Annotated in this window: 107 protein-coding genes (2 of these 107 only partly in view); 46 read left to right on the top strand and 61 right to left on the bottom strand. The window is 65.0% G+C overall.

The window, feature by feature from the left end:
* From NUG21_RS19565 to NUG21_RS19550, 4 genes are all read right to left on the bottom strand, one after another.
* Positions 1 to 252, bottom strand: partial view of a hypothetical protein gene (locus NUG21_RS19565; RefSeq protein WP_263391775.1) — the beginning only. 690 nt of this gene lie to the left of the window's left edge; only the first 252 of its 942 coding nucleotides appear in the window; the start codon lies at positions 250 to 252; the stop codon falls past the left edge of the window.
* Between the two features lie 177 nt (positions 253 to 429).
* On the bottom strand, positions 430 to 1,368 hold the full coding sequence (locus NUG21_RS19560) for a Bug family tripartite tricarboxylate transporter substrate binding protein (RefSeq protein ID WP_263391774.1): 939 nt from the start codon (positions 1,366 to 1,368) through the stop codon (positions 430 to 432).
* 69 nt (positions 1,369 to 1,437) lie between these two features.
* Complete coding sequence (locus NUG21_RS19555; protein WP_263391773.1) at positions 1,438 to 2,325, bottom strand: NAD(P)-dependent oxidoreductase; 888 nt, start codon at positions 2,323 to 2,325, stop codon at positions 1,438 to 1,440.
* Positions 2,326 to 2,456: 131 nt separating this feature from the next.
* Entirely contained in the window at positions 2,457 to 3,404 is a 948-nt protein-coding gene (locus tag NUG21_RS19550; RefSeq protein ID WP_263391772.1) for a LysR family transcriptional regulator, read from the bottom strand.
* Positions 3,405 to 3,677: 273 nt separating this feature from the next.
* On the opposite strand from NUG21_RS19550, the gene tssI reads away from it, so the two are divergent.
* From tssI to NUG21_RS19520, 6 genes are read left to right on the top strand one after another with little or no spacing between them, the layout of a single operon-like run.
* Positions 3,678 to 6,026: a type VI secretion system Vgr family protein gene (gene tssI / locus NUG21_RS19545; RefSeq protein ID WP_263391771.1), complete on the top strand. Its 2,349-nt coding sequence runs from the start codon at positions 3,678 to 3,680 to the stop codon at positions 6,024 to 6,026.
* Positions 6,027 to 6,042: 16 nt separating this feature from the next.
* Positions 6,043 to 7,161: a DUF2169 family type VI secretion system accessory protein gene (locus NUG21_RS19540; protein ID WP_263391770.1), complete on the top strand. Its 1,119-nt coding sequence runs from the start codon at positions 6,043 to 6,045 to the stop codon at positions 7,159 to 7,161.
* On the top strand, positions 7,154 to 8,746 hold the full coding sequence (locus NUG21_RS19535) for a PAAR-like domain-containing protein (RefSeq protein WP_263391769.1): 1,593 nt from the start codon (positions 7,154 to 7,156) through the stop codon (positions 8,744 to 8,746). Before NUG21_RS19540 ends, NUG21_RS19535 begins: the two co-directional genes overlap by 8 nt.
* Before the next feature lie 11 nt (positions 8,747 to 8,757).
* A complete protein-coding gene (locus NUG21_RS19530; protein WP_263391768.1) occupies positions 8,758 to 9,510 on the top strand; it encodes a PoNe immunity protein domain-containing protein in 753 nt (250 codons plus the stop codon).
* Between the two features lie 28 nt (positions 9,511 to 9,538).
* Entirely contained in the window at positions 9,539 to 10,093 is a 555-nt protein-coding gene (locus tag NUG21_RS19525) for a hypothetical protein (RefSeq protein ID WP_263391767.1), read from the top strand.
* Positions 10,094 to 10,149: 56 nt separating this feature from the next.
* Positions 10,150 to 11,037, top strand: a complete 888-nt coding sequence (locus NUG21_RS19520; RefSeq protein ID WP_263391766.1) for an AP2/ERF family transcription factor — start codon at positions 10,150 to 10,152, stop codon at positions 11,035 to 11,037.
* Here the strand turns inward: NUG21_RS19520 and NUG21_RS19515 are convergent.
* The 10 genes from NUG21_RS19515 to NUG21_RS19470 form a co-directional block, all read right to left on the bottom strand.
* Positions 10,964 to 11,674, bottom strand: a complete 711-nt coding sequence (locus NUG21_RS19515; protein ID WP_019797212.1) for a DsbA family protein — start codon at positions 11,672 to 11,674, stop codon at positions 10,964 to 10,966. The two genes, NUG21_RS19520 and NUG21_RS19515, sit on opposite strands and share 74 nt — an antisense overlap.
* Before the next feature lie 14 nt (positions 11,675 to 11,688).
* Entirely contained in the window at positions 11,689 to 14,547 is a 2,859-nt protein-coding gene (locus NUG21_RS19510) for a conjugative transfer ATPase (RefSeq protein WP_263393125.1), read from the bottom strand.
* A gap of 77 nt (positions 14,548 to 14,624) precedes the next feature.
* The gene (locus NUG21_RS19505; protein WP_263391765.1) at positions 14,625 to 15,062 is read right to left on the bottom strand and encodes a TIGR03751 family conjugal transfer lipoprotein; all 438 of its coding nucleotides are present in this window, start codon (positions 15,060 to 15,062) and stop codon (positions 14,625 to 14,627) included.
* 7 nt (positions 15,063 to 15,069) lie between these two features.
* Positions 15,070 to 16,551, bottom strand: coding sequence for a TIGR03752 family integrating conjugative element protein (locus NUG21_RS19500; protein ID WP_263391764.1), 1,482 nt, complete (start codon positions 16,549 to 16,551; stop codon positions 15,070 to 15,072).
* Complete coding sequence (locus NUG21_RS19495; protein ID WP_263391763.1) at positions 16,541 to 17,536, bottom strand: TIGR03749 family integrating conjugative element protein; 996 nt, start codon at positions 17,534 to 17,536, stop codon at positions 16,541 to 16,543. Before NUG21_RS19495 ends, NUG21_RS19500 begins: the two co-directional genes overlap by 11 nt.
* On the bottom strand, positions 17,533 to 18,234 hold the full coding sequence (locus tag NUG21_RS19490) for a PFL_4703 family integrating conjugative element protein (protein WP_263391762.1): 702 nt from the start codon (positions 18,232 to 18,234) through the stop codon (positions 17,533 to 17,535). Before NUG21_RS19490 ends, NUG21_RS19495 begins: the two co-directional genes overlap by 4 nt.
* Positions 18,231 to 18,689 (bottom strand): TIGR03750 family conjugal transfer protein, encoded by a 459-nt coding sequence (locus tag NUG21_RS19485; RefSeq protein WP_263391761.1) that lies wholly within the window; start codon positions 18,687 to 18,689, stop codon positions 18,231 to 18,233. Before NUG21_RS19485 ends, NUG21_RS19490 begins: the two co-directional genes overlap by 4 nt.
* Before the next feature lie 10 nt (positions 18,690 to 18,699).
* Complete coding sequence (locus NUG21_RS19480) at positions 18,700 to 19,020, bottom strand: TIGR03745 family integrating conjugative element membrane protein (protein ID WP_263393124.1); 321 nt, start codon at positions 19,018 to 19,020, stop codon at positions 18,700 to 18,702.
* A gap of 89 nt (positions 19,021 to 19,109) precedes the next feature.
* Positions 19,110 to 19,352, bottom strand: coding sequence for a TIGR03758 family integrating conjugative element protein (locus tag NUG21_RS19475; RefSeq protein WP_011793689.1), 243 nt, complete (start codon positions 19,350 to 19,352; stop codon positions 19,110 to 19,112).
* Complete coding sequence (locus tag NUG21_RS19470) at positions 19,349 to 19,726, bottom strand: integrative conjugative element protein, RAQPRD family (RefSeq protein ID WP_263391760.1); 378 nt, start codon at positions 19,724 to 19,726, stop codon at positions 19,349 to 19,351. The genes NUG21_RS19475 and NUG21_RS19470 overlap by 4 nt, the downstream gene beginning before the upstream one ends.
* Positions 19,727 to 20,104: 378 nt before the next feature.
* Between NUG21_RS19470 and NUG21_RS19465 the strand changes: the two genes are divergently transcribed.
* The 10 genes from NUG21_RS19465 to NUG21_RS19420 all read left to right on the top strand — a co-directional run bounded on the left by NUG21_RS19465 (position 20,105) and on the right by NUG21_RS19420 (position 28,928).
* Positions 20,105 to 21,037: an HlyD family secretion protein gene (locus NUG21_RS19465; RefSeq protein WP_263391759.1), complete on the top strand. Its 933-nt coding sequence runs from the start codon at positions 20,105 to 20,107 to the stop codon at positions 21,035 to 21,037.
* Positions 21,038 to 21,142: 105 nt separating this feature from the next.
* Positions 21,143 to 21,859, top strand: coding sequence for a response regulator transcription factor (locus NUG21_RS19460; protein ID WP_263391758.1), 717 nt, complete (start codon positions 21,143 to 21,145; stop codon positions 21,857 to 21,859).
* A gap of 295 nt (positions 21,860 to 22,154) precedes the next feature.
* On the top strand, positions 22,155 to 22,790 hold the full coding sequence (locus NUG21_RS19455; protein ID WP_263393123.1) for a hypothetical protein: 636 nt from the start codon (positions 22,155 to 22,157) through the stop codon (positions 22,788 to 22,790).
* Between the two features lie 48 nt (positions 22,791 to 22,838).
* Complete coding sequence (locus NUG21_RS19450; RefSeq protein ID WP_019796334.1) at positions 22,839 to 23,969, top strand: TrbL/VirB6 family protein; 1,131 nt, start codon at positions 22,839 to 22,841, stop codon at positions 23,967 to 23,969.
* A gap of 16 nt (positions 23,970 to 23,985) precedes the next feature.
* Complete coding sequence (locus NUG21_RS19445; RefSeq protein WP_263391757.1) at positions 23,986 to 24,525, top strand: DUF4189 domain-containing protein; 540 nt, start codon at positions 23,986 to 23,988, stop codon at positions 24,523 to 24,525.
* Positions 24,526 to 24,580: 55 nt separating this feature from the next.
* On the top strand, positions 24,581 to 24,904 hold the full coding sequence (locus tag NUG21_RS19440; RefSeq protein ID WP_019796336.1) for a hypothetical protein: 324 nt from the start codon (positions 24,581 to 24,583) through the stop codon (positions 24,902 to 24,904).
* Between the two features lie 24 nt (positions 24,905 to 24,928).
* Positions 24,929 to 25,453: a hypothetical protein gene (locus NUG21_RS19435; protein WP_263391756.1), complete on the top strand. Its 525-nt coding sequence runs from the start codon at positions 24,929 to 24,931 to the stop codon at positions 25,451 to 25,453.
* Between the two features lie 70 nt (positions 25,454 to 25,523).
* Positions 25,524 to 26,114, top strand: a complete 591-nt coding sequence (locus NUG21_RS19430) for a hypothetical protein (RefSeq protein WP_263393122.1) — start codon at positions 25,524 to 25,526, stop codon at positions 26,112 to 26,114.
* Positions 26,111 to 27,469 carry a Tle-like phospholipase domain-containing protein gene (locus NUG21_RS19425; RefSeq protein WP_263391755.1) on the top strand — a complete coding sequence of 453 codons (1,359 nt, stop codon included), beginning with the start codon at positions 26,111 to 26,113 and terminating at the stop codon, positions 27,467 to 27,469. The genes NUG21_RS19430 and NUG21_RS19425 overlap by 4 nt, the downstream gene beginning before the upstream one ends.
* A gap of 148 nt (positions 27,470 to 27,617) precedes the next feature.
* The gene (locus tag NUG21_RS19420) at positions 27,618 to 28,928 is read left to right on the top strand and encodes a recombinase family protein (protein WP_263391754.1); all 1,311 of its coding nucleotides are present in this window, start codon (positions 27,618 to 27,620) and stop codon (positions 28,926 to 28,928) included.
* Positions 28,929 to 28,993: 65 nt separating this feature from the next.
* Here NUG21_RS19420 and NUG21_RS19415 read toward each other — a convergent pair whose 3' ends face one another.
* Positions 28,994 to 30,025 carry a tyrosine-type recombinase/integrase gene (locus NUG21_RS19415; RefSeq protein WP_263391753.1) on the bottom strand — a complete coding sequence of 344 codons (1,032 nt, stop codon included), beginning with the start codon at positions 30,023 to 30,025 and terminating at the stop codon, positions 28,994 to 28,996.
* A gap of 374 nt (positions 30,026 to 30,399) precedes the next feature.
* Between NUG21_RS19415 and imuA the strand changes: the two genes are divergently transcribed.
* The 4 genes from imuA to NUG21_RS19395 all read left to right on the top strand — a co-directional run bounded on the left by imuA (position 30,400) and on the right by NUG21_RS19395 (position 36,730).
* The gene (gene imuA, locus NUG21_RS19410) at positions 30,400 to 31,194 is read left to right on the top strand and encodes a translesion DNA synthesis-associated protein ImuA (RefSeq protein WP_263391752.1); all 795 of its coding nucleotides are present in this window, start codon (positions 30,400 to 30,402) and stop codon (positions 31,192 to 31,194) included.
* The gene (locus NUG21_RS19405) at positions 31,133 to 32,455 is read left to right on the top strand and encodes a Y-family DNA polymerase (RefSeq protein WP_263391751.1); all 1,323 of its coding nucleotides are present in this window, start codon (positions 31,133 to 31,135) and stop codon (positions 32,453 to 32,455) included. Before imuA ends, NUG21_RS19405 begins: the two co-directional genes overlap by 62 nt.
* A 10-nt stretch (positions 32,456 to 32,465) precedes the next feature.
* Positions 32,466 to 35,588, top strand: coding sequence for an error-prone DNA polymerase (locus tag NUG21_RS19400; protein WP_263391750.1), 3,123 nt, complete (start codon positions 32,466 to 32,468; stop codon positions 35,586 to 35,588).
* A 191-nt stretch (positions 35,589 to 35,779) separates the two neighbouring features.
* Positions 35,780 to 36,730, top strand: coding sequence for a 2-hydroxyacid dehydrogenase (locus tag NUG21_RS19395; protein WP_263391749.1), 951 nt, complete (start codon positions 35,780 to 35,782; stop codon positions 36,728 to 36,730).
* Between the two features lie 268 nt (positions 36,731 to 36,998).
* Here the strand turns inward: NUG21_RS19395 and NUG21_RS19390 are convergent, their stop codons facing one another.
* Positions 36,999 to 38,405, bottom strand: coding sequence for an ISNCY family transposase (locus NUG21_RS19390; RefSeq protein ID WP_263391748.1), 1,407 nt, complete (start codon positions 38,403 to 38,405; stop codon positions 36,999 to 37,001).
* Between the two features lie 211 nt (positions 38,406 to 38,616).
* Between NUG21_RS19390 and NUG21_RS19385 the strand changes: the two genes are divergently transcribed.
* A complete protein-coding gene (locus tag NUG21_RS19385) occupies positions 38,617 to 39,948 on the top strand; it encodes an ATP-binding protein (RefSeq protein ID WP_263391747.1) in 1,332 nt (443 codons plus the stop codon).
* An 820-nt stretch (positions 39,949 to 40,768) separates the two neighbouring features.
* Here NUG21_RS19385 and NUG21_RS19380 read toward each other — a convergent pair.
* The 8 genes from NUG21_RS19380 to NUG21_RS19345 form a co-directional block, all read right to left on the bottom strand.
* Positions 40,769 to 42,220, bottom strand: coding sequence for a toll/interleukin-1 receptor domain-containing protein (locus NUG21_RS19380; protein WP_263391746.1), 1,452 nt, complete (start codon positions 42,218 to 42,220; stop codon positions 40,769 to 40,771).
* Between the two features lie 276 nt (positions 42,221 to 42,496).
* The gene (locus NUG21_RS19375) at positions 42,497 to 43,246 is read right to left on the bottom strand and encodes a TIGR03747 family integrating conjugative element membrane protein (protein ID WP_263391745.1); all 750 of its coding nucleotides are present in this window, start codon (positions 43,244 to 43,246) and stop codon (positions 42,497 to 42,499) included.
* Entirely contained in the window at positions 43,243 to 45,435 is a 2,193-nt protein-coding gene (traD, locus tag NUG21_RS19370) for a type IV conjugative transfer system coupling protein TraD (RefSeq protein ID WP_263391744.1), read from the bottom strand. The genes NUG21_RS19375 and traD overlap by 4 nt, the downstream gene beginning before the upstream one ends.
* Position 45,436: 1 nt before the next feature.
* Positions 45,437 to 46,021: an integrating conjugative element protein gene (locus tag NUG21_RS19365; protein WP_263391743.1), complete on the bottom strand. Its 585-nt coding sequence runs from the start codon at positions 46,019 to 46,021 to the stop codon at positions 45,437 to 45,439.
* Entirely contained in the window at positions 46,018 to 46,626 is a 609-nt protein-coding gene (locus tag NUG21_RS19360) for a lysozyme family protein (RefSeq protein WP_263391742.1), read from the bottom strand. Before NUG21_RS19360 ends, NUG21_RS19365 begins: the two co-directional genes overlap by 4 nt.
* Entirely contained in the window at positions 46,611 to 47,369 is a 759-nt protein-coding gene (locus NUG21_RS19355; protein ID WP_263391741.1) for a TIGR03759 family integrating conjugative element protein, read from the bottom strand. The genes NUG21_RS19360 and NUG21_RS19355 overlap by 16 nt, the downstream gene beginning before the upstream one ends.
* Positions 47,370 to 47,379: 10 nt before the next feature.
* Complete coding sequence (locus NUG21_RS19350) at positions 47,380 to 48,039, bottom strand: hypothetical protein (protein WP_263391739.1); 660 nt, start codon at positions 48,037 to 48,039, stop codon at positions 47,380 to 47,382.
* Positions 48,033 to 48,554 carry a PFGI-1 class ICE element type IV pilus protein PilL2 gene (locus NUG21_RS19345; protein WP_263391738.1) on the bottom strand — a complete coding sequence of 174 codons (522 nt, stop codon included), beginning with the start codon at positions 48,552 to 48,554 and terminating at the stop codon, positions 48,033 to 48,035. Before NUG21_RS19345 ends, NUG21_RS19350 begins: the two co-directional genes overlap by 7 nt.
* A gap of 194 nt (positions 48,555 to 48,748) precedes the next feature.
* Here NUG21_RS19345 and NUG21_RS19340 point away from each other — a divergent pair, with 194 nt between their 5' ends.
* The 3 genes from NUG21_RS19340 (at position 48,749) to NUG21_RS19330 (ending at position 52,322) form a co-directional block, all read left to right on the top strand.
* Positions 48,749 to 49,810, top strand: a complete 1,062-nt coding sequence (locus NUG21_RS19340) for a hypothetical protein (RefSeq protein WP_263391737.1) — start codon at positions 48,749 to 48,751, stop codon at positions 49,808 to 49,810.
* A 71-nt stretch (positions 49,811 to 49,881) separates the two neighbouring features.
* Positions 49,882 to 50,679, top strand: a complete 798-nt coding sequence (locus tag NUG21_RS19335) for a hypothetical protein (protein WP_263391736.1) — start codon at positions 49,882 to 49,884, stop codon at positions 50,677 to 50,679.
* Positions 50,680 to 50,810: 131 nt separating this feature from the next.
* Positions 50,811 to 52,322 (top strand): MASE1 domain-containing protein, encoded by a 1,512-nt coding sequence (locus tag NUG21_RS19330; RefSeq protein WP_263391735.1) that lies wholly within the window; start codon positions 50,811 to 50,813, stop codon positions 52,320 to 52,322.
* On the opposite strand, the gene NUG21_RS19325 is transcribed toward NUG21_RS19330, so the two are convergent.
* Positions 52,306 to 52,719, bottom strand: coding sequence for a hypothetical protein (locus tag NUG21_RS19325; protein ID WP_263391734.1), 414 nt, complete (start codon positions 52,717 to 52,719; stop codon positions 52,306 to 52,308). The two genes, NUG21_RS19330 and NUG21_RS19325, sit on opposite strands and share 17 nt — an antisense overlap.
* Positions 52,720 to 52,982: 263 nt before the next feature.
* Between NUG21_RS19325 and NUG21_RS19320 the strand changes: the two genes are divergently transcribed.
* Entirely contained in the window at positions 52,983 to 53,426 is a 444-nt protein-coding gene (locus tag NUG21_RS19320; RefSeq protein WP_019795892.1) for a hypothetical protein, read from the top strand.
* Positions 53,427 to 53,497: 71 nt separating this feature from the next.
* Here NUG21_RS19320 and NUG21_RS19315 read toward each other — a convergent pair whose 3' ends face one another.
* From NUG21_RS19315 to NUG21_RS19220, 20 genes are all read right to left on the bottom strand, one after another.
* Entirely contained in the window at positions 53,498 to 55,330 is a 1,833-nt protein-coding gene (locus NUG21_RS19315; protein ID WP_263391733.1) for an ATP-binding response regulator, read from the bottom strand.
* Entirely contained in the window at positions 55,320 to 56,072 is a 753-nt protein-coding gene (locus NUG21_RS19310; protein WP_263391732.1) for a YdcF family protein, read from the bottom strand. Before NUG21_RS19310 ends, NUG21_RS19315 begins: the two co-directional genes overlap by 11 nt.
* A 381-nt stretch (positions 56,073 to 56,453) precedes the next feature.
* Positions 56,454 to 56,681, bottom strand: coding sequence for a hypothetical protein (locus tag NUG21_RS19305; protein WP_019796113.1), 228 nt, complete (start codon positions 56,679 to 56,681; stop codon positions 56,454 to 56,456).
* A gap of 403 nt (positions 56,682 to 57,084) precedes the next feature.
* Entirely contained in the window at positions 57,085 to 57,618 is a 534-nt protein-coding gene (locus NUG21_RS19300; RefSeq protein WP_019796115.1) for a hypothetical protein, read from the bottom strand.
* Between the two features lie 3 nt (positions 57,619 to 57,621).
* A complete protein-coding gene (locus NUG21_RS19295) occupies positions 57,622 to 58,245 on the bottom strand; it encodes a hypothetical protein (RefSeq protein WP_263391731.1) in 624 nt (207 codons plus the stop codon).
* A 331-nt stretch (positions 58,246 to 58,576) separates the two neighbouring features.
* Positions 58,577 to 60,850 carry a helicase-related protein gene (locus NUG21_RS19290; RefSeq protein ID WP_263391730.1) on the bottom strand — a complete coding sequence of 758 codons (2,274 nt, stop codon included), beginning with the start codon at positions 60,848 to 60,850 and terminating at the stop codon, positions 58,577 to 58,579.
* Positions 60,851 to 60,986: 136 nt separating this feature from the next.
* Positions 60,987 to 61,304, bottom strand: a complete 318-nt coding sequence (locus tag NUG21_RS19285; protein WP_019797025.1) for a hypothetical protein — start codon at positions 61,302 to 61,304, stop codon at positions 60,987 to 60,989.
* A 38-nt stretch (positions 61,305 to 61,342) separates the two neighbouring features.
* Positions 61,343 to 62,419, bottom strand: a complete 1,077-nt coding sequence (locus tag NUG21_RS19280; RefSeq protein WP_263393121.1) for a DUF6094 domain-containing protein — start codon at positions 62,417 to 62,419, stop codon at positions 61,343 to 61,345.
* A gap of 67 nt (positions 62,420 to 62,486) precedes the next feature.
* Positions 62,487 to 64,202, bottom strand: a complete 1,716-nt coding sequence (gene ltrA, locus NUG21_RS19275) for a group II intron reverse transcriptase/maturase (protein ID WP_263391729.1) — start codon at positions 64,200 to 64,202, stop codon at positions 62,487 to 62,489.
* Positions 64,203 to 64,940: 738 nt separating this feature from the next.
* Positions 64,941 to 65,612, bottom strand: a complete 672-nt coding sequence (locus NUG21_RS19270) for a hypothetical protein (RefSeq protein WP_019795957.1) — start codon at positions 65,610 to 65,612, stop codon at positions 64,941 to 64,943.
* A gap of 76 nt (positions 65,613 to 65,688) precedes the next feature.
* The gene (locus tag NUG21_RS19265; protein WP_263391728.1) at positions 65,689 to 65,949 is read right to left on the bottom strand and encodes a hypothetical protein; all 261 of its coding nucleotides are present in this window, start codon (positions 65,947 to 65,949) and stop codon (positions 65,689 to 65,691) included.
* 90 nt (positions 65,950 to 66,039) lie between these two features.
* Positions 66,040 to 66,762 carry a DUF3275 family protein gene (locus NUG21_RS19260; RefSeq protein WP_263391727.1) on the bottom strand — a complete coding sequence of 241 codons (723 nt, stop codon included), beginning with the start codon at positions 66,760 to 66,762 and terminating at the stop codon, positions 66,040 to 66,042.
* Between the two features lie 63 nt (positions 66,763 to 66,825).
* Entirely contained in the window at positions 66,826 to 67,749 is a 924-nt protein-coding gene (locus NUG21_RS19255; protein WP_019795959.1) for a DUF3577 domain-containing protein, read from the bottom strand.
* 337 nt (positions 67,750 to 68,086) lie between these two features.
* Positions 68,087 to 68,455, bottom strand: a complete 369-nt coding sequence (locus tag NUG21_RS19250) for a DUF3085 domain-containing protein (RefSeq protein ID WP_263391726.1) — start codon at positions 68,453 to 68,455, stop codon at positions 68,087 to 68,089.
* 1 nt (position 68,456) lies between these two features.
* Entirely contained in the window at positions 68,457 to 69,143 is a 687-nt protein-coding gene (locus NUG21_RS19245; RefSeq protein ID WP_019796830.1) for a hypothetical protein, read from the bottom strand.
* A 388-nt stretch (positions 69,144 to 69,531) separates the two neighbouring features.
* A complete protein-coding gene (locus tag NUG21_RS19240) occupies positions 69,532 to 69,894 on the bottom strand; it encodes a DUF3085 domain-containing protein (RefSeq protein ID WP_263391725.1) in 363 nt (120 codons plus the stop codon).
* A 57-nt stretch (positions 69,895 to 69,951) separates the two neighbouring features.
* Positions 69,952 to 70,749: a GTPase gene (locus tag NUG21_RS19235; RefSeq protein WP_263391724.1), complete on the bottom strand. Its 798-nt coding sequence runs from the start codon at positions 70,747 to 70,749 to the stop codon at positions 69,952 to 69,954.
* Between the two features lie 160 nt (positions 70,750 to 70,909).
* A complete protein-coding gene (locus NUG21_RS19230) occupies positions 70,910 to 71,302 on the bottom strand; it encodes a hypothetical protein (RefSeq protein WP_263391723.1) in 393 nt (130 codons plus the stop codon).
* A gap of 19 nt (positions 71,303 to 71,321) precedes the next feature.
* The gene (locus NUG21_RS19225) at positions 71,322 to 71,534 is read right to left on the bottom strand and encodes a hypothetical protein (protein WP_263391722.1); all 213 of its coding nucleotides are present in this window, start codon (positions 71,532 to 71,534) and stop codon (positions 71,322 to 71,324) included.
* 335 nt (positions 71,535 to 71,869) lie between these two features.
* Positions 71,870 to 73,441, bottom strand: a complete 1,572-nt coding sequence (locus NUG21_RS19220) for an ATP-binding protein (RefSeq protein ID WP_263391721.1) — start codon at positions 73,439 to 73,441, stop codon at positions 71,870 to 71,872.
* A 564-nt stretch (positions 73,442 to 74,005) separates the two neighbouring features.
* Here NUG21_RS19220 and NUG21_RS19215 point away from each other — a divergent pair.
* The 3 genes from NUG21_RS19215 to NUG21_RS19205 are packed head-to-tail and all read left to right on the top strand — an operon-like array spanning position 74,006 to position 77,834.
* Positions 74,006 to 75,511, top strand: a complete 1,506-nt coding sequence (locus NUG21_RS19215) for an AAA family ATPase (RefSeq protein WP_263391720.1) — start codon at positions 74,006 to 74,008, stop codon at positions 75,509 to 75,511.
* Entirely contained in the window at positions 75,508 to 76,356 is an 849-nt protein-coding gene (locus NUG21_RS19210) for a hypothetical protein (RefSeq protein ID WP_263391719.1), read from the top strand. The genes NUG21_RS19215 and NUG21_RS19210 overlap by 4 nt, the downstream gene beginning before the upstream one ends.
* Positions 76,357 to 76,385: 29 nt before the next feature.
* A complete protein-coding gene (locus NUG21_RS19205; protein ID WP_263391718.1) occupies positions 76,386 to 77,834 on the top strand; it encodes a Shedu immune nuclease family protein in 1,449 nt (482 codons plus the stop codon).
* Between the two features lie 77 nt (positions 77,835 to 77,911).
* On the opposite strand, the gene NUG21_RS19200 is transcribed toward NUG21_RS19205, so the two are convergent.
* The 3 genes from NUG21_RS19200 to NUG21_RS19190 all read right to left on the bottom strand — a co-directional run bounded on the left by NUG21_RS19200 (position 77,912) and on the right by NUG21_RS19190 (position 82,424).
* Positions 77,912 to 78,241 carry a hypothetical protein gene (locus NUG21_RS19200; RefSeq protein ID WP_263391717.1) on the bottom strand — a complete coding sequence of 110 codons (330 nt, stop codon included), beginning with the start codon at positions 78,239 to 78,241 and terminating at the stop codon, positions 77,912 to 77,914.
* Positions 78,242 to 78,438: 197 nt separating this feature from the next.
* A complete protein-coding gene (locus NUG21_RS19195) occupies positions 78,439 to 79,899 on the bottom strand; it encodes a DNA cytosine methyltransferase (protein ID WP_263391716.1) in 1,461 nt (486 codons plus the stop codon).
* 482 nt (positions 79,900 to 80,381) lie between these two features.
* Positions 80,382 to 82,424 (bottom strand): DNA topoisomerase III, encoded by a 2,043-nt coding sequence (locus tag NUG21_RS19190; RefSeq protein ID WP_263391715.1) that lies wholly within the window; start codon positions 82,422 to 82,424, stop codon positions 80,382 to 80,384.
* 375 nt (positions 82,425 to 82,799) lie between these two features.
* Here NUG21_RS19190 and NUG21_RS19185 point away from each other — a divergent pair, with 375 nt between their 5' ends.
* A complete protein-coding gene (locus NUG21_RS19185) occupies positions 82,800 to 83,498 on the top strand; it encodes a hypothetical protein (protein ID WP_019798492.1) in 699 nt (232 codons plus the stop codon).
* A gap of 135 nt (positions 83,499 to 83,633) precedes the next feature.
* Here the strand turns inward: NUG21_RS19185 and NUG21_RS19180 are convergent, their stop codons facing one another.
* From NUG21_RS19180 to mobH, 9 genes are all read right to left on the bottom strand, one after another.
* The gene (locus tag NUG21_RS19180; RefSeq protein ID WP_019798493.1) at positions 83,634 to 84,020 is read right to left on the bottom strand and encodes a single-stranded DNA-binding protein; all 387 of its coding nucleotides are present in this window, start codon (positions 84,018 to 84,020) and stop codon (positions 83,634 to 83,636) included.
* A gap of 112 nt (positions 84,021 to 84,132) precedes the next feature.
* Complete coding sequence (locus NUG21_RS19175; RefSeq protein ID WP_263391714.1) at positions 84,133 to 84,687, bottom strand: DUF3158 family protein; 555 nt, start codon at positions 84,685 to 84,687, stop codon at positions 84,133 to 84,135.
* Positions 84,684 to 85,526 carry a PFL_4669 family integrating conjugative element protein gene (locus NUG21_RS19170; RefSeq protein WP_263391713.1) on the bottom strand — a complete coding sequence of 281 codons (843 nt, stop codon included), beginning with the start codon at positions 85,524 to 85,526 and terminating at the stop codon, positions 84,684 to 84,686. Before NUG21_RS19170 ends, NUG21_RS19175 begins: the two co-directional genes overlap by 4 nt.
* A gap of 323 nt (positions 85,527 to 85,849) precedes the next feature.
* Positions 85,850 to 87,082, bottom strand: a complete 1,233-nt coding sequence (locus tag NUG21_RS19165) for an STY4528 family pathogenicity island replication protein (RefSeq protein WP_263391712.1) — start codon at positions 87,080 to 87,082, stop codon at positions 85,850 to 85,852.
* A gap of 4 nt (positions 87,083 to 87,086) precedes the next feature.
* Entirely contained in the window at positions 87,087 to 87,647 is a 561-nt protein-coding gene (locus tag NUG21_RS19160) for a DUF2857 domain-containing protein (RefSeq protein WP_263391711.1), read from the bottom strand.
* Entirely contained in the window at positions 87,644 to 89,269 is a 1,626-nt protein-coding gene (locus tag NUG21_RS19155; RefSeq protein ID WP_263391710.1) for a ParB family protein, read from the bottom strand. The genes NUG21_RS19160 and NUG21_RS19155 overlap by 4 nt, the downstream gene beginning before the upstream one ends.
* A 219-nt stretch (positions 89,270 to 89,488) precedes the next feature.
* On the bottom strand, positions 89,489 to 90,331 hold the full coding sequence (locus tag NUG21_RS19150; RefSeq protein ID WP_263393120.1) for a ParA family protein: 843 nt from the start codon (positions 90,329 to 90,331) through the stop codon (positions 89,489 to 89,491).
* A 35-nt stretch (positions 90,332 to 90,366) separates the two neighbouring features.
* Positions 90,367 to 90,594: an AlpA family transcriptional regulator gene (locus NUG21_RS19145; protein ID WP_263393119.1), complete on the bottom strand. Its 228-nt coding sequence runs from the start codon at positions 90,592 to 90,594 to the stop codon at positions 90,367 to 90,369.
* Between the two features lie 898 nt (positions 90,595 to 91,492).
* Entirely contained in the window at positions 91,493 to 93,349 is a 1,857-nt protein-coding gene (gene mobH, locus NUG21_RS19140; RefSeq protein WP_263391709.1) for a MobH family relaxase, read from the bottom strand.
* A gap of 356 nt (positions 93,350 to 93,705) precedes the next feature.
* Here mobH and NUG21_RS19135 point away from each other — a divergent pair, with 356 nt between their 5' ends.
* Complete coding sequence (locus tag NUG21_RS19135; protein WP_263391708.1) at positions 93,706 to 94,779, top strand: NAD/NADP-dependent octopine/nopaline dehydrogenase family protein; 1,074 nt, start codon at positions 93,706 to 93,708, stop codon at positions 94,777 to 94,779.
* 71 nt (positions 94,780 to 94,850) lie between these two features.
* Positions 94,851 to 95,729 (top strand): DMT family transporter, encoded by an 879-nt coding sequence (locus NUG21_RS19130; protein WP_263391707.1) that lies wholly within the window; start codon positions 94,851 to 94,853, stop codon positions 95,727 to 95,729.
* 47 nt (positions 95,730 to 95,776) lie between these two features.
* On the opposite strand, the gene NUG21_RS19125 is transcribed toward NUG21_RS19130, so the two are convergent.
* Entirely contained in the window at positions 95,777 to 96,673 is an 897-nt protein-coding gene (locus NUG21_RS19125) for a LysR substrate-binding domain-containing protein (RefSeq protein ID WP_263391706.1), read from the bottom strand.
* Positions 96,674 to 96,808: 135 nt separating this feature from the next.
* Between NUG21_RS19125 and NUG21_RS19120 the strand changes: the two genes are divergently transcribed.
* From NUG21_RS19120 to NUG21_RS19090, 7 genes are all read left to right on the top strand, one after another.
* Positions 96,809 to 98,182 carry an MmgE/PrpD family protein gene (locus tag NUG21_RS19120; RefSeq protein ID WP_263391705.1) on the top strand — a complete coding sequence of 458 codons (1,374 nt, stop codon included), beginning with the start codon at positions 96,809 to 96,811 and terminating at the stop codon, positions 98,180 to 98,182.
* Between the two features lie 8 nt (positions 98,183 to 98,190).
* Entirely contained in the window at positions 98,191 to 99,354 is a 1,164-nt protein-coding gene (locus NUG21_RS19115; RefSeq protein WP_263391704.1) for an NAD(P)/FAD-dependent oxidoreductase, read from the top strand.
* A complete protein-coding gene (locus NUG21_RS19110; protein WP_263391703.1) occupies positions 99,347 to 99,649 on the top strand; it encodes a (2Fe-2S)-binding protein in 303 nt (100 codons plus the stop codon). The genes NUG21_RS19115 and NUG21_RS19110 overlap by 8 nt, the downstream gene beginning before the upstream one ends.
* A complete protein-coding gene (locus NUG21_RS19105; RefSeq protein WP_019796563.1) occupies positions 99,649 to 101,034 on the top strand; it encodes an FAD-dependent oxidoreductase in 1,386 nt (461 codons plus the stop codon). Before NUG21_RS19110 ends, NUG21_RS19105 begins: the two co-directional genes overlap by 1 nt.
* Positions 101,035 to 101,101: 67 nt before the next feature.
* Positions 101,102 to 101,437: a RidA family protein gene (locus NUG21_RS19100; protein WP_019796564.1), complete on the top strand. Its 336-nt coding sequence runs from the start codon at positions 101,102 to 101,104 to the stop codon at positions 101,435 to 101,437.
* Between the two features lie 20 nt (positions 101,438 to 101,457).
* Positions 101,458 to 102,459: a Bug family tripartite tricarboxylate transporter substrate binding protein gene (locus NUG21_RS19095; RefSeq protein ID WP_019796565.1), complete on the top strand. Its 1,002-nt coding sequence runs from the start codon at positions 101,458 to 101,460 to the stop codon at positions 102,457 to 102,459.
* Positions 102,460 to 102,549: 90 nt separating this feature from the next.
* Positions 102,550 to 102,825, top strand: coding sequence for a hypothetical protein (locus NUG21_RS19090; RefSeq protein WP_019796566.1), 276 nt, complete (start codon positions 102,550 to 102,552; stop codon positions 102,823 to 102,825).
* 98 nt (positions 102,826 to 102,923) lie between these two features.
* Here NUG21_RS19090 and NUG21_RS19085 read toward each other — a convergent pair whose 3' ends face one another.
* Positions 102,924 to 103,397 (bottom strand): hypothetical protein, encoded by a 474-nt coding sequence (locus tag NUG21_RS19085; protein ID WP_263391702.1) that lies wholly within the window; start codon positions 103,395 to 103,397, stop codon positions 102,924 to 102,926.
* Positions 103,398 to 103,723: 326 nt separating this feature from the next.
* Between NUG21_RS19085 and NUG21_RS21000 the strand changes: the two genes are divergently transcribed.
* Genes NUG21_RS21000 through NUG21_RS19070 form a run of 3 tightly spaced genes read left to right on the top strand, consistent with a single transcriptional unit; the run spans position 103,724 to position 104,740 of the window.
* Complete coding sequence (locus NUG21_RS21000; protein ID WP_019796568.1) at positions 103,724 to 103,957, top strand: AbrB/MazE/SpoVT family DNA-binding domain-containing protein; 234 nt, start codon at positions 103,724 to 103,726, stop codon at positions 103,955 to 103,957.
* Positions 103,958 to 103,970: 13 nt separating this feature from the next.
* Positions 103,971 to 104,357, top strand: coding sequence for a PIN domain-containing protein (locus NUG21_RS19075; RefSeq protein WP_263391700.1), 387 nt, complete (start codon positions 103,971 to 103,973; stop codon positions 104,355 to 104,357).
* 20 nt (positions 104,358 to 104,377) lie between these two features.
* Complete coding sequence (locus tag NUG21_RS19070; RefSeq protein WP_263391699.1) at positions 104,378 to 104,740, top strand: DUF3742 family protein; 363 nt, start codon at positions 104,378 to 104,380, stop codon at positions 104,738 to 104,740.
* Between the two features lie 10 nt (positions 104,741 to 104,750).
* On the opposite strand, the gene NUG21_RS19065 is transcribed toward NUG21_RS19070, so the two are convergent.
* Positions 104,751 to 106,271 carry a conjugal transfer protein TraG N-terminal domain-containing protein gene (locus NUG21_RS19065; protein ID WP_263391698.1) on the bottom strand — a complete coding sequence of 507 codons (1,521 nt, stop codon included), beginning with the start codon at positions 106,269 to 106,271 and terminating at the stop codon, positions 104,751 to 104,753.
* Positions 106,272 to 106,956: 685 nt separating this feature from the next.
* On the opposite strand from NUG21_RS19065, the gene NUG21_RS19060 reads away from it, so the two are divergent.
* The 5 genes from NUG21_RS19060 (at position 106,957) to NUG21_RS19040 (ending at position 111,053) form a co-directional block, all read left to right on the top strand.
* Complete coding sequence (locus tag NUG21_RS19060) at positions 106,957 to 107,538, top strand: anthranilate synthase component II (RefSeq protein WP_263391697.1); 582 nt, start codon at positions 106,957 to 106,959, stop codon at positions 107,536 to 107,538.
* 49 nt (positions 107,539 to 107,587) lie between these two features.
* Positions 107,588 to 108,226: a flavin reductase family protein gene (locus NUG21_RS19055; RefSeq protein ID WP_160946123.1), complete on the top strand. Its 639-nt coding sequence runs from the start codon at positions 107,588 to 107,590 to the stop codon at positions 108,224 to 108,226.
* A gap of 52 nt (positions 108,227 to 108,278) precedes the next feature.
* Positions 108,279 to 109,337, top strand: a complete 1,059-nt coding sequence (trpD, locus tag NUG21_RS19050) for an anthranilate phosphoribosyltransferase (protein WP_263391696.1) — start codon at positions 108,279 to 108,281, stop codon at positions 109,335 to 109,337.
* A gap of 187 nt (positions 109,338 to 109,524) precedes the next feature.
* Positions 109,525 to 110,322: an indole-3-glycerol phosphate synthase TrpC gene (gene trpC / locus NUG21_RS19045; RefSeq protein WP_263391695.1), complete on the top strand. Its 798-nt coding sequence runs from the start codon at positions 109,525 to 109,527 to the stop codon at positions 110,320 to 110,322.
* Positions 110,319 to 111,053, top strand: a complete 735-nt coding sequence (locus tag NUG21_RS19040; RefSeq protein WP_242084700.1) for a haloacid dehalogenase-like hydrolase — start codon at positions 110,319 to 110,321, stop codon at positions 111,051 to 111,053. Before trpC ends, NUG21_RS19040 begins: the two co-directional genes overlap by 4 nt.
* Positions 111,054 to 111,139: 86 nt before the next feature.
* Here NUG21_RS19040 and NUG21_RS19035 read toward each other — a convergent pair whose 3' ends face one another.
* Positions 111,140 to 112,150: the 3' portion of a glycoside hydrolase family 5 protein gene (locus NUG21_RS19035; protein ID WP_242160199.1), read on the bottom strand. Its footprint extends 3 nt past the window's final position; the window shows 1,011 of its 1,014 coding nt (coding positions 4-1,014); its start codon lies beyond the right edge, outside the window; its stop codon occupies positions 111,140 to 111,142.

Here is a 112,150-nt window from a genome sequence, read left to right as displayed (position 1 = left end):
ACCGTGAAGGGGCCCACCAGGTAGCCGGTCTGCGACCCGTGCAAGCTGCGCGACTGTGCGCCCCAGGGCATGCAATCGTGTGGTCGCCAACGCATGCGCACTGGCTTCCAGGTCACGTCTCACAGCCAACAGGCCCCGTGCCACGCGCAACACATGCTGGCGGACATTCTCGTCCTTGAAACTGCTCCATAGCTTGAGCGGTGAGATGGCGTGTGCCAGGGCAACGTGGGTGTTGATTCGGGTTGGCGTCATGGTCGAGGATCTTTCGCGATGAAGGGACGAGCCGATCCCTGCCTCAGCGGGCATGCGATTGGTACGAGGGGACTTTGGTCCAGGCGGGCGCCGCCGCCCAGGGTGGGCTGAGCGCGGCCAGCCGAGAAGACGCCCCGTCCTCAATGCAGATGGACGAGGATGCTGCGAGCTCGGCCGCTACTGGGGGGCGATACCGGCGTCCCTAGCGATTGCCGACCACTTGGCAATGTCGTCCCGGATGTTGCGGGCGAAGACCTCGGGGGAAGAGGGCACGATCGCGATGCCCGCGCCGTCAAAGCGCTGCCGGACAGCTGGATCGGTGAGGGCTTCACGCAGCGCGGCGTTGAGCTGTTCGGTGATGGAGGCGGGCAGGTGTGCCGGCCCGGCAAGGCCGAAGCGAACCGAGATGTCATAGCCTTCTAGGCCTTGCTCTTGCAACGTGGGAACGTCGGGAGCGAGGGGGGAGCGCTTCGCGGAGGTCACCCCGAGCGCCGTGACGCGGCCGGCCCGTGCTGCCTGAAGCCCGTTGTTCAGATCGGCGACGACGAAGTCGATGGTGCCGCCCATCAGATCCGTCATCGCCTGCGGGACGCCCTTGTAGCCGACTCCGGTCGCGGTGAAATTGGCCATCGACGTGAAGCGCACCGTCGCCAACTGGGCGCTGCCTGAGCCGTAGCCATAGGACAGCTTGTCCGGATGGGACTTCCCGTAGCTGATGAGGTCCTTCATCGTCTGCGCGGGCAGCTTCGTGCTGGCTACCAGGAGGTAGGGCAGTTCGGCCATCTGGCCGATCGGCGTGAAGTCCTTGCGCGGATCGTAGGGCGGCGACTTCATGGTGATTACGTTGGTTGCGGCATTGGTGATGCCGACGATCAGCAGCGTGTACCCGTCGGGCGCGGCTCGGACCGCGGCCATCGTGCCAACCAGGTTCTGTTGGTTGTCCACGACGACTGGCTGCTTGAGGCGCTGCGACATGGCTTCCGCGACTGAACGCGCAGCGACGTCGGTGATGCTCCCGGCAGCCATGGGCACGATCAGCTTGATCGGCCTCTCAGGAAACGCCGAAGCCAGCAATGGAAGGGCTGCGACGAGTGCAGCGACGATCTTTCGTTTCATGGTTCTCTCCTCGATGATCTGGTTTTCTTGTGTAGGGTGCCGCGAGCATTCGCTTTGGGCAGGGCGATGTCACAAATCGCCGAAAACGACGCCAGCATGTCGCTCGACGACCCGGATGGCGGTGATGTTGTCGGCCTCGCCGAGGCCTGCGACCATGGCGTCGTCCAGTAGCCGCAAAGCGGCCCTGCTGACTTGCATAGGGACACCAAGTTCGTCCGCGGCCATGAGCGCCAGATGCACGTCTTTGCGCAGTAGCGAGGTTTTGAAGCGAAGAGGGAAGCTGCGGTCCAGTGCGTTGGGCAGGCGCTCCATCGTCGCGAAACAGCGCCCACTGGAGCGGTTGATGACGTTCAGCAGGGTATGCGCCTCGATCCCCGCTTTCGTTCCGCACACGAGTGCCTCGCAGCTGGCGAGCATGCATGCCGCGTACAACGTGTTGTTGATGAGCTTGAGGGTTTGGCCGAGCCGTATGTTCGGTCCGAGGTAGAACGTATGCCGCGCAATGGCGTCGAACATCGGCATGGCGCGCTCCCAGCCGGGTAAGGGACCTGCCGCCATCACCGTCAACTGTCCCTCCGCGGCTGCGACGGTGCCACCGCTTACGGGCGCAGAAAAGAATGGCACTCCGGCCTCTTTCAGCAGCGTATCCACGTGGACCGTGGCGTCCGCGCCCGTCGTGGACAAATCTACGATGAGACGCACTGGATGGACACAGGCCAAGGAGGCGATAGTCCGTGCAACATCGACGACGACTTCTGGCGTAGGAAGGCTCAGCGCAATCGCGTCCTGGTTGGCGATTAGCTTGCCGAGATCGGCCGCTGGTAGCGCGCCCATGCTCGCAGCATGGCTCCTGGCCTTCTTGCAGGTGTCGTACACCGAGACGCAATGCCCGGCGGCTGCCCATCGCGCCGCAAAATGCCTGCCGATGTTCCCGGCGCCCACCAACCCTATCCGCATAGCTTCCTCCCGAATGACTTCTGGATGAAATGCTATGCCGCAGCGCGGAATCTACCGATTGCAAAATCGTTTTGGGGGTATGACTGTCGAGTTAATACACTCGGACGTTCGCTGGGTAAGGACTGTCTCGTTTATGTTGCCGATAAACACGGCTTTTGCTCGCGTCCCTGGCGACCTCGCCTTTGGCGGTCCATGAATGCCTGCTCTGTGAGTGCGTCCATGAACGATTCGGTGCATGGGCGCATTGCTCTGTGCGCAGAGCAAATGACAGCCGGCGCGATCAGCACGTCGTCCTTGAGCGCGACGGTGGTGAGGCCCTGCATGCCATCCAGCCCGTCCACGGTAAATTCGTCCACGATGGCGAGCCCGGCACCGGCACGGACCAATGCGCAGGCGAGATCCATGTTGTGGACGTTGACGCGTGCGTCCAGGGAAACACCGGCCCGCTCCAGGGCTGCGGACAGCAATTGCCCGAATGGGATGCTGGGATGGGGTGTGATGACGACATGCTTTGCCAAGTCGGCGAAGCACACGCTATCGGCTCCCGCCAAGGGGTGGCCGGTCTGCATCACACAGACCATGCGTCCCTCCGTAAGAGGCTGGACCTGTAATTGCAGATGGTCCATTGCCACGGCGGCAACCGCGATGTCTGCTTCTTCGCTGAGTAATGCCTTGGGCATGTCGGCGAGCAGACTGGTGCGCAGTTGCACCTGTACCTTGGGGTGCCGCTCCATGAAGCGAACGACTGCTCTGGACACCAGGCCCCGACTCAGGCAATAGCTGGAAATCACGGTGAGGTGACCTACCGAAGCGGTGCGCAGGCTGGTCGCGAAATCGTTGATGCGGATCGCGTGTTGGAAAAACGGGTTGACCTGCTCGATCAACGCTTCCGCTTCCGGGGTGGGCACCAGTCTGCCCTTGGTGCGTTGGAAGAGGGTGAGGCCCAGCGACTGCTCGGTGTGTGCGAGCGAGCGGCTGACGGCGGGCTGTGACTGGCACAGCATGGCGGCGGCACCTTTTACCGTGCCGGTCAACATCACCGCGCGGAAGACTTCCATCTGTTTGAGTCGAAACTGCATGACGGCCACTTGATAGCGTTCAGGGTTGGCAGATCATGGCCGCTGTTTATCGGCTATGCGCGCTTTGGTGTAGCGGATGCACCAGTTTCTTTCGTTATGCCGTAGATAAGTATTCTTGCGGTTTAAGGGTGGCGGCCGCTGTCTAACCAGGTCCAGAACATTTGAATACAAATTTGTCCGAGTTGACGGCTATCCAATATGCTTTTTCGCGGCCTATGATCGCCGCCGTTTTTACTCGTCCGTGCAGCCGCTCATGGCGCGCGGCCATCCAACATGACACGCCGCGTCACCATCCAGACGCCCCTGGGAGAGCAGCTGCATTTCCGGCAGCTGCGGGGCAGCGAGGAGCTGAGCCAGCTTTTCTCCTTCGACATCGACCTGCTCTCTGAGGGGCGCGACATCGATCCCAAGGCGCTGCTGGGCAAGACGGCGACGGTGGAGATCGAGACCGAAGGCGGCGGCAAGCGGTACCTGGACGGCCTGGTCACGCGCTTCGGCATGCAGGGCCAGGACCATCGGCTGTATTCCTACCACCTGCGCCTTCAGCCCTGGCTCTGGGTGGCCACGCGCCGGCAGGACTTCCGCATCTTCCAGTTCAAGACCGTCCCGCAGATCGTGGAAGAGGTTTTGAGCCGTTACGGTTGTCCGATGCAGTTGAAGCTCACGCGCGCGTACCGCGCCTGGGACTACTGCGTGCAGTACGGCGAGAGCGACTTCGACTTCGTCTCCAGGTTGCTGGAGCATGAAGGGGCGTACTACTACTTCCAGCACGCGAGCGGCCAGCACACCCTGGTGATCGCCGACGACATCGTGGCCGGCCACGAGCCCCTGCCGGGCGCGGCCGTGATCCCGTTCTACCCGCCCGAGAAGTCGGCCACGGCCGATCGCGAGAACATCCACGCCTGGACGCTGGGCGAGGAGATCAAGCCCGGCCGGTACTACAACGACGACTACGACTTCAAGAAGCCCCGGTCGGACCTCTCCAACATGCGCCAGCAGCCGCCGGGGCACGCGCACGATGCGTACGAGATCTACGAATGGCCGGGCGGCTACGTGCAGCACGGCGACGGCGAGCAATATGCCCGGGTGCGCCTGCAGGAAGGCCTGACCGGGCACAGCACCGTCAGGGGTGAATCCCGCAACCGGAGCCTGGCCACGGGCTACACCTTCACGCTGGAGAACTACCCGCGCGGTGACCAGAACCGGCAATACCTCATCACGGGCGTCACCTACCACCTGCACGAAAACCCGCGCAGTTCTTCCTTCAACAGCGCCAAGCCGGGCGAGGCGCTCAAGCACAACGAGGAGCAGGGGTCGTTCCAGAAGTTCAGCCTCACGGCCCAGCCCACGAGCCTGCCCTACACCCCGGCCAGAAAAACACCCAAGCCACGCACGACAGGCCCGCAGACGGCAGTGGTCGTAGGCCCGGCGGGCGAGGAAATCTGGACGGACGAATACGGCCGCATCAAGGTGCAGTTCCACTGGGACCGGCTGGGGGCGATGGACGAGAACTCCAGTTGCTGGGTGCGCGTGGCCACGAGCTGGGCGGGCTCGGGCTTCGGGGCAATCTCGATCCCGCGCATCGGGCAGGAAGTGATCGTGGACTTCCTGAACGGCGACCCGGACTATCCCATCGTCACGGGCAGCGTCTACAACGCCGCGAACATGCCACCCTGGGCCTTGCCGGGCAATGCGACGCAGTCGGGCATCAAGACGAAGTCCAGCAAGGGCGGGGCGTTCGGCGACGGAATGAAGAACGGCGCGGGCGATGCGAACGCGATCCGCTTCGAGGACAAGAAGGGCGCGGAGCAGGTGTGGCTGCATGCGCAGAAGGACCAGCTCATCGAGGTGGAGAACGACGAGGACCACTGGGTGGGCCAGGACCGGCGCAAGACGATCGACCGGGACGAGACGAACACCATCCACCGGGACCGGACCGAGACGGTGGATCGGAACGAGAAGATCACGGTGCATGGATGGCGCACCGAGGAAGTGGATGGCGACGAGACCATCACCATCCACTCCCACCGCAAGGAGCGGGTGGACCACAACGAGACGATCTCGATCGGCGACAACCGCGACGAGACGGTCGGAATCAACGAAGACATCCGCATCGGCAAGAACCGCAGCAAGACGGTCGGCCGCAGCGAGACCGATTCCATCGCGAAGAACTGGACTACCACGGTCGGCCTGCTGAAGACCGAAACCATCGGCGTGGGCTGCATCCAGACCACGGGCGTTTTCAAGATGGCCAACGTCGGCGTGGCCTACAACCTCAACGTGGGCATCACGATGATGACCAACGTGGGCATGAACCGCAGCGACACCATCGGGATGGAGCACACCCACACGGCGGGCAAGAAATACGCGCTCACCGTGGGCGGCGGCGGTGGGGCTGCGGCCGGCGCAGTCTCCAAGAACATCACCGCACCCTCCGGCGGCTCTGGAGGAAAAGGCGGCTCCAGCCTGGTCATGGACGAAACCAGCATCACTCTCAAGGTGGGCAAGTCCGTGCTGGAGATGAAGGACGACGGCACGGTCAGCGTCAACGGCAAGCTCATACAGATCACGGCCGATGGCGACAACGTGGTGATCCAGGGCGAAGACATCCACCTGAACTGATCCGCCCTGGACTGGCATGGACGTCGAAAACCACAGCCCGTTCCCGCACATGGTCATCGAGAAAGCGACCACCAAAGGCCGCTTCTTCGATGTCGTCATTGTCGCGGGCAGCTTCACCCTCGCGCACGGGCAGCCCGTGCTGGCCATGGACGAGCAGATGCCCATCCAGTGCGTGGACCGCTACGTCGGCGCGCCCGAGAGCACGCCGTTCCTGGAAGAAACCCACCTCGTCGTCGGCAAGCAGCGCACGGACGTGCATGTGCTCGGCCACGCCCGGCCCCTGGACGGCAAGCCTGCGACGCACTGGCCCATCGGCGTGCGCGTCGGCCCCCTCACCAAGACCGCGCAGGTCACGGGCCTGCGTGCGTGGCACTGGACGCCGCTGCGCGGCTGGCACCTGACGAAGCCTGAGCCGACGACCGCCGTGCCCCTGCACGCCGGGATGGCGTATGGTGGTGCGGTGCGCCGGGCGCGTTACCGCGGGCCGGTTATCGATGACATCCACGACGCCCAGGCCTTCGACACCTACCAGCCCAATCCGGTGGGGCGGGGATATGTGGGCGACGCCGATTTGGACCGGGCCCAGTTCTATCTGGCCCCGCAGATCGAGGATGTGCAAAAGCCGCTGCGCGACATCCGCGAGCGGCTCGCGCCCGTGTGCTTCGGCCCGGTGCCCCGGTGGAACCCGCAGCGTGCCCGCCATGCCGGCACCTATGACGACGCATGGCGTGCGGAACACTTCCCGTACCTGCCGCCGGACTTCGATTTCGCGTTCTACCAATCCGCGCAGCCCGACCTGATCGCGAACGGCTGGCTGAAAGGTGACGAGCCCCTCACCCTGATCGGCTGCGACACTACGGGCCGCATCGACACCCAGTTGCCGGACATCCAGCTACTGGCGCTGCTCACGGACAACAACGGGCTGACGCAACCCGTGCAAATGCGCCTGGACACGGTGACCATCGATCTCGATGCGCAATCGGTGCAGTTGGTCTGGCGCCGCGCCGTGCCCAAGGAGTGGGGGCTGCGCAAGGTGATGCTGGCAGCCATCCCTGCCGGGCCGGCGCAACGCGGCGCTGAACAGCCGATCCACATCCATCGAAGCCATTCCCCTGCCGAGGTCGCGAATGGCTAAGAAGCACATCGCCTGCGCGGAGGCCGTGTGGCGGGCCATCTGCACTGCGCCTGACGTGTGCAAGGTGGGCAACACGCCCGTGCCGTTCGACAGCTTCCGCGATCTGTCCAACCAGTTGCGGACGTCGCCGAATGTCTATGCGCGCGGAAAGCCCGTGTACCGGCTCACGGACTGGGTGCGCGGTACTGACGCGAACGCCGGCAAGGGCGTGGTATCGCAGACCTCCCAGCAGCCAGGGCATGTCCGGCTGATCGGCGACAACACGAGCGTGAAGGTGAACGGGCTGGTCTGCGCGCGGCACGACACCGTGGTGCAGATGAACGTGGGGCCCGGTGGGCCCAACACGGTGGGCAAGCTCGTCACGGAGCAGGGAGAGCCCGCCGGGACCGTCAAGAACGGCAAGCTGCCCTGCAATGATCCCCCCAAGACGTCCGACAGGTTGCAGAAGCTGGAGAAGCTCAAGCAGGAGCTGAGCTTCATGGATCCGGACCAGCTCGACAAGATCGTGCAGTTCGATGAGCTGAACAAGATGGCGGACGGTGGCATTGCCTCGATCAACGTCAAGGACGAAGGCGGCTGGTCCACGGCGGGCAACTACGGCACCCAGGCCTTGCGCGGCGTACTGGGCTTCGTGAAGGACCTCGGAGTAGGCATCGGTGAGCTTGCCTACACCGTGGGCAAAAAGGTCAACATCGCGGGCGCGATCCACAGCAACCTGGATGCAGCGATCCTGGCGGAGAACATCGTCCTGGGCAATGTCTGCCTGGCGTCCGTCAAGGAAGGCGCGGCGGCGGCCGTGAACGAAGTCATCAAGCCGGTGACCGAGCCGTGGAAAAAGGGTGACTACGTCGAGTCCGTGACGCGTGGTGCACTGGAGGTCGGGACTGCCGTCTTTGCGATTGGCGACGTCGCAAAGGCTGCCCAAGGCGCCAAAGCCGCGAGCGCAGCTGCAAAGGCGGCCGAGGCAGCCAAGGCAGCGGAAGCAGCCAAGGCCGCAGAAGCAGCCAAGGCAGCGGAAGCAGCCAGAGCCGCAGAAGCAGCCAGGGCTGCGGAGGCTGCCAAGGCCGCAGAGGCTGGGAAGGCGGCTGAGGCCGGGGAGGCTGCCGATGCAGCGAAAGCAGGAGATGCGGCCAAGGACAATGGCGTCAAGATCAAGCAGTTGACCAGCAACGAGAAGGCTGCGATCGGCGAAAAGAATGGACACGAAACGCTAGTCGACCATAAGTTGGAGCCTGTTGGAAAATCCGATGGCGTCTACGAGGTGGGGAAGAATGGCATCGATGGTGTGTACAAGAATCCCAATCCCCCTCCGGATTACGTTATTGCAGAATTCAAGTATGGTAAGGCTCAGTTGGAGAAGAATCTGGCCGACGGCACGAATCAAATGGACGACAACTGGGTTCGAAAGAGGCTGATAGACAAAGTTGGCGAAGAAGAGGCTGCAAAAATAATAGACTCCCTGAACCAGGGTAATGTAGAGAAGTGGCTGGTGCGGACTGCCGAAGACGGAACTACAACTGCTACTAAAATCGGCACCGATGGAAATGTCATCAGAGGTAAAGCCGGTAGGGTTCCAGGATTTTAAGGATTAGTATCATGAGAGATTCCGAAAAAGATATCGAGTATTTCACCAAGCGGATTGAATTTCGAGAAAAGCTGGTGGATGAAAAGCTGCCAGTAGCTGAAAGTTTCCCCCGTGTTGAAGGGCGACCCGGCAACGCAGCCAGTCTGTGCATGTACACATTTCAAATTTGTGTCCTTCGGTATGGCAGAGGTGATGCGATGGAGAAAATCGGCCCAAGCATTTGGAGGTGGGTCGAAGCAAAAGAGATTGAAAGTAAAATGATTTCTCAAATTCCGCCAGAGCGGAAAAATGAGAAGGTAATGTATGAACGCCTCACTCTGGACACTGTTTACGATGCGTTATCAATGATGGCTTTCGCCAAAGCGTTGCATTTCAATGCGGCTGAAATGAAGCGTCTCATCGATGCTATTGGCCACCCCGGCGAGGACGCGCTGATCGACGAAGGAGCGAGAGCGTTGGGTGACGCGCAACGACCCGTCGCGGATGCGTGCAAGTTCCCAAAGGTATACGACCCGCTGTTGGAAGTGTGGCGTTGCGATCCTTCAGAGCGCCCGGCCAAGTTGCTCGCCTTCTCCAAGGTTTGGAAGAAGAAGATCAAGCCGATCTACTGGTCTGACAGCTTGAACGGAGCGGATGGCGCTTACTTCGGCTACTGGTGCTTCGACGTGGCGCTCGCGGCCATCGCACTGGGTATTTCGGACGAGGCATTGCGCGGCAACCCTTACTACCCCAAAGACCTCGTGGACGCCGCGCGCGCGAAATAGACCTGGGTCAACGGATGAAAGTGACTTCATGCCTTCGCGATTCGATCCTCTACCCGACATGCTGCTGCGCAATCTTGGGCGATACAGCCGCCAGGAGCCGATGCAGAAGGCGTTAATGTCGTTGAAGCCGCCGGTTCGTGATCTCCGCCGGGGGCATGGTTCGGACCCCTACCACGTGAGCGTGGAGTGCCTCGGGCTGGATCTGATGCTGCAGTGCATGGATCCCCGGCTCCCTGACCACGAGCAGCTGTGGGGGCTGCATGCATTGACGTTTCACACTCCCATGTCCCGGCCGGCGAACGCGTGGACTGGGGAATGGCCCCGCGGGCTGGATGTTGGTGCTGCCACCTCGAGTGAGGTGGTCGCGCTGCTGGCGCAGAAGGACGATGAGGCTGTTCTGGCCTTGCCCGAGATAGCCTGCTTTGTCGTACCTGGTTTCGATGGCCAGTGCTGGGCCGTGAACTGCACGTTCGGGGGGCCGGCGAAGACGCTCAAGACCATGACCCTGGTGCGCACCGGAGATTGGGTGGGGGTCTCTTGGCTTCCTGAGTACAAGTCAGCAGGTGGCTCCATTGCGGCCTGATTTCCTGTCTTCAGGAAAATCCGAGCGTCGCTCGTGTCTCTCTTTTTCGCACGTCCATGGTCGATACCGAGCATCCCGACAAGATCTATGGGCTGATCCCGAGGTACGGGCGTGGCAGGCTACTACGCTGGTCCGTATCGATCACCCGCGGCGGGGAACACTTCGATAAGGAGTTTCGGGTAGCCACGTACGGCGACCCGGAAAAGGCCAAAGCCGCGGCGATCGCCTATCGTGACGGACTGCTCAAGGAAGTTCCGGCCATGAGCCGGCGCGACTTCGCGACGATCGTCAGGGCCAACAACACGTCCGGCACCCCTGGCGTCATGCGCAGGGAGGAAAACGGCTTTGCGCGTTGGTGCGCGATGGTATCTCTGCCGAACGGAAAGACCCGCAGGCGTACGTTTGCCGTGCGGAAGTACGGCGAAGATCAGGCGCGGGAACGGGCTATCAAGGCCCGGCTGGAATTGCTCAAACTGCTCGATGGCTGGGTCGCGCATCACCCGAACGCCGTACCGGAGGGGCAAACACCCTCCGAGATCGTCGCTCCCGCCACGCCCCGGCGCGGCAGGCGGCCTGCCCAGGCGTCCGAACGGAAGCCCTCACCGGACAAGCGGGTGTATCGCATGGAGCTCAAATGGAAGCTGCGCGACGGTACCCAGGTCTGCCGCGACTACTGGGTGGCCGAATGCGATCTACCGACGGGCGGCGTTCGTCGCAAGCAGTTTGCGGTGTGCGAGCACGGGGAACTGGAGGCGCGGCAGTTGGCGTTTGAGAAACGTCGGGAATGGCTCGCGCATCCTCCTGCAGCGGTGCCCCGCCGTGCGCGGCGGTCGAGCGCGGGCATTCCTTCGGGTGATTCCTCGCCGGAGGTCAGCGCGCCGGCCTCGGCGATGCCAGCAAGTCCAGCGCGGACATCAGCGCATCGGCCGGCACTGCCCCGCTGAGGCGCATTTCCTTGCCGCTGGTGCGGTCCCGCAGCCGCAGCGTCGGCGTCCCGGTGATGCCTCCGTCGGCGGCTTGGCGGGCCTGCTGGCTGACGGTGGCCTTCGCCTTTTCGCCGGTCAGGCAGGTCTGCATGCTGGAAGTCATGTCCGGGTAGCGGTCGCCGTCCGGCATGCCGCGGCCCTCGGCGCGCGTGTGTGCGTAGATCCAGTCCACCGCGTGCCAGAAGCCGGCATGTCCGCGCTGCTCGCCAGCGCATTCGGCGAGCCGGGCCTCCTGGCTGGCCGCCGGCTCATGCGCCGGGAGCGGCACGTGATGCCACTGCAGGTTTACGTCCGGCGTGGCGTCGATCCAGCGCACGAGTTGGGGAACGTAGTCCCGGCAGTACGGGCACTCGAAGTCCGCATAGACGGTGATCGTGAAACGCGCATCGGAGCGGCCGTGTGTCCAGGGCGGTCCTGGCGGCAGGGGCGGCGCGGTCTGGGCTGGCTGAGCTTCGGAAGACGCACCCTGCGGATGTTCCGGCCAGATCGCGATCGCGAGCGCAGCGGCCAGCAGAATGGCCGCGGCGGCGATCGGCCACTCTATGGGAGAGAGCGCCGTGCGCCAGCGCAGGAGTCGGGTGATGGTGGGTCGCATGGGAGGCCTTCGTTTCAGCCCAGGGCGTGGTGCGGCAGCGGCTCGATACCGCGTGCGCGATCGATGCGCTCGGCGACCAGGATGGCGGCGTTGAGCTCGTGGATGCCATGCTGCTGCATCAGCGCGAAGCGTTCGGCCTTCTCTTCGGGTTCGGTCATGGCCATGGCCAGGTACAGGCTGGGCGGTACGGCCCGAAAGAGGAGTTCCATGGACTTGGAGAGGATGACGCCCTCGGTGAACTTTCCCGCTTCCTTTCGTGCCGAGAGCATCAGGGCCTTCTGTGCCGGGTTGAGTTCACGGAAGCGGGCGATCTTCTCCACTTCGTCCGGCGGCATGGAGAGGCAGATCCACCACTCGATCATGTTGAGCATGGGCTCGGCGGCCTTCGGCAGATCGTCGAGGTTTTGGGTCGCCAACCAGAACCAGGCGCCGAGCTTGCGCCACATCTTGGTGATCTTCACGACGTAGGGCGCGAGCAGCGGGTTCTTGGTGATGATGTGGCCCTCGTCGGTGACGTTGATGATGGGCCGGCCGAGGAACTGGTCGCGCTCCGCGATGTTGTTGACGGTGTTGATGAGCGAGATGTACGCCACCGAGAGTTGCGCGTTGTAGCCCTCGCGCGCGTAGGTGGCGAGGTCCACGATGGTGATGTCGGCCTCGGGCCAGGGCGTGCCGGCACGGTCGAACATCTCACCGTCCGCGCCCTGGCAGAACATGTCCATCGCGTCCGCCATCTCCAGGAGCCGGGCGCGGCGCATATCGGGCAGGTTGGTGTCGCCGGCCCGTTCGCGCAGCGCGTCGCGCACGTCCCGCGTCAGCACGGTGCGGCCCGCGGCCGTGCAGCGGCGTGCGGCATCGAGGATGCACTGGCGGATCAGACTGCGGTCGGCGCGCGTCATGCGCGCCTCTTCCTTGTCCTCGCCGCCGGTAATCATGAGGCGGGCGGTGATCTCCAGTTCGCCGAGCACGTCGCGCTGCTCGTCCCCGTCGGAAGCGGCGCCGCCGGCATCCAGCGCTTCATCGAGCGCGTCGGCGTCGAGTGTGCGGACCTGGCTGGGTGTGTCCACCAGGCGCCGCGCATCGGCGAAGGGAGCCAGGCTGACGCCCGCGCCCGGCGCGAGCCGCACGCGGTTCACCGTGAGGCCGAGGCGGGCGGCGAAGTCGCCGAACAGCCCAAAGGAGTTGCCGGCCTCGACGATGAAGAGGCGAGGGCGGTACATCGCAGTCACCTGGTTGAGCAGGTTGTTGAGGGTGGCGCTCTTGCCCGATCCCGTGGGTCCGAACAGGAACAGATGGGCGTTCATCTGCCGGTCCAGCCGGTTGAGCGGGTCGAAGGTGATGGTGTCGCCGCCCCGGTTGAACAACGTGATGCCGGGGTGACCCGTGCCGCGGCTGCGCCCCCAGACCGGCGCGAGGTTGGCCGCGTGCTGCACGAACATGAGCTGCGTGTACCACTGCCGCGTGTCCTTGGCGGGGTCGAACACGCAGGGCAGCCAGCGCAGGTAGGTGTTGAGGGGAGCGACCTCGTCGTCCTCGCGCACCGGCTGCAGGCCGGCACCCAGCATCACGTTGGCGAGCTGCACGCCGCGCTCGTCCAGTTGGGCGAGATCCTGTCCGCGCAGGTAGAAGGCGAGTGCGCCGCGATAGAGCTTGTGCGCGCTGCCGATGAGGCCGCGTGCCTCCTGCACGTCGCGGCGCGTCTGCTCGGACGCCAGCGTCTCGCCCACGGCCTTGCGCGCCAGGTGATTGAGGTGGGATTCGAGCACGTCCTGCGGCGTGGCGACCAGGGTGAGGCACATCACCGTGTCCTCCGGCATCTGGTCGAACAGCGCGTTGATCGCATCGCCCTTGCGCGTCTCGCCCGTGAGGTGGCCCGTGCCCGGCGCGTTGCGCAGGCGGTCCATCACCACCGCGCGGTGGGGCATGCCGTCGAACCACCAGAGGCCGTTGTCCACGTCGGAGCGCGGCGGGCCGAAAAACAGCCGCTGGGCGAAGTCGGTGCCGCTCGCAAGTTCGATGTCGCCTTCCTCGGCTTCGTCCGGGTAGCGCGTCAGGTCGTAGAAGCGTTCCCTGTCGAGGGCGGTATCGCCGAGCAGACGCGGCTGCGGGTTGAACCAGCGCAGCAGCCATGCGTGGATGTCCGCTGCGCCCAGACGTTCCGCTCTCACGCCGGCATTGGCCAGGCCGCCCTGCAACCGGTCGCAGATGGTCGTCAGCGACTGCTCGGGCGACAGGCCGCGGCGCTGGCTGGAGGCGTCGCCGAGGCGCCGGTAGACCACCATGCGTACCCTCCGGGCCTGGCCGCGCCAGGGCAGGCGCGTCACTGCCGTGTCCTCGAACAGGCCGCCGGGCTTGGCGATGGCGCGCAGGTGGTGGGCGAAGAAGCGCTGGTAGAAGGCGGTGAACGCGGTGTCGCGCGCCCGCGGCTGCACGTAGGCGTCCAGGCCGCGCAGGTAGCGGTCCCAACTGGCCTCGTCCTGGGCGTAGAGCTGCACCACCCATGGGTGATCGTCCAGTTCGTCGAAAGCGTCCTGCAGCGCGTTCTCCAGCGCATCGCGCGCCTGCCACAGCCACGCCATCTCGCGGCCTTCCGTGCCGATGGGCACGAGCTCGAAGAATGCCGCGACGGACACCCCGTCATCGAGCAGCATGCTGCGCGACTCGGGAAGGTACTCCGCCCAGGGCAGCATGTCCACGAAGGAGGGCGACACGCCGTAGAGGGCACGCTCGTCGTCTTCGGTGGCGCGCGGCCGGCCCGGCGGGCGCGCGTGCGTGCCGGGCGCCGGAATGCCGTTCTCCGCGAGCCGTGCGACGTGTTCGTCCCAGGCATCGGGCGGTTCCGCGGCGGGGTGCTCGGCGGCGACCGAACCCATCGCCGACACACCGCTGCGCAGCCGATGCAGCGCGCCCGCGGCGCGCTCGGACCAGCGCCAGCGCGGCCGCCGCGGCATCAGTAGTCCTCCACGCGTTCGCCGGGCATCGCGTACTGCACGCGCTGGTACAGAGGAAACACGGTGCTGTAGCCCGGCACGGGAACGGGATCGGTCCCGGCGAGGTGGGGGAAGACGTACATCACCAGATCGGGGTTGGGCAGCCGGCGGAACTGGCGGTAGATCTCGTTCTGCGCCGTCCGGGTGTAGGCCGCGTTGTCGGCGGGGATGGCCTGGACGTCGGCTGCCGTCAGGGGGCGGCGCAGGACCTGGCGCGCGTCCATCAGTTGGCGTGTCGCCGCGCCGCCGACCTGCGCACCGGGCACGCCGGCACCGCCGGTCTCCTGGTCCCAGATATCGCTCATCGTGCGGTCTCCGTGCGAGAGCAGGTCGTCTTTGTGCGTCGCGCAGCCCGACAGCAGCAGGACGGCGGTGGCAAGCAGGAAGCGCTGCGGCATGCGGCGCTCAGTCCAGGTCGGTCGCATGGGTTCCTCCAGTGGTGTGGCGGACCTTGCGGCCCTGGGCTTCGTAGTCGATCTGCAGAGGTTGTTCGAGGTGGACGGCGACCTGGGCGCCGGGTGGCACGTACACCGCGGCGAAGGCCTGCCCGTAGAGCTTGTTCACCCACTGGGACATCTCCTGCACGCCGCCCGCGAGGATGCGGCCCATGGCCTCGTTGCCGGAGATGCCCACGGTGCCCAGCGAGCCGTTGCCGTTGCTGACCACCGCCACGCTGCCGCTGTCGCTCTTGATGAGCGACGCGGCGCCGGCGCCAGCCGCAGTGATGAGGGCCTGCGATCCGAGATATTGCTGCGCGTTGCTGCGGCGCTCGCCGCTGACACAGGGGATGCCGTGCGGATCGCTGATCCAGCCGAGGCCGCCGAGGATGGGGCCCTGGCCGTCGGCGGCGTTGCCGTTGCCGTTGCCGGAGCCGCCGCGGCTGCCGCCCGCGCCGCCCTGCGTCTTGTCGTCGGGAATCGTGCGGATGGTGCCGTCGCGGAACACGAAAGTGACCGAGCGGATCTGGCCGCGTACGCACGAGAGCGTCCAGTCGCCCGAGGCGGTGCCGCTCACCACCGCGCCCGCCACCTCCGGCAGGTCGATGCCGTTGGCCGTCAGGTTGTCAGGGCCGATCAGGACTTTGAAGGGATAGGGGTCGTTGACCGTGCCGTCGATCGGCACACGCCCGATCAGGGCCGTCATCGCGACGGAACCCATCAGGGTGGCGTTGGTGGGCAACGTGTACATCGGCTTGGCGGGCTTGGCCTCGGTGGCGGGCGAGGTGCCGGCCGGCGTGGCAGATGCCGAGCCGCCGCCGGTACCACCATCGGCGGGACCGAAATGCATCGGAAAGCGATCGGCCTTGCCGGTGCCGCCCGGTGCGTTCTTGCCCGCATCGGGCCGCGCGTCGTCGGGTTCCACCCACCGCACGCCAGAAGCGCCAGCGGCGCCGAAGCCCTTGCCGTCGCCTTCCTCCAGCCCCAGCCCAACCGGCAGATCGGCGGAGCCGCCCTTGGCGCCCAACTGGTCCAGCTTGTGCTGCAGGTCCTGCAGCATGCTCTGGGTCTGCTGCTTGTCGCCAGCGACTTGCTCGGTCTCCTGGCGCTGGCGGTTGCGCTCACCGTCGATCGCGGCCTGGATGCGCTGGTCAATCGAGTTGTCGCGCTGGCGCAGGCGCTCGTTTTCCGCGCGCTGGTTCTTGTTCTCGCCTACCGCGGTCTGCAGTTCGCCGCGCAGTTGCTTGACCTGCGCGACCAGGGTGGCCACGGTATCGCGCGGCGTGTCGCCGTCGATGCCCAGGGCCTTCATCTCCTCCGGGCTGAGCTGCGCGGTGCCGGCACCTGCGGCGGACTTGTCCGAGCGCACGGAGGTGAGGTGGATGCCAAGGAAGACCAGCAGCGCGACGACAGGAATCATCAGCCACTTGAGCAGGCCGTTACTTTTCATGGGCGGCTCCCGAAGGCTGGTGTGGGGCGGCCGGCGTGGCAGCTGGAGCCACGCCGGCGTCGAGGGCCGGCGGTGGGAGGTTTTGCGCGGCGTCGATCCGGCTGATGCGCGGCAGCAGCGCGTCGCCCAGCCCGCGGCCGCGCGTGACGAGGTAGAGCACCGTGGTATCCGTGGCGTCGCCGGCCGGCCCCAGGCCCGGGTGCTGGAAGGTCGCGGCGACGAAGTCGCCGATCAGCATGCGGGGATCGAGGTCCACCCAGCGCGGCGAGGTGTTGGTCAGGCGGACCGCGGTCACCCACTGGTCTTCCATGCGCCACGCAGCCAGGGCCTGCGCTCGCACGGGCAGCGATGGCGCGAGCGCGTCCAGGTTCAGGCCGCGGCGCAAGTTCGCCTGCGACACGCCCATGGCTGGCTCCACCGTGCGCAAGGGGGCATAGAGGCTCTGCGCGGCATAGCGGGTGAGCACCACTGCGACCGGCGTCTCGTGGCGCGCATGGGTTCCCGATTCGGGGGACCCGGACGCTCGCACGTCGGCGGGGCGCTCATCGGCGCCTGCGTCGCTGTCCGGAGTTCCGTCGCGGGCGCCGTAGCGCTTACCCGGCGTGTCGCCTTCGACAATCCGCACGGGCTCCAGCGGTGCCTGGCCTTCCTTCGGCGCTTCGGCTGCGATGTCGATCAGGATCAGCGCTCCGCTGTCGGCGTCCTGCAACTGCAACCGGGTCGGTTCGATCGCTTCGCTGGCCCGCAGGTATATCGCGCCGCCCGCGCTCTGTACGCGCAGACGATCGGCGATGGCGGCGGGCACGCCCACGCGCACGTTCCGATCGATGAAGACCACGCGCTCTTCCCCGACGTGCAGCGGCACAGCGAGCGGCATGCGTTCCCAGCGCAGAATCTGCAGTGCCTGGGCTGCGGGAGCGACGCCCAGCCAGAGCATGGCGCCCAGTGCGAGCGCGCGCAGGGCTAAGGGGATCGGTCTGTTCATGGCGTGCCTCCAGGCAAGGGCGCGGCGGGCGCGGACGGGTGGCCCGGTGTCGTGGTCGCGGGCGCCGCGGCGGGCGGCGTGATGCGCTGCGGAGCACCGCTGTAGCAGTCGAGGGCCAGGCCGAAGGGGTTGCGCTCGGGATCGATGTCGAGGCGGACCACCTTCAGCGGGTAGCGCACGAGCGCCCGCTTGACCTGCTCTCCCGCGTAGTACTCGTCCGCGGCGACGTCGAGCGTCACGATCCAGTCGCGCTCGGACAGCACCTTGACGCGCGTGGTCGGGTCCTCGCCGTAGCTGCGGCCCGGGATTTCGTAGAGGCCGCGCACGCGCTGGCGCAGTTCGCCGTTGTTGCGGCGGGTTTCGTAGTCCTGCTGCAGCAGAGCCTGGCAGGACGGGGTAAGGTAGGCGGACAGGGCGCGCAGGTTGCGGGGGTAGTCCTCCTCGCCATTCGTCGGCCAGCGGTTGAGCTGCTGGAAGATGTAGTAGCCGAAGGCGTACACGTTCTCGGGCGGCACGTCCCACCACTTGCGGGTGCTGCCCGAGCGCAGATCGGGGGGCACGTGGATGGTCAGGTGGCGCGGCGCATTTGCCCAGCCGATGCCCAGCAGCACCGCCAGTGCGAACAGCGCCGCGCCCACCCGGCGCAGGGTGCTCACGTGCGCCTGCAGGTGCGCCACCTCGTTGCGGAAGCGGCTCATGGCCGGCCCCGGGGATGCAGGTGGCGTGGGTGGAAGCCACGGTGGCCGCGCGGGCGGCGAACGGGCGCAGTGCGGCGCGTGGTCCAGCAGCCGGAGCGCGTGACCAGTCCCTGGCCGCCCAGGCGCGTGGCCCACAGCGGATGGCGCAGGGCCAGCCGCCACTGCAATTGGCGGTACAGCCAGGTGTCAGGCCGGCCGCGCTTCGCGCGCCGCAGGATGCCGCCTCCGATGAAGACGCCCGCGGCAATGCCCGCCACGATCATGGTAGGCACCATTGCGATGCTGCGCGTGATCCACGCCAGCGGGAGCCCCACGGCCAGTCCGGCGGCGGCGGATGCGCCGGCGCAGACCCAGAGTTCGTCGGCGGTGAGGCCGCGCACCACCACGGGCTGGCGGTTGAGCCGGTGCGGTAGGAAGGCGACGAGCCCGTCGCGTGTCGCGTCCTGGGGGGCCATGGGCGCGCTGCTACAGGATGGCCGTGGCCTTGGTGAGCAGCCAGATGCCGACCACCAGCAGCATCGCGCCCACGGCCACCGTCAGGCCGAACTGGCCCCAGGTGGCGCGGCCGGTGTGGATTTCCGAGTAGCGCGTGTAGGCGTGGTAGCAGACGCCGACGAACATGGAGGCTACGACGAGCAGCGCGACTAGGAGAACGATGTCGTAGCCGTAGTTCTGCAGCGTCTGCAGGATGCCCTTGCCGGCTCCGCGGGAGGGGTCTTCCATCGTGGGCAGGCCGACCGCGAACGCCGGTGTCGCGATCGCCAGCAGGGTGGCCGTCGCGAAGATGGGAGCGGTACGCAAGGCGCGACGTCGGGGGAGGGTGGGTGCTTGCATGGCAGGTCCTCGGTTCATCGGATTTCTCGGGAAAGGCGGGATCAGCGGGAAAGCAGCAGGAAGGTCAGCACGAGGTAGAGCGCGAGGAAGCGGACAACCACCGCGAGAAACTGGCGCTGCGACAAGCGCTGCTCGGCCCAGCCGGCGTAGGCGGCGCGCATGGCCCACACGCCCCAAAGCAGCAGCACGGCGAACACGAAACCCAGCACGACATCGGCGACGGCCGAAGCCGGGAAGCCGCCGTTGGCCTGAAAGGCTGCGAGTTGGTCCGCGCTCGCGGTCATCGCAGCTGCTCCGGAGGTGCCGGGCTCGGCGCGCTCTCGCGCGTGTACTGGCCCGTCAGTGCGGACGGGTCGCGCGGCTGCGCGCGCACGGGGACCAGGAAGCTGGCGAAGCCCGCCTGCATGCGGCGCACGTCGTCGTGCAGGCGTGCGTAGTCGAAGTGGTAGCGGGACGGCTCGGACGCCGATGCCGGAGCCGCCGTGGCGGCGAGCCGGTCCACCTGGTCGAGCAGGCGCTGCGCCCCCGCCAGCCGATCGCGTTCGAGGGCCGCGTCGGCTTGGGCCGACGCGGCGCTGCAAAGGAGTGCCGCGGCCAGCACGCCGGACAGGGGGAGGCGAGGGGATGCGGCGTGGCTGGCCGTGGCACGCGAGGTCATGTCGGTCTCCTTGCTGTGGGGAGACTCGATGCTGCGCAGGCGGAAGGACTGGCGCTGCAATGAATGTGGATGTGGCGTTGACCGTATTGCGCCAGCGCCCGGGCGGCCAACTTGAGAGGCGGTTTCGCCGAGCCGCGTCGGTCCGTGAGGGTTCGGGCAACCGACCGATGAGGAGCGCCTGGCTACGGCAGAGGCCTGTCAAGCGGGACTATCACCCAGCGCCCGTGGGGATTACCCCCCAGGAATGCCTCGTACCTTCGCGGGCAGGAGCGGCCCTCATAATTTTCCCAATAGGCACGCCGGAACCAGCCTGACACCATTGCCCAGAGATCGCGCCTTCGGCGGATTGAGTGGGATAGGGACCGCGAGGACCATGGTGTGAACTCCAGCTTGTTCCGCAGCGAGGTCTATGAGAACAGGCGCAGCGTGCTTGCCGGTTCCATATCCCTGCGGGAACTGCGGAGCGGCTGGGCGTTCATGGGGTTCGGCATTTGCGCAGTCCTCGCGATCGCGTTGTTGCTCGCGTTAGGTCAGTACGACCGCCACGAGCCGGTCAGCGGGACAGTGGTGCCTAGCGATGGATTGCTCACCGTGGTGGCCCCCGAGAGAGGGCCCATAACACCCGTCTTCGTGCGCGAGGGTGTGTGGTTGCGAGCGGGGCAGCCGCTGCCAGGGATTGCCGAAACGCAAACCAGTGCATCGAGAGGAGATGCCGGCTTTGCCGTGTCCGAGCAAATGGCCTTCAAGCGCCAGCGGCTGTTGGATGACCTCACCGGGCATGACCGACTGGCCGGCATGCAGAGCCGGGACATCCAGCGCGCGGCGCTCCTGATACCTCCGGTGGATGGTCCAGTGACAGATCCGCCCGTCGATACCGAGCAATTCGTGGTGGCCGAGCTGCCGATGGCGACTGTGCTGCCTGCGGCGACGACTTTCCCGGCAGAGCTCTGGGTTCCCACGCAGGGCTCTGGTTTCATGCGCAAGGGCGGGGAGGTCGTCATCCGATACCGTGCCTACGGCTACCAGCAGTTCGGCCAGTACCTCGGTCGTGCGCAACAGGTGTCGCGCGATTGGTCGTCGCTGTCCGAGGCGAACAATGTCCCAGGCAAGGAGATCAAGAAATCAAGCTACCGTGTGCTGGTGCATCGGGAGAATCAGCACGTGCAGGTGTACGGAAGGCCAGACACTCAGCGGCCCGGCATGACGCTCGACGCTGGCATACGCCCCGACCGCCGCCGGCTCTTCGAGTGGATCTTCGATCCGCTGTACGGCTTCGGGCAGCGCTCGATCAAGGATTGTGAGCATGGCTGAAGAGCCCTGGGATCGCATGCCGTGGCACTGGACGGCCTGGCGCGCAGCAGCGATGCTGCCGCAGCCCGGAGCGGACGGGTATCGGCTGAGCCACGGAACACGCAGATGGACTGGATGACCAGCGCCGGGCCGGCGGCCCGCAAGGCAGAGGACCAACCGGATGCGCGGCCCTGCAGGTATTTCATCGCCGACGATCATCCGTCTGCGACATTCGCCGTGCTGCAACTGCTTGCCACGGCGTTCGCCGTGCCTGGATCGCACTGCGCCACGTTCCATGGAAGCGAGGTGCTGCTGGATGCCTGCGCGGAACCTCCCGGTGGCGTTGTCCGGTTGGTGGTGCTCGACCTGCTGATGCCCGGCAAGCTGAAGCGGGCGCGCCTGGTGCGTGCAGTACTGCGGGCAGATCCGACTGCACGGGTGGTGGTCCACACCGCGGAAGAAAGCGCGTTCCTCGCGAGCGAGGTGTTCCGGGCCGGCGCCCTGGGGTATGTGGCGAAGACGAGTGCCGTGACGGAGCTCGCGCAGGCGATCGAGGCGGCTGGCTCGGGCTGCCGATACCTGGACAGCAGCATCGATGTGGACAGCATCAAGTCCCACCCCTGGACATCCTTGACGGACGCGGAGCGGTCGATCCTGCTCGCGTTCAGTCGTGGGGAGAAGGCTGGGGAGATTGGAGGGCGCACCGGGCGCAGCTACAGCACGGTGACGACGCATAAATACAGCGGACTGGCCAAGCTCGGTTTGCGCGATGGCGGTGAGCTGCTCCCCTACCTGTATGCGAACGGTCTGCAGTTCGAGTTGGATGGATCCGATGAGCAGTGAGCGAACTTGGTCCAGGCAGGACGGTGGCGGCGGCAGGCTTCCAGATGCGATCCCCGCTGTAGCTCCTGCAGCCAGCAGGTCGCTGCCCGTGCGCGCATTCCGCCCGCAGCGCGGCCGTGGGCATCGCCCGAACCGCCGTATGGCACCAACTGACCGCGAGACCGCCATGACCCAATCCCCGAACCGTCCTCTCCGCCTGACACGCCTGACACGCCTGTGCGCGGCTGTCGCCATCGCCGCCTGCCTGGTGGTCGCGCCCGCCAACGCCACCTGGATCGTCAACGACCCGATGTCGATGGCCAAGGCGCTGCAGGAGTACGCGGAGCAGGCCAAGCGCTGGACCGAGACGATCAAGCAGTACCAAATGCAGCTGGAGCACTACCAGCAGCAGCTCATCAAGCTGCAGCGGCTGCAGTTCGGAGATTCCACCATGGCCGACAACTTTCCGGAGCGGCCCCAGGACTACGGGCTGGAGGACAGCTGCCCGGGTGCGAGCCAGAGCGGCATCAACGGGCTGATGAACCAGTTCAAGGCGTTGGCGCCGGACATGAACGGCAGCGCGGTTGACGAGCAGATGAAGGTCTGCGCGCGCATCGTGATGGCGAAGAATGCCCAGTACAACGAGACGGTGCGCATGCTCAAGCGCCTGATCCAGCGCAACGAGCAGTTCAAGCAGGTGCAGTCGCAGCGCGATGGGGTGGGCACCAGCCAGGGCGCGCTGGCCGCCAACGACAACGAGGTGCGGCGCTTCGTGGCGCAGAACTCCATGGATCTGGATTACTGGCAGGCGCAGATGAAGGCCTACGACGCCTACATCGTGGCGCTCAAGGACGACCAGTCGCGGCTGGCCCGGCGGGCGCTGGACGGCAACAAGAACATCTTGGGACAGGTGATCCAGGCGGGCGTGCTGGCCGGGGCGCTGTCCAAGTAGACGCGCAACAACTTCACCCTCACGACACAGCAGACGGAAAAAATTGGGATGAACGGAGTCTTCGACACCGCAACGCACTGGATGCAGCCGCTGGCGGACACCACCCTGGGGGACTTCGTTTTCTTCCGGCTGGTCAACAACTACTTCACCGACGAGATCGCCGAGTTCGGCCTGGACCTGATGCGCCGCGCGATGCATTGGGTGAGCGTGATCGCGTTGACGGCGACCACGTTCTGGATCCTGATCCAGGGCTACCGCATCGCGACCGGGCAGTCGCGCGAATCGGCGATGGCGACGATGGTCAAGGCGGCCAAGGTCGCGGTGATCCTGATGGTTGCCTCCACCATCGGCGCGAACGGCGCGGCGCTGCACAAGACGATGACGGACAACCTGGACAAGGAGATCCACGGCTTGTTCACCGGTGACGACAACAGCAGCGCGGCCGACTCGATCGACGACAACCTCAAGTACACCCAGTTGGCCCTGTCGGCGCTGGATGCGGTGCGTGTGGACGCTAACGATCCCGAATCGATCGAGAAGAAGGGGCGCTCGATGCTGCTGGCCAGCTTCGGCACGGCCAGCCCGCCGATGGCTGCCGGCGCCATGCTGCTGCTGTTCAAGTTCACCATGGCATTTCTGGTGGGCATCGGCCCGATCTTCATCTTCTTCCTGATGTTCGACCAGACCAAGGACCTGTTCCGGAAGTGGCTGTTCTACGTGCTGGGCACGCTGTTTTCCATGTCCATGCTGTCGGTGGTGTCGGCGATGGTGCTGAAGTTCACCGCCAAGGTGGCGGCCGCCTACTGGGCGATGAAGTTCATCCCGCTGGCCAACGCCGAAGGCCTTTCATCGCAGGCCCTGCAGCAGGGCGGGATCGGGCTCATCATGACCGCGCTGATCGTCACGGTGCCGACTATCGCGGCGGCGGTCTGGCAAGGCAACATGGGCACGTTCATGACCTACACGGCCTTCGGCCCTGCGAATGCGTCTTCTCCGGGGCCGCAGGGGCAGCCGCCTGGCTCCTACAGTCCCCCGCAAACCCGCCCGGATTCGCAGGCTTCTTCGGGTTCGATGGTGGGCTCGGCCAGCCACCGGCTCGGCGGGGCGCAGGCCAACAGTTCTCCTTCCGAAGGCAGTGGCGTCATGGGCGCGGCCAACCGCGATACCAGGATCAGGTGACGTGAACGAGAGAGCTATGTACCTAAAACTTCTATCGCTTTGCATCTTGATGGGTGCCGCGTATGGCGCCCGCGCGGAAGGCGGATGCCCACCCGGCCAGTATCCGATCGGCGGCCAGGGGGCGGCCGGTTGCGCCCCGATGCCGCAGAGCCAGGCGGCCCCGCAGGAGGCTCCCCGGCCGACCGGGTACTGGGTCAAGACCTGGGGTGCCATCGCCATGGGCGCGGGCGACGGCTGGAACAGCCTGGGGGTGACGACAGGCAAGGCATCGAAATCCGAAGCGGAGGCCGACGCGCTGAGGCGCTGCTCTTCCGATGGAGTGAAGGGTTGTCGAATCGGTTTTGTCTACAAAAACCAGTGTGCGGCTGTCGCGGAGCCACAGGTGGGGGGACGGGCCTACCTCGACGGACCGACCAGCTTCGCCGCGGCAGGCGATGAAGAAGCAGCCAGCGGCGTCGCGATGGAGCGTTGCGAGCGGGAGAATCGCGCGGTTTCCGGTATGCAATGCAAGGTCATCTACACCGCATGCTCCAAGGCGGTTTTCAAGAGCTATTGACGGCGGGCCTCAAGCGAGGCTGAAAGGTTGGCTACCCCCTCAAGGAGAAAGGGTCGTGAAGAAGCGTGGACTGTTTGCTGCAGCGCTGTTGTCGGTCATGGCGTTGCCCTCGTGGGCGCAGACCGATGGCTACTACGAGTTCATTCCGTACTACAACAACGACCCCTTCCTCTTTTGCACGATCGGCGTGCCCAGTGACTGCTGGGCGCCGATCAATCCCGCCACGGGCGCGTTCACCGTCACCAACCCGTACTGCTACAACGCCTACTCGTCGGCGATGTTTGCGCGCGTCTGCCCCCATGCATTCACCGGCGGGAAGGTGGGGGCGGCGGCGACGCCCCGTTCTTCCGTGGTGCCGGACAGCGCCGCCGTTCCCTGAACCGATCGACGCAGGAGTCGTGACATGTCCCACATGGCGTTGTCGAAGGAGTGGCAGGCTTCCGTCCGGCGCACGTCCGCGCTGCTGACCACCGCCTTGCTCGCGCTGCTGCTCACCGCCGGCATGGCCGTCCTCGCGTACCGCAGCGCCGCCAACGTGGCGCTGCTGGTGGCCCAGGGTACGGCGGTGGTGGGCGCATTGCTGCAGGTCGGCATCGTGGGGCGGCTGAGCCTCCTGATGCTGCGCGCTTCGCGCGCCTGGTGGCGCCTGCGATCGGGGGGCAAGCGGACGGAGGAGTCGAAGCAGTTGCGGCGGGCCATCGCGCAGGCGGTCGTCGTGACCGCGCTGATGTCGATGTCGGCCCTGGCGGCCGCGGCGCTTGCCGGCTCCCTGCCGGTTTTTATGCAGGTGCCCGAGCTGGGCTTGTCCTTTCTCATTTTGATCGCGATGCTGCTGGTGCAGGGCATGCACGTGCGAAAGAGTTGCCGCCGGCTCACCGGCGCCCTTGCCGCCGCGGAGCATGCCGCGCGGCGCACCCTGGTGGCCTGAGACCCAATTCGTGAACGCCAAGATCCCCTTTGCTTTTTCCCTTCTGCTGCTGTTGACAGGATGCAACCCGATGAACACTGCCTCGGAGAATGCCGGCACGCCACGCGCGGAGGCCGGCGGCGACCCGGTGTACCGAAAGAACTCCCATCCGACGCAAGCCTTCCGGATCACGATGACGATTGAAGGCGCGCCAGGCGATTTTCGGTCCGTCAAGGGCGCAGCGTTCTATCGAATCACCAACTATGAACAATGCACGCCTGTGGATCCGGTGGCGGGTGCTTGGTCGAAGCAGCGAGAGGAGAGTGTGCCTGCGACCTTCCAGAAGATCGACGACAAGACCTACGTGTCCACGATCTATGTCGATGGGATGGTGGACGCAGACTACTTCGGCAAGGGCATCTGCCACTGGGATCTGATGGGTGTGGGGATGTCGCTCAAAGCCTCGGGGACGGAGGACGAGACGAATTTTTCGCCCAGTCTGGAGAAGGTTCAGATCATGGATTCGAGTGCCAAGACCACCTATTTCTGGAAGGGCCACTACCCTCGGGAGGATGTGAAGAACTTCGCTGATGTCGGGAGTGCGAGCGTCGAAGATTTCAAGGAAAGTACTCGCGACGATCTCTTCAAAGTCACCCTGTCGGCGCAGAAGGTGGAGCCGTGAAGCTCACCGATCAGCAATATGCAGCGCTGGCCTATGACGTCTATTCGAAGCCGAGGCAAACGGGCATCAACAGCCCTGAAGTGGACATCGGTGGCGTCTCCTACAGGCGTCTGGAATATGTGGATCGTCCTTCGGGCTATCAGGGAGTCCTCTACCAACGCGTCGATGATGGCCAACTGATCGTTGCCCACCGTGGCACGGAGTTCGATCGACAGCCCTTGCAGGATGGTGTGCTCGCCGACGGGGGCATGGTCGCTACACGGCACAACGCGCAGGTGGCTGATGCCATCGACTTCACGCGCGAAGCCTTGGCGTATGCGAACACCCTTGGCAAGGGGCGCGAAGCCCCGGAGGTTTCCGTCACCGGTCACTCGCTCGGCGGAGCGCTGGCTCAGGCGAGCGCCCACCACTTCGGCCTGAAGGGCGAAACCTTCAACGCCTACGGTGCGGTCAGCCTGGATCGCCGCATTCCCGAAGGCGGTACCGACGTCATCAACCACGTCATGGCCGGCGACCCCGTCAGCGCTGCCAGCCGGCACTACGGCCAGGTCCGCATCTACGCGACGCCCGAGGAAGTCGCCACGCTGCAGCGCGCCGGCTACGACAACAGCAAAAGCGGCTGGGATGCGCGCAATCCCTTCAGCGCGGTCGGCGGGTTGATCGTCGAGTCGCACCGCATGCACAACTTCCTGCCGGTGGACGGCAACGGGCGGCCTGATCGCTCCGTGCTGGAAGACCCGGCGGCGCACCAGCGTGCCGAGCAGTACGCGCCGATGATCGGCAAGTACCGCGGCGATGTCGAATCCATGCGGGTCGGCACGACGCTGCTTGCGCGCGGCGTGCGCGGGCTGGCCGGTGACGCCGTCAACGAGCTGCGCGGGCCGTTGCCGGCGGGCGAAGGCCGGCGGGGCCTCGGTGCGCCGGAATGGTCGGAACACATGCAGCGGCTGCATCTGCCGAAGACGGAAGCCCGCGAGCCCCAGGGTTGGCACGTGCCGCTGAAGGTGCCGGAGCACGGCGCGGCGTTGCCTGCCGACCTGCAGGCGGATCCGCTCTATCTGGCCATCAAGGGAAAGCTGCCCGCGGATGTTCCGGCCATGGCGGCGATGTATGCCACCAACGAGGCCCGGCGCGACGGCATGACCCGACCGGAGCAGATCAAGAGCGTGCAGATGGACAACGGTGCAGCCTGGATCGAAGGGCATACCCCCGGCTTTCGCGTGAAGGTGGATCTATCGGCGCCGCAGGCGACCATGGCGGCTGCGGCAGACGCCCGCGCGGGCGAGGAAGCATCGCGCAACTTGCAGTCACAGGAAGACACCAGCGTCCAACAGGCACCAGCCCGGGCGCGCTGAGGTAGTATCCGGCTCGGCCTCGTCAACGTCGCATAGACGTCTGATCGTCGCATGTCGCCTTCACGGCGTGGATTTGAACAGCAAAAAGAGATCTGAGCGCACGCGCAGCAAGTGCTGAGCGTGCTCCCATTCTTTTGCCGGAGATCCCATGCGCTGCGTCATCTATACCCGCAAGTCCGCGGACGAGACCGACCCTCAACTGAGCTCACTGCAGGTCCAACGCGACCTGTGCGCTGCTTACATCGCGAGCCAAGCCTACGAAGGCTGGCACCTGCTCCCCGAAAGCTATGACGACGGTGGCTACTCGGGGGCCACGCTCAAGCGACCTGCACTGCAGGGACTGCTCACCCAGGTTCGGCAGGGTGCGGTCGACATGATCGTGCTCTACAAGATCGACCGCCTGTCGCGTTCGCTTCGCGACTTTCTCAATCTCATCTCCCTCTTCGAGTCCTACAACGTCACATTCGTGTCGGTCACGCAGTCGCTGAACACGGCTACCAGCATTGGAAAGCTCTTGCTCAACGTGCTTCTGTCATTCGCCCAGTTCGAGCGCGACATGACCTCCGAGCGCCTGCGCGATTGGTTCGCAGGCGCTCGACGGAGAGGGCTTTGGAAAAGTGGCCGCCGCCCCTTCGGTTATACGGTCCAAAAGGGATACCTGGACATCATGGAAACGGAAGCGGAGGCCGTCCGCTACGCGCACCGGCGCTACGCCGCCATCGGGTCGGTGAAGCTCCTTGCCGACGAGATGCACCGGAAGGGATTTCGCAATCAGTACGGCGGTCCGCTCAAAAAATCTGCATTGACGCGTGTGCTGCGCAATCGCCTCTACTGCGGCGACCTTGTCCACCTCGGCCAGCCGCAGCCAGGCCAGCATACGGCGATTATTTCAGAGGAGACATGGCGTGCAACGCAAGAGGCGATGGCGCAAAGCGGGGCGCGGCGGTCGGCCAGGAATCGCTATCCTTTCATCAGCGTGCTGCGTGGCTTGATCTTCAACGAAAGCGAGCGAGCGCTCATACACGTGGGAGTTCCGAGGAAAGGCACCCTCTATCGCTACTATGTCCCGAGATTGCAGCGCTACGGCGCTGGCACGACGTGCCAGGACCGGTACCGTGCGAAGCCGCTGGAGCAGGCGCTGATCGCGCTGATCGACCGTCTCACTGGGATGGCACTGGATCGCCAGACCCACCACCAGAAGGCCGAGTACCTGCGTGGGATCATTCGCCGCATCAAGGTCTTCCCCGATGACCTCGAAGTGACATTGCTCACTGGGGGCGTGTTCCGGACACCCCATGCCGCCAGGTTGAAGCCACAGAAGAAGCCGCGCGGCGCCCCACCCTGGCTTGCGCAAGCACGGAGGCTGCGCAAGAAGGGGAACAGCAAGGCCGAAACCGCGCGCTTGCTGCAGGTCCCGTACTCGCAGTTCTGGCGCGCCTCGGTGAAGTACGAATTCTAGAAACTCTGGAGGTTGGCATCGGGCCGCCGCAGCCTATGGCATCGACTGTGGCGGCTGGGGGGGCGTCAATGCATGGTGGCGCCGGCCGCGGTGTTTGGATGCAGCCGGACGAACTTCCACTGGCCGTCGTTGATGCCTCGGCCATCGTTGTACGTGTTCGTGGTTGATGGGAATTTGTGACCGAGCAGGGCCTGCGTGTCCACGCCGATGTCCCGGTATGAGCGCTCAGCGAGCGATCGCACTTCATGCAGTGAGGGCAGCGTCCGCCCAGGCGGAACATCGCAAGCGGCGAGTACCAGCTTGCGGAGTTCGATGAACTCGTAGCTGAGCTTCGCCGGGGGGCTCGGCATGCCATTGCGTTTGGGCAGCATGAAAGCCGATCCCTTCGCAGCTTCTCTGCAGTCCTCGATGACGTCCCCGAGCACCAGCCCGAATTCCGGCAACGCCAGTTCGAGGGGGATGGCGATCTGCCGTCCTGTCTTGAGTTGCCTGACCCACAGGTGGCCGTCGAAGACCTGGTCGAAGCGCATGCAGGAGAGGTCGGCGCGGCGTTGTGCCGAAACCAGTGCGAGCCTCAGCATGCGGTGTGCCACCGATTTCCTGGAGCACCTGGACAGCATGCTCTTCCAGACTTCCGCCGAGAGCCGCATGCGCCGGACCTTGACCCGCGGCGGCCGCACCGCGTCGGCCGGATTGCGATAGGACCAGTCCGAAAGCACGGCCTCGTTGAAGATGTCCTTGGCTTCGATGATGACCCTGCGCGCCGAAGTGTCCAGGCCGCGCATCTGCATGGCTTTTCCGGCTCCAGCGATGTCGGAGGGCCGCAGGGTGTCGAGCGCGCGATCGCCGATCAGCTCGGACAGGTGCATGCACCACAGCAGTTTGTCCTGTCGGGTCTTGTCCTTGATGTCCCGAAGCGCGATCAATTCCCGATAGTGCGGAAGCCAGTCGTTGAGGGTGGGATTCTCGGGGCGGCGTGGAATGGCGTACATGTGATGGGACCCGTTGTTGGACAGCTGCCTGCGCGGCAGTGAATGATCGAAACGGGTGTGGGGGCGCGCCGGGGCGGGCCGCGGCAGGCACAGCGAATCGTGCACGGAAAGCACCGGAGGCGGTGGACGCCGCGCCCGGTGTGGTGCCTTCCTGCTGTGCAATCTGCCTGCTCGGCAGTAGATGTCGGAAAGAGCGCTGGTAGCGCCCGTTTTCTCTCAGCTGCCTGTTCGGCAGATAGGGCCATTGAGTGGCCGCGATGTTGCTGCGAGCACAAAGTAGCCCAAGCGGAGGCGGGAAGCAATCGCCACTATCCCGGTCAGGCGCAAGGGACAGGGCCGCCCCTGACCGGGAGGCTTTTTCCGGAGATTCCACAGTGCCTACAGGTGGACGGCATAGCCGGCGACACCCACGATTTCGCGGGCATGGATATACTGTTTATTCATACAGTGCATGTGTTTTCGCACTGTTGAGTTAGCCCATGTCCTATCGCATCACCTCGCCGCGTGCCTTCGACTCGACCGTTCTTCCCCCGCATGTGGCGGAAGCGGTGTGGCTCGGTGCGGACGTCGGGCAACCCCTTGGGCGCACAGTACCTTCCGGCTTCGATGCCCTCGATGCGCAACTTCCCGGGGGAGGCTGGCCTACCCACACGCTGACCGAGCTGCTCATGCCGCAGCCAGCGCTTTGCGAATGGCGGTTGCTGGGTCCGGCCGTGCCGGCGATGTTGGCATCGGACGGGTGCATCTACCTCGTGGCGCCGCCCAAGCAGCCCCATACGGTTGGCCTGGCGCAACTGGGCCTGCCGCCCGATCGCATCGTGTGGATCCACGCCAGCGGGCCCGCGGACCGGTTGTGGGTGACGGAGCAGTTGCTCAAGTCCAACCCTGCGGGCGCCGTGCTGTCCTGGCTGCCACAGGCGCGGCCGGAGCAAATCCGCCGGCTGCAGGTCCACGCGCAGTCCTGCGACGCGGCGGTGTTTCTGCTGCGGCCCACGGCCGCGCTGTCCGGCGCGTCTCCGGCACCGTTGCGTGTCGCTACGGCCCTGGGCAAGGGCTGGCAGCTGGAAGTACGCATTCCGAAGCGGCGCGGAGCCCCGCTGGACGGTGCCCTGCACCTGGAGGCCATCCCGGCGAGCCTGGAATCCATGCTGCCTCCGCGACTGAGGACCACACCGGCCCCGTCGCTTCCACCCCGCCGCAAGGAGCCTGCCGATGTCTTCGCATTGGGCCGTGCTGCTTCCCCTTCCGCCTTCGGACTGCCCGCATCCCATTGATGCGCCGTCGCTGGGCACGTGGGCGCTGCAGTTCACGCCCCGGGTGGCCCTGCTGGAGGACGCAGTGGTCGCCGAGGTGGGCGCGAGCGCGCGGCTCCACGGCGGTATGGAGGCGTTGCGCGCGCTCGTGGAAGCGGGCTGCACGGAACTGGGCGCCCGGATCGCGTGGGCGCCCACGGGCCTGGCGGCGCTTGCGCTGGTGCGCCATGCCCCTGACGCGGCGATCCCGGACGGGTTCAGCGCGCCCATCGCGCAGTTGCTGGACCGACTTCCGTTGGACTCGCTCGCTGCTGTGGGCAAGCATCGGGCCACGCTGGCGCGCGTGGGATGCCGCAGCCTGGGCGATGTCCGGCGCCTGCCGCGCGGGGGCCTGGGCCGGCGCTTCGACAAGACGCTGCTGGCCGCGCTGGACCAGGCCTACGGATTGCGGCCCGAGGCCTACGAATGGATCACGCTGCCGGAGACCTTCCATGCCCGACTGGAGCTCATGGCGCGCGTTGAAACCGCTCCCGCGCTGCTGTTCGGGGCGCGGCGCCTGCTGGTGCAAATGGCCGGTTGGCTTGCGGCCCGGCGACTGGGCGCGACCGCGTTCACGCTGCGCTGGTGCCATGACGTCATGCGGGCCAAGGACGCCGGCACCGGCGGTGAGCTCACGGTGCGCACGGCCAGGCCGACGCAGAACGTCGAGCATTTCGCACGCCTGCTGGCCGAGCACCTGAGCAAGGTGCAGTTGCTGGCGCCCGCGGGCGACATCGAGTTGCTGGCCTCGGAGGTCGCTCCGATCGTCGAGGAAAGCCGATCCCTGCTGCCAGACACGTTGCGCAAGGGCGTGGAAACGGAGCTGGCCCTGGAGCGCATCCAGGCGCGCCTCGGCACCGACTGTGTGCGCCGCCCGGTGCTGCAGGAGGACCACCGGCTCGAATGGATGCAGGGCTGGATCAGCGAGCCCGTCAAGCGCCGCAAGGTGGCGGAGCCGGCCCATGTGCTCCCGTTGCCCACGTGGATGCTGGACGAGCCCTTGCGGCTCATGGAACGCGACAACCGGCCGTACTACCAGGGGCCGCTGCAGCTGCTGCTCGGGCCGGACCGCGTCGAGGGCGGTTGGTGGCATCGAACGGGAGAGGGAGACGATGCCCGGGCCTTGAACGTCCAGCGCGACTACTGGCTGGCCCTGAGCGCCCATGCCGGTGTGCTGTGGGTGTTCCAGCAGCGACTGGCGGGGGACCAGACCGCGTGGTTCCTGCACGGACATTTCGCATGAGCGGGCCGCCATGAACCGCAGGCCGCGCACCATCCCCGACTACGTAGAGTTGCGCTGCGTGTCGAACTTCACCTTCCTGCGCGGCGCGAGCGACCCGGAGGAACTGGTGCGCCGCGCGAAGGAGCTGGGCTACAGCGGGCTGGCCCTGGCGGACGAATGCAGCATGGCCGGCGTGGTCCGGGCCCATGTGGCGGCTAAGGCGGCGGGGCTGCCCCTGATCCTCGGTGCGCAGTTCTGCGTGCAGCCGCGCACCGCGGACGAGGCACGCTTCACGGTGGTGGTCCTGGCGCGGAACCTCAACGGGTACGGCAACCTCTGCGAGTTCATCACGAAGCTGCGACGTGTATCGGCCAAGGGCGAGTACCACCTGACGCTCGGGCAGATCACCGGGGCCGAGCTCGCGGACTGCCTTGCACTGCTCTGCCCGGATCGCCCATCCACCGATGCGCAGCTGGGGGCCGCGGGGACCTGGGCGCTGGCGCATTTCCGCGGGCGCTGCTGGATCGGCGTGGACCAGGTGCGGCAATTGGACGACGAGGCATGGTTGCATCGCATGCGCACGCTCGCGGAACTGACGGCCCTGCCTTTGGTGGCCGTGGGCGACGTGCATATGCACGTGCGGTCGCGCAAGCCGCTGCAGGACGTGTTGACGGCCACGCGGATCGGCAAGCCGCTCACGGAATGCGGGCACGCGCTGCACCGCAGCGCTGAGCGCCACCTGCGCACGCGGCTCCGGTTGGCGCAGACCTTTCCGGCCGATCTGCTCGCCGAGACGCTGAACGTCGCCGCACGCTGCAGCTTCTCGCTCGACGAGCTCAAGTACCAGTATCCCGACGAGGTCGTGCCGCGGGGCCACACCGCGGCGAGCTTCCTGCGGCAGGTCACGTATGAGGGGGCGGGTCGGCGCTGGCCGGAAGGTATCTCACCCACCGTGCAGGCACAGATCGAACACGAACTGGAGCTGATCTGCGAACTGCGCTACGAGCACTACTTCCTCACCGTGTACGACATCGTCGCCTTCGCGCGATCGCGGCACATCCTCTGCCAGGGCAGGGGCTCGGCCGCCAACAGCGTGGTCTGCTACTGCCTGGGCGTGACCGAGGTGGACCCGGCGCGGATGTCGGTGCTGTTCGAGCGCTTCATCAGCAGGGAGCGCAACGAGCCGCCGGACATCGACGTGGACTTCGAGCACCAGCGGCGCGAGGAGGTGATCCAGTACCTGTACACGAAGTACGGCCGCGACCGGGCGGCCCTCACGGCCACGGTCATCAGCTACCGGCCGAAATCGGCGATCCGGGATGTGGGCAAAGCCTTGGGGTTCGACCTGCAAACGCTGGATGCGCTTGCGGAAGGTCAGAAGTGGTTCGACGGGGAGGACATCCGCCTGGAGCGCTTCGAGGAACTGGGCATGTCCGTGTCGGACCTGGCCGTGCGCCAACTCATCACGCTGACCACCCAGCTGATCGGCTTCCCCCGGCATCTTTCCCAGCACACAGGCGGCTTCGTGCTCACGCGCGACCGGCTGTCCCGCATGGTGCCGATCGAGAACGCCTCCATGGCCGACAGGACAGTGATCGAGTGGGACAAGGATGACCTGGATGCCGCGGGCCTGCTGAAAGTCGATGTGCTCGCGCTGGGCATGCTGTCGGCCATCCGGCGCGCGCTCGACATGATCGGCCAGCGCCGCGGCTATGCGTTCGGCATGCAGGACATCCCCGCGGAGGACAGCGACACCTACGACATGATCTGCAAGGCCGACACGGTCGGCGTGTTCCAGATCGAGAGCCGTGCCCAGATGAGCATGCTGCCGCGGCTGCGTCCGCGCTGCTTCTACGACCTCGTGATCGAGGTGGCCATCGTGCGGCCGGGGCCGATTCAGGGCGGCATGGTGCATCCGTATCTCAACCGCCGGCAGGGCAAGGAGCCGGTGACGTACCCCAGCGAGGCCCTAAAAACGGCGCTGGGACGGACCCTGGGCGTGCCCGTGTTTCAGGAGCAGGTGATGCAAATCTCCATCCTGGCTGCGGGCTTCACTGCCGGTGAAGCGGACGGGCTGCGCCGTGCCATGGCGGCCTGGAAGCGCAAGGGGGGCCTGGGCAAGTACTACGCCAAGATAGTGGACGGCATGACCGCGCGTGGCTATGAGAAGGCCTTCGCCGAACAGATCTTCGAGCAGATCAAGGGCTTCTCGGAATACGGCTTTCCCGAGAGCCACGCGGCCAGCTTTGCGCTGCTCGTCTATGCGTCGTGCTGGATCAAGCGGCACGAGCCGGCGGCGTTCCTCGCGGCCCTGCTCAACAGCCAGCCGATGGGCTTCTACTCCGCGAGCCAACTGGTGCAGGATGCCCGACGCCACGGCGTGGAGGTGCGCCCGGTGGACGTGATGTACAGCGACGCGGAAACCTCGCTGGAGGATCTTCCGGATGTGCCCGCCGTGCGGCTGGGCCTGCACATGATCCGCGGCCTGCAGGCCGCCAGCGCGCAGCGCATCATGCATGCGCGCCGCGCCGGGCCGTTCGATAGCGCCGAGGAACTGGCGCAGCGCGCGCGGCTGGAGCAGCACGAGATGAAGCTGCTCGCGGCCGCCGGCGCCCTGGCCACGCTGTCGGGGCACCGCCGGCAGCAGGTGTGGGATGCCGCGGCGCTCCACGCCGCTCCTGAGCTCTTGCGGGAGGCTCCTGTCGATGAGGAATACCTTGAACTGCCGCCCGCGCCGGAAGGCGAGGACGTGGTGTGGGACTACGCATCCACCGGCCTCACGCTGCGCAGCCACCCCATGGCGCTGCTGCGCAAGCGCCTGGACAAGTACAAGCTCAAGACCTCGGAGGAACTGCGCCACACGCCCCATGGGCGCACGGTGCGGACGGCCGGCATCGTGACCCTGCGGCAGCAGCCGGAGACGGCCAAGGGGACGATCTTCGTGTCGCTGGAGGACGAACACGGTGCCACCCAGGTCATCGTCTGGCGCGGCGTGCGGGAGGCCCAGCGCCAGGTGCTGCTGGAATCCCGGCTGCTGGCCGTCAAGGGGCGCTGGCAGCGCGAGGGAGAAGTGTGCAACCTGGTGGCGGACCGGCTCGCCGACCTGTCGCCGTTACTGGGGCGGCTGGCGACGGAGAGCCGAGATTTCAAGTGATTGAGCGCGCGATGCGAAGAGCTAACTGGTAGACACTCATGGTGTCAAGGCTAAGTAGAGATGTCGCTCTGATGGCCAAGTAGAAATGTCAGCTCTGATACCACTGATGCTAGTCAACTCGGTTATGTTGCCAACGTTAGTGGTTAAAACCCTCCACCTATGGTGAAGTATGGCCAGCTGGAGCCTTTGGAATGTCATACATGCCGATCCCTCTCCTTGTTGTAATAGAACTGACGCATGAAAGCTTGTGTCGTCTCGAAAATGCAGGGTTCGAAATCCATGTCGCGCCCAAAGCCTCAGCACGACAAGCACTCACACAAGCCATGGGCGATAGCATTCGTGCTGTACTGACAAATGGCTCGACAGGCCTGAGTGCCGACGAGATCGCAGCGCTTCCGAAGCTTGAGATTATCTGCGCACTAGGTGCGGGCTACGAAAATATTGATCTGGCAGCCGCAAGAGCCAGAAGAATAGTTGTTACCAATGGTCCGGGCACAAATGACGCCTCCGTCGCAGATCACGCGATGGCGCTGCTCATGGCCATTACCCGTGGAATCGTTCAGGCTGACGCAGCCACAAGACGTGGCGATTGGGCGATCTCGCGTCAACCCCGGCCCATTATCTCCGGGAAAAGACTCGGCATCCTAGGGTTGGGCAATATTGGTGAACAAATCGCCCAGCGAGGCGCGAAGGGATTCGGGATGTCGGTTGCCTATCACAACCGTAAACCTCGCGATGGATCACCCTGGCGCTACTTCCCTTCAGCGATAGCACTCGCCGAATGGTCGGATTTCCTGATTGTTGCCACGCCAGGAGGAGTATCGACAACTCACCTCGTAGATTCGGCTGTTTTGGATGCGCTTGGTGCCAACGGATTTCTCGTCAACATCGCGAGGGGCAGTGTAGTAAATACAGCAACGCTGATAGACGCGCTGACGCAAAGCCGTATTGGTGGGGCTGCACTCGACGTGGTCGAGGGAGAGCCAAACGTGCCGAGTGGTCTGGCGGAGCTGCACAATGTCATTCTCACACCTCACATTGCTGGCCGTTCCCCAGAAGCTGTACAGGCGACAGTGCAGCTTGTTCTCGACAACCTGTCCGCGCATTTTGGGGGCCGTTCCGTGCTGTCCTCTGTGTTTTAATTGAATACAGCCTAAATGTTGGCATCCAGCAGGATGCAAATTCCAGTACTAGATCTCGACACTGAACCTGCGAATCCCGAGTTTCTGCGCGTACCGGTTGAGAGCATCCAGTGTCCGAAATACCCTCACCAATTCCCGTCGCGAGCGGAGAGGGAAGTGCCGGCTTTCTTTGCTGTAGCGTACCTGCAGCTGCCATCCATGCCCGTCGGGGCCTGGAACGGCTCGCACATCCCATGCTGCTCCAGCAGCCACCAAAGCACTGAGTCCTTCAGCGGTGATCGACTGACGCATAGCGGCTCCGCTTCGGCAGTGAGCTTTGCTGCAGGGCAGCTAGGATGTCCTCCGGCATGAACTCTTTGGCCTTCTTCTTCGGCGGCTCCTGGCGTTGCGCTTTGGTTGGCTTCGGATTGCCCGGTACCGCTTGAGAACGGCGGCTGTCGCGCTGCGCTTGCATCCGCTGGGCAACCTGCAGGATGTGCCCCAGCCGCTTGTTATCGACGATAGCGCCCTGATTAACCTCAGGCAGCTGATCGAAAACGCCAAAGGGCAGGGGAACGCCTTCCGATCTAATTTCTATGCGCCCGCATGGAGAGTGATAGATGTCCACGTAGTGGCCAGCCAGGCCTCGCGTCTGCGGAGTATCATCAATCAGGTAGAGGCGTTTGTCGTATTGCAGGGTGAGTCTTTTCGAGACTCGCCGGGGCTCGCGCCAGGTGAGGATCAACGAAAGATCTTCATCGTCGCGTACTGGGCGGTGGGCATCGAAGTCCGAGCGAGCCGGTTTGCCGAAGCGACGATTGTAATCGGCCATGAAGAGCGGCAGATAAGCATTGGCGGCTTCGACGGTGCTGATGTTTCGTAGTCGCAGTTCCTTGACCAGGCGATCCTGCAAGGTGAGATGGGCTCGCTCGACGCGGCCCTTAGCCTGGCTGGAGTTGGCGCAGAAGGTATCGATGTTCAACTCGAACATGGCCCTGGCGAACTGCGTGTGGCCATCGCCACCCTGAGCATCTTTGCTGTTGACTCGAAACACACTGGCCTTGTCGCTGTAGAGCGCCAAGGGCTTACCGTGGCGCTCCAAGTAGGCCCGAGTAGCCTGAAAGTAGCTGAAGGTTGATTCGCTGCGAGCGAATGCCAGATGCATGAGGCGGCTGGTGGCATCGTCAATGTAGACGAGCAGCGTACAGGCCGGTGCTCGGTCCTCGAACCAGCGGTGATCGCTGCCATCAATCTGGATCAGCTCGCCCAGGCAGGCCCGACGATTACGGGGCTGGTACACCTTGGGCGGCCGCTGCCGACGCGGCGTCCATAAACCGGCATCCATCATGATGCGCCGGACCGTTTCCTTGGCCAGGCGTAGGCCGTGACATTCAACGAGCTTTTCGGCCGCAAGCGTGGGCCCGAAATCCTGGTAATGCTCCCGGATCAGCGCGGCGGCGCGCTGCTCAAGGCCAGGTCGCAGCTGATGATTGCTGGGCTGGCCGCGCTTGCGTGAGGTTAGGCCTGAAACGCCGTCGTCCCGGTAACGCTGCACCAGGCGGTGAACCTGCCGGGTACTCAGCTGCAGGCGCTGGGCGGCGCGGGTGGGCGTGAGGAAACCCTCGGTCACCGCCTGGATGACCTTGAGGCGATCGACTTCGCGTAGGCTCATCGTGATCCGCTCGTAGGCTGACATCCTGATCGCTCCGCATCGGCTGCAAAACCGGTAGGCTAGCCGCCTGGCGTGATCGGGACATTTCTATTTGGCTGGATCGCGACATTACTAATTGGCCGTAACACATGGCGCCGAGTTCCATCCGGTCATCATGAATCAGCGTACTATTTAGAAAATTAGATCTTTCGCGAATTCATCAGGAGGAATTGTGGCAGGGACCGTGATTAGTGCTATGGAGCTTAAGCTCCAAAATGGGGCGTCCAAGCTAGTTGACTTGCTTCACCCTGAAAGAATTAGCCGTCGCAGCTTTGAAACCACGGTTATAACAGGGAGAAATGGATCTAACAAAAGCACCCTTTTAAAGCAGTTGGTTAAGCGGATTGCTCGCCCTCCGCTCGGCGGCGAATTAGTGACCGAGTCGCTCAATCCAAATCACCATCAGGTGCTCTGCATCTCCGGGTCTGCGGCAGATCGATTCCCGCAAAAGTCGAATCCTGGCGGGTCGCGCACAGCATTCGATGTACCAAACTACACTTATGTTGGCCAGCGCGTGGGAAGCAATTTGCTCAGCAAAAAAGCGCCACTTGAGGCTATGCTGAGTTTTGCACTAGATGCTAGGAAAAGAGAACGATTTAGTTGGGAATTCTTTCGGGATGCTCATGCGTATGCTGGGCTACGCTCTGAATCGAGGTATAAGGTGCAGTTAAGTCCAGGTTGGCGAGAGATGGAACTGGATCTCATAGGTGCTATTCAAGCTAAGAGCCGTGAGAGGGGGGAGGTACGCAATTCAAAGCGGTCGCTTCCTCACGTGTCGCCTGCCACGGCGGAGTGGCTACTCGATGAATTTGACTACGATGACTTCATCGAACTTCAGAATTGGGGAGCTCGGAAGGGTGTAAGGCTCGCAACTGTATCCCTATCCGAGCGTGGCGCGGCAGTAAAAAACTCTGAGATTTCGAAAGAGGCATTGCGGTTGGGTCTGCTGACCGAGCTTGTTCGACTGCGCGAAGTCACTGTTATGCCAATCGAGGGAGAGTGGTTCATGCCCGCTGAAGAGCTGAGTTCTGGCGAATACCATATGCTCTCAACAATGCTCGCTGTTGGCTTCGCGCTGGAACCTAAAGCTGTACTGCTTATGGATGAGCCAGAGAATAACTTGCACCCCCAGTGGCAACGTGATCTTATGTCAGCTATTTTTGATGTGTGTGATAAAGTGCGGCTGGATGGACACGTAATTATATCGACCCATTCTCCACTCATTGTTGGATCGGTTCCGGAATCGAGTTCCGTGGTGGACATGTCTTCCGAGCCAACCCGGCTCAGTCTGGTTTCATATGGGGCATCATCTGATGAACTACTTTTGTCGCAGTTCGGCGTTGGATCAAGCCGAAATGCGATAGTGGTTGAAACAATTCAGCGGGCCATATCGATGGTAGAGAACGGCAGTTATGGTGGGGAAGATTTTATGGGGTTGGTGCCAGATCTTAAAAAGATACGCTCGGCGCTTACGGATAATGACCCGTTGATAAGCGTGATTGACGCGTTGATTGACGACGGGGAGTGACTTGTGCACATTGGATTTGAATACATTGATCCTGTACCAACTCGCCCCGCTGGAGCGACGCCATCAGCACTGTATAGATATAAATGGACCTCTAGTGCCAAAGTGGTGTCCAGTTTCAAAGAAAATATCAAGTCGGCGCTTCGAGAGGCACAACTCGGTAGGTGCTGCTTTTGTCGTCGACGCCTTGGTGATAACGGGGACACGGATTTGGAGCATTTCCTTGATAAGGATTACTTTGAGGATTTTCGCTTTGAAATTAGGAATCTTGCGCTCTCGTGTGGTACGTGTAATACCAAAAAGAACGGAGCGTTCGCAAGTTGGCGTGCAAAGATCGCTAGTCGTCCAAAGGGATTTATAGGCCCCCGGCCTCGCAACTGCCCAGCTATCAATGTGCATATTGGTTCGGGTGGCGCATATCCTTCGGCTCCGGAGAATTTTCGATGGGTGAATCCTTATGTGCACGTCTACTCTGAGCACATTTTGGTTGCAAAAAGTTGGGTCTTTCGAGGCGTCACGCCCACGGGTCGGCGCACCGTCCGAGCCCTGAAGTTGAACGATCTTGGGGACGTCGAGCGCAGGGCCCTCTATGAGAATCTTGAGATGCGTGGGGGCCGCATCAGTATGTTGTTTTGTGCTGCCGCGCAACTTGAGCAGCATCGTGCATCGGAAGTTCTCTCAGCCGTTGTTAGAGCATTGGCCCGGCGGAAGCGCATCGCGAATAAATCTGCATAGTTGAACGACGTACGCCTGAAAAAAGTGCGGCAGTCGTATAGTGGACTCGCGGCTGCCGACTGAAATACTCGTCGCAATACGTACGCGCCTATGGCCTGGAAGCAAGCTTTTCAATGCCGATCAGACTGCCTACATTCACCCGCTCATAGTTGAAGCGGGGAGCGCGTTGCCCTCCGGAGTGGGCCTCGATCAACGGTGCGAGGCCATCTGCATTGCTTACTCCCAAAAGTCCTTTTATCTTTTCAAAATATCCAATCGATTGGGCGCGCGCAAATAATTCTAGTGCTCCATAATGCCGACCGCCATAAACGTACATATGCGGCCACCAAATGTCCCAGTTCCTTGAGTTAAGTGAATCTAGATCGCTTCTGATGTATGCAATAAGATCAGCTTGGACGATCTTTCTTAGATTAACCTGAGTGCCAACTAACCGCTCGCTTACAAGCTTGCCGATAGGAGAGGTGTACTGCTTAGGCTGCGCTTCGTTGTGCCTTGAGAGGGTCTGCACTGAATTGTTGAATACGGTGAAGTTGGAGATTGGCTGCTTGCCCAATTCTCTATTTCGCTCGTTGTAATATGCGCTATTCAAAAGTAGACTGCACAGGTCAAACCGCTCGTGGCTGATGAAGGTAGCAAGCGCGTGGATGAAAAATTCATAGCCGAGAAACCGGAAGTTGTCGAAATCGGAGTCATTCCATGATCTGACCCCTTCCGGTCTATCGAAGTACGGTATAAGCGACTCAAAGAATCGGATAGTTTTGGGGCCAAATTCACTTGTGACGCCATAGGTGGCTATGGCTTCAAATGTATGATTTAGCTCGTTACGAAGGGGTATTGTCGAACTTAGATTTGTGAAGAAAACATCTGCCCAGTCTTCAGATTCTGAGTCATGGAGACGAAGCCGTTCGAGATTTGTGGAGACCGTCTGGAAGTAATCACTTAGTGCGCCCCCTGCTGAAGGCTTTCCACTTTTCATCGCCTCAATCGCGCGACGGAATGCGGGAGCAGTCCCGAGAGAGAGCTCCTCCGGTTCGTCCAGATACGCCGGACGTTGACCGATTGCTCGGCGCTGGTACAGCGGCTTATTGTTGATCCATCGAATTAGCGACTCAAAATTCTCGTTGTACTTGTCTTGATTACTCAGGTCTATGTATATCCGGCTGGCGTAGTACGTTGGCAGGTAGGGGTTGCCTTCAGCATCTCTCTCTGATAGCACAGCTACGAATTTTCCCTTATCCATGTTTGCATAGATTCTCGGCGAGATAATCTGAGCTTCCACCCCCGCGCCGCCAGTCCTTGCATTCGTCTTTTCTGCATAAACTCGATCGCAAATCAGAAGTACCTTCTGAACCGTTGGATCGTTAACAATTCTCTCCATGAACTGGATGGAATCATCGCCCTCGCGGAGATCGAACTTATCGAGCAACACGTGGACGCCCGCATCACCCAGCTCATGGGCCAAGTCCACAACCCACTGAATGTGATCCTGATTGGTCCAGCTGTAAGATATGAATACTTTTGGTTTTTCCTGATCGCTCACGGCTCCTCCCGAAACTGTTGTTGATGATATGTGGCTGTCGTTTGAATAGTGTCGTGGCGCTTCTGCCGAGCGCCTTGCGTCTGCTCAATATCAAGAATTGTTTTGCACTTTCGTGCTCACTATGGCAAGTGCCGCAGGATTCTGACTCAGTGCTGACGATAAAGGAATTGCGGGCTGATCGAGTTGCGATGTATACCATGGCCGCTGACACGCGGCTGAGGGAAAGGTGACGATGAGCAAACTAGATGAAGAGGTCTCGGTCCTCCTCGCATCGCGTCAGAGATACTTCTTGAAGCTCCCCGCCGCGACATCCGTCGCGACCCCCAGCAGCACCGCCGCCGGCAGCAGGATCGCCACCGGATGCACGCTCATCGGCAGGGCCAGGTAGGTCACCCAGGGCAGCACCGCCAGCGGCACGAGGCTGGCGCGCGCGCGGTGGTACAGAAACCCCGACTCGCGCCCCGCACCGAAACGTCGGATGTCCCGGCGGACCAGCCCGTCCACGAACCCGGCGAATGCCGCCAGGAGGAAGAGCGGCAACGACAGGCACAGCACGAGCAGGCGCACCATGAACACCAGCACGGTGTAGCCCGCGGCGATCAGGTAGTCCTGCGCCTGCGTGGCCACGGTGCCGAGCGCTTTCTGCAGGCTCCATGCGTGGGCGCCCGCGTTCGCGCGGGCCTGGCGCGAGGCGTCCCGCATCCATTCGAGCAGGCCGCTGCGCACGAACACCCACTCGTAGCCTTGCTGCACCCAGTGGTGCGCGGTGCGCCCTGGCTCCTGCACGAGCGCGCTGCGCACGAAGTAATCGGACAGCTGGTCCAGTTCATGGCTCAGCATGGCCTGTGCGTGGCGCCAGCCCTGGTCCGGCCAGAACAGCGCCATGCCCACGCATTCGACCACGATGCACAGCAAGAGCGATCCGCACAGCACGCCGAAGCAGCGGAACGGCAGCGTGATGAGGCCGACGATGAAGCCCTGCTGGCGGACCTGCTGGCGCTGCGCGGTGGCGGCGACATCGCTCATGGCATGCCGGCCCCATCCATCCCGCCCTGGTCGGCGGGGTCGTCTGCCTCGGCCGTGGCGAATGCGTCCTGCAGCAGGTCGCCGGGCAATCCGTCATCCCGAGGTCCCGCGGCGCCCTGGCCGTCCCACCAGCTTCCAGCGTCCATGACGTAGTGCAGTCGCATGCCGGCGGCCAGTTCCTGCAGGTCGCGCGGCATGGCCTCGTCAGGATCGGGCGCGGGCAGGGGCATGCGCACCTTCCACAGGTTGCCCCCTTCGAGCAGCGCAAAGGCCTGGCCCTTTGGCAGCGCGACGACGTGCGCGGGCTCGATCAGCGGAACGCTGGTGCTGGCGACGCGGTCCTGGGTGTTCGAGGTGAAGGCGGTGTTGCCCGTGGGATCCGAGCTGTCGGTGGCACCGCTGGTCACGGACGTAGCGAAGACCTCCACCTTCGGCAACTGGCGGGTGAGCAGTTCGGCCGTGGCCGTTTCCCTGACGCGGAGCATGACCAGGTTGTTGAAGTTGCCCACCACTTGGCCGGCCTTGGCGCGGTTGCCGATGCGCGCCTCGATGTCGGAGAGCGTCTGCGTGTACGCCGTAACCTGGACACCGGCGCCACCTCCCTTGTTGACCATGGGGATGAACTCGTCGCCCATGAGCTCGTTGAACTCGTCGGCATGGACGTTGATCGGCACCTTGCTGCTGGCGTTGGCGCCGGGCAGCCCGTCGTCCACGCCGAACTTGTAGATGTGACCGGCGACCGACACCAAGTCCGAGAACATGGAGTTGCCCACGGCGGCTGCCACTTCCGCATCCGAGAGCGCGTCCAGGCCCACATACACGATCGCGCGCTTTCGGATGACCTGCATCCAGTCGAAGATGGGCCGTGGATCGGCCAGGTCCGAGTAGTTCGGCGCCAGCAACTGGGCGATCTTGCCCGTGGTGAGCTTCTCCAGCAGCGGCAGCAGGCTGGCGACGATCTTGTCGAAGTAGGTCCGGTCGTAGCGCACCGCGCTGCGCAGGCCGTCGAGAACGGGGTCGTACACGCGCACCTGCGCGAGGTACTGCTCGATCGCGATCACACGCTTCTCGCGCCCGATCATGTTGCGCGGGATGTTCTTGTCGTTGAGGCGCGCTTCGAGCTGGACGATGATCTCCCAGGCCTTGGGCTCCGTCCGCGCGAAGAAGTGCGCGGCGTACTCCATGAACAGCGCATCGATGTTGATGACGTGGCGCTGGATCAGCAGGTAATCCGGGCGCTGACCCAGTTCCACGAGTGCCCGCGCGATGATGTTGACGAACCGCCACGCGAACTCGCGGAAGGCCGCGCTGTTGCCCTCGCCGGACAGCTGCCCCGCGATGCGCGTGGCGACTTCCGAGATGCGGCCGAAGCGCCCCACCGCGTTGTAGCGCGCGCTCAGGTCGGGCCAGCCCAGGTGGAACACATAGAACTCGCCTTCGCGTCCGGCGCGGCGCGCCTCGACGTACATCCGCTTGAGCAGGTCCGCGTCCCCCTTCGGGTCGAAGACGATCACCACCTCGTGCCCACCGTCCGCGGCGCGGCGGCGGATGTCCTGCGTGATGAACAGTTCGGCCAAGCGCGTCTTGCCGACGCGCGTGGTGCCCAGCACCAGGGTATGCCCGACCCGCTCTCCCAGCGGCAGGGTGACGTCCACCTCTTGCGGCTCGATGCCGTGCAGGCGCGGCAGCCCGCCGACCGGTGGCAGGGGCCGCACGGGGTTCATCGGGTGGTCCCACGCCGTCCAGCGCGCCAGGCGCGCGAACGGTGGTGGCGCGAACTCCAGGCGCTCCTCGCACCGCCGCGCGAGCCGGTAGAGCGCTGTCGGCTCTACGTAGCGGCGGAACTCGGGCCGGTAGGTCTGCATCAGCCGGTGCGTGTGGCGTTGGTCCCAGCGAAAGCCGCGGCCGAGGAACAGGCGCTGCTGGCTGACCGGGACGTCGCGGCTGGTCATCACGTAGCGTGGCAGGCGGCGGATGTTGCGCCGGTAGCGCAGGATGGCGTGGGCCTGCCGCAGGCGGATGCCGCCGAAGGCCGCGAAACCGAGGGCGCTGGCGAACCCCAGCGTGGGGCTCAGCGCGAGCGACCACGGTGCCACCACGCACGCCAGCGCGGCGCCGGCGCAAACGGCAACGGTGTATAGCTCCACCGCGGGGCGCAGCAGCACCTCGACTGCATGCGCCTGGGCCATGTCACTGCTCGATGCCTGTGGCGGTCAACAGGGCCGGGTAGTGGCGAAGCCCCAGCCTGCGGGCCAGATCGTCCCCCGAGGCCGGCGAGAGCACCAGACCCGGCGCCAGGGCGCGCAGCTCCTGCAACGCCAGCGGCGACGCGACATTCACCACGAGGCCGGCGGCGCGCAACTGGCGCAGCGTGCCGACGCGCTGCTGCAGCCAGGCTCTGGACCGCGGGTCGTCACCGACCAGGAAAAAGGGGGGCAGCCCCGGCGCCTGCAGCGGGCGAGCTTCCACGACTCCAGGGGACAGCAGGGTGGAGCGCACTGGCAGGCCCACCGCCTCGACCGGGACGACGGGCACCGTGGCCTTGGCTGCCCCGCTGGTCGAAGGGGCGCCGCTCGCTCGCAACGGGGGAAGCCCGAGCTCGTCGTAGTAGCGCTGCGCCGATACGCCTCCCCGGTCCTCGACGACGATCAGGCCGGGGCGGGGCGACAGTGGCGATGCCACGGGTTCCGCACCCAGGCCCAAGGACGGCAGGCAAGCCAGCGCGAGCAGCCACCGAGGCGCGCACGGGTGGAATCGCAAGGCGGGGAGCTTCATGGGGTGGTCTCTCGACGCGGATTCAGTGAGGCCATCGCCTGCGGGTTGCCCAGCACGCGCACAAGGTGGCGCTGCACGGCGCCGCGGTAGCGCGCTGCGGGCGGGCCGCCTGCGGGGCGGTGGTAGCGGCCCACCGCGGTCATCCAGTCTTCGCCGGGCCGGTGCTGCTCATGCAGGATCTCCGCGGCGATACCGAGGTTGCGGTAGGGGTCCAGCAGCGCGCAGGGTCGCTGCACGCGGTGCGCGTGGTAGCCCGCATTGACCTGGCCGAGCCCGACGTCGATGCGTTCGGCGGGCGTGTCCCGCAGTGCGCTGCGCAGCGCAAGGCAGGCGTCAGCGCGCGTGGCGTGCCGCTGCGGCGTGCCGGCGACGTTGAGCGTCCACGGCCAGGGAACCAGCCGGCCGCGCAGCCGGGTTCCGCTCTCCTGCAGCGCGACCGCATACAGCACGGACGAGGGCACGCCCGATTGCGCCGCGGCGATCTGGTAAGCGGGCGGGGGGAGCTCCTGGGCGCGGGCGGGAACGGCGCTCCATGCGGCTGTGCCCAGCGCGATCGCCGCGCGGAGCGCAGCGGCGCAGTGCGGCGTAATCACTGTCGCTGCCATTGACCACCCACCTCGCGCATGACCGCCGGCAGATCGCCGGACGCGCCGAGCGACAGCCAGCGGCCGCCATCGTGGTTGAGCGTGATCGTCCGCGCCCGCACCTTGGCGGGATCGACGCCCGCTCGCCGCGCCCACCGGCGGATGCGCTCGTCGTCGCCGCGGCTTCCGATCAGGTACACGTCCACCGGTGTGCCGGCGGACTGGAGCTGCTGCACGCGCTGGTCGCATGCGGCGCAGTCCTCCTTCACGAACAAGGCGATGCGACCCGGTTCGGCGGTGCCGCTGCTGCCGGCTGCCGGGCCGGCCTGCAGTGCCACGCGCTGCTGGTTGGGATACAGCCGCTGCCACGCCGCGTCGTATGCGCGCTGGTAGTCCAGGGTCTTTTGCACGCGGCGCGCCTCGGCCTGCACCTGGAGCTCCGCATACCGTCGCCGCTCCTCGTCGCTGCGTGCCTCGATGCCGAGTGCCGTCAGCGGATCGAGGTTGGGGGAGTAGATGCCGAGAGGCCCCTGCATCAACGTCCTGTAGCGCGACCAGTCCTCCACGCGCAGGCCCCATTCGCGGGCCCGGGCCTCGTCGTCGTGGGCATCGGTCAACGGCCGTGCTGCGCTCGCCGTGGTGCGGGTCTCGCCGACGCGCGCTGCTTGCGCCTGGGCCTGCGCCACGTCGGGCGCACCCAGGCCCAGGACGCACAGGCATGCCGCGATGAGCACCGCGATGGCTGAACGGCTTTCCGCTCGCATGTTGGTCGCCTCAGCGCGCACGCAGCGGCAGCCGGCGCACCTGGTCTCCGACCGAGAACACGGCGGCTTGCGGCTCGACCACTTCCAGCCGCCACCCACTCTCCTGCTCGCCCTCGCGGAGCAGCCGAACCTGCGAGTTCGACCCCGGCCCGGATGGAACGACCGCCAGGAAAGGCACCCCGGCCCGCATTTCGCTGCCGAACACGGTGAACGGTGGTGGGGAGGGCGCGCGCTCGCGGGCCGCCGCAGCTTCCGATGCACGCGCCTTGCGTGGCGCTGCGGCCGTCTTGCGGGCAGCGACTTCGGCCTGCAGTGCGTCGATGCGCGACGACAGGGCAGCCAGATCCTCGGCCCGAGCCATGCCCTCGCGTGCGTGTTCGAGCGCCGTGAGCCGGTCTCCGAGTGCCTTCTGTGCCGTGGAGAAAGCTGCTTCGCTGACGGGCGCCGGTTGCCGGCGCGCGGCATCGAATGCTCCGCGCAACTGTGCCACGCTGCTCGCCAGGCTCTGCATCTCCGCATCGACGTTCGCCTGCTTGGCTTCCTGCGCCATGCGCGACAACTGAGCCGTGTTGTAAGCGGTCACCCCGCCCACGAGCATCAGGGTGATGGCGCAGGCCCAGAGGGCCCAACGATCGCGGGGGCGTCCGGCGGGCGGGTGCGAGATCACCATGGCTGTTTCTCCTTCGGAAGCCAGGCCGGCTCGATCGCCGCGGCGCTGGCGCCGGCCCGGTGAAAGCAGACCATGCGCGCTGTGTCGTCCACCGAGAGTGCCCAGGCGTCGCCGGCCATGGTCTGGAGCGCGTCGCGCAGCGTGATGGGGCCGAGACGCACATGTGCCGCGGGCAGCGGCAGGGCATACAGGGTGCTGCTGTCCGCGTCGGGCGGACACAGCCGGTAGCCCGACTGCCGCAGCAGGTACTGCAGGCCGTCCTGGACCGTGGACCCTTCGGCCGATGGCTGCGTGACGTTTATGACCTGCATCAACAGATCGCGCTGCCCAGTCTCGGCGCCGAGCTCGACCAGGGTGTAGCGGCCCTGCCGTGTGACCGTAACTGGCGAAGGTCGGTCCGCGTCAACCCCGGCGGGTGCCGAAGCCGTGGGCGCAGGACTGGGGGCGGCGGTCTCGTCGGCAGGTGGTGCGCTGGCGCATCCGCCCAGGAGGACTGATGCGACCGCGGCGGCCACCGGGGCGAATCCCCAGCGGCGGGGGGCGGGCGAGGGGTGTGGCTGCATGCGGGTCGTCCCGGTAACTTGGGTGATCGAGACGATGCGCGCGGGGCGTGGTCGAGTCAGGCAACAATCGGGATCGCGGCGCGGCGCTTTGCCGGGCCGCCGGCGTTCACGCCGATAACAAAACGAAATGCAGGGAGAACTTGAGCATGGAGTCCAGCAACCAGCCCATTCCTTACGCCGCGCGATGCGAGCGCCTTCCGCCATCCGGTACCACCGCCCTCGTGTGGCCGTTCGTCAACGTTGCGAAGGGTGCAGGGCCGTACGAGCTGTTCCTCGACACCAACGCGCTCGCGCGCACGGAGTGGGCAGAGCAGATCCCGGCCGCGGAACGCGCGCGCTACACACTCAATCCGTGGCCGGCGCTGATGGAGCAGTGGATGTCCAATCAGAAGCTCCGCGAGAGCCCCGACCCTGCCGCCTGGGTCAACGACAGGTTGGCTCCGCTGGCATCGCGGGGCTTCCTGTTCCGCGAAAGGTTTGCGCAGCAGCAGGTCGCGCTGTTGCGAAAGAACGAATCAGCGCTGCGCACCCAGTTCAGCCTGATCTTCCCCTACGTCGCGCTCATGCGGTCGCTGCTGTCTCAGAAGGTGCCGCCGGAGGAAACGCTCGCGAAGCTGGACGCCTTGATGCAGGCCGACGTCCCACGCTTCACCGGCATGGCCATGCTGCTGGCCCTCAGCGTGCTGCTCAAGGGGCGACAGTCGCTGAAGCTCGATGGGGACCCGAAGCCCGCGTACTCGTACCTTGAATCGTTTCTCAGTTTTCAGCCGGGAAAGAAGGACGAGGCCGACCACATCACCCTGCCGTACCTGCGCAATCGCGCCGGCGACCTGAACCTGTGGCTGAGCGTGCCCATGCTGCGCCAGGCCGGCTACGAGTTCGTCGGGACGCCCGCGCTGGTGACCGAAGACAAGGCCTTGCACCGCGTCATCCTGCGCACGCTGCCTCCGGTGCTCACCCCCAACCGAGCGATGGGCTTTGGTGTGGACAGCAATGGGCTCGACCCGGAGATCTGCCATCGCATCGTCATGGCCGTCGGCCCCATGGTGGTACGTGGCGCCGTGACGTCGCAGGAGAAGGAAGAGCGCCTGGGCCGCCTGTTCGCGATGGCGGGGGCGGCGTGCGCCAGGCCGGAGGAGACGGCAGCCGTCGACGAGGCGTGGCGGACATGGTGCCAGCCGGGCATGCACCAGCGTTTCGTGGTTTGAGCGGCGTTCGATCAATGGCGGGGGAGAGGCGTTCTCTGCCGCGACGTACCCCTGAACAGGAGATTGCAGAGATGGCAGGTGAAGAAAAATCGAAGGACAGCGCGAAGGAGGGGCTGCCCCATCTCAGCCTGATGGAAAAGGCGTGGGATGCTCAGTGGGTGATGCGGTTCGTGTGCATCGTGCTTTTCATTGATGGCGCACTGGTTCTGAAAGGGGGCAGCGGGTTGCTTCAGTGGTCCACATCTACCGACAAGCTGTGGCAGGACCTGGGTTTCCTGGTCGTTGCGGCGGCAAGCTTCGGACTGCTCGTCAGCTTCGTGTTGCCGACGCTGGGCATTTTCTTGTGCTGGATCGGTTACCACAGCCGCCGACTCGCTCGCCGCGTCCTTGAGGTCGAGGATCGCGATGACTTTGGTGGGGCGTATGGTCATGTAGACGCCCATAGGTTTCATGTGTATGCCCTGGAGAAGGAAAGCGATTTCCTGCTGCGAATGTATGAGACCGCCTGGCGGCGTGAGGTGCAGCGCCGCGAGGAACTTGATCAGATCGGCAATCTGGTCTTTGCGACGGCATTTCTCGCGGTCGCGGACGGCTTGCTCGCCTTCATGCAACCGGGCGGCCGCTCTCTCGTTCACGATGCGCTCGCGCCGCTCGGCGACGGCGGACTCGTGCTGGGGTTTGTTCTGCTCGTGCTTGCGGGCTACATCTTGAGCGAGGAGACCTGGGGCGCACCAGATCGCCCTGCACGCGTGTACTACCCACCGCTGTATCTGCAACTCGCTGAGGAGCGGAGGCAGCGTCGCGACGAAGCGCGGCGGCAACGCCTAAACGACGAAGAGGAATCTCTCCGAAAGAGGCGATCAGGTTAACCTGTGGAGGGGCTGTGGCCCGCCATGGCCATGGCAGCGAGTTGAGTTGTACTGTGCTGGCCTGGGAACTGTCTACCTGCCGCGCCGACCGCGCTTGTACAGTGGCGCCCACACGCCACGGACCGGTTGGAATGGCAGCGGGGAAAGACATCGCCAGAGGCGCTCTGCTCAGCTTGGGCTACTGTGCCTCATTCCTGCTGGCGTGGCGCTGTTCGATGGACCAGTGGTACCTGCCGGCGGGGCTGCGCGCCGCGACCTTGCTGTTCCTGCCGTATCGCCTCTGGCCCTATCTGCTCGCCGGTGATGCGGCCGCGCTGCTGGTGATCCGCGTGCCGATGATCGAGCGCGGCGCGAGCCCTGTGTGGGCGTACGCCAGTCCCTTCCTGCTGATGCCCTGCGTGGCGCTGGCCGTGCATGCCGCACGGCGCCAGCTGCCGCGGCTGGTGGACCAGGAGTACCTGCTGCTGCCGCTGGCCTTGATGCTGGCGCTGTGGAGCACCTTGTGCAACATGGCATTGAATGCGCTGTTCAAGGGCTATACCGCGCTGACGCCGCTGGAAGCGCTCACGCGTTACTGGCTGGGCGACTACCTGGGCATGCTGATGTTCACGCTCCCAGTCCTGCTATGGCTGCGCCGGGATGAGCCTATGACCGCCCGCCCGCGGCTGCCGAGGGATGGCCTGCTCGGGTCGGCAGCCGTGGTGGTGCTGTTCCTGATCTCCGGCATGGCGCAGGATCGCCTTTCGCACCAGGTGCTGATGTCCCTGATGGTCGTTCCGTCGGTGGTGCTCACGCTGCTGCACGGCTGGCGTGGTGCCGCTGTCGGCGTCGTGCTGGCCAATGTGGCGATCGGGATCATGCTGCCGGATGCCATGACGCTGGCGTCGTACCACGCCGAGGCATTCCGCGTGCAGATCGCGCTCGCGGCGGCGGCCACCGGCCTGTTCGTATTCGGGTCCCGGTTGTCGGCGGCCTTCGAGCATGCCAGCTACTTCCGCCACCAGCGTCAGGAGGCCTGGCAGATCGCGCAGGCGAGTTATCTGCAGGCGGAACGCACACTGCGACGCCGGGTGGTGGAGTACAGCGACATCACCGTCCACATCAACAAGCTGCGCACGGACATCGTCGCCCACCTCCGCTCGCGGGGACAGCACGCCGCAGCCATGGAGATGACGCGCACAGGCGTGATCCAGGCCCAGTTGCTCGACGAGTACGTGACCGCGCTGTACCCGCTCGGCATCGAGACGCATGGGCTGTACGCCATCCTGCGATCGGTCGCGATGAGCAATCTCTGCGATACCGAGTTCCAATGCCGCCTGCGGGGCGATCCCATGCAGCTTTCTCTCGGGCTGCAGCTTGTCGCGTACCGATGCGCGCTCAACGTGATCGAAACACTGCCACCCGCGAAGCGCCATCTCATCAAGGGCAGGGTCTGGCGCGCGGGTGGTCGCCAGGGCATCGCGCTCTGCGTCCTCGCCGACGCGTCCCCGCTGGAACGCGGGCGTGCCGTGGCCCACGATGCGGACTGGGAACTGGCTGCCCGGCTCAAAGTGCATGGCGGCACCTGCCGGCGCCGCCATGCGTACTGCCTCAGCTTTCTCGTTTCGGAGTCGGTGGGCGAAGGCCTCAGTCTGCGGCGCTGATCTGCCAGGAGTCGCCGCCGTTGCCGCCTGGCACCAAGCGCACGACGAAGCCCGAGGTTTGGTACACCACGGACCCGCTGGGGCCCGCGCCCTTGGCCGGCAAGGTCACGCGTGCGACGTCCGCACCCATGGGCAACACCCACAGCGTGTCGTTGACCCGGCCCACGGCTGCACGCACCGTGCCCGCCACATCGTTGATCTGCAGGTAGGTCACGCCGTCGCGCGAGAACTCATAGATCCGCCACGCCGGATCCAACGCGAGGTTCCGGGCCTTCGGCAGGCTTTCGCCGAGCCCCGCCGAGGCCGCCGGTGCCCCGTGGCCGCCGTCGGGGCAGCATGCCTGGGCCGCGCCGGCGCAAGCCAGCAGGGCGCCCGCCAGCGCGATGTGGGTCAGCATGCTCGTCTTCATCCTTTTCATGGTCGTCCTCGTCCCTTCTGGGAGCTATCGCCTGCATTTCAGGCCGATCCAAGGTACGTGGTCCGGAGGCGCGAGCGGTCGACAAGTCGAAGGCGGTGGCGCAGTGCCGGTTCAGTTTGCTGACCCGGCCACGAGGTGGTATGGAGATGCGCTGCGGAGCGTTGCATAGTGCGCGTCAAGGAAAGACGCATGGGGCCCGACGTGCCTCCTGCCCCATCCTCGAAAACGCCCAGGTGTGCCTCATGGTCAACGTCCGCAACCTGCTTCGCAACATTGGGCTGATGCCGCGAGAGTCGGTGCGCGGCGACGAGACGGCCGAAGCCCGAGCGATGTGCGAACAGCCTCAAGTCGAATCCGGCTCGACCCTCGACTTCATGCTGTCCACGCTTTCCGGGGAGGCCGCAGCCGCGTACGTCCATGCGGTCATATCAGACATTGAGGCATGCGCCGAGGAAGGCTATTGCTCAGCCCGGGGCGCAGGCAAAGAAGACCTGCTCGAACGGGTCCACGCATTGAAGAATGCCATAGCGCCGATCGGCTCCCGGCAATTGCTTGCGGCTTGCGAGCAGCTGCGTCTGGATGCCTGCCACGGCACTGATCGGGCCCTGTTGGAACGACGCTTACAGGCCGTGGCCCGCGCCGCAGTGCAACTGATCGCCGGCTTCCGCGCGACGTCAGGGGCGTAGGCATCGATGGAGCGCTTTTGCGGCATCAAGTGGCTGCTTGCCCTCCGATCACCAGGCCCGCTCTTCGCCGCTCATGCGTTCTCCCCGTGTGCTCCGCTGGCCCGGATTCGATGTCGCGCCATGTGGGAAATCGCCTGTACCGAGGAGAGCAGCTTGTGCGGGGCGATCGGCTTCGTCAGGTAGGCCACCGCGCCTTTCTGCAAACAGGTGGTCACTGTGTTGGGGTCCGAATCAGCGCTGATGATGACGATCGGGGGCGCTCGATGGATGCCCATCTGGGCTTCGATCTCCGCGAGTACGTCCCAGCCCGAACGTTCGGGCATGTGGAGATCGAGCAGGATGGCGTCGGGCCTGTCCGCCGACAGCGCCTCGATGGGGTCGGCTCCCGGCACTGCAAATCTGACCGAGTGGCCAGCCAGGCTCATCAGCCATTGGATGACTTGCCGGTTCGGGAGGTTGTCCTCGAACACCAGGAAGTTCATCGCCGGGATGCTGGCGCGATGTCGCTCCAGCGCCTCGTGCAGCGGAATGGGCGCATCCACCTGCTGGCCTGGAGCGGCCCTCGCGAGCGCGATGTTCCAGGTGAACACGGACCCGCCACCAGGGTTGTCGGAGACCTCGACCTGGCTACCCATCTGCTCCGCGACCGCTTTGACGATGTAGAGGCCCAGGCCCACGCCGCTTTGCGCGCGGACCACAGAGCCGCCGCCTTTGTAAAAGGGATCGAAAATCCTGCTCTTGTCCGCATCGGGAATCCCAGGGCCGGAATCGATGACCTGGATGCTCAGGCGCTGGTGCCCTCCCATGTCCGGTCCGGAATCGATGATGCGCAACGTGACGGTGCCCCCAGCAGGGGTGAACTTGATCGCGTTGCTGACCAGGTTGCTGATGACCTGCTCCACCCGTGCCGGGTCGCCGACGAAGATTTCATGCAGGTCGGTCGCGCCGGTGATCTCGAAATCGATGGCTTTGGCGACCGCCTGTGGGCCGCATACGCCCTGCACTGTCTGCAATACCTCCGAGAACCGGAACGGACCGTTGTCGAAGGCCATCTGCCCGCGATCAATGGCGGCCACGTCCAGGACATCGTTGACGCGGCCCAGCAGTGCCCAGGCATTCACTTCGGCCGATGCAACGAGTTCCCGTTGCTGCTCTGGGAGTTGCGAGCGGTCGATCAGGGCGGTTGCATTGATCACCGTGTTCAACGGCGTCCGCAACTCGTGGCTCATCGTGGCGATGAATCGGTTCTGCGCATCCCGAGACCTCACCGCCTGCGCCGAAATGACCCACAACGTCGAAAGAAGCTTGTTCGTCATCAGCGGGATTCCCACGAGGAAGCCGAACGCGAAGACGGCGAACGCGGGACGCTTCACCCAGTAGTGCTCGGGTGCTGCGATCGCAACGATGACGCAGGCGAGCAGCATGCTGAGGTAGAAGTACCGCCTGCCGAACCGCGCGCCGATGATGATGCTGATGATCGGCAGGACCGTGGCGCTCGCCATCGTCAGGTTCCACGCCAGCGAGAGCATCACCCCGATGATGATGTAGTTGGCGATCGCGCCGGCGCCATCGACGAACTCGGTCTCCCGGATCTTTCCTGATCGCAGCAGCACCATCCAGATCGCGCAGGCGGGCAGCAGGCCTATGAGCCATGGCAGCAGCTTCGTTGCCTCGATAGGGAGCACCTGGTCGAGCGACAAGTGCTGCCATCCGTCGGGAGGATCGGTGATCGCGCCGCGGCTCCAGTAGAGGGCCCAGACGATCACCGCGAAGACCAGGACGGTCCGCTTCAGGGACACGGACCGTTCGCGGTAGCCGCTGACGATCGCATCGATTTCCTTGTGGCGCAGCTTGTCCGCCACTTCCACCAAGGTGAGTGAGCTGTCCTGGGCCTCATCCTGCATCGGGCACCTTCTTGTTCAGCCCCAGGGCGTTGTAGATGTGCAGGCGCGCAATGCCCAGGTACTCGTACAGGGCGATATCCGCGACCGTCAGGTTGTACGACAGCGGGACGATCGATGGAAGAGGGCTCAGGTAGTCGCTCCTGGCCGGAGTCGGCCGCACTCCGAACTGGGCGAAGTACTCCAGGGAGCGTCGCATGTGGACGCCCGAAGTCACGAGGACAGTACGGTCGGGCTTGAGCGCCTTCAGCATCGCCGCCGAGTTTCTCGCGTTCTCCCAGGTGTTGGCACTATTGGAGTCGAGGACCAGGTCGTTCTTGCTGACGCCCATCCGCACCAAGGCGTCGGCATAGAGGGCCGCCTCTGCACGGCCATGCTTGCGCACATCGCTGCCGCTGAGCAGCAGCCGGCAATCGGCTGCCGTCGCCTTGCAGTCGCGATACAGCTCCAGCGCTTTCACCAGTCGGCCATAGGCCAGAAATCCGACCTCCGGCGAGGCGCCATCAATGCGTTCTGTACCCGCACCCAGGACCACGATCGCATTCCTGGCTCCCCATTGAGGTGGAGGAAGACTTGCATACCCGGCTTGAACGCCGTCCACCAGGAGTTGGGCGCCGGGGCCGCAGCCGATGAAGATCAGCGCTGCGCTGGTGACGGTCCATGTGGCGAAGGCCAGTCGCGCTCGATTCTTCCTGAGCAGCAGAGCGCCAACGAGGGTCCCTAGAAGTGCCAGAAGAACTGTCATATTCTTGATCTGCCGCTTTTTCCTTTCATGCAGATGACTACTGGCTACCCGTCCACAACCCGCCGGAGTTCGGCCGCGAGGATCATGCGTGCGGCCGCTGTGGCGGTATCCAGCATAGCAGTCGCCCTGGCGATCGGGGCATTGCTGGCGCACCTCTTCCCGGGAACGATGGCCATGATCGGGGAGCGGCTTGGGGATGGGTTCTAGGATGTGCTCGCGGTAGCCACGAGCATGCATGCCTGACCACGCATCGGCCGTGGGGACGCAATGGCCATGAAGACCACGGCGGTATGGCGACGGCCGTAGATGGCCCGGAAAGCGGGCAGCGTTTGTGGACCCTTTGCGCTCGGATCACGATGCGGGCTCTGCGCACTCGGGGGTCTAACGATCCCGGCAATTTGCCTTGGCCAAGCTCTTCTCGCTGAAGAACGTCTTGATTGCCGCGTCGTCCAGCTTGACGTCGTGGATGGTGATTCCGTCGCGGTAGGGAAGCGCACCAGGCGCGTCGCCGAGAATGGCCGGCCCCTGATCGGTGTTCTTGATGAAGACCAGGTTGCGCGGTTCCTCCGCCGGGCGAAATCCAGCCGAGTTTCTGTCATCCCTTCGCACGATCGCCTCGAACCGGTCCGAGGGGTCTCTGTCAATGACAAGGACGCCTTTGAACTGCTTTTTGACGTCCAGTCGGGTCAGGGACAGCGGTCCGAAGAGTCGGTCATCACCGGGCGGTCGGTTCTCGCGTCGTTGACAACAACGATGTTGTCAGCCGGCCGTGCGAGGCACCTGTAATCCACCATCGGAGTGATTGCCAGTGCCGACGCCCAGGGAAAGACTGCCAGCGCACCTGCTATGAAGCGCCTCATCGCAGCGGGCTCCCGTCTTCCTTATGATCCACGGCGCAATCCCGGAGGGAAATGACCTGGCCATCTTGAAGCTCGAATTGCGGGACGGACCGCCCACCATGCCATCGCCCCTCTAACCGGGCGCGGCAAATGGTGAGGCGGCGCGCCGGTAGCTACTGAATTCCGAGCCTGCTCTTCGTTTCCTTCGCGGGCGTCACTTCCACTCGGCTCATGCAGCCCAGATGTTTGGCCGGGAATGAGTAAGCGATGATGGCATCGCCAACCTGAGCGCCGAACGTATAAGTGGCGTGCTCGTTGTCCCCGCGTGCGTAGTCCATCACGATCACACTCGGATAGCGGGTACGCATCGATGCCATCGAAACGCAGCTACCGGTCACGTCGAAGGATGCTGATGTGGCACGCCGATCATCGCCCATGACCACCGCTGCATTCGTCACGAACAGCGAAGGGGCAAGCTCGGTCGGCGCAGCGCGAGAGTCCGTGCCGGCCCGCGCGGTTGCGGAGTGTTCTGTCCCCGGGAGGAGCCGCTGCACGTCCCCGACGTTTCCAGGGAGAGCGAGGGCGACTCTTTCAGCGAAGGCCCATAGCTGCTTTTCGGCGGCAGGGGAAGCTTTGGGCGGTGCAGCGATCGACACCAACGGAACCATCGCAAGGGCGACGCCCAGCGCAGCGAGATAGGTCTTCATGGCTTATTGCTCCTGCGCCGTTGGATGGTTGGGAAGCTTGTCGTACTCGTTCCCGTAGTACACCTTGTAGTTCTCGCCTGTAGTGGAGGTGACATTGGCTGTGCAGAAAGCGTCCCCGACACGTTCCGCCAAGTTATCGCCACCTGCGGCGATCATGTCCAGCAGCACAGACGCGTTCGCGCCGATCAGCCGGATGTCGGCGCCGCCGTTGGACGTGTCGAGTATCTCGTTGCGTGCCGTGGAGTTGTTGAGCACCGCCCGGCCTTCGTTGGTGCAAGCCTTCGCAATGTAGTCATCGCGCGAGCCGAGCACCCATCCCTGGTCCAGGTACAGGTGCCCCATCTCGTGGCCGACCGCGGACACCCGTTGATAGAGCCCAGGAACGTCCTGGGAGTCGCACGAGTAGTTCTCGATGTAGACCGTTTTTCCCGACTTGTCGAGATAGGAGGCAGGACCGTACACAAAGGGAAACTTGGTGCCGTTGACCTGGCCCGTGAGCGTGCCGGAGCCGTAGATCACGAAATCCACACATTGTCCCAGGCCGGTGTTCACGGGCTGGTCCTGGGCGTGCGCGTGAGGCAGATACAGGGCCGACATCGCGATGGCGGCTGAACAAAGCAGCTTCATGCTTCCTCCTTCCTTGGGTGGTGTGAGCGTTCTACAACATGACGGATGCCGATTGCAACTCGATGTGCCTGGACACGGTGTTAGCAACTGCATTGCCTTGCTGGCCGCATCCGGTTGGTTCGATGACGTAATTGAGTTGCGTCTAGCCCCGAGTGCCCCACGCTGCGCGGGAGCTTGCGCCGCTCAACTTGCTGACTTTCGTGAGGCAGTGCGAACAATGGGTTACGCCAACCCCGCAGTGGTAGGGGCGGTGGCCGACATCGAACCATGAGCAACGCCAGCGGCGAGAAAAAAGCGGCTCCCGAAGGAGCCGCCGAGACTTGCCAGACGTTCAAGCCACCAACTGGCGCGCGAGCGCCACTTCCACCGAATCACCGTCCTGGTTCAACACGTCGAGCCCGCTTTCCGGGATGTCTCCCGACGTGCTCTGCGCCACCATGATCTTCTGCGCCATCAACTTCAGGCATGCCATCTGCGATGATGCCGCGTAGCCGAGGAAGATCACCCGGATGTCCCGCTTCTGGCCGATGCGCCAGGACCGGCGGGCAGCTTGCTGCAGCGAATACACGTTGTAGCCGGACTGCATGAAGACGATGGTCGGAAAGTCCAGCAGATCGAGTCCGGTCTTAACCAACTCCGGGTTGGTGAGGATGACATCGACGCCGCGGTCCACCTGCTCGGCGATCCAGTCCTCGCGGCGGCTGGCATCCACGGTCGCGCGCAGTACCGCGACTTTGAAGCCCTCCAGTTCGAGCAGCCGCTTCAGGCGTGCAGTCGTGTCCCGCTTGCCCGTGTACGTCGTGTAGACCAGCGTCTTCCGGCCCAGGTCCTTCTCCCGCCGGCATATATCGATCAGTTCCTGTTCTTTGGGCATGACCTCCATGTCGTGGAACTGGGACGGAACGAACGCGAGGGTGGCGCGCGTGCGGGGATGCACGACGTTCTCCGCGCGAAAGCACGTGTCCGGCCAGGCCAGCAGCGTGTTGAGGACCACACCCAGCAGGGTGGTGTCGCGGCGGGCCAGTGCCTGCCGCAACTCGGTGGTGAGCCGTACGGACAGCGCCGCATAGGCGGCGGCCTGTGCCGGTGCCATCGGCACCTCTCGGAACTCCTCGTCGTACGGCGGGAGCGCGTCGCTGCCGATGTCGCGCAGCTTCAGGAAAAGCGTGAATGGCACGACGCAGCGCAGCACGCCCTTCGGACCGAAGCCGGGTGCCTTGACCGTCCGCACGCTGACCTTGTTGCCCTTGGCGGTCTTGTGCGCGGCGCCGGCACTCTCGGAGTAGATGTCCTTGAGGACGCCGTGGTCGCGCATGAACGCCATGGCCGCAGACGTCATGCTGCCGCTCTTGGAGGGCCGGTAGCCGTCTTCGATCATCCGCCCGGGCAGGGCGCGGAACAGCAGGTAGAACAGGTCATCGCCATAGCCGCCCATCAGCGTGCCGGTGAGCTCCAGCGATTTGCGGCACTTCGATGCGAGCACGCCCATGGCCTGGCCCTGGGCGCTGCCTCCGTTCTTGTACTCGTGCGCCTCGTCGGCGATGAGCAGATCGAACGTGCCGTTCGGCAGGTACCTTTTGATGAACTCGCTGGGCTGGTAACCGCCCTCGCCGAAGCCGAACTCCATGTTGGCCATTGCGCGTTCCATGCGCGTGGCCTGGCGGTCGGAGAACACCAGCTCCCCGTCGCCATCCATCAGGTTGATGAACTCATGGATGTTGTCGCCCAGCATCGAGGCCAGGAAGCCATCGCCGAACTTGCGCATCAGCTTCTGGGCCGTGACCTCGCCGATGGTGGGAATGCGCTTGAGGGCCTTCAGCACGGCCGAGGACTGGTCGCTGCCCGACAGGGTGCGGGGACGCATCAGTGTCCACAGGGGCGCGGCGCAGTGGCTGCACTTCCTGCGGTACTCCTCCGCTTCCAGCGCGACCGGGCTGACCGGTTCGCCGTCGAGGTCGGTGATGACCACGCCGCAGTCCGCGCAGGCGGCCACGTGGCCGTGGCGCGTACGGCGGGCGAAGAAGGTGGGTTTCCAGTGGAAGCCCATCCGCATCCGCACCCGGCCCAGGACGAAGAACTCCTGGCCGCCGGGCTGCACGCCCAGTTGCTCGCGCAGCTTGATGAGCTTGACCAGCGTATCGGGGCCGTTGAGCACCCAGACCTTGGCGCCAGCCACGGTCTCGAGAATCTCGCGGCGCCACTTGTAGACCAGGTGCGGCGGCGACAGGACCAGCGTGCGGCGGTAGCCTTCGGCGTGCAGCACTGCCGCGGTGGCGATACCCACCGTGGTTTTGCCGCAGCCCATCTCGCCGTTGACGAACGCGGCGCGCTCGCCGCGGTCGATCAGCAACTCGGCGGCCGCGTGGACGACTTCCGCCTGGGCGGGGAAGAGGCGGCGCTTCAGGCCCGCAATGACGCGTTCGCGGTGCGCCCTCGGCTGGCCGGCATAGACCGGCGGATTGGCGCGGTTGAGCGATTCAAGCAGTTCATCGCCGAACTCGGCGACGAATTCGGTGAGGCTCAGGGACAGGGGCGAGGCTTCCACATCGAGCAGATCGCCTTGCACGGGCTCCACATCGGACGTGTTTTCAAGATCGAGGGACATGGTGATGCTCCAAAGCAATGGGGCATGCACCTCCCCATGGGGCGATGGCATGCCCCAGGGTGGGAAGAAGACTCGGCTCGTGGCCGAGGGGATCAGAAGCTGCAGGCGCTCTCGGCCTGCGGGAAACGCCTGCGGGTCAGGTCACGGCCCGTTCCTCGGGCAATTGCACGAAGGTCTTGCCCTGGTCCGCGCTGGTGACGATGACCAGCGACAGCCGAGGCGTGATCGCGAACCGCGAGGTCATCGGGGTTCCGCGTTCGAGCGCGGTGCCGTTGGCCTGGCGCTCGGCTTCGCCGACCTCGCCCCAGTCGCCGCGCACGTGGCGCTGAACGTAGGGCAGGGGATCGATGAGGCTCTTGCTCGCGAGCAAGCGCACGTTCTCGCTCAGCTCGATCGTGCCCGGCGCGAACAGCGGTTGCGGAAGCGGCTTGCGCCGCTGGAACAGTGAAAACATGGTGGTTCTCCTTGCTGTGGTGGATGGATGCGCCGGGATCAGCGGATGGTCAGGACCTCGCCCAGCGTGGGAGAGCCCGGGGTCATGTCCCACGCCCGGATCACCGGCACGAACTTGTCGGTGAGGATGCGCGTCTCGGCGATCGAGCCGTCGTCGCGCTCGGTGAACTCGCGCTGCAGCGCCTTGTCCTTGTGCGTGTCGCCCTTGACGATCAGCACGCGGCCCGCCTTGGAGCGCACGACGCCCGAGATCGCACCGGCGGCCAGCGCCAGGGCGAGATGCCAAGGAGACAAGGCCCGCGCAGGCGGGCGCAGCGACTGCTGCGCAGCGCCCAGGTGGGTATCGATCATCGGCCAGAGGCCGCGCAGCCGGCCGACTTCCTCGGCGAATTGCTCGGGCTCCATGGTCACGCGGAAGAAGTGCTCCGGTGGGGACACGCTGGCGGGAACGATGTACGGCAGGAACGGCCATTCGCTGGGCAGTTCTTCGGGGATCACCTCGCCGTGCCCGACCTGCAGCAGAAGGGTGCGCGCGGCAGCGGCCGAATCGGCGGCCAGGTCACGTTGCCGGATGCGCCGGCCGAAGATCACCACCTGCTTGAACTGCGTGTCCACCGCCCGGTAGATCCGCAGGTCCGCATAGTGGCGCGTGAGCCAGCCGACCAGCTCCGCGTCGAGCACGTAGCCGGGAACGACGAAGACGAGCACGCCGCCGTACTGCAGCAGTTGCAGGGTGCGCTGGTAGAAGAGCTTTTCGAGGCGTGCGCGGCCCTGGCCTTGGTAGCCGATGTTGCCGTTGACGTCCTTGGCCAGATCGCCGTAGGGCGGGTTCAGCCACAGCAGCCCGAAGGCCTGTTTGGAGATCATCGTGTCCATCAGGTCGGCGTGCAGGCAGTGATCGACCAGGCCGCGGGCATGGCATGCCCGCTCCGCGTCGAACTCGACCGCATACGCTTGAGTGCGCTCGCTCCCGAGGGCGCGGCCGACCTCGGCGAGGGCGGCGCCTTCGCCTGCGCAGGGATCGAGGATGCACATCGGCCCGTTGCCGGGCACCAGCGCATGCAGCGCTCTTTCGAGCGTGGCTTCGTCGGTCGGGTAGTAGTCGGGTAGGGACAGGCCATTGCTGGCCCATCCCCCCCTAAGAACCGTACGTGAGAGTTTCCCCTCATACGGCTCAAGCCTTTCAAAGCTCGCTTTCGCGAACCGGCTTCACTACCTTCAAACCTTGGACATGTAGCTGGTTATGGCAGTTTGGATGAAGCAGAACCAAGTTTTCCAAAGTGTTCTTTCCGCCATCAACCCGACGTTGGATATGGTGGGCATGCCAACCTGTCTCCTTCGTGATGGGCTGACCGCAGATCAGGCACTTTCCATCCTGCGCAAGCCATAGTTTGACGAGCTTCCTGCGCTCATGCAGGGACTGGACCATCTTTTGGCTCAAGCGAGCTTCAAAGTAGCTTTCCCATTCGGGATCGAATGGGTTGGCTAGGCCGTTGACCTTGACGTGGCGTCGTATCTTGGTGTCCGCCGCTATGCGCAGCATCTTCCATTTCACGTTGCCGTCAGGGAACCTCTGACCATCGTCCGCAGCAAACACCCAATTCCTGTTGCCTATCCGGTGGAAATACCTCTCCTTAACCCAATAGGCCCCTTTCTTTGGATGCCGCCGCCTGCACCAGCGCCATAGGCTGCGCCATATGACTGCATCGACGCGAGTAAACGTCTGGGATGAAGCATCGGCACTGTGAAATTCCGCCCAACCTTTGATGCGTGGATTGAGCATGCCGATGAGGTCGTCTTGTTTCACTGCCTTGTTGGCCCGGATCAAACCTCGGATCGAATCTAGAAAAGCCTTCGTGTTCTTCTTCGATGGCTGGGTCAAGCACACCCCGTTGAACTTGCGGATGTTCTTGCCCAAGAAGTCGAACCCTTCCGAGATATGGGTAACGCGAGTCTTCGCCTTTGAAATGTTCAGCCCTCTGGCGGCGAGGAATTCCTCCACCAGTGGCAGCACCTCTTGTTCGAGTATCTCGCGCGAACGCCCCGTGATGATGAAGTCATCAGCGTACCGAACGAAGTTAACTTTCGGGATATAGGCAACATTTTTGCGCTTGGTGTCGAAGAACTTACTACCAAGCAATGCTTCCAATCCGTCTAGCGTCATGTTCGCCAGCACTGGGGAGATGATTCCCCCCTGGGGAGTACCTGCTTCCGTCGGGAACAAACTACCGCTCTCGACGTATCCGGCCTTGAGCCAGCTTTTGAGGATCGCCTTGTCCATCGGAATGTTCTTGGCGAGCCAATCGTGGCTGATGTTGTCGAAACACCCTTCGATATCGGCTTCAAGGACCCACTCCGCAGAGCGTTTCCAAGCCAGCACCGTATGGCATTGCCTGATGGCGTCTGCCACGCTTCGACCGGGGCGGAACCCGTATGAGTTCTTGTCCCCGGTCGTCTCCGCGATGGGTTCAAGGGCCAGCAGGTATAACGCCTGCATTGCCCTGTCCTTCATCGTCGGAATACCGAGAGGCCGCTTCTTGCCATTGGCTTTGGGAATATAGATCCGCCGTAACGGGCGGGGTCGATAGCCATGGCGGCGAAGGGACAACACTGCTTCGGATTTGGTCTCCGGCGTCGACCACGTGACGCGATCTACACCGGGAGTCCTCTTTCCTTGGTTTTCAGTAACTCGTCTGACGGCCAATGCTTTGCCGCTGAACGAGTGGGTCAGAATCCACTGCAAGGCTTTCACCTTGCCGTGTTTCCCTTCCCGTGTCGCCTTTACGATACGCGCTTGGAGCCTTCGCACTTCACGGTGACACTTAGCCCAGTCGATGCTGTGCCATGTGACCGATTCGTGTGAGGGCGCACCCGCGCAAGCAATTTCTTGCGTAGTCATCTGCAATTCCCTCTTATAGAAGGTTGGACAAGTTTTCTCGTAGAGAAAGACCAAGTGGAAGTCTGCTCGCTTTCGCGCGGGATGATGTCACCTTGCGGCTCAACCCCTATCTGTTCCATTACAGAGCAGCGTTCGCTTTTTCCACATTCCTTTACCCGCACCACCAACAGCATTCCTTGCGGTCTGCCTGCCCCGAGGGGCGGTGATACGGGCTTACCGTGTTCCACGTGAGTAACAGGGGCGAGTTAGGTTCTGCTTTTTCACCGGTAGTCGTGTTGTCCGCGCAACCCCAAACGGGCAGAGGGTTGTCCGACTACGTTGCCTTTTGGCTCAAGCCTGTCAGCATCTTTGGCTTGTTCGCTATTACAGTGTTTATCAGCAGTTCACTTGCGTTAACCATATCGCTCAGCCTAGCGACCCATCCGCCTTGATGCTGGCAGATTTGGCGTTTCCTCGCGGAAGCACCTTTCCCGTGCGGGAGGTCTACATTGTCCCGGCAGCTTCACACCACCTCGTTACCGAAGTCGCATGTGCCGGTAGGCTACTGATAGCGGAATATCAGGTCTCGCTAACCCCGAGGGGCTGAGACAATTACTCACGTGACTTCACGTCACACGCCGTTCTTGATGAAGTTGCGGGCGAGCCGCGCGAACATGAGGGCCATGGAATGCTCCTTGGGATGGATGAAGGAATGCGGTCGTGCCAGCGGTGTCGCCGCCGGCACGACCACTGCGGAACTCAGGCCAACGCTTCGAGCGACAGCTGAGGTGCGAGGTCGATGGACTGCGGCAGCCGCTGCGGTTCGATGCGCAGGACTGCGTTGCGGATCAGGCCGCCGAGGGCCTGGGTGAGCACTGGAACGTCCATCGCAAGCCGGTGGCCTTCGAGGGGTCCGAGGTCGAACGGAAGGCGTGCCAGCATGTCGTGGCCCTGCAGCAGGTCGAGCACGGGCTCGCACCAGTGATCGAGCAGCGGCAGCGGGCAGGTATCGCGCACCAGCGACCAGAGACGGTCCAGCGTGCAGTGGCTGTCCTTCGGCAGCACGGCCAGCGCGCTGGCGTTCGCCTTGTCCGGCCTGACGCAGCGCCGGTCGAACAGCCACACGTTGGAGAGCGCACCGAAGAGCGTGCGCCGGTAGGCGCGGGTCATGCGCTTTTCCAGGCGATCAACGTTGCCGACGAACACCGGAACGCTGCCGCCTTCGGGTGTGATGACGTGGAACTGCTGCAGTCCCTGCTCGTCGCGGCCCAGGGTCAGGCGAGCGAGAAACTGCTGGACGGCCGTGTCGCGGGCCCAGATCGAGAGGAAGACGAGACCGCCCTGCTCGTCGCCAACGCACGCGTCGGCCATGACATCGGGGCACTCGTCGATGCGGTAGAGCGTGGAAGATCGGGAATCGGTGGTGGGCATGGTGATGTCCTCGGATAGGCGGGGACAGCACTGCCCGGTGGGGCGAGTGCAGCCCCCTGGGGTGGAGTGATGGCGTTCAGACCGGCTCGAATTGCCGGCTGTCCGGGTTGAAGCGCAGCACGTCGTCGGCCGCGGTGATGGGCGTGAAGCCGTCCAGAAAGATGTTGCTCAGGTACTGCGCGCGGTAGGTCAGTGCCTGACGCGCCTGGTCCTCGGACAGACCGTTGGCGACGAAATGCGAATGCATTTCTTCATCGGTGGAGGTTTCGTCGTTGGACAGTTGGCCTTCGACGAAAGCCAGCAACGGACGTGGGAGCGTTGAAAGAATCGGGTCCATGTCGATGCGTCGGAAGATGGCCGGACGCCTCCCGAAGGAGAGGCGCACCCGGCGAATGGATGGGAAGCACCGCGGGTGCGGCGCCAGCGATCACGCGGCCTGGGTCACCGCAGCGCGGCTCCAGACCTGTGCCTTGATGTCCAGCGCGTAGCCCAGTGCGCCCAGGCGGGCGATCTGCGCACGCAAGGTGCGGCGGTCGATGGTCGAATCGAGCTTCACGCAGTCCTGAAGCGGCCAGAGCAGGCCGAACAGTGCCGAGTCCTCGTTCTCGGGCACACCCTGCGCCTGGCTGGCTGCGCCGTGTGCGGAAGAGGGCGTCTCCACGCCGAACGGCGTGGTATCGATCAGGGGATCCGTCGATGCCTGCGACATCGCGGCTTCAGTGGACGGCGTAGCGGGTCTGGCCGGAGTTGCCGGAGTTGCCGGAGCTCGTTGGCGGGCGGCGGGAGCCCCACCCTGCTCTTCGTCGAGAGGATCGACATCCTGCGTGGCAAAGCTGCGCGCCTCGTCACGGCTCAGCTTGTCGATGCCGTGGAGCGTCATGCCGTCCAGGTTGGCGCGGATCTCGAACCGCATGCCGTCGCCTACCGGGTAGGACTTGGGGAAGATGTAGCGGATGACGAACTCCCCGTCATACCTGCCCTCGGGGTACTGCTCCAGCTCCGCATCCTTGACCGCGAAGACGCCCAGGTGCGTGGTGAGCCGCCCGACCGTGAACGGTCCGTTGCGGCCGCGAATCGTGCGCAGCGTGAGCTGGCCCGGAACGATGATCGGCGAGGGCACGGGGCGCTCGCCTGGTGTGGTGGTGTCCATGGTGATTTCCTTGCGATCGCGCGGGAAGAGATGGGCGGGGCCCCTTTCGGGGCCCTGCCGGTTTTAGAACGACTCGACTGCTTCCGGCTCGCGCTCCTGTTCCTCGCTCTCGGGCTCGCGCTCGGCAGGCTCGGGGGCATGGGCGGTCGCGGAGTCGGACGCACCTTCGACTGCGCAGACGTCGTCGTGCCGGGTCGATTGCGCATCGGCGTTCGGCGCTGCCAGGGGATAGACCTTCTGGCCGTCGATCTTGATGAGCCCGATGTGGACCAGGTTGGCCTCCAGGGAAGCGGCGGCCTCGCCGGCGCGTTCCCCCTTGGTGCGCAGGTACGCGTCGATCTTCATGTCGTTCAGGAAGAACGAGATGAGCACCTTGCGCTCGGCCTCCACGGCCTGCATGCAGCGCCGTACCAGGTGCGCCGCGGATTCCGTCCTCACCTTGGTCTCGATGTACCGGTATTCCGGCTCGTCGGTGGGGCCGGCCAGCGCCGCGACGCAACAGGCGAGGTACGGGTCACCATCTTTCGGACGAACTTCCTCCGGGCGGTTGAGATAGCCGATGCCGCGAGTGATGAGCTCGTGGTTCTCGATACGCATGAACTCCCCGCGATCGACCAGTTCGGCTTTGAGCAGACGGCCCTTCAGGCCCGCAGCCGGCTCGCCCTTGCGCTCGCCCTCGGTGCGGATGAAGGGATCGGGCCACAGGTCGCCGATGCGGAAACGGACCAGCGGCCGGTTCCGACGGTCGTTGACTCCCTTGTAGCTTTCGACCAGTTCCTTCGCCTTGGCACCGGAGACCTTCAGGTCGAAGAGGCGATAGCTCGGATCCCTGGCGGGTCCGACAAGCGCAGCGATCTTGCAGGCAAGAAAGGGCTGGGCGCGGCGACCGCCTCGGACCGGCACCTCGCGGATGTCCTGCAGATACCCGATGCCCGAGGTGTGCAAATCGAAGTACGACTTCGTGTTGGATGACGATGAGGTAGTCATGGTGGTGCTCCATAGGATGAAGCGGAGACACACCGACCCCATCATGCGGGGAGAGGTGCGTAACCCCGCGGTGGGTTGAACAGGCGGATGCATCGCCACCGAGGAAACGGTGGCCGTTCGCGCGAGGATGCGGTGCGAACTGGTTCGGTCACGCAGCCTGGCGGCTGCGCGCAACCTCGAAGACCGAGGGTTGCCTGGCATGTCGTCGACTTCCATCGACAGGCATGCGCGGAGCGTCCTGCGTTCTGCCTCGATTCGCGAGCCACAACACGTGCTGCGTTGCGCCCGCATTGAAAAAAAAAGCCCCCGCATTGCGGGGCTGGGGAACAGATGAGGCTCAGTGGTGAAACAGCGAGCCTGCCGGGACCGCCCGTACCGACAGCGGGCTGGGCTCCGCCGACAGCTCCAGATCAAAGTTGCCGTACAGGATGCATGCAAACACGGCATCTCGGGGGGCAAACGCCCGGCAGAGGTTGTCGGTGCCCAGTGTGTCGCAGGCCCGCCCCCACCAGTGCTCGAAAGCGTTCACGCGCGGGTTGCAGCCGAGCGCGTAGGCGATCGGAGTGAGGTATCCGCGAGCGTACGGTGGACTGCATGCGGCATGCCAGTACACGCCGTCACCCCGCTGCAGGACGATCGGGCAGCGCTCCCGGATGGCTTCGGCGAGGACAGGGCGCAGCTCGACACCCCGGAAACGGAGAGCCATGTCATCGCTCCCCTGGGTCAACGAGGCCTTCCATCAGCTTCCAGATGGCGGCGCGCTGCACCTGATCGCGATGGGCCACGTCGCGGATGGCGGCCAGCAGCCGCAGCACTTCGCTCGCCACGGCGCTCCCTGCGCTGTCGAAATCGTTGCTCGACAGGGCGTTGCGGATCGAGGGGCCCAACTGCAGCGCATCGCTGGACGCACTGTGCAACTCGAATTCCCGGCTGATGTAGTGGCCCGCGCCGCCGAACTCGAACAGGCGGGGCCTGTCGCATCGCCAGCAGCCCTCGAAGCGGATTTCACGAAGGTGGTGCCCGTCATCGAAGCAGATCGCGAGCAGGAACAGGTCCTTGAGATCGGCGGCGTCTCCGAAGTCGTCCCGCTCGATCATCGACTCCAATGCCGCGTTTCCGTCGGTGCAGAAGTGGTTGCCGAGCACCTTCAACACCTGACTGATCGGCGTGAGGGTGTCGGGGGTAGGGGTGAAACCCAGCAGCGCTGCGAGATCCGTCAGCTTCTCGCGCAGATCCTCCCAACTGGGCGACGTCTCGGGCCGGATGCCGATGTAGACCTCTCCATTACCCGGATAGTTGGCATCGAGCCGAAATCCGCCAAACAATGCACGGATGACCGGAGTGACGCGTTCGAGAACGAGGACACCGGTGGCCTCGTAGTAGGTGTTTGGCATGGCTTGGCTCCTGTACAGGATGCGGAGCCAGTCCCTGCGGACATGGCATCCGCGGGGTGGACTGGAAGCGGGGCGCACCACACCCATCGAGCGGGACTGGTGCATAGCCCGCGGTGGGTTGAGTCGGAAGCTGCATCCACCACCGAGGAATCGGCGGCCGTTCGCGATGCGGATGCGAAGCGAACTGGTCCGGTCACGCAGCCTGGGGAACTGCGCGCAACCTTGAAGACCGGAGATTGCCGGGCATGTCGCCGACATCTGTCGGCAGGCATGACAGGAGCGTCCTGCGGATCGCGTCGGCGGGCCAGCCTCAACGCGATCGACCAGCAGCCGCATTGCCGCAAATAAAAAGCCCCCGCTCGGGCGGGGGCTTGGAGGCAGAGCGAACTCAGTGCGCGCCGTCGGAGGGGACGGCCACCATCATGAGCTGCTCGGGCGTGGCAGACAGTTGGAGGTCATAGCCGCCGGCCAGAACTTTGGCGAATACGCCATCGCTCGGGTCGATGTGCTCAGCGAAGTCGTCGCCGCCGAGTTCGGTATTCGCCGTGTGCCACCAGTCATCGAAAGGATCGATGTCCGGGTTGCAGCCCACCGCGTATGCGATCAGCTTCTGGCGGCCACTGCTGGTGCGGGCACCGCGCTCGGCGAGCCAGTAGACGCCCTGGTCCTTGACCAGAACGATCCTGCAGCGCTGCGCAGCAGCTTCGGCGAGCACGGGGCGAAGATCGGCGCCCCTGAAGCGAAGAGACATGGTGTACTCCTTGAAAACTTGAAGAAAGAGCGATCCAAGACAGCTGGCTGTCCTGGTTCAGTGGCAGGCCTTCGCATGGCTGGGCGCCGGCGTCACTCGAATACGCCGCCAACTGCCGTCATCGATGCGCGACTCCAGCACCTGGCCGAGGTCGTCGAAGTACACGTCCTCGATGCGATCGACGCATTCGGTGCCGTGGCGTAGCTCGATCACGTACGTATCCGCTCCGCGGTTGTAGACAATGCTTACCTCGCCCACGAACTTCGCCGTGGAGACGTTGAAGCGGATGGCGGGCGGCGTCTTGATGATGTTGGCGGGGGCCGGATCGACGCAGCTGAAATCCCTGGCTCCCGCGTCGACAAGCAGGTGCGTGATGCGCCGGAAGCCATCGGGTGCCGGCATCTCCTCCAGCTGCTCGACCAGTGCTGCGAGCTCGTGGCATCGCGGCGTCGGGATGGGCAACTTGGCGGGGGCCGCGCCGAGCACCATGGTTTCCGAAACGAACTCGGTACCGTCCGCCCTGCGTTCCGTCCTCCGCTCCGGCGTATCCGCACGCAGGCCGTCGAACCGACGCCGCGCGTACGGCTCGACCAGCACCTTGGCTCCCTCGTCGGGATCCATGGTGACCAGCGAGCGTTCCAGAACGGCGAACTCCGCACGTCCTGTCTTGATGACGATCGCATCCTCGGTTTTCGCGACGACTTTGCCCTCGAACGGGGCTGGATCGATGATGATGCCGAGGGACGAGGGCTTGGGCGTTCCGTCGAAGACGCGGTATTTGAACGTGCGCACATTCGATGGAACGTGGGGACCCGCAAGGGTGGGCATAAGGGCGCGAAGAAGGGCATGATCCATGGGAAGGCTCCTTGGTGAAGTACAAGGGGCCTCCCTCAAGGGAGTGGCTCCCTTGTGGGTGGACAAAAAATCGGGCGCTCAGGGCGCCCGGTGACGAAAGCGAGGGCTGCGCGGCGAGCCCCGTAGATTCCTCGTGGCCAGGATCCTGGCCGGCGTGGAGTTACCAGCCCACGTAGTTCAGCAGCAGGTCGGCGATGACCTGTCTGCTTTGCAGATCGAGCCCGCCGAAATCGGCGAGACCCTCGAACCGGCACTGGCGCAACATCGCTGCGCCTTCGCGAGCGTTGTAGAAGCTCACCATTGCGGAGAGGAACATGCGCTGGCCACTGCTCAGCACGCTGAGTGCTTCGCCGATGGCAAGCAGGTTGGGCCGCAGGTCCCACTTGCTCGTGGCCTTGCGCATCCCTTCCATCGTGCCGTCGCCGAACCACTCGGGACCGGCAATCTCGATACCGCGCTTCCAGGCTTGGAAGAACGCTTCGGGTGCAGCAGCGAAGTGGATCTGTTCGCGCACGAACAGATCGGCGACCTCCGGCGGAAGAGTCAAGTTCATGATGGAATCCTTCACGGGATCAGGGGTTGGGCAACTGGGACCATCCACCGCGCTCAAGCGCGCGCTGGGCTGCTTTCTCGCTGCGGAAGTACTCGTTCGATTCACGGGACACGGGACCGTCGAAGTCGCGCGTGCCGATGTAGTGGCCGGCGGCGCTGTGCAGCACCTCCAGGGGCAGCAACTTGCCGGCGTAGTGCAGGGCCAGGTGGCCGAAGACAGATGGCTTTGGCATGGGCAGATCCTTCTGGATGCGCGAGGCGCCACAGCCCAGTGCGGGCAGAGGCTCCCGCAGGACGTGGATGAAAATGCATCGACGCCACGAGGGGCGTTCGTCCGCGAACCGATGCGAAGCGGACTGGTGGATCGCGCGGAACGAATCCCGCGGCAGCGTTGAGATCCAGGCTGCTGGCATGGCGCTGACGGCGTCAGCTACACATGCGTCCAGCATCCCGCCCCGATGCCGGGCAGTGGTCGGCCAATCCGATGCCGCCCTGGACCGCATTCCGGCCAAAAAAATGGCCCCGCACCGGAGTGCGGGGCCTACGTGGCGCGGTTATGGATTGACAGCTAGGAGGAGGTGACCGATGCCAACTTGCCTTCCGCATCGAAGGCTAGCCTCACCCTAGCACCTGCCAGTTTGGCCTGGGCTTTGAATCGCAGCGCGTCAGGAAGCAAGGCTTCGACCACATGGTGCGGCGACGAGGAACTGCCCACGGCGATGAACGTCCGGATGGTCTCTTCATCGTCCTCTTCGAGGTCCTCGTCGTAACGATCGTCCACGGTGTAGTCGCTGACCAGCCGCGTGACGCTGCCTGCCTCCCTGGTGACGTACAGCGTGCCGTCCTTGCGGAGGGCTGAGACATCGAAGAGCTTGCCGCCTTCGAGAAGCCCGACCTGCAGCGAGTCGACGAGCTCCAGAGCGACCTCCCAGTCGGCCAAGCCTGGATGCTCCATCCGATGCCGTGATGCACCGACGCGGACCGCGATCTGTTCCGCGCTGAGCGGACGTGCCAGACGAAGAAGCCAGTGGCCTGCATCCAGGTTGATTTCTTCCAGCAAATAGGCGTCCGCCGCCTGCAGAAACACCTCAGCCAACAGCACATCGCCATCATCGTCTTCGATCCGCCAGACTCCGGCTTCCGACATGGCGTCCGCGGAAGTCACTCCGTCGTCACCGTAATGTTCCCAATACCGGCAAACCCCGGCTGGCCGGTCTTTCCAGTTGCGAAACCAGGCGCGCGGCACGAAGGGAACATCGTTGAGGAGGTCAGCGTTGGAGGAAATGACGCATGCGTCGGCATACCGCTCTGCGAACTCGTGACCGGCCAGCTCGGACTTCTTGTCCATCAATGCCTCTCTATAGGCAACATTCACTGCAGCCTGGATACGAGGAATATCACTGGATTCGTTCAGCAGATGCTGGCGATCAGGTAGCTTGGCGACCATGTCGTCGGGCAGCAGGACGACCTGCTTCGGCGCATGCGAACTCCCTGCTTGGATAGGCAGCCCCTGGAGGAAGCATCGCCACTGGTTCGTGGCGCCATGCAGGTCGATCAAAACCTTGCCCATGGACGTCTCACGCCATCGAAGATCGGGCTTTGCCAGCGGCCTGGGGACTTCGACATCATTGACGTACACCCTGACCGGGAATGCCTCGCACAGTCGCCGCATTTCCGAGCGTACCCAGTCCGGCAGAAAGACGTGGCGATCTGGTGAGCGTACGCCGTCGAGCTGGATCTGTGTGCCCTGCCAGACGCCATCTGCCGGGACAACCTCGATCGGCTCTCCGGCGAGGATGTCGGCGGTTAGCGAGGAAAAGGTCTTCCCGCATGACCGCACCGTCAGCCGTTCGGCGAAGTACAGCGTGGCGAGCGCACCCATGCCGAAGGCATTCTCGCGCTGCCTGATGGACGCCTTCCAGCCTGATTCGGCGATGTGGATGAGCGATTGGAGGTTTTCGATGCCGCTGCCATTGTCGTGGATGGCAATGCAGTCGTCGGTGACGTAAATCCGGATCTCGCTCGCCTGGGCGCGGCGGGCGTTTTGGAGCAGTTCTCCCAGCATGGAGCGCTGGTTGAACGCGTGCCGCAGGTTGGCGATGAGGCGGTGCTGGTTGGTCTGAAGTCGAATGGTTTTCATGGATGGCTCCTTGGATGGAATGCGCCTTGGCGCACGCAGGCGCACGCCCAACCGCTCGCATGAGCGGGCGAACAGGACGTTGGCCGGTAGGGATGGAAGTGGGCAGAGTCGCCCGGAGAACGGTTCGCATCAACGCCCGGGGAGGGGCGTGCGTCCGCAGGAGTGATGCAAGGCGGACTGGCGGATCGCGCGGTTGAAGCTCCGCGGCAGCCCGGGGATCCCGGCTGCTGGCAGGGTGCTGGCGACGTCAATCGTCAGCGGTTCCTGCCGTCAGCATCCTGGAAGAAAGCGCCCGTATGCACCAGGCAATCGGAGGTCGGACGCTCCGGAAAAGTCGTCGGTAGCTGAGCTCTTCTGCTGGCCCATGATCTGTCGTCTCCGGTGGGAGCCACATGTCGGATCCCTGAGATCCTGCCTAAGGCGAATGGGTGTCGCGCAGGGCTGAGTGGTACTCGACAACTGATTCGTGTAAAAACTCGGCGTAGCCAGCTAGGAGAGGCGAATCGGGCTCCGCACTCGCCGAACACCGAGGCGCAGCCTAAACAACACAGGGAGGTCTGACCCATGTCATCCACACTCCGATTTCGCGTCCTGAATCGAAGTGATGCTCTGCCTCGCAAAGCAGGGCCCTACTTTGTACTTCGCACAGATAACTGGGACGACTTCGGCCATCGCGTTCAGTTTCATCTAAGTCACGTCGCGTCTGATGGTCGAGAGAAGCGCATCGGGACCTTGAAAGTACTTCAGCGGACCAGTGACGAAGGCGCCCCGACTGTGGTGGCCGCGGACACCGTATTGCCCTCCGTATTCCCTGAGCTCGACGACTCATATGTGTCTTTGGGTCAGGAGGATAATTTCTATAAGAAACTATACGAGACACTTGGGACTCGTGCCGGCGAGGTGCTGGACGCCTTGCGTGACATCGCTTGGCGTCCGGCCTTCGCTTCAGACTTTGAGCCGACGCCAGCTTTTCGCAATGCGATGATGCGGGAGAACGGCGCACAGCGGGCACGCCGTTTCGGTCGAGCCTGGGCATTGGGCAACAAGATCACTGAAAGGCCAGCGTTCGACTATATTGGCACGATCGAAGGCGCCGACAACGAGGTCGAAGGCACCTTCGCGTTCAGCGCCGATGATCCGGTACCTGGCCGCATCGTGGGAATAATCGGACGCAACGCAGTCGGGAAAACTCGCTACCTGGCCAGCTTAGGGTCGGACCTGGCACAGATCGCGCGTAGCTCCGCCGATACCTTGCAAGCGCGAGAAGCGCGCTTTCCGGGTGGCCGTCCCCTGTTCACGCGTATTATCGCCATCTCCTACTCGGCCTTCGACCGCTTCAAGCGCCCGCCGATGGACAGCTCCAGCAGCTACGTGTATTGCGGCATTCGCACTGACAAGGGTGGCCTGTCCCGTAGCGCCTTGATCGAAAGGTACCGATCGAACCAGGGCCGGATCCGTGAACGCGGCGCGCAGCGCAGTTGGACGCGCTATATGAAGACCATCCTTGGAGACCAGGGCGCCCAACTCGCGGCCAGCCTGGAAGAAGAGATCAGTAGCGAAATCACCGATGACACGGCCCTTTCATTGCTCAGCTCGGGACAGTCGATCCTCGCTCACTTCGTCACCGCTCTGTTGGCTTGGATCCAGCCGAACTCGCTGGTGCTGTTCGATGAACCGGAGACGCACCTGCATCCCAACGCAGTGGCCAGCCTGTTTCTGGTTCTGTCGCGGGTTCTGCAGGAATTCGACTCCTATGCAGTTATTGCCACGCATTCGCCGGTGGTGATCCAAGAAATTCCAGCCAAGCGCGTGCTAGTGTTTCAGCGCGAAGGAGATGTGACGACGGCGGAGCCGCTACTGTTAGAGAGTTTTGGCGAGAGCGTGACGGAGCTGACTCGTCATGTTTTCGAGACGGGTGAGGTGGAAAGCTTGTACAAGCGCACCTTGCGAGAACTGGCTGAGGACGAGACGGCGGAAGAAGTGCTGGCAAGATTCAAACTCGGACTCAGCCTTTCAGCGCAGGCCTACCTACTCGCTCAATACGGTAAGAAAGTGGGGGGCGGACAATGAAGGCCTTGATCGCAGTTCCTGCGCTGCCTTCCTACCTTGACCGCTATATGGCCATCCGCGATAAGAAGCAGCATGCGACCCGTAGGCCTTTGATCGCCGCTCACGCATTGCTCATGCAGCGCTATCAGGATCACGCGCTGGCGATCGCCCAAGGCACCTTGGCCGGCCTAGCTAAGAACTCGCAGGCCATCGCACTGAGTGAGCCGTTGCGAGCTTGTTACGACGGCGCCACCAAGCCGCTGAAGACGCTCAAGGATGACATCCGGAGCGCCCAGCCGCAGCGACAGCTCAAGTACTGTCCCATGTGCGGCACGACGTTGCCAAAGACCTACGACCACTATCTTCCCGCGGTGGCGTTTCCGGAGTTTGCCGTACATGCGCTGAACTTAGTGCCGTGCTGCGCTCTGTGCAACTCGATGAAGGACGATGACTGGCTAAGTGCCGCTGGTGAGCGCCAGTACTTGCACGCCTATGCAGACATACTTCCAGATGTGCAGTTCGTGCATGTAACACTACACGAGCACCCAGCTTTGCGTGGCGTCGGGGCGACGTTCTCCCTGCAAGTGCCAGCAGGCGTTCCCGCGGCCCAACTGCGCCTCATCGAATCGCACTTCCGGCGCCTCAGGCTGCTCGACCGCTACAACGAATTGGGCAACGACGAAATCGCAGAGATCCTCGCGGACTGCAGGACATATCAAGAAGCCGGAGGAGCTCAGGTGCAGATGTTCCTCCACGGACGCGCTACCGACAGAGCCTCCGTGCATGGACGGAACCACTGGACGGCTGTTTTGATGAGTGCCTTGGCGGAGCACGCAAATCTTCAGCCCTGGATCGATGCTGCTTGAGTCATGATTCAAACTAGCAGGAGGGATCCATGGCAGAGTTTTCCAAATTCAACGCGGACGATCGCATCGACACGGAGGCAGTTGAGGCATCAGACGAAGAGTCCCAGGCGGCGAACGCGGTTGAGGAGTGCCTAGTCAGCCTCGACGTGATCGAGGTGGATGGGGATGAGCTTGCCGAGGTGTTTGCTCATGAAGAGCCGTCGGACGATGTGGGGGAGCAAGGGCCACGCAAAGAGCTCCTGGCGCACGTCACCTCCAGTGAAATGCTCATGTTCCCCAGGGTGTCCGCGTCCTACCGCGCAGAGTTCCTCGAGCCCAAGTACCACCAGATCGTCAGGATACGAATCCCAGGGGATTGGAGTGTCCCTCAGAGCATCGAGGAATTCGGTGAGTTGCTCGAAGAGTTGCCCGTGGGGTTCTCGCGACGGGCATCGCGGGGTCTCGGGCTCAAGTGGGAAAATCGGTTGATCATCGAGGCGATCGAACGCGCGACGCCGGCTACAGAACTTCTGTTGGTCGAAGGCGAAGAGGCCTCGATTTCGGGCGAGACCTTCTCGCTCGGTCGGAGGCTTTTCGACCGTGTGCGCAAGGGGATGGCCCAGATCGGACGGCGATCTCAACACCGCGCCCTCCAGGACCGCCGATTCCTGGCACACAACGAGATACTGCACCCGATCGACGAGTTGTTGTTTCCAAAGCTGGTTCGGAAACCCAAGCCGGGCGAGGTGTACGAGTTGGCAAAGCTCAGCACGCGCGATCAACTTCGCAACGAGCGTGACCGCTCTGCCGCCACTGACCTCGTCCGACAAGACGCTCCGCAGATCGCGAAAGAGAATCCTCGCGCGTTACTTGAGTTGAGGTCCGAAATAGAGCGGGTAACGCTCGGTGAGTTGATCGCTCGTTTCGAGGCTCTACTTGATCGGAATCCAGTAGAGCAGGCCTGGCAGACGTTCTTCGAGGAACACCCGTTTGTCTTGAGCGTCGCCTTCCCTCACCCGGTGCTGCTAATACGGGGACAAGCGCACGTGGGAGGGACGACGATCGATGGAAAGGGAGAGACCATCGCGGACTTCCTCTTTCGACAAGGTATGACAGGCTCAGTGGCAATCGTGGAAATTAAGACGGGCCGTACCCGCCTGCTTCAGAGCAAACCGTTCCGAGGATCCATGTACGCGGCACACGCAGACATGTGTGCCGCGATCTCCCAAGTCCTGGACCAGCGTGCCGAACTCACAAAGAACTTCCACTCGCGCGTTGGAGGCGCTGGCATGGAGGGAACGCACGTTTTGCATGTTCACTGCTTGGTGGTAGCCGGCAGAAATCCTGAAACCGCGGACATGCGGCATTCCCTCGATCTTTTTCGCAGTGCCACCAAGGACGTGGCCGTGGTCACGTTCGACGAGTTGTTGGAGAAGCTGCGAGCCATTCACCGCGCCATGTCGGCCGTGGGTGCAGGCGCCGTGGACTCCACCGCCTGATAGCTGCATCGGGAGAAAACGTAGGCCGAACAGGGTGCGGTTGCTTGTGGCAAACCCACCCCTCTTGAAGACTTCTTTCACCCCCGCATCTTCCGCGCCATCCGCTTTTCCTCGCGGCTTGGCGCCGGTTCCGAAACCCTCCGCCGCGCGCCGGTCTCCAGTTCGTGCAGAAGCCGCCCTGCATGCGCACAGGCCCAGCGCTCCACCGAACGCATCGCTAATTCCTGCGAGCGGAAGTAGGCATGGGGGTAGCTGGCCGTTCTCTCGTCGTGCCGATTGACGTTCGCAATCCAGCGCCCGTCAGGAAACACCGTCTTGTTCACGCTCGCGACAATGGCGTGCTGAACCCGCAGCCAGGTCTTGCCCCACCGGTCGGTGTCCCACGCGAAGTGTTCGGGTAGAGGCATGGGGCCATGCTACCGGCCGGCGTCTCATAGGAGGAGACGCCGCCTGAATCGTTTGGTTGCCGGATCGGCGCTGCTCGGGCGCCCCTCGGGTCGAGCGGCCAATGGCCCCAGGTCGGTAGCGCCATCCTCGCGCACCGGCCCGGGTCCGCACCATCGGGAACTCGACCCGCGCAGGGTCGGCGTTTTCTGACGATGCGTCAGGGTGCTCCCGACAGGGCGCGCTGCAGCCTCGCTCCGATCCAGGCGACGCACGGCACGGCCATCGAGTTGCCGATCGCCTTGTAACGCGGCCCGTCGGCGGCCGGCTTTCCGCGGTAGGGCACCAGCGTGTGATCGTCCGGCATGCCCTGCAGCCGCTCGCACTCACGCGGCATGAGCCGCCGCACGCGCCAGCGCACGCCCCAACTGCTGTCGCCTGAAGGCTCGCATACGAAGTGGTCTTCGTGGGTCGCGGGCTGCAGCACCATGGGACGGCCCTGACCCGGCTTCCCGCCGCCAGTGGAGAGCGCGCCCGCGATCTGCCCGTGGCCGCCCTCCCAGCGCAACTCGTCGTGGGAGTTCTGCGCGAACGCTATCGCTGGGACGACACCGCCGTTTCCATGGCCGGGTTTGTGGGCCCCCGCCCGCAAGGTCGGGCACCGCCCGCTGAGCGCGTCGGCGCCGTTCCCCTGCGCAGTAAAGGCGATAATGGGCACACCCTTGCCCGTGCCGTCCTCACCGCACCCCTTGCCCCCATTCGCGGTGTCCAGAGTGTGGCTGATCGCGCCGGCCACCGACTGGACCAGTACGGTTTCGGTAGAGAGATCGAACCGTGGCGGCGCACCCATCAGGCATGCCGCGAGCTCGGTCGGCTCCAGGCCGTTGCCGAACCCTACCGAGAAGCGGACTGGGCCGTACGGCGATTTCAGGCCTGATCTCCCGCCTGCTGTTGCAGCGCAAGTTCCAGCAGCGGAGGAAGCGCTTTCCCGCGGCGCGCTGCCCGTCGCAGGATGCCGCGGCAGGCCTTCTCGCTCAAAAAGTACCTCGGCGGGATCGAGGTCGCTTCGACCACTTGCCACAAGAAACACGCGCTTGCGGCGCTGGGCGAGACCGAAGTATTGGGCGTCGAGCACGCGCCAGGCGATGCGGCGCCGGGGGCCAGACACACAACCAGCGTGCGTCCACCGCTTCCCTGGCGGTTGGAGAGCACGGCCTTCGCCGGCCAGTGCGCCCAGCAGGCAGCCGAAGGCATTGCCCCGGTCGCTGAGGACGCCGGGGACGTTTTCCCAGACGACCGTCGCGGGCGGGAGGCGGGCGCGGGAACGGACTTGGTCGATGGCATTGGCGATCTCCACATATGCAAGGGTGAGCGCACCGCGCGGATCGGCAAGCCCCTGGCGGGCTCCCGCGGTGCTGAACGACTGGCACGGCGTGCCGCCGACCAGGATGGCAGGTGCGGCGACCTCTCTCGCTCGAATGCGGCGCGCCAGCAGCGTCATGTCGCCGAGGTTGGGTACGTGTGGGAAGCGATGCGCCAGAACGGCGCTCGCGAAGGCGTCCGTTTCTGCGAACCAGGCCGGTCTGAAGCCGAGCGGCTCCCACGCGAGGCTGACAGCCTCAATGCCGCTGCAGACGCTGCCGTAATCGATGGCCTCGGTGTCGGGGGGTGTGGGTTTCATGGGGTTCTCCTGTGCGTTGGCGGGGGACGGCAGGAGGAAGGTGCCGAAGACCGCAGGGGTCTCCGGCTGGCAAGGAAGTGGCCACCCGTGGAACGCATCGCACGCAGGCCGGCGTAAGAACCCCGTGCAGCGCAGATCACCCGGCCCGTGTCGTGGCTGGGGCCGAAATTCCTTGGCACGCATCCGCGCACAAAGGGAGCCCGTTGTTGCACCGGTGGGCGCCGGCAAGGACTGCCGTTGACCCGACGGGTCTCCGGGCGGCCCGCGCGGTGCGCAGGGCGCCGGGAGACCCGTCGGCAACGGAAACACGCGATCAGTACGGGGCCGCGGCAGCGGCGCGCGGACGAATGGGCCTTCCGCCGGCGGGCATGGCCGTGCCGGCGGGCACGCTTCGCAGAAGGCGGGGCATGCTGGGGGCCTCGCGGGGCGCGAGGCGGCCGCACCTGCGGTGCGGTCGGAGTGTTTGGGGTGGGGCGCCGAGACTAGTGAAGCTTTCGGGCGGCGCGCGGCTTGCGCGGCCCGTTGCGCCGGCCCGCTTCGGCGGAATCGATCGCAACGGTACCCTTGCAGTCAGGATAGCGGGAGCAGGACCAGAAGGCTCCGGTTTTGCCGGTGCGCTTGCGCGTTGCGGCACCGCAGAGCGGACATGGCGGACCCGCAGGAACGCGGATCGCGAGGGTCGCTTCGCGATGCTGTTCGACCAGCTGCGAAACCCATGCGGCCTGCTTCGAGACGAACGTGTCGAGGTCCATCGTGCGCGCCTCGATCATGTGCAGCGCCTGTTCCCAGATCGCCGTCGTGCCGGGGTCCGCGATCGCTGCGGGAACAGCGTCGATGAGTGTCATCGCGGTATCGGATGCGCGTACCACGCGGCCCTTTCGGAGCAGGAACCCGCGTGCAAGCAGCCCACTGATGATGTTTGCGCGCGTCGCCTCAGTTCCGATGCCGGTGGTGTCCCTGAGCGTTTGCTTCAGGCGCGGATCGGTGACGAGCTTGGCGACGGTCTTCATCGCCTTGACGAGCTCGCCCTGGGTGTAGGGGGACGGAGCCTTGGTGTGCAGCGACTTCAAATCGAGCGACCTGACCTGGCAGGCCATGCCTTCCCGCAGGGCCGGAAGCGCCTGGTCGCGCGGAGCTTCGCTGTCCGTCTCGGCTTCGGGAGCCTCCGCCCCTGCACCGGGGATCGAGGGCGCAGCGAACGCCGCCTTCCAGCCCGCATCGATGACCTGCTTACCGGACGCCTGCAGCACCTGGCCGCCGCATGCGAGGCGCATCGTCGTTCGATCATAGGCATAGTGGGGAAGGAACTGGGCCAGGTAGTGGGCGCGGATGAGCCGGTACACGGCCAGTTCCTTCTCGGACATCTTCGACAGGTCGGCAGGCTCCAGCGTCGGGATGATGGCGTGGTGGGCCGCGATCTTGGTGGCGTTCCAGGCGCGGGAGCGCTGACCCAGGTCAAGGCGCTGCATGAGCGGTTGCAGCGCCGGGTCCGTCTTCAACAGGCTCCGGATGACCGTGGGAACCTCGGTGAGCATGTTCTCTGGCAGATAGCCCGCGTCGGTGCGCGGATACGTCGTCGCCTTGTGCGTCTCGTACAAGGCCTGGGCGATGTCGAGCGTCTCTTGCACGTCTAGGCCGAGGCGCCGTGAACAGACTTCCTGCAGCGTGCTCAGATCGAAGGGTATCGCTGGACCTTCCTGCACACGCTCCGTATCGATGCCCGAGACCTGCGCTTGCCCAGCCACACGGATGGCGGCCGCCGCTTGTTGAGCCGCGCTCTGCTGCACGCACCGGCCTGCGGCGTCCGTGGCGGCTGCAGGTGGATCCCAGTGTGCGGAGAACGCCTGCGCTCCCGCCGAGAGCGAGACCTCGATGGACCAGAACGGAACCGGAACGAACGCCGCGATCTCCCGATCGCGGTCAACGACCAGCTTGAGGGTGGGCGTCTGCACACGGCCCACCGAAAGCACCCCGTCGAAACCGGCTTTGCGCCCCAGCAGCGTGAACAGGCGCGTGAGATTGATGCCGACGAGCCAGTCCGCATGGGAACGGGCAAGCGCACAGTGGTACAGCGGAAGCGTTTCGTGCGATGCGCGCAGGGAGCCCAGCGCTTTGCGGATCGATGCATCGTTGAGCGCGGAGAGCCATAGCCGTTGTATAGGGCCGCGGTATCCGCAGTACTCGACCAACTCGCGGGCGATCATCTCGCCCTCGCGATCGGCGTCCGTGGCAATGATGAGTTCGGACGCCTGTGCCAGCAGGCGCTGGACGAGCTTGAATTGCGTGGCGGTGTCGGCCTTGACCACCCACCGCCACTGCTGTGGAACGATCGGCAGCGTCTCCAGCGACCAGCGCTGATAGTGCTCGCCGTAGGCCTCCGGGGGCGCGGCCTGGATCAGGTGGCCGATGCCCCAGGTGACCTTGATGCCCGGCCCGGCCAGGCAGCCCGCTTCACGCTGGTGTGCGCCCAGGACCCTGGCGATGTCTTTGCCTTGGGACGGCTTCTCGCACAGAACCACGCGCATGAGAAGAGCCCTCCGAGCAATGCATGACGGTCATCGAATGGTCGTCAGCATTCACTGCTTGCCGCGCACCTACAGCCAACAACGTGAAGCTGCTTCGACCCAGGTTGTGCCATCCGGGCCAGGTCATCTCGCGCAGCATGGACCAAACATGGACGCCAGCGGGTGGTGATGCCACTGGGCTGGGCACTACGTGACGCGCGTTGATTTCGGCGCGAGCTCCGAGATAAAATCGGACCTGTGGCGCCCGCCCAAGCTCTGGACAGCTTGAAAAAGGCACTCGTGGGTACTTGCAAACGCAGCGCTTTCTATCATCCGGTTGCCGGCTGTTCGATAGCGACAAAACGTCCAGCGCTCGAACAGTAACGGAGCATCCCGATGAGCAACTACGTTACCTCCGCCGCCTATGCGGCTTACCAGTCCTTGGCTGCCCAGGGGTTGGCGGTCAAGCGTTCCCATCTTTCTGAGGTCCTGGCTGCATTGCTGGGTTACCGCACTCTGGCCGCCCTGAACGTCGAGCAGGCCGATCCCGCACACGACTATCACCTCGATGATGCTGAGTTCTTGGTGCTGAACCCAGCAATGGGTACGACGCGCTTGGAGGAATTGGGAATTGCACCTTCTGAGGCAGTCGCGTCGAGCATCGCTAAGGCCTGTATCGCGGCGTTGAAGGCCAGTGCCGCACCGGTCCCGGTGTTCGAGGGGGTTGCCGACTTCTACGACTCTCACGCCCGGCAAGCGTTGGCTGAGGCGATTTACGACGATGAGAACGTGGCAGGCGCCATGGCAGAAAGCAATGCTTCGTACCCAGATCTGCCCGAGATGGACGAAGCGTGCCCGGAGACCAGCAACCTCTGGACGGCAGGGAGCGACTGGACGATTGAGGCGGACGGCACGATGGAAGGTGAGTACGACCCAGGAGCCGATCGCATGTTCAACGGTGATACTTTGAACTGTCGCGGTCTCCTCATCTTCCGCAAGGCTGGGCGAGCGGGACTGGTGTTCGTCGAAGGTAGCGGGTTCGCCTGGGAGAAGGACGACTGGCGCGACTTGGATATGGAAGACGATGAAGCGTAGTTCGGCAGCCATGCCAACTGCCGACATTGCGATGTGTTAGCGCGATGAGCGGTGGCGGGCGCAAGGATGCCTGCCACCGTTTCTGCGCGCATCTGCCGCAGCTCCAGTCCGATCGTCGTCGGGTGGGTTCGTTGTTCAATCGCTGGTGGCCGCCGGCTTGGGGCTGAGCTCGACTGCATCCAGCCGGTAGGGCAGGATGGCGACCGAACGCGCGTTGACCTTGTAGGTCGTATGCGACTTTCCCTCGCTGTCCGTCCAGGGGTCGCGTTCCAGGCGACCACGAACCATCACGCGCATGCCCTTGGCGAAGAGTGTCGCCCAGTGCTCCGCATCGCGATGCCACCAGTCGACGGGGGCCCAGAAGCCGCCGCGATCGTCGTAGGTGTCGTCTTTGCCTGGTACAGGATTATCGAAGTACACGTTCAGGCGAAGGACGCGCCGGGGTTCGTCGTTGCCGTTCGGGTATTCGTCGAACTCGGGCGCCGAGCCGACGTTGCCCTCGCCGAAGAAGTGGGTGCTCATTGTTTGCTCCGTGTTGTTAGGTGGGGAATTGCGTTGACGGGCGTGGGAGCAGGTGGGTGCGTCCGCGCGAGCTCGCGGCCAGTGTTCAGCCGCCGGTATGTGGGTGCGTGCGTCATGGCGTACGCTCCTGACTGGGTTGGGTGTCTTCGTGTCTCGGTGCCCTCCGGCGCAGGTACGCCGCCTCGGCGCTAGCGATCTTGCTGGCGCAGTCCATTGCCTGCCGCCCCAGGGTGTGCAGCAGGCTCACCTGCATGTTGAGCACCACCCGCTGCGCCTCCATGGCGTGCAGATCGTCGATCAAGCCTTCCGGCGTCGCGGTGCTGGCCATCATCTCTTCCCACAGCGCCACACCCATCGCGGAGCGGTCGTGCCTGCGCCAGCGCAGGAAGCTCGTCCCTGCGCCAGTCGCCTGCTGGGCCAGATGGATGGGCAGCAACAGGTACGGGTACTGGTTCGCCTGCGCCAGCACGCGCCGCTGCGCCATGTCCGTGAGCGCGTCACGCAGCGCATGGCATTCGCTGGCCCAGGCCTCCAGAGGCCCCTTACCTTTAAAAGGCTGTAAAAGGCCTTTTAGAGAGGCCGCCTGTCGCAGACTGCGGAAGTCCGCCTGTTCCAGCGGCGCGAAGCGCCGCGGGCCGCCGCTGGCGCAGGAAGTCGGCTCCGTCATGGCGCAGTGCCTTCGCCGTCGTGACCCTCGTCGCCGTCGGGCTCCCCGGCCGAGCTGTCATGGCTCGTGGCGTCCTTGCTCTGCGGCGTTGCGGCATCGCCGGGCTCGGCGGATGGGACGTCGTCGGCCGCCGCGCCGGTCCTGCGGGCCAGGCCGGAGCGGCGGACGATGGGCGGTGCGTAGCGGGAGCGGCGGGTTCCTTCGAGCACGTCCTGCGGCAGCTCGCCGTACTTCTCCACGGCGGCCCGGGCTGCGGCATTCCTGGCGGCGAAGTCGTCCCGGGTGCAGCCGGAGTAACGGTACTGCTGCGCCAGGGAGAACAGGCTGCGCAGCGCATGGGCACCTTCGTTGAGCCAGCGCTCCAGCGTGGAGCGATCGATGAGCGCGGTGTGGTGGGCCAGGATGAGCTTGCGCGCCAGTTCGTCGTAGTCGGCCAGGAGGTACACGGCCATGAAGCCCAGCTGCGCATTGACGAACAGAGGCAGACGGATCGGCTGCACATTGAGGTTCTCGCCCAGCGACAGCGCGGCGGGTACGCCGGTGAGCGCGCGGTCCACCTGTTCGCGCAACTGACGCAGGGCGATGTCCGTCTGCGACAGCTTCTCCTCGATCCGCAGCATCCACCAGTCGCTGTAGGGATCGTCCTGCTCCGCGCCGCGCTTCATCTTGTTCATCACGGCGATGTAGCCATTGAGGCCGACAATGCCCGGCCGGCCCTCCGCTGGTGCTCGGCCGTGCCAGATCCGGGATGCGTGGTGGGTGTGCAGCGTCAGCGACATCGCGCTGCGCAGCGACCCGAGATTGAGTTGCAGAGCAGGGGTGTTGGGGGTTTCAGCCATGGATGACTCGCGATGGATGTACGAGCCGCCAGCGTCGCCGCGGGCCGGGAAGGCTGTCCGTCAACAACCCGCAGCCCGCGACCGCCTGATTCGATCTCGGCCGGTGTGGCGGCTAGACGGAGCGGGTTACGCGATCCAGCGAGGACCGCCGTGCGCAGCCCCTGTGCCCGCCGCCATACCCGGGGTATAGCCCGGAGCGGGACAACCCCGTTCCCGCTGTAGAAGACCGCGCGCCTGTCGTGGCGCATCGGCGGTACGGTCGTCACCGCGCTGCTGCTATACCCAGGGTATAGCGCTGCAGTTGCCCATCGCGCTGCATCGGCTCAGCCACCGCGCAGGATGGCGCGCAGTCGCTCCAGGTGTGCCCGTGCCACCTCCGGGCTCGCCGGCTTCGGTGCCGGGGCGGGCGGTGGTGGGGGCGGACGGGGCGGCGGCGGTGGAGTGTCAGGCGCGGGAGACTTGCCGGCGCCGGCTCCGGCCCAGGGTTTGAACTCGCCGCGCATCGCGCGCTGTATCAGTCCGAAGAGGTAGCCCGCGGGGTTGCGCACTGCACTGTCGCGGCACCGCGCGGCCCATTCGTCCACCACGGCCTGGCGCTGCTCCTCGGCCACCTGTCCCAGGGCGACCAGCGCGCCAGATTGCTGCTCGTCCTTCAGGCTGAGGAATTCCGCCGGCAGGCGCAGGCCGTCCCTCGCGCGCTCGCGCAGTACAGTACGTTCTCCTATACGAAAACTACCAGTACGGGCCTCCTTCGGATTCCGAAGAGAGCGCTCCGGCGCGGGTTTCCGGCCTGATTCGGAATCCGAAGACGGCGGGTCAGAAATCCGAAGCAGGCTTGCACGACCTGCTTCGGAATCGCCAGCGTGCGCATCCTGTGGGTAACTTTCTCCCTGCGTCTGCGGCTTCTGCGCACCATCGGCCAACTGCGCCGTAAGCACCTGCAAGCGAGTGGGCAGAACGCCGCCGCGCAACATCGGGTCGTCAGCTACCTCCTGCAGCACATGCTGTCCCACGGATTGCACGGCTTTGCTCGCATGGGTCAGCGCCTGGCTGACCAGTCCGAGGTAATCGGCATCCAGCTGCATCGCTTCAAATGGGGTGAGCGGCGCGTCGTGCAGTACGTAGAGGTTGCCCATGATCCGGCCGCTGCGCTGGTCGCGGCGTCGGCGTACAAGGCTCAACCAGCGCGTGAGCCGCAGCAGCGTGAGGGCACGCGCGACGGTCTCCGTAGACGCTACGGGACCGCAGGGCATGACGGCGAGCAGCGGCCGCAACTGCTCGTAAGTGGGCAGTGCTGTCAGGCCATCGCCATTCAACTGCATCCGGATGACCTGCCAGGCATTGCGTTCGAGCGGCGTCAGCCGGCGGTCCAGGAACAGCCCGCGCGGCACGCTCTCGTGGCGGTTGCCGCTGAAAAGGAAGCCGTCCTGGGCGACGGGTTTCCCGATGGGAGGGCCAGACGCGGGCGGCGTTGGCTGGGCCTGGTCGAAGGCCGCATCGAACACTTCCGACAGCGAACGGGGGCCGGGCGGCCTCGGCATCCCGGGCGCTGCCATGGGCTTAAACCAGACCTTGCGCGATCCAGCCCTGTATCGCGGCCCACACCACGGACAGCGGGATGCTCATTTCCTCGGCCAGATCCATCGCGACGTCCAGCATCGCGAGGTCGTCGTGCAAATCGATGCCCCGCTCACGGATCGCAGGCTTCCACTTGCCCCACAGCTGCGCATCCTGTGCTTCGCTCAGCACGGGGTGCCGCCCCTTGCGCTTGGGAAGCGCCAGGACCTCGCGCCGCAGTGCCACCTCCTGGTGAGAGAGGCCGAAGAACGTGCTGACCATCTCCGTGCTGGCGCCCAGGCGCAACATGCGGTCCACGGTGGAAATCTCGCGCTCCACATCCTGGGTCTGTCCGAGCAGCCGGCGCACGACCTCGGGGTTCACCGTCACCGAACACCAGGACACCGAGGCGTTGAGCAACACGCTCACCAGATCGGGGCGCTTGAGGGCCGCGAGCTCCGCATCGCCGAAGCCCATCGACCGGGCGCGGCGCAGCTGTCCGTTGCGCAGGTCATGCAGCGCCTGCGCGATCACGGCCTGGTTCAGCGGGTGGGGCGTTGTCATGGCATCGCCCCGGCGCCGGGCTGGATGTCCGAGAGTCGTCGGGCGAGGCGGATCAGCCGGAACAGCTTCACGAGCCCGCTGTCGCTGAGCCGGGCGATGGCTTCGTTGCCGCGCAGCAGCGTGCCGAGCGCATCGGACAGCGGCTCGGGAGCCGCCGGCACGCCGGACAACGCCTGCAGAATCGTCAGCATCGCCCTGGCGAACGCGTTGTCGGCATGCGAATGGGCGGTAGGGGCTGCGCACGTGTAGCCGATGCCCCGCTCCGAACCCGCCACACTGTCGGCCGCGCCGCCTTCGGCGGCTATTTCCCGCGCGAATTGGGCGATATGCACGCGCAGCCGGTCGGGCGTATCCAGGCCCGGGTCGATGTGCCACAGGTCGGTGATGGGGTAGAGGCCGCCCGCCTGCACCGGGATGGCATGCAACACGTTGTCCGCGAAAGAGTGCGCAGGCTCGCCGTGGTGGTCCGCGACCAGCTTCTGGATCGACTGCAGGCGCTCCGTCGTGGGAGCGGGCGATGCCGTGCGCTCGTCCGTGGGGTTCGATGCGGGCCGCGTCGATTCGCCTGCGGCTGTTTCGGTCGTTTCGCGTGGAACGCTGATCGGGTCGGCAGGCCGGGCAGGGGCGCCACCAGTCGGGGTCCCAGGCGCTGTCGGCCGAGGCGCTGGCTCGTGCGTTGCGCCCCGAGGCATTGAGGCCACCGGCGGCGCGGACGGGGACGGGGCGCTGAGCAGTACCCGCTGTCGGCCCTCCAGCCCGGCGATGTCCAGCGCGAGCACATCGTAGTCGGCGCCCAGCACTTGTGCCATCTGGCCGATCAGCTCGTCCCGTACCCGGTCAAACGAGAATTCCTCGGGTGCGACGTCGAATCCCGAAAGGACGTCCTGAAAGAGATCGGCGAACGCGATCGCATCGGCGGATGCTCGCTGTGCCCAGACCTGCTCGGCACCGCGCCGCAGCAGCGACAATCGCTCCACCTGGTGCCTGCCCATTCCCGCGTAGAGCACCGAAGGGATCGCGGGCAGCAGGTACTGCACGGCGTCGCGCATGCGGCTGATGTGGGGTTGCGGCACCGGATAGCCGTCGGCTGCCAGCCGACGGGCCAGCTCCATCTGGCTGATGGGTTTGCCGCCGTTCTCGCTCTCGTACAGCTCCCGGGCCTTCTCCACGCCCAGGGCTCGTTCGATGAATGTCAGCTTCCCATGGAGTTCCCCCTCCGCCAGGTGCCCTGTCAGCGCGATGATTTCTCCGCGCTGGGGCCACGGGCGGAACAGGCAGGGAATGCGGAAGAACCGCTCGTCCTTCGTTTCGGCCCACAACTCGCGAAGGATCGCCAGGCGCGTATTGCCACCGTTGCGGATCATGTAGTGGGCCGCACCCGGCCGCCGCGTGATGGCGGGGGCGGCGTCCAGGCCACGCTCGCGGATCGACGCCTTGATCTCTGGGTACAGCGGGTTGACGGTCACCCGTGGATTGAGGTCGTAGGGCCGCAACTGGTCCAGCGTGACCACCATCGGCGTGTCCGCGATCGGGTCGGTCAGGGCTTGCGCGGAGGGACCGCTGCGCTCGAATGTCTCCGAGAGCAACTGGCTCGCGATGTCGTGTGGGCCAGCCTGTGTCATCGCAGCACCTGTCCGTCCTTGGTGCGACGCCCCTCATCCGCTCCGGCGTGCCCCGGCGCGGCGCTCCCACTGTAGAGCGCTTCGGGCGCACCCAGGTGGATCGGAGGCAGGCGCGGCTTGCACAGGCGCTTCAGGCGGCCGTTCGCGAAAACCGGCACCCACCCTTCCGCGCGCGCGAACGCGATCAGGCACTGCAATGCCGCACTTGCAAGCCGGCGGTCACGTGGCGCTGGCATGGCTTCGCCCCGTGACATGATCGAACCGGTCGCGCCACATCGGAAACAACTCTCCGGCGAGCGCGCGCTGGCTCTCCAGTGCCGCGGGAGCCAGCCGGCCGCGCGGACGACGTGGCTCCACGCGGTGGACGGGCAGCCGGCGCAGCGCCGCCGCGGGGTAGGCCTCGATGGCCGGGATCGTCGTCTCCAGGACGTGTATCCCTGACACCTGCTGGAACATCCCGCGCAGGGCATGCTGTATCTGCCGACCGTTGACCGACACCGTGCGGGCCCGGTTGATAAGCAGGCGCAGCGGAGGCGGCTCGATGCCCAGGTGACGGTACGGCGCGATGTCGTCCATCAGGCTGAGCGTGCCGCGGCGCAACTCCCGCGCGGCGAGAATCTCCGGCGTGACCGGCGACAGCGAGAAGTCCGACGCCAGGATGGCCATCTCCAACGTGACGCAGCGCGCTCCCTGCGTATCGATCAGCACCACGTCATACCGGCTCCGGAACATGCCCAGCAGGTTGCGCAGCCGTAGCCTGCCGTCCGCGGCGTGCAGCAGCAGGGTGCCCAATTGGCCTTTGCCATCGTTGGACAACAGCAGGTCCAGTCCGCCAATAGCGGTGGAGGAAATCAGTTGCCCGGGATCCTGCTCGTTGAAGGCCAGCAGTTCGTAGATGCCACCCGGCGCGCGGCGGTCGAGGGGGAAGTAGCTCGACAGCGTGGGCTGTATGTCCAAATCGATCAGCAGTACGCGCATGCCGGCATCAGCCAGGAATCCCCCCAGGTTGGCGGCGGTGGTCGTCTTGCCGACCCCGCCCTTCGTGGAAACGATGGAGACCACCAACGGGGACGCACCGCCACGGAATGCGGGCGCGCTCACGCACGCTCCCGCTGGGCGAGCCACTGGTCGATTTCGTCCTCGTACCAACCTACGGCGCGCACGCCGAGCCGCACCCGCTGCGGGAACTTCTTCTCCTTCATGAGGCTGTAGATGTGCGCGCGCTTGAAGCCGGTACGCTGCTCGACCAAGGGCCGCCGCAGGACGCGTCGGCTGGTCGGCGCATCGTCCGCATGGCTGGTGGTCTGGCTGGCTGCTGACAGCATGGTGGTCATTCCTGACGCTCGCTGGCGTTGTGTGGAAGTCACCAGTGGATCGCCGTTCACCTCGTCGGCACACTGCAAATCCGGTATGCGCGGCAACGCATAGTCGCTGGAGCAAAGGGCATCGCCAACGGACGCCAGGTGCGCTCGCGATCCATCGCGCAGGGGATGGACGCGGAAACCTCGGACTGGCAGAAACGGGTTGGTCGGCGGCGCTACGCTATGTGGCGCTGCTTGGAGGCGGACCAGTACGGGGGCGGTTTCTTGGGATTGGCATTCTATTTTTTGTAGTACGCGTATTTCCGGAAGCAGCATCCTTCGCAACTCCTTTGCGAACTCAAGCCTCTCCCCCCATGACGCACCGCAGGCCAACATGGCTGGCCCGATAATTAATGGATAGGTGCGTGTCCCGTCCCTCGAAGCCGCGGCGTAAACGCCGAGCTTCTTGTTGGTCTTCGTGTTTACTTCATTAATTGAATATTGTGATTGGCGGCTAGCAGGAGAATCGCTGATTCCTGCGAAAATGGGACTTCTAGTTCCGCCCTGTAGAATTGTGAAGCGGCGATGTATTGAATACCCCACGCAGGTCGGAAGCTTGTAACCGTGTGCTGTCGCGCTGGTTCGCCGCGTGGTCCTGTGCGTGCCGCTCGCGTTAAAAATGGTTGCATGGATTGCGTTGCCGAGTGCTCGGAAGTGGCTGGGCCGTCTATGCCCTCCCCGTTCAAGGACGAAAACGGAGCCTTCTTCCCTCCGTCTTCCCAGTAGCGATTTGCAGTTCTGAGACCGGTTCAAGCGACTCCATGAGCAATCGGTCAAATATCGCTGGTAGGGATTTGGAAATCTTCGTTCGCGCCAGACGATGCCCCAGGGATATCCGCTCCTTCTTGTGGCTCCTCGGCAATCAACTCGACTGTGGGGAAGCCCGTACTTCGTTCAATTCCAGCAGGCGCAGATACGGGTTGTTTGGCAGTGTCTCGGGCAACGCCGCCATCGGATCGCGCAGTAGGTAGCCGTGCAGACGGCGCGTCTTGCGGGGGCCCGTCACTTCGCACGTCCAGATGTTGAGACCGTTCGCCTGCTTGCGGTGCAGCCGCAGTCGCTCGAACTGCTTTTGCACCCACTGCCAGTCCGCAAGTTGCTCGCCTTTCGCGAGCGCCCGGACTTCGGGATGCTCCTGCGCATAGCGCTGGAACACGCCCGGGCTCACGAGGTAGGCAGTGTCCGCCACGGTATGCACCAGGGCTTTGGCATCGTTGAGGACCAACCGGCGCTGCTGCAGGCCCAGCCTGAGCCAAGCCATGAATCCATGCCCAGACGCAGCATTCGCCGGCGCAGCTGCTTCATGCGGAGCCGTCGCTGCGGCCTCGCCGCCAGCGCCGTCGCCCGGCTGCACGGGTTGTTGAGCGATAGCTGCATCGGGGGAAGCTTCCTGGCCGGCGGCTTCGTCCAGCTGCAGCAGGTCTAGCAGCGCTGCGATGCCATCCTGCTGCGGCAGTGTCGCCACGCGACTGGGCGCTGGAGCCGGCGCTTCCAGCGGCGATGCGGCGGCGGACCGCGGCGCGGGGGACACCTCGGCCTCGGCGTCTGGCGTCAACTCCTTGACCGTCCCGGCGAAGGGGGCAGGGCGGTCGCCAGCGTCCCAGATCAGGCCGGGCGGCACGCGCAGGAACGTGAAGGTGTTGGACCAGCCGCTCTCGCTCGTTACGCAGGCCCTCCAGATGGCCTTGCCATCCGGCGCCGGCAGGGCGATGCCGTGCTCCTGCAACACATCGAAGACGGCGGTGTTGCTGGAGGGAATGCCTTCCATGCCCTGGGAGAGCAGGTGCGCGCGCAGCTTGTCCGAGACGGTCTTGCTCACGAGCCACAGGGCGTCGTGCGTCAGCCACGCGTCCGATGCCTGGGGCTGGTTGAGGTGCAACTGCTCGCGCAGCAGGAAGCGCAGGCCGTCGAGCAGCTTGCGCTGCAGCGCGTGCCTCGGCGCGGCCAGCGCTCGTGCCGGGTCACCTCCCATCGCCTGCGCCACCGATGCCTGGTCTGCCTGCACCACCAGTTCTCCGAGGACGCCTGCGTGTTCGTGCTGACCAGCGAGCACGTACAGCAGGGGCGGCCACAGGTCGGGGTAGCCGCTCAGCCAGTCCAGGATGGCTCGGTCGAGAATTTGCAGGTACAGCAGGCCAGTCGCCGCCCCGTGCAGGCGGTACTCGCGACCACGTCGATAGCGGAAGCGGTAGGGGCGCCGCAGCACCCCGTGCCATGCGTGCCATCGCGATCTGTCGTCCAGTTCGACCTCCAGGTCCACGGCGATCTTGCCGATGTCGTGCAGCAGCGCCGCATAGGCCACACCCGCGGTCCAGGCTTCCGCCTGGGCCGCTTGCGCCTCGGGCGTGGAGCCAGCGGGAAGCAGATGGGACTGCCGCAGCTTGAGCGCGTAGGCCACGATCTCCAGTCCATGGTCCAGCATCCCTCCGGGATAGGCATGGTGATGGCTCTCCGAAGCGGGGAACAACTGCACGTACTCGGCATAGCGCCGGATCGGTGCGAGGTACAACTGCTCGAACTGGGCACGCGACAGCGACGTGCGTTGCCAGATGTGCTCCAGAAGCCGTTGCCGGCGTGGCTGTGCGAGCAACTCGGCGGCCGACTGATGCGCGGTCCAGCCCTGGGGCGAGGCCGCTGTGGTCGCAGCCTGTGGCGCAGCCAGCGGTGTGCGGAGCGTTGTCGATGCGGCGTCTCCTGCGCGCCGAAATAGACTGAACATGGAGTGCTGGATGTCGTGGAGCGGGAACAGCGGGCCTTGCGTGCGCCGCACCCGTGGAAGATTGGCATCGCAGGGTGCGGCATGCCAAGCAGAACGTCATGCCGCAATAGGGACGTGGCTTTGTCGGTATTGCGCGGTCGCTTCTGTCAGCCAGCTTGCATGCACTGCAACATGAGCGCGCGAGCAAATCGCTGGCGGTATCCAGTAGATGACGAACGGGAATGCCGTTGCCCCACCTTTCGTGCGGCATTTGGCGCATTTGCGAGACCGATCCGGATCTATGGAATCGCGCGCACGGAAACCGCGTTGGCTGGCGCGTTTGATGCGGCCCGTCCAAGAGCTCACGGATGCGCGACATGGCCAACGAAGTAACTGTTTCGATCATCGGCGCGGGCCACTGCGGCTGCGCCATCGCGGCGGACGTTCTGGGCCGCGGCGGCAAGGTGCTCCTGTACGCCCACCCGGACCACAGCGCGGCGCTGCACGCCATCCTGCGTCGGGGCTACCTCGGCGTGTCGGGAAAGATGCGCGGCCGCTTCATGCCGGTGCTCAGCAACGACCTGGGCGAAGCGCTCCGGTTCTCGGAGTATCTCGTGCTCGCGCTGCCATCGTTCGCGCACGACGACATGATCGCGGCGCTCTCCACGCATGACCTCGGTCGGCACGTGATCGTCTGCATCGCCGGAAACTTCTTCTGCCTCGCGGCCCGGCGGTCGCTCAGGGCACGCGCATTACTGGAGACCAGCTCCGCGCCCTATGCGTCTCGCGTGGTCGGCGCCTACGTGAAGGTGATGGGCGTCAAATCCCAACTGCACATCGCTTCGCTGGCGCCCATCGGCGACGAAGGCACGCTGCAGGCGCTGGCACGTCTGTTCCCCATGCCGCTGCGGTGGTACCGGAACGTGCTGGAGGCAGGGCTGTCCTGCATCAACGCCGTGCTGCACCCCGTGCCTGCGCTACTCAACACCGGGTGGATCGAGTCCACGGCCGGCGACTTCCATTTCTACCGCCAGGGCATGAGCGCATCGGTCGTCCGGGTGATGCAGGCGATCGATCAGGAGCGCATGAGCATCGCCACTCGGTACGGACTCTCCGTCCGCTCCGCAGTCGACATGATGAACGCGTACTACGGGGGCCGATTCGCTAGTCTGCGCGACTTCGCGCAAGAGAGCGTGGAGCACAACCAGGAGAAAATGGCTCCTTCCAGCATGCGGCACCGCTTCGTCGAGCAAGACGTGCCGCTGGTGCTGGTTCCGTGGCACGAACTGGGCCTGAAGGCCGGCATCGATGCGCTGACGATGCGCGCCATCATCCAGATCGCATCCATCGTGCGAAGCCAGCCGCCGCCTGGTGAGGGTAGTGCGTTGCGGCGGCTCGGACTGGCCGGGCTCGACCGGCGGGGCATCCTTGCCGCGGTAGCCGCTGGTTGAGCGCGGGAAGCGCCGTGTCTCCACGATCCACAGCGCCTGAACCCCGCCGGGTCGGCCCGAGGCGGACGCCATTGCGCGCGATCGCGTACAAGCTGGCCTCCGCACTGGTGCTGGCGTGCATGTTCGCACTCATCAAGTCTCTGGGCGGCCGCTATCCCATCGGGGAGATCGTCTTCGCACGAAGCGCATTCGCCCTGCTGCCCATCATCGCGGTCCTCCATGCCCGGCGCCAATGGAGCGCACTGCGAACCTCTCGCCCGCTCGCCCATCTCCGTCGATCGGTCGCAGGCGTGGCATCCCTGTTCCTGAGCTTCGGCGCGGTCTCGGTGCTGCCGTTGTCCACCGCCACTGCGCTTACGTACTCGGCGCCTCTGTTCATCACTGTGCTGTCGATCGTCTTGCTCGGTGAACAGGTCTCGCCAGGCAGGTGGGCTGCCGTCCTGGCCGGCTTCGCTGGGATGCTGTTGGTCATCCAGCCCGACCTGCAGGCCGGCCTTCCTTTGGGCAAGGTCTTCGGGGTGATGGCCGCCGTTGCGACTGCTTTGGCATTGGTGGCCATCCGGCAGATGGCGGCATCGGAAGCGGCGCTGGCGATCGCGTTCTACTTCACGCTCTTCGGCACGTTGGTGGGCGCTGCAACGCTGCCACTGCGGGCGGTTGTTCCCGACGCTACCGATGCGTTGCGGCTGGTGACCGTGGGAGTGCTCGGTGGCACCGCGCAACTGCTGCTCACCATGGCGTACCGGTTGGCGCCCGCGTCCGTGCTCGCGCCCTATGAGTACGCCACGCTGGTGGGCGCCATCGCAGTCGGATTCGTCGCCTGGGGCGAGATGCCAGGGCCCCTCGAATGGCTCGGGATCGCCGTCATCGCCGGTGCCAACGTCGCCATGACAGTGCATGAGCAGTCGCGGCCGCGGCGCGATCCGAGATCTGGTGAAGCGACCAAGTGAACAGACGAGCGCTCCGACCTCTGGCGCAGCTTCGCCGTGGCGAACTTTCAGCCTTGCTCCATGCGCTGGCTGAGAAGGTCCGCGAACTCGTTCACCAGAGCATTCTCCGGCGCGCCCGAAGGCGTGATGAGCCCGTACTGCGACCGGATCGCCTCGCGGAGGGCGACGGTGACATAGCGAGGATCGTCCGTCGTCGTTGGCACCCAGCGCGAGACCAGCGCAATCCCAGCGCCAGCAGCGGCCAAAGCGCACCCGATGGAAGACGTGGGTGTCTCAGCGGCCACCTGGGCAGCGACGCCGCCCCGATTGAATACGTCATCGATCAGGTAGCGGATGTAGCTGTGCTGAGAAGGAAGGATCAGGCGCTCGGCGGCCAACTCGGGAAGCGAGATTTCCTTGGAGGCAGCCAGGCGATGTCCTCGGGGAACGACGGCCACCAACGGCGCCGAGGGCAAGGCACGCACTTCGATGCCCGCATGCGAGAGCGGCAGCTCGATGACCCCGGCGTCGAACTGGCGCGTCGAGACCAGTTCGGCGATCTGCCGCGAGGGGAGCGATTGCACGAAGGTTCTGACCTGCGGCCGATCCTGCATGAACTTCGCGAGCGCATGTGGCACCAGCCACTGCGCGAGGGCCGGCAGTACCGCGATCCGCAGCGCGCCAGCGCGGTGGTGTCGCAGGTCCAGGGCCACCTGCGCGATGCGCTCGATGCCACCGTAGACCTGCTCGACTTCGCGGAAGAGGGCCTGCGCTGCCGCTGTCGGCACGAGCCTGCGGCCCTTGCGCTGGTACAGCGAATAGCCCAGCCGCAGTTCCATCTGGGCGATCGTGCGGCTCACCGCGGGCTGGGTGATGTTCAACAGTTCCGCCGCGCCGACGACGCTGCCCGCGAGCATCACCGCGCGGAAGGCTTCGATGTGCCTCAAGTTGAGGTCGGACTTCATACATAACCTTTCGGCATTTACAGCCCCCGACATGGCAATAGTCGATTGAGGGCGTTCTCCATACGATCAAAGAAACCAGCAGAAATTCCTGTGCCGCGGCGGGAGCGGCGCTGCGTTACTCCGGAGGATCGGAATATGCCAGAGAGTTATATGTTCAGGAGAGCTCAAGCACCGGATGGGACGGCCAGCGGTGTTGCGCATGCCCTTGCTTCTTTCATCGTCGGTGCTCGGGAACGGCAACTGCTGCCTGCGACCCGGGAGGCTGCCCTGAAATGCGTCCTGGACGCGCTGGGTTCTGCAGGCGCCGCCATGGATGTCCCGGGTTTGGCCGCCACGCGCGATGGCGCCAAGCGCCTGCTCGGGCGCGGCGCAGTGCCGATCTGGTTCTCGGGTAGCAGTGGCACGCTGGGCGCCGCGCTGTTGGCCAACAGCGCAGCCACCGCCGCGTTGGACCTGGACGATGGCTATCGGCGCGCACGTGGCCACCCGGGGGCCGCGGTTGTTCCGGCCGCCTTGGCGATGCTCACGCTGCGGCCCGCGCTCTCTGCCGACGACATCCTTGGCGCGATCGTCGCGGCCTATGAGGTTGCGCTGCGGGTCGCCATGGCGCGGCTGTCGTATGCCCCCTCGGGCGCATGGTCGGCGTATGGGGCCATCGCGGCGCTCGGCTACCTGCAGGGGACGTCGCTGGGCTGCCTGGCCCACGCACTCGCCATCGCCGCGCAGGCCTCGCCCGCGCTGCCGGCCCTCGCAGGTCTTGCCGGCTCCGACGTGAAAGAGGGCATCCCCTTCGGATGCCTCGCAGGCCTGGCTGCCCTGGAGATGGCTGCGGCCGGGGCGACCGGCCCCACTGACATCTTCGACATCCCGACGCTGTTCAATGGCGACGTGGCCCTGGCTGACTTCGGACCGGCGCCGCTGATCGAAGGAACCTACTTCAAGCCGTTCGGGTGCTGCCGCCACATCCATGGGGCACTCGATGCGCTGCTGCTGTTGCAGGACGAGCATGGTTTCACCGCCGAGGACATCGACGGCATGGAGGTTGCGACCTACCGGGCCACGTTCAACCTCGCGAACCGGCCCGCGCCCACCTCGCTGACCGACGCGCAGTACAGCGTTCCCTTCTGCCTCGCAGCGATGGCAATCGGTGGCGAGGGCGCGCTGCTTCCGTTGAAGCAGACGATGTTGAGCGACCCCCGAATCGTACGACTGGCGCGTACCGTCGTCGTGCAGGCCGACCCGGAGCTCGAAGCGCTGTTTCCGGCGCGTTCGCCGTCGCGCCTCTCGGTCACGCTGCGAACCGGCGAACGCTTCGTCTCGCCTGTGGTGGACCCGCGTGGCGATCCGGCTCGCCCGATGCACAGGCCGGAACTCGTAGCGAAGTTCCGACAGGTGACCGCACACACGCTGGGCCCGCGACAGGAACAGGTCCTGCAGGCGCTGCAGCAGTTCGAGCAGGGCGAGACCGCGCCCTTGGTCCGGGTACTCGGGCTCGACTGGACGAAATGATGTCCGCAGTGCAACACCCCATCACGCTGCCGGCGGGCGGCGAGCACTCGCGTGCGCAACGTCCAGTCAAGCACCGCTTCAATGTGCTGGTAGTCGGTGCGGGCGCCGTGGGCATGAGTGTGGCCTATGGTCTGGCGCGGCGTGGCCTCTCGGTCTGCGTCGCCGACGAGGGGGACATCGCGTTCAAGGCGTCCCGGGGCAACTTCGGCCTGGCATGGGTCCAGGGCAAGGGAGCGAAGTGCGACGACTACGCCCACTGGTCGATCGACGCGGCCGGCATGTGGCCGTCCTTCGCCGCCGAACTGCAGCAGGCATCGGGGATCGATGTCGAACTGTCCCAGCCGGGCGGCTTCACGATCTGCGCCAGCGCGCAGGACTACGAGGCGCGTGTCGAGATGCTTACGGGCATGCAGCACAGGCTCGGCGGCAAGTTCGCCTTCGAGGCCCTGTCCGGGTGTGAGACGCATGCTCGGCTGCCCCAGGCTAGTGCGCAGATCGCCGGTTCGACCTACTGCCCACTCGACGGGCACGTCAGCCCGCTGAAGCTGCTCAGGGCACTTTTCGCCGCGTTCAGCGGACTCCATGGTGTTCTGTGTCCCCACACGGCCGTGCGGTCGTTGACCACGCGGCCCCAGGGCGGGTTCACTGCGCGCACCGCGACCGGGACGATCGACGCGGACAAGGTGGTCCTGGCGGCCGGGCTCGGCAGTGCAGCGTTGGCCGCCGGCCTGGGCCTGGAAGCGCCGCTGCACCCTATCCGCGGACAGTTGCTCATCACCGAGCGCACGGAGCCGTTCCTGCGCTACCCGACGCTGCATGTCCGGCAGACCGCCGATGGAACGATTCAGATCGGCGATTCCAAGGAGGACGTGGGCCTCGATACGGGCACGACGTGGGAAGTGCTCGCACGGATCGCGCAACGCGCGGTGCTTTGCTTCCCGGCGCTGGCCGGGATGCGCATGGTTCGTGGTTGGGGAGCGCTGCGCGTAATGAGCCCGGACGGCTTCCCGATCTATGACGAGTCGCTGCAGCACCCGGATGCGTACCTGGTGACATGCCACAGCGGCATCACCCTGGCTCCGCAGCACGCGGGACCGGTAGCCGAGTGGATCGCCACTGGCGTGAGGCCGGACGGGATAGGCGGTTTCACCGCAAGGAGATTCCATGTTTAAGCCATTGGATGGCTCACCGCCGGTTGACCTCGTGGACATCCAGGTGGACGGCGCCACCGTGCGTGTCGCGAAAGGCAGGACGCTGGCGATCGCGCTGCTCGAAGCAGGCCATTCCATCACCCGCCGTAACCACCGCGCGGAGCCCTGTGCTCCCTTCTGCCTCATGGGCGTGTGCTTCGAGTGCCTGGTGCATCTGGATGGGCAGAGCAACGTGCAAGCCTGCCTGGTCAGGGCCGAGGCCGGTATGCGCGTGCGGCTGCCGCAACGGGGCGCCGCTCCCATCGGAGACGCGTGATGGACTACGACCTGGTGGTGATCGGTGCCGGGCCTGCCGGCATGACCGCGGCGACGCAGGCGGCGGGTCTCGGCCTCAAAGTGCTGCTGCTCGACGAGCAGGCCCAAGCCGGAGGCCAGATCTATCGGCGCGTGCAGGAAGCGGGTCCGCAGGCCTTGCGCGTCCTCGGTGACGACTATGCAGCTGGTCGCGCACTGGTGGATCGTTTGCAGGCGAGTGGCGCCGAAACATGTTTCGGTGCCTTCGTGGTCGATGTGTCGCAGCAGTTGGAGGTGTCCTTCCAGATCGACGGAGGCATCCGCCAGGCGCGCGCACGGCAACTGGTCGTGGCGACGGGCGCTATGGAACGTGCATCGCCGTTCCCTGGGTGGACCTTACCCGGCGTCATGCCCGCGGGGGCCGCGCAGATCGCGCTCAAGGCCGATGGCGTCATTCCTGCGGGACGCTTGGCCGTCGCTGGGTGCGGACCGTTGTTCCTTCTAGTGGCGCAGCAACTGCTTCGCGCGGGCGCCGACGTGGTAGCCATGATCGAGACCGGGGAGCCGGGCAACGCGCGCCGCGCGCTGCCCTATCTGCCTTCGGCGCTGCGGTCGCACCGCGATCTCCTCAAGGGCCTCTCCATGATGGGCCGCCTTTGGCGGGCGCGTGCGCCGTGGTTCAGGGGCTGCGATGCCCTGCAAGCGATCGGCGAAGAGCAGCTATGTGCAGTCCACTTCCGCCACCAGGGCAAGCCGAAAGAACTGGCGGTCGATACCTTGCTGGTGCATCACGGCGTGGTGCCGAACCACCAACTGTCCCGGCTCCTGGGCCTCGCGCACCGCTGGAGCAACGAGCAACTGGCCTGGCAGGTCGAGTGCGACATCTATGGGCAGACATCCATGCCGGGCGTCTTCGTCGCTGGCGATGGTGCCAGCATCGCCGGTGCGCTGGCGGCAGCTGACCGGGGTGCTCTGGCCGCGCTGGGAGCCGCACGAGCGCTCGGGCGCATCGGGCCGGAAGAACTGCACCGGGCCGCGGCCGCTCATGTCGCCAAGCTCCGGTGCCATACCGGCATCCGCCCGTTGCTGGACACCCTCTATGCGCCTCCCGAGTGGCTGCTGGAGCCGGCCGACGACACCATCGTCTGTCGCTGCGAGCGCGTCAGCGCGGGCACCGTGCGGGACATGGCGGACCTGGGCTGCGCCGGGCCGAACCAGACCAAGTTCATGAGCCGCTGCGGCATGGGGCCGTGCCAGGGACGCATGTGCGGCACGCCCGTTACGCAACTGATGGCGCAGCGCCTGGGCCTGTCTCCCGATGAAGTCGGGGCCTACCGGGTTCGACCGCCGCTGAAGCCGCTCCCACTTTCCGTCATCGCCAACTTCAACCCATGCGGCCAGCCTTGAGCCTGGACGCTGATTCGCTGCAACCATGACTGCACACGCACTGCGCCGCCTCCACACCAACCCGCGCATGAGCAAAGCGGTGGTGTTCGGCCCCCTCGTGTTTCTCAGCGGGCAGACCGCCAGCGGCTCGCCCGCCACGACGTTCGATGAGCAGATGCAGGAGGTTCTGGATCGCATTGATGCCCGTCTGGCGGACGCGGGCTCCGACAAGCGATCGCTCCTGTCCGTGACCGTGTACCTGCGGAACATGGATGACTTCGCGGCGATGAACGCCGCATGGGAGCGGTGGATTGCCCCAGGCACCGCCCCGGCACGCTGCACCGTGGAGGGGCGCATAGCCTCCCCACACCTGCTGATCGAGGTTTCCGTCATCGCCGCCACGTCGGCGCCCATCCACCCCTAAGATTGAAACGAGGCATTCTCATGACCGAGGTTTCCCACAACACACCCATCCCCCGGCGCTCATGGCTCCGCTGGACCGCCGGCGCGGGCATGGCATGGCTTGCGGGCGCGGCCCAGGCGGCCGACTACCCGTCCAAGCCGATCCGGCTCGTCGTGCCGGCGCCGCCTGGCGGCGGTACCGACATGATGGCGCGGCTCCTCTCGAACGCCCTGAACTCAACGCTGGGCTGGACGGTGGTGGTGGACAACGTGCCCGGCGCCGGGGGAAACATCGGCCTGGACAAGGCGGCCAAGTCCACGCCTGACGGCTACACCCTGGCGATGGGCGAGTCCAGCAACCTGACCGTGAACCAGGCGCTCTACAAGAAGATGCCTTTCGACGTCGCCCGTGACCTCGCACCGGTCGCGCTCATGGCCAAGGTGCCGCTGGTGCTCGTGGTCTCCGCCAAGGGGCCCTACCGCAGCGTGGCGGACCTGGCGGGTGCGGCCAGGCGCAAGGCGGTGACGTTCGCATCGTCCGGCAATGGCACCCTGGCGCACCTGTGCGGAGAGCTCTGGAAGGGCAAGGCCGGTCTCGACCTGGTGCATGTGCCGTACCGCGGCGCCGCACCGGCCATGACCGATTTGGCGAGCCGGCAGGTGGACATGTTCGCCGCGTCCATCACTGCAGCGTTGCCAATGATCCAGGCCGGCCTGCTGCGGCCGTTGGCGGTCGCGGCCCCCACGCGGGTGGCCGCGCTCCCGGACATTCCGACCATGGCCGAGTCGGGTTTTCAGGGCATCGAGGCGGCCGTGATCTTCGGGGTGGTGGCGCCCGCGGGCACGCCCGAACCGGTAGTCTCAAGGCTCAACCTGGAGATCAACCGCGCCCTCAAGCAGCCGCAGTTGCGGCAGTCGCTGATCGACCAGGGGGCGATCCCGGAATCCCTGGGTGGCACCGTGCCCGCGTTTGCCAGCCTGCTGAAGGACGAGCGGGCGAAGTGGGACCAGGTGGTGAAGGACTCGGGTGCTTCGGTGGATTAAGTCGGCAACTCGGTTCTAGGTTCTAGGCTCTAGGTTCTTTACTAGGATGTTATGTACGATTGCACTGCTCCATAAGCCACGAGATTACCCATGTCGAACCAACTGATGGTCCACTACGACTTCGTTACCCCTGAGTTGTATCAATATGTCCAAGAGTGCGTTGGTCGTGCTGCAGACACCACTCATGGCTACTTGAAAAAAGAGGCGGCATTGCGGGCTGACGGCGCCACCCGCCTGTGGATTGCTCTGTTCGTGGGGGCGTCCGCGAGCCCAAGTCTCGCGCCGGCGGAGAGTCAGCGCATCCAGGATGATTTGGTCCGGCTCCGGAAGATGGTTCAAGACATACCGCTTGACGATCAGCCCTGACTTTCCCAGTCCCGTGACCCTCCGCGATTTCCGAGTTCGATCGCAGGTTGCTTCAGGCCGCAAGCCACCTTGCCGCGATCGGGCTAAGCTCGGTGCTCTTATCGCAACTTTGGCGAAATGTCGTAGTTGAACACGACGTAGACGGTGCCGCGGGTGCTGCGGAAATCGTCTAGGGCCGCAGCGCCGTTGTAGAACGCGGTAAGCCGCGCTTCCTCAGTCGCAGGTGTGGTGGTCGTCCGCATTTCGAACACCGCTGGCTTATCGGGTGTGAGCGTGTAGCGGACCAGGACGATGAAGCTTGCCTTGCTGTGTGCGAAGGCGGAAGCGGCGATGGGCTTGATGCGGTCGTGCAGGCGCATGAGCACCGCGCGGTCCACGTTGCGCGCACAGGCCTCGTCCGGGCTCATGTACTGAAAGTGGGCCAGCTGGATATTGGGGGCCGGGGTGCCGTGCGGCTCGGGCAGGTAGATGCTCGTCGCCTCACCGCACAGCGCGGCGTCCGCCTGCATGGCGCCCTCGGTCTGCATCGGTGCCATAGCGAGAAAGGTTGCAAGACCAAGTGCGAAGGGCATGGATCGATCTCCTGGGATGGGGAAGGGCGTCAGTTTTCGACGACTGACCTTCGGCTGCCGGCTTTGAGCCGGCGATGGCTGGCCTTGTGGCCGACTTCCTTCCAGTAGTAGCAAAACGCGAGCGCCATCGGCGCCGATGAAAGGGCGCATCGTGTGGCCGCCTTTTCGCCTTTCCGGGTAGGGCCTTTCCCATTGGTGTCCCTTCCATTCCCTTTTCCATTTGCCGCGCACGCGCCCTTTGCTGCCGGTGCCAACGATGGGATTTGCGAGGCGTCGTGAAGGGGGTAGGATATACGCCATCACGTGTATATCATTTGGGTGTAGCCATGCAAGTCGCAAAGTGGGGCAATAGCTTGGCGGTTCGCCTGCCGGCGAACGTAGTCGAGGCGCTGGAACTGCGGGAAGGCGATGACATCGAAATCTTCGTCGGTGATGCGCGGTCGTTCGCTGTGAGCAAAAAGCCCGGAGCGGAAGTCATGCTGGAGCGGCTCCGCTCCTTCCGCGGAAAGTTGCCGGCGGACTTCAAGTTCAACCGGGACGAGGCAAATGGCCGGGGGTAAGAGCAAGGTGTTCATGGACAGCAATGTCGTGCTCTACCTGCTGTCCGAGGACGCCGAGAAGGCGGAGTGCGCCGAGGCGGTGCTGCGGCGCCGCCCGATCATCAGCGTCCAGGTGCTCAACGAGGTCACCCATGTCTGTGTGCGCAAGTTGAAAATGGGCTGGGGCGACGTCGGCCAGTTCCTGGCGCTGGTGCGAGAGTTCTGCACCATTGTGCCGGTCACGGTCGAGGTGCATGACCGAGCCCGCGAGTTGGCCGCGCGGCACCAGTTGTCGTTCTACGACGCCTGCATCGTGGCTGCGGCGGCGGCCGAAGGTTGCCAGACCCTCTTTTCCGAGGACATGCACCACGGCCTCATCATCGAAGAGAGCCTGTCGATTCGTAACCCGTTCAACGTCTGAAGCAGCATGAGGGCACCAACATGGCTACCGCGCAATCGAGAACGCCGCTGAGCCGCAGGGCAGGTCGCGCTTCTGCGCGTACCTGGCGCTGGTTGCTGGCTCGGAATGCGCAATTCACCGGCTGGCTGATCGCTGCGGGCGCGCCCGCCATCGTGGCGAAAGCGATCGGTGCCTGTGCTCTCCTGCTGGTGATCGGCGTGCTTCTCTATGTAGCTTTCTGGCTTGGCACGCTGGTCCTCGCAGTGATCGCCGCTCTTTGGCTCATTGGCCGGGTTGACCTTGACGATCACGAAGAAGAGCCTCGGTGGAGGGACGGCGTTGCAGGATTTGGGCTGTACCGCGGCGAAGTTCGGATCGATCCTGGCGAGCAAGACGACGCGTAGATGGTTGCGTTCAATTCGAGCGCATGGAGCGCGTCGCGTTGATAGCTATGCTGCCTCCCTTGCCACCTGCCGATCTGCCGCCCTCTGTCCCGGTCGTGAGCATTTGAGCGATGTTGCCAGCGCGGACACCTACCCAACCGAGGGCTGCGACCCAAAAGCTGGGTAGCACGATAAACATCATGGCCATCACGAAGTTCAAGAGCATGTCGCCGAAAGCATTGTTCAGCCCCAGCAATGGGTCGAGGTTGCTGTGCGGACCGCTCCATCCATACAGTGCATCGAGGATCGTGCTGTCGATCCAGCGGGCCAACTGAAACCAGAAGTCCACGAAGAAGAGGGCGAACTGCACGCAGCTCACGGTCACCACGGCCTTGAGGTCGTACGTGCCGAACAGCAGCACGAGCGGCACGCAGATGACCATTGCCATCTTGAGGAACGACAGCACCATCGGTAAGGCTTGGCGGACCACGTCCATGGCCGGAAAGAAGCCCACCGAGCCAGCGGCGAGGCCCACGTCGGCCGCTCCACGCGTGACGATGTTGGGCAGCGTCATCTCGACCTGGCCGCCGTAGTCCGCGTACGCCTGACCTTGGTTCATGGTTTGCTGGCGCGGCGCCGCGATGGCACGGATGACCGCGTCGTCGGCCTGCTGTAGTGACACGAAGCTCGCCCAGCGCCCGACACGGGCAAGGAGGCCAGAGTCCACCTGGGCCAGCAACCGGCTTCGCAGACCTCGTTCGCCGTCGTTCCACCACTGCCTGCAGGTAGGGTAGCCGCCGCCATTCGCGACCTGTGCCAGCCCCGCGTCGCGCGTGGCGTCGTACGGCCAGGAAGCGCGGGCTGTCTGGGAGTGGTAGCTGTCGTAGTACCCGCTTGTCCCCAAAAAGTAGGCGGATCCGATCCAGGTCACGTCGTCCATCTGGGCATCCGAGAGTTCGGGGCGGCCCATGAAGAGCTTGGCCCGCGCCGGCCCGTAGCAGTCCCGCGTGAAGTCGGCCACTTCCTGTGCCAGCACGGGATCGTTGATGCGCGTGCTGTCGATCTCCATCCGCATCTGCCGCAGATCCGTCCCGCAGGGGATGGCTGCGACGGCCGCCCCGGTCACGGCCTTGGAAATCGCGTGCATGAAGAACCACCACACCGGCACGCGCGCACTCTGGTTGTTGAGGGTGGTGAACGCGTTCGACCAACGCGTGTCCTGGGGGACGGCCACATCGACCTTGCACTGCTTGGAGCGGCTGGCATCGAACTGGATCGTGGATAGATCCACGTCAATGAAGGGGATGCCGGCGAACAGGATGACGACCACGGCCACCCAGACGCGGTTCTCGATCCGGGCGGCCGACAGCACGCCTTTGTTGCCTTCGTCGGCACCTTCGCCCCGGGCGCGGAGCCACTCCTGGACAACGATCGCGACGAAGGGCAGGGCGAACGCTCCGCTCGCGACGAGGATGCTCCAGATGCCGTTCTGGACGATCCAGCCCACGAGCGTGAGGTAGTACTCCAGGTAGTCCGTCGTGTAGAGCGTCATGCGAGCCTCAACATCATGCATAGCGTGTCGGGGCATGATGAGAGTCGCGGGGGGATACTGGCTGCAGGCAATGAGCGTCGGCGCCGTTCCGCATTGGAGAGCGGCGTTCGGCGGCGTCGAGGGCATCGCATCGACAGTGCCACCCTTGGGCATTACACTCAGGCTGATCCTGTTCGCAGCCTGCGCAAGGGCTGCTGAACCTCCAACGACCCAACTGGCCGAGCATCATGACCTGCAGCGCATCGTTCAACGTAGCCAAGTGGTGGCGCTTCTCGTAGAAGCGGCGCACCGCTGCGGTCCTCGCGACTGCAGGTTTGCCGCCCTGACCGGTGGCGGCATGTTCCCAGCTCCCGGCACGGCGGCTCTCACCAAGGAGAGTGTCTTGCCCCCAGTTCCCCATCGCCTCTATGCCAACCTCGCCCCGCGGGCGCTTGGATGGTTTCGCGCGCCGGTGAGCCACGAGTCCCCTGCCGGAGGACGACCCGCCGTGGCAGCACCAACCGTGAGACCAGCAGAAGCCCGCAGGCGTGGGCGGTTGTGCTTTGGCAACGGCGGACCAAGATTCGGGCCGCTTCGATGGCGCCGACCGAAGGCGCCATTGGAATCCACTGCAAATGTGTATATCAGCGTGTATATGCAGCCGGTGGTTGAAAAAAATTAGCAATTAAATCAAGGACTTAAGCCTATGAAAGTTCTGATGCTGGATAACTACGACAGCTTTACCTACAACCTCGTGCAGTACCTGCAGGCTCTCGGCGCCGAGGTCAAGGTGGTGCGCAACGACGCGCTCAGCGTGGACGAGATCGAGCGCCTGGCGCCCGAGCGCATCGTCATCTCGCCGGGGCCGTGCACGCCGAACGAGGCCGGGGTGTCGCTGCAACTGATCGAGCGGCTGGGCCAGCGCACGCCGATCCTGGGCGTGTGCCTGGGCCACCAGAGCATCGGCCAGGTCTACGGCGGTCAGGTGGTGCGTGCCGGCACCATCATGCACGGCAAGACCTCGCGCATCCGCCACCAGGGCCGCGGCGTGTTCGCCGGCCTGCCGGACCGCTACGAGGCCACCCGCTACCACTCGCTGGTGGTGGAGAAGACCACGCTGCCCGATTGCCTGGAAGTGACGGCCTGGACCGAACACGACGACGGCACGGTGGAGGAGATCATGGGCCTGCGCCATCGCCAGTTCCCGGTCGAGGGCGTGCAGTTCCATCCCGAGTCCATCCTCACCGAGCATGGCCACGCCTTGCTGAAGAACTTCCTGGAGCGCTGAGCGCGCCGCGACGGCGCCGCCCGCCTTCCGTCACTGCCGGACCCTGCCGATGCACGATCGCACCGACGCCTTCCACTTCTACGAACCGGCCCACGGCCACGGGTTGCCGCACGATCCGTTCAACGCCATCGTCGGGCCGCGGCCGATCGGCTGGATCGGCTCGCGCAGCGCCGACGGCGTCGCCAACCTGGCGCCCTACAGCTTCTTCAACGCCTTCAACTACGTCCCACCGATCGTCGGCTTCGCCAGCATCGGCTGGAAGGACAGCGTGCGCAACATCGAGGCCACGGGCGAGTTCACCTGGAACCTGGCCACGCGGCCGCTGGCCGAGGCGATGAACGCCAGTTCCGCCGCGGTGGCGCCGGAGGTCGACGAGTTCGCCCTGGCTGGCCTGACCGCCGCGCCCTCGCGCCTGATCGGCGCGCCGCGGGTGGCCGCCAGCCCGGTGAGCTTCGAGTGCCGCCTCAGCCAGCTGCTGCCGCTGCAGAGCGCGCGCGGCGAGCCGATCCAGACCTGGCTGGTGCTGGGCGAGGTGGTCGGCGTGCACATCGCCACGCACGCGCTGCAGGACGGCATCTACGATCCGGCCGCGGTCGCCACCCTGCTGCGTGCCGGCGGTCCGGCCGACTACTTCGAGGTGCTGGCGCAAGGGCGCCTGCGCATGCCGCGGCCGACGCAGGCGCGCTGAGCGCATCCGGCGCGGCGCCTCACATATTTCAGCCTACGAGCAGATCCTCCCCATGACCATCACCCCCCAGCAAGCCCTGCAGCGCACCATCGAGCACCGCGAGATCTTCCACGACGAGATGGTCGGGCTGATGCGGCAGATCATGCGCGGGGAGGTGTCGCCGATGATGACCGCGGCCATCCTCACCGGCTTGCGGGTCAAGAAGGAGACGGTCGGCGAGATCGCCGGCGCGGCGGTGGTGATGCGCGAGTTCTCGCGCACCGTGCCGGTCGCCGACCGCACCCACATGGTCGACATCGTCGGCACCGGCGGCGACGGCTCGCACACCTTCAACATCTCCACCTGCGCGATGTTCGTGGCCGCCGCGGCCGGCGCCAAGGTCGCCAAGCACGGCAACCGCAGCGTCTCTTCCAAGTCCGGCAGCGCCGACGCGCTGGAGGCGCTGGGCGCGGCGATCGAGCTGCAGCCCGAACAGGTGGCGCAGGCGCTGGCGGCCACCGGCATCGGCTTCATGTTCGCGCCCGTGCACCATCCGGCGATGAAGGTGGTGGCGCCGGTGCGGCGCGAGATGGGCGTGCGCACCATCTTCAACATCCTCGGCCCGCTGACCAACCCGGCCGGCGCGCCGAACATCCTGATGGGCGTGTTCCACCCCGACCTCGTCGGCATCCAGGCGCGCGTGCTGCAGGAACTGGGTGCCGAGCGCGCACTGGTGGTATGGGGCCGCGACGACATGGACGAGCTCTCGCTCGGCGCCGGCACCCTGGTCGGCGAGCTGCGCGACGGCCAGGTCCGCGAGTACGAGGTGCATCCGGAGGATTTCGGCATCGCCATGTCGGCCAGCCGCAACCTCAAGGTCGCCGATGCCGCCGAATCGATGGCGATGCTGCGCGCCGTGCTCGACAACGTGCCGGGCCCGGCCCTGGACATCGTCGCCTTCAATGCCGGCGCGGCGCTGTACGTGGCCGGTCTGGCCGACGATATCGGCGCCGGCATCGCTCTGGCGCGCGCGGCCATCGCCGATGGGCGTGCGCGGGCCAAGCTGGAGGCGTATGTGGCGTGTACGCAGCGGTTGGTCGGGTCCCGGGACCCGGGACCCGGGACCCGGTAGGAGCGCAGTTCGCGGATCTGGGGCGATTGGCGCTCGCCCATCCAGTCCTTCAGTTGCAACACGTGCGTGGCTGCCTAGGCTGTTGCGGGTCCCGGGTCCCGGGTCCCGGGTCCCGGGTCCCGGGTCCCGATCCCTTCTTTAACCCCACATCGCCGATAATCCGGCCATCCCCCAGGATCCCCACCGCATGAGCAGCGACATTCTCCGCACCATCCTCGCGCGCAAGGCCGACGAGATCGCCGCGCGCAGCGCGCGCGTGCCGCTGGCCGAGCTGGCCGCCCGCGCCGAGGCCATGCCGCCCACCCGCGGCTTCGCCCGCGCGCTGCAGGCCGCCATCGCCAATGGCGACCCGGCGGTGATCGCCGAGGTCAAGAAGGCCAGCCCCTCCAAGGGCGTGATCCGGCCGGACTTCCATCCGGCCGACATCGCGGTCAGCTACGAATTCGGCGGCGCCGCCTGCCTGTCGGTGCTGACCGACGAGGACTTCTTCCAGGGCCACGACCGCTATCTGCAGCAGGCGCGCGACGCCTGCACGCTGCCGGTGCTGCGCAAGGACTTCACCATCGATCCGTACCAGGTGTACGAGGCGCGCACGCTCGGCGCCGACTGCATCCTGCTGATCGTGGCGGCGCTGGACGACCTGCAACTGGCCGAGCTGTCGTCGCTGGCGCTGCAACTGGGAATGGACGTGCTGGTGGAAGTGCACGACATCGACGAACTGGAGCGCGCGCTGCAGGTGCCGGCGCCGCTGATCGGCATCAACAACCGCAACCTGCGCACCTTCGAGGTGTCGCTGCAGACTACCTTGTCGATGCAGAACGCGGTGCCGCGCGACCGCCTGCTGGTCACCGAAAGCGGCATCCTCGGCCCGGACGACGTGGCGCTGATGCGCGGCGCCGGCGTGCACGCGTTCCTGGTCGGCGAGGCGTTCATGCGCGCCGAGGAACCGGGCGAGGCGCTGCGCCAGTTGTTCTTCGCGGCATGAGCGCGCAGGACCCGGGCGCGTATCCGCTGCCGCGTGCCGACGCGCCGCTGGTGGTGTTCGATTTCGACCACACCCTCTACGACGGCGACTCGGGCAGCCACTTGTTCGCATGGCTGATCAAGCGCAATCCGCTGCGCCTGGCCGCCGCGGTGCTGGCCACGCCGTTGCTGGGGCCGCTGGTGGCGATGCTGCCGACCCGGCGCACCGGCATCTCCGGCTACGTCTGGATCGCCAGCTTCGGTCTGCGCCGCGCCCGCGAGTTCAATCGCATCATCGACCAGTACGTGCTGCAGCATCAGGCGCAGATCCGCCAGCGGCTGCTGCCGCAGGCGCTGGAGGTGTTCGCCCGGCACCGCGCCGCCGGCGATCGCGTCGTGGTCGCCACCGGCGCGCCGCCGGAACTGGCGCGCGCCATCCTCGGCTTCGTCGCGCACCAGGACGTGCCGGTGGTCGGCAGCCTGATCGGCCCGCGCCTGGGCGCGGTCACCGCCACGCGCCACTGCCACAACGAGGAAAAGATGCGCATGCTGCGCGAACTGGGCTACGGTGAGATCGCCATGGCCTATTCCGACAGCACCGCCGATCTGCCGCTGCTGCAGGCCGCGGCCACGCCGGTGGTGGTCAATCCCAAGCACAGCGCGGTGGCGGTGTTCCGCCGGCTGCTGCCGTCCGGCACGCCGATCCTCAACTGGGGCTGCCGCGACCGCGGTGGCGAGGGCGCCGGCCGCTAACCGCTGCTGCCGTCGGCGCCGCGACCGCGCAGCGCTGGTCACGGCCAAGGTCGTCCGCATGGCCCTGCGTGCGCCCGCTGCGGCGATCAGCCGCCGGACCTGGCGTAAGCGCTGTCGCTGCCCACCAAGGCATGGTGCAGCGGCGCGACCCACTGGCCGCGGTCGATGTCGTAGGCGCCGAAGCTGCCCTCGAACTCCCAGTAGGCCCAGGCGAAATGGCGCTTCTCCGCGGCATTGACCACGGCCACGGTCCAGGCCAGGCGATCGGCCGGCGGCGCCTGCTCGTAGGCGCCGAACTCGCCCAGCAGTACCTGCCGATGGTGCGCCGTGGCCCAGGCCGCGATGCGGTCGAACTCGCCGTACAGCTTGGTCCGGTCGGCCGCGCTGCCCCAGGCCACGCCGGTGTGGTCGCGGATGTCCGCAGGCGCCCACGGCGCACCCTGGTGGGTGAAGCGGAACGGGTTGTAGTAGTGCACGGTGACCAGCAGGTGCGCATCGTCATCGGGCAGGCGCAGGCTGTCGAGCGCGGTGAAGGAATTGCTGCTGGCCGGGCCCACCACCACGGTGCGGGTCGGGTTGTCGCGGCGGATGACCTGCAGCGCATCGCGCAGCAGGTCGTTCCACGCCGCGCTGGTCATCTGGCCGTTGGGCTCGTTGAGGATCTCGAACAGCACCGACGCCGGCGCGTGGCGATAGCGCGGGGCGACCTGGCTCCAGAACGCCAGCAGCTTGGTCCGGCACACCGCCGCATCGGCGGCGCAGGGGTGGAAGTCGTGTTCGTCCAGGATCACGTTCAGGCCCGCGGCGGTGGCCTGGTCGACCACCGTGTCCAGTGTCTTCAGCCAGGTCGGGTCGAGCCGGTTGGCGGCGTCCATGTGCGCGAAGGCCTGCAGGTTGACCCGGACCGTGCGGAAGCCGCCGTCGCGGATCGTGCGGTACAGCGGCGGGCGGAAGCGCGCCTTCGCCGGGTCGTTCCACAGCGGGTCGTAGCCGAGGATGTTGACCCCGCGCCCGAGCCGGGCGAAGGCGTCGTCGGCCTGCGCGCGCGGCGCCGGCAGCGCCAGACACAACAGGGCCAGGAGCAACGGGATGGCACG

This window comes from Xanthomonas sp. CFBP 8445 (genome assembly GCF_025666235.1).
In the GTDB taxonomy this organism is placed as follows: Bacteria; Pseudomonadota; Gammaproteobacteria; order Xanthomonadales; family Xanthomonadaceae; genus Xanthomonas_A; species Xanthomonas_A indica.
The sequence above is the reverse complement of the archived record's forward strand: the minus strand, read 5'-3'. Positions and strand labels throughout refer to the sequence as shown.

Excerpts from the sequence above, each read along its gene's own strand:
- NUG21_RS19075 (WP_263391700.1), top strand. The coding sequence starts at position 103,971 with ATGGACAGCAATGTCGTGCTCTACCTGCTGTCCGAGGACGCCGAGAAG.
- NUG21_RS19460 (WP_263391758.1), top strand. The coding sequence starts at position 21,143 with ATGGACTGGATGACCAGCGCCGGGCCGGCGGCCCGCAAGGCAGAGGAC.
- NUG21_RS21000 (WP_019796568.1), top strand. The coding sequence starts at position 103,724 with ATGCAAGTCGCAAAGTGGGGCAATAGCTTGGCGGTTCGCCTGCCGGCG.
- NUG21_RS19365 (WP_263391743.1), bottom strand. The coding sequence starts at position 46,021 with ATGAAGCTCCCCGCCTTGCGATTCCACCCGTGCGCGCCTCGGTGGCTG.
- NUG21_RS19490 (WP_263391762.1), bottom strand. The coding sequence starts at position 18,234 with ATGAGCCGCTTCCGCAACGAGGTGGCGCACCTGCAGGCGCACGTGAGC.
- NUG21_RS19510 (WP_263393125.1), bottom strand. The coding sequence starts at position 14,547 with ATGGGTTCGGTCGCCGCCGAGCACCCCGCCGCGGAACCGCCCGATGCC.
- NUG21_RS19255 (WP_019795959.1), bottom strand. The coding sequence starts at position 67,749 with ATGACTACCTCATCGTCATCCAACACGAAGTCGTACTTCGATTTGCAC.
- NUG21_RS19315 (WP_263391733.1), bottom strand. The coding sequence starts at position 55,330 with ATGCAGGATGAGGCCCAGGACAGCTCACTCACCTTGGTGGAAGTGGCG.
- NUG21_RS19520 (WP_263391766.1), top strand. The coding sequence starts at position 10,150 with ATGGTCGATACCGAGCATCCCGACAAGATCTATGGGCTGATCCCGAGG.
- NUG21_RS19375 (WP_263391745.1), bottom strand. The coding sequence starts at position 43,246 with ATGAGCGATGTCGCCGCCACCGCGCAGCGCCAGCAGGTCCGCCAGCAG.
- NUG21_RS19560 (WP_263391774.1), bottom strand. The coding sequence starts at position 1,368 with ATGAAACGAAAGATCGTCGCTGCACTCGTCGCAGCCCTTCCATTGCTG.
- NUG21_RS19065 (WP_263391698.1), bottom strand. The coding sequence starts at position 106,271 with ATGACGCTCTACACGACGGACTACCTGGAGTACTACCTCACGCTCGTG.
- NUG21_RS19505 (WP_263391765.1), bottom strand. The coding sequence starts at position 15,062 with ATGCCGCAGCGCTTCCTGCTTGCCACCGCCGTCCTGCTGCTGTCGGGC.
- NUG21_RS19405 (WP_263391751.1), top strand. The coding sequence starts at position 31,133 with ATGTCTTCGCATTGGGCCGTGCTGCTTCCCCTTCCGCCTTCGGACTGC.
- NUG21_RS19270 (WP_019795957.1), bottom strand. The coding sequence starts at position 65,612 with ATGCCCACCACCGATTCCCGATCTTCCACGCTCTACCGCATCGACGAG.
- NUG21_RS19195 (WP_263391716.1), bottom strand. The coding sequence starts at position 79,899 with ATGAAACCCACACCCCCCGACACCGAGGCCATCGATTACGGCAGCGTC.
- NUG21_RS19055 (WP_160946123.1), top strand. The coding sequence starts at position 107,588 with ATGCACGATCGCACCGACGCCTTCCACTTCTACGAACCGGCCCACGGC.
- traD (WP_263391744.1), bottom strand. The coding sequence starts at position 45,435 with ATGGCCCAGGCGCATGCAGTCGAGGTGCTGCTGCGCCCCGCGGTGGAG.
- NUG21_RS19310 (WP_263391732.1), bottom strand. The coding sequence starts at position 56,072 with ATGACAGTTCTTCTGGCACTTCTAGGGACCCTCGTTGGCGCTCTGCTG.
- NUG21_RS19515 (WP_019797212.1), bottom strand. The coding sequence starts at position 11,674 with ATGCGACCCACCATCACCCGACTCCTGCGCTGGCGCACGGCGCTCTCT.
- NUG21_RS19120 (WP_263391705.1), top strand. The coding sequence starts at position 96,809 with ATGCCAGAGAGTTATATGTTCAGGAGAGCTCAAGCACCGGATGGGACG.
- NUG21_RS19325 (WP_263391734.1), bottom strand. The coding sequence starts at position 52,719 with ATGCTGACCCACATCGCGCTGGCGGGCGCCCTGCTGGCTTGCGCCGGC.
- NUG21_RS19445 (WP_263391757.1), top strand. The coding sequence starts at position 23,986 with ATGTACCTAAAACTTCTATCGCTTTGCATCTTGATGGGTGCCGCGTAT.
- NUG21_RS19335 (WP_263391736.1), top strand. The coding sequence starts at position 49,882 with ATGGCAGGTGAAGAAAAATCGAAGGACAGCGCGAAGGAGGGGCTGCCC.
- NUG21_RS19430 (WP_263393122.1), top strand. The coding sequence starts at position 25,524 with ATGAACACTGCCTCGGAGAATGCCGGCACGCCACGCGCGGAGGCCGGC.
- NUG21_RS19175 (WP_263391714.1), bottom strand. The coding sequence starts at position 84,687 with ATGACGGAGCCGACTTCCTGCGCCAGCGGCGGCCCGCGGCGCTTCGCG.
- NUG21_RS19230 (WP_263391723.1), bottom strand. The coding sequence starts at position 71,302 with ATGAACTTGACTCTTCCGCCGGAGGTCGCCGATCTGTTCGTGCGCGAA.
- NUG21_RS19420 (WP_263391754.1), top strand. The coding sequence starts at position 27,618 with ATGCGCTGCGTCATCTATACCCGCAAGTCCGCGGACGAGACCGACCCT.
- NUG21_RS19535 (WP_263391769.1), top strand. The coding sequence starts at position 7,154 with ATGGCTAAGAAGCACATCGCCTGCGCGGAGGCCGTGTGGCGGGCCATC.
- NUG21_RS19250 (WP_263391726.1), bottom strand. The coding sequence starts at position 68,455 with ATGGCTCTCCGTTTCCGGGGTGTCGAGCTGCGCCCTGTCCTCGCCGAA.
- NUG21_RS19085 (WP_263391702.1), bottom strand. The coding sequence starts at position 103,397 with ATGCCCTTCGCACTTGGTCTTGCAACCTTTCTCGCTATGGCACCGATG.
- ltrA (WP_263391729.1), bottom strand. The coding sequence starts at position 64,202 with ATGACTACGCAAGAAATTGCTTGCGCGGGTGCGCCCTCACACGAATCG.
- NUG21_RS19390 (WP_263391748.1), bottom strand. The coding sequence starts at position 38,405 with ATGTCAGCCTACGAGCGGATCACGATGAGCCTACGCGAAGTCGATCGC.
- NUG21_RS19070 (WP_263391699.1), top strand. The coding sequence starts at position 104,378 with ATGGCTACCGCGCAATCGAGAACGCCGCTGAGCCGCAGGGCAGGTCGC.
- NUG21_RS19550 (WP_263391772.1), bottom strand. The coding sequence starts at position 3,404 with ATGCAGTTTCGACTCAAACAGATGGAAGTCTTCCGCGCGGTGATGTTG.
- NUG21_RS19500 (WP_263391764.1), bottom strand. The coding sequence starts at position 16,551 with ATGAAAAGTAACGGCCTGCTCAAGTGGCTGATGATTCCTGTCGTCGCG.
- trpC (WP_263391695.1), top strand. The coding sequence starts at position 109,525 with ATGAGCAGCGACATTCTCCGCACCATCCTCGCGCGCAAGGCCGACGAG.
- NUG21_RS19060 (WP_263391697.1), top strand. The coding sequence starts at position 106,957 with ATGAAAGTTCTGATGCTGGATAACTACGACAGCTTTACCTACAACCTC.
- NUG21_RS19215 (WP_263391720.1), top strand. The coding sequence starts at position 74,006 with ATGTCATCCACACTCCGATTTCGCGTCCTGAATCGAAGTGATGCTCTG.
- NUG21_RS19435 (WP_263391756.1), top strand. The coding sequence starts at position 24,929 with ATGTCCCACATGGCGTTGTCGAAGGAGTGGCAGGCTTCCGTCCGGCGC.
- NUG21_RS19495 (WP_263391763.1), bottom strand. The coding sequence starts at position 17,536 with ATGAACAGACCGATCCCCTTAGCCCTGCGCGCGCTCGCACTGGGCGCC.
- NUG21_RS19095 (WP_019796565.1), top strand. The coding sequence starts at position 101,458 with ATGACCGAGGTTTCCCACAACACACCCATCCCCCGGCGCTCATGGCTC.
- NUG21_RS19525 (WP_263391767.1), top strand. The coding sequence starts at position 9,539 with ATGCCTTCGCGATTCGATCCTCTACCCGACATGCTGCTGCGCAATCTT.
- NUG21_RS19290 (WP_263391730.1), bottom strand. The coding sequence starts at position 60,850 with ATGTCCCTCGATCTTGAAAACACGTCCGATGTGGAGCCCGTGCAAGGC.
- NUG21_RS19100 (WP_019796564.1), top strand. The coding sequence starts at position 101,102 with ATGAGCAAAGCGGTGGTGTTCGGCCCCCTCGTGTTTCTCAGCGGGCAG.
- NUG21_RS19300 (WP_019796115.1), bottom strand. The coding sequence starts at position 57,618 with ATGAAGACCTATCTCGCTGCGCTGGGCGTCGCCCTTGCGATGGTTCCG.
- NUG21_RS19210 (WP_263391719.1), top strand. The coding sequence starts at position 75,508 with ATGAAGGCCTTGATCGCAGTTCCTGCGCTGCCTTCCTACCTTGACCGC.
- imuA (WP_263391752.1), top strand. The coding sequence starts at position 30,400 with ATGTCCTATCGCATCACCTCGCCGCGTGCCTTCGACTCGACCGTTCTT.
- NUG21_RS19330 (WP_263391735.1), top strand. The coding sequence starts at position 50,811 with ATGGCAGCGGGGAAAGACATCGCCAGAGGCGCTCTGCTCAGCTTGGGC.
- NUG21_RS19555 (WP_263391773.1), bottom strand. The coding sequence starts at position 2,325 with ATGCGGATAGGGTTGGTGGGCGCCGGGAACATCGGCAGGCATTTTGCG.
- NUG21_RS19190 (WP_263391715.1), bottom strand. The coding sequence starts at position 82,424 with ATGCGCGTGGTTCTGTGCGAGAAGCCGTCCCAAGGCAAAGACATCGCC.
- NUG21_RS19160 (WP_263391711.1), bottom strand. The coding sequence starts at position 87,647 with ATGACAACGCCCCACCCGCTGAACCAGGCCGTGATCGCGCAGGCGCTG.
- NUG21_RS19395 (WP_263391749.1), top strand. The coding sequence starts at position 35,780 with ATGTCATACATGCCGATCCCTCTCCTTGTTGTAATAGAACTGACGCAT.
- NUG21_RS19360 (WP_263391742.1), bottom strand. The coding sequence starts at position 46,626 with ATGGCAGCGACAGTGATTACGCCGCACTGCGCCGCTGCGCTCCGCGCG.
- NUG21_RS19040 (WP_242084700.1), top strand. The coding sequence starts at position 110,319 with ATGAGCGCGCAGGACCCGGGCGCGTATCCGCTGCCGCGTGCCGACGCG.
- NUG21_RS19540 (WP_263391770.1), top strand. The coding sequence starts at position 6,043 with ATGGACGTCGAAAACCACAGCCCGTTCCCGCACATGGTCATCGAGAAA.
- NUG21_RS19185 (WP_019798492.1), top strand. The coding sequence starts at position 82,800 with ATGAGCAACTACGTTACCTCCGCCGCCTATGCGGCTTACCAGTCCTTG.
- NUG21_RS19450 (WP_019796334.1), top strand. The coding sequence starts at position 22,839 with ATGAACGGAGTCTTCGACACCGCAACGCACTGGATGCAGCCGCTGGCG.
- NUG21_RS19155 (WP_263391710.1), bottom strand. The coding sequence starts at position 89,269 with ATGACACAGGCTGGCCCACACGACATCGCGAGCCAGTTGCTCTCGGAG.
- NUG21_RS19245 (WP_019796830.1), bottom strand. The coding sequence starts at position 69,143 with ATGCCAAACACCTACTACGAGGCCACCGGTGTCCTCGTTCTCGAACGC.
- NUG21_RS19295 (WP_263391731.1), bottom strand. The coding sequence starts at position 58,245 with ATGAAGCTGCTTTGTTCAGCCGCCATCGCGATGTCGGCCCTGTATCTG.
- NUG21_RS19240 (WP_263391725.1), bottom strand. The coding sequence starts at position 69,894 with ATGTCTCTTCGCTTCAGGGGCGCCGATCTTCGCCCCGTGCTCGCCGAA.
- NUG21_RS19340 (WP_263391737.1), top strand. The coding sequence starts at position 48,749 with ATGGAGTCCAGCAACCAGCCCATTCCTTACGCCGCGCGATGCGAGCGC.
- NUG21_RS19220 (WP_263391721.1), bottom strand. The coding sequence starts at position 73,441 with ATGAAAACCATTCGACTTCAGACCAACCAGCACCGCCTCATCGCCAAC.
- NUG21_RS19090 (WP_019796566.1), top strand. The coding sequence starts at position 102,550 with ATGTCGAACCAACTGATGGTCCACTACGACTTCGTTACCCCTGAGTTG.
- NUG21_RS19400 (WP_263391750.1), top strand. The coding sequence starts at position 32,466 with ATGAACCGCAGGCCGCGCACCATCCCCGACTACGTAGAGTTGCGCTGC.
- NUG21_RS19200 (WP_263391717.1), bottom strand. The coding sequence starts at position 78,241 with ATGCCTCTACCCGAACACTTCGCGTGGGACACCGACCGGTGGGGCAAG.
- NUG21_RS19105 (WP_019796563.1), top strand. The coding sequence starts at position 99,649 with ATGGACTACGACCTGGTGGTGATCGGTGCCGGGCCTGCCGGCATGACC.
- NUG21_RS19205 (WP_263391718.1), top strand. The coding sequence starts at position 76,386 with ATGGCAGAGTTTTCCAAATTCAACGCGGACGATCGCATCGACACGGAG.
- NUG21_RS19170 (WP_263391713.1), bottom strand. The coding sequence starts at position 85,526 with ATGGCTGAAACCCCCAACACCCCTGCTCTGCAACTCAATCTCGGGTCG.
- NUG21_RS19350 (WP_263391739.1), bottom strand. The coding sequence starts at position 48,039 with ATGGTGATCTCGCACCCGCCCGCCGGACGCCCCCGCGATCGTTGGGCC.
- NUG21_RS19355 (WP_263391741.1), bottom strand. The coding sequence starts at position 47,369 with ATGCGAGCGGAAAGCCGTTCAGCCATCGCGGTGCTCATCGCGGCATGC.
- NUG21_RS19475 (WP_011793689.1), bottom strand. The coding sequence starts at position 19,352 with ATGACCGCGAGCGCGGACCAACTCGCAGCCTTTCAGGCCAACGGCGGC.
- NUG21_RS19235 (WP_263391724.1), bottom strand. The coding sequence starts at position 70,749 with ATGGATCATGCCCTTCTTCGCGCCCTTATGCCCACCCTTGCGGGTCCC.
- NUG21_RS19455 (WP_263393123.1), top strand. The coding sequence starts at position 22,155 with ATGGCCAAGGCGCTGCAGGAGTACGCGGAGCAGGCCAAGCGCTGGACC.
- tssI (WP_263391771.1), top strand. The coding sequence starts at position 3,678 with ATGACACGCCGCGTCACCATCCAGACGCCCCTGGGAGAGCAGCTGCAT.
- NUG21_RS19285 (WP_019797025.1), bottom strand. The coding sequence starts at position 61,304 with ATGTTTTCACTGTTCCAGCGGCGCAAGCCGCTTCCGCAACCGCTGTTC.
- NUG21_RS19165 (WP_263391712.1), bottom strand. The coding sequence starts at position 87,082 with ATGGCAGCGCCCGGGATGCCGAGGCCGCCCGGCCCCCGTTCGCTGTCG.
- NUG21_RS19385 (WP_263391747.1), top strand. The coding sequence starts at position 38,617 with ATGGAGCTTAAGCTCCAAAATGGGGCGTCCAAGCTAGTTGACTTGCTT.
- NUG21_RS19110 (WP_263391703.1), top strand. The coding sequence starts at position 99,347 with ATGTTTAAGCCATTGGATGGCTCACCGCCGGTTGACCTCGTGGACATC.
- NUG21_RS19180 (WP_019798493.1), bottom strand. The coding sequence starts at position 84,020 with ATGAGCACCCACTTCTTCGGCGAGGGCAACGTCGGCTCGGCGCCCGAG.
- NUG21_RS19260 (WP_263391727.1), bottom strand. The coding sequence starts at position 66,762 with ATGGACACCACCACACCAGGCGAGCGCCCCGTGCCCTCGCCGATCATC.
- NUG21_RS19485 (WP_263391761.1), bottom strand. The coding sequence starts at position 18,689 with ATGGCCCCCCAGGACGCGACACGCGACGGGCTCGTCGCCTTCCTACCG.
- mobH (WP_263391709.1), bottom strand. The coding sequence starts at position 93,349 with ATGTTCAGTCTATTTCGGCGCGCAGGAGACGCCGCATCGACAACGCTC.
- NUG21_RS19125 (WP_263391706.1), bottom strand. The coding sequence starts at position 96,673 with ATGAAGTCCGACCTCAACTTGAGGCACATCGAAGCCTTCCGCGCGGTG.
- NUG21_RS19470 (WP_263391760.1), bottom strand. The coding sequence starts at position 19,726 with ATGACCTCGCGTGCCACGGCCAGCCACGCCGCATCCCCTCGCCTCCCC.
- NUG21_RS19265 (WP_263391728.1), bottom strand. The coding sequence starts at position 65,949 with ATGGACCCGATTCTTTCAACGCTCCCACGTCCGTTGCTGGCTTTCGTC.
- NUG21_RS19530 (WP_263391768.1), top strand. The coding sequence starts at position 8,758 with ATGAGAGATTCCGAAAAAGATATCGAGTATTTCACCAAGCGGATTGAA.
- NUG21_RS19225 (WP_263391722.1), bottom strand. The coding sequence starts at position 71,534 with ATGCCAAAGCCATCTGTCTTCGGCCACCTGGCCCTGCACTACGCCGGC.
- NUG21_RS19135 (WP_263391708.1), top strand. The coding sequence starts at position 93,706 with ATGGCCAACGAAGTAACTGTTTCGATCATCGGCGCGGGCCACTGCGGC.
- NUG21_RS19145 (WP_263393119.1), bottom strand. The coding sequence starts at position 90,594 with ATGCTGTCAGCAGCCAGCCAGACCACCAGCCATGCGGACGATGCGCCG.
- NUG21_RS19320 (WP_019795892.1), top strand. The coding sequence starts at position 52,983 with ATGGTCAACGTCCGCAACCTGCTTCGCAACATTGGGCTGATGCCGCGA.
- trpD (WP_263391696.1), top strand. The coding sequence starts at position 108,279 with ATGACCATCACCCCCCAGCAAGCCCTGCAGCGCACCATCGAGCACCGC.